The sequence below is a fragment of the Nostoc commune NIES-4072 genome (assembly GCF_003113895.1).
Lineage (GTDB): Bacteria > Cyanobacteriota > Cyanobacteriia > Cyanobacteriales > Nostocaceae > Nostoc > Nostoc commune.
Genome location: NZ_BDUD01000001.1, coordinates 732,731 through 848,073, shown reverse-complemented (window position 1 = coordinate 848,073; position 115,343 = coordinate 732,731). Strand labels below are relative to the sequence as shown.

General features: G+C 41.9%; 100 protein-coding genes, 2 tRNA genes and 3 pseudogenes (1 of these 105 cut by a window edge). 67 read left to right on the top strand and 38 right to left on the bottom strand.

Going from position 1 to position 115,343, the window contains the following annotated elements; all coding sequences use genetic code 11:
• Positions 1-220: 220 nt before the first annotated feature.
• The 4 genes from CDC33_RS03725 to CDC33_RS03710 all read left to right on the top strand — a co-directional run bounded on the left by CDC33_RS03725 (position 221) and on the right by CDC33_RS03710 (position 4,523).
• On the top strand, positions 221-1,063 hold the full coding sequence (locus tag CDC33_RS03725) for a DUF2382 domain-containing protein (protein ID WP_109007349.1): 843 nt from the start codon (positions 221-223) through the stop codon (positions 1,061-1,063).
• A 330-nt stretch (positions 1,064-1,393) separates the two neighbouring features.
• A complete protein-coding gene (locus CDC33_RS03720; protein ID WP_109012425.1) occupies positions 1,394-2,287 on the top strand; it encodes a DUF2382 domain-containing protein in 894 nt (297 codons plus the stop codon).
• A 242-nt stretch (positions 2,288-2,529) separates the two neighbouring features.
• A complete protein-coding gene (locus CDC33_RS03715) occupies positions 2,530-3,435 on the top strand; it encodes a YsnF/AvaK domain-containing protein (protein WP_109007348.1) in 906 nt (301 codons plus the stop codon).
• Positions 3,436-3,599: 164 nt separating this feature from the next.
• Positions 3,600-4,523, top strand: coding sequence for an ion channel (locus tag CDC33_RS03710; protein ID WP_109007347.1), 924 nt, complete (start codon positions 3,600-3,602; stop codon positions 4,521-4,523).
• A 13-nt stretch (positions 4,524-4,536) separates the two neighbouring features.
• On the opposite strand, the gene CDC33_RS03705 is transcribed toward CDC33_RS03710, so the two are convergent.
• Entirely contained in the window at positions 4,537-4,731 is a 195-nt protein-coding gene (locus tag CDC33_RS03705) for a hypothetical protein (RefSeq protein WP_109012424.1), read from the bottom strand.
• Between the two features lie 640 nt (positions 4,732-5,371).
• On the opposite strand from CDC33_RS03705, the gene CDC33_RS03700 reads away from it, so the two are divergent.
• Positions 5,372-7,072: an alpha/beta hydrolase gene (locus CDC33_RS03700; protein WP_109007346.1), complete on the top strand. Its 1,701-nt coding sequence runs from the start codon at positions 5,372-5,374 to the stop codon at positions 7,070-7,072.
• 186 nt (positions 7,073-7,258) lie between these two features.
• The gene (locus CDC33_RS03695) at positions 7,259-7,822 is read left to right on the top strand and encodes a hypothetical protein (protein WP_109007345.1); all 564 of its coding nucleotides are present in this window, start codon (positions 7,259-7,261) and stop codon (positions 7,820-7,822) included.
• 99 nt (positions 7,823-7,921) lie between these two features.
• Here CDC33_RS03695 and CDC33_RS03690 read toward each other — a convergent pair whose 3' ends face one another.
• Entirely contained in the window at positions 7,922-9,256 is a 1,335-nt protein-coding gene (locus tag CDC33_RS03690) for an HlyD family secretion protein (protein ID WP_109007344.1), read from the bottom strand.
• Positions 9,257-10,211: 955 nt separating this feature from the next.
• Here CDC33_RS03690 and CDC33_RS03685 point away from each other — a divergent pair.
• From CDC33_RS03685 to CDC33_RS03645, 9 genes and pseudogenes are all read left to right on the top strand, one after another.
• The gene (locus tag CDC33_RS03685) at positions 10,212-10,466 is read left to right on the top strand and encodes a hypothetical protein (RefSeq protein WP_146195771.1); all 255 of its coding nucleotides are present in this window, start codon (positions 10,212-10,214) and stop codon (positions 10,464-10,466) included.
• A gap of 108 nt (positions 10,467-10,574) precedes the next feature.
• A complete protein-coding gene (locus tag CDC33_RS03680) occupies positions 10,575-10,823 on the top strand; it encodes a hypothetical protein (protein ID WP_109007342.1) in 249 nt (82 codons plus the stop codon).
• 108 nt (positions 10,824-10,931) lie between these two features.
• The gene (locus CDC33_RS38285; protein WP_109007341.1) at positions 10,932-11,186 is read left to right on the top strand and encodes a hypothetical protein; all 255 of its coding nucleotides are present in this window, start codon (positions 10,932-10,934) and stop codon (positions 11,184-11,186) included.
• 108 nt (positions 11,187-11,294) lie between these two features.
• Positions 11,295-11,537, top strand: coding sequence for a hypothetical protein (locus CDC33_RS03670; RefSeq protein ID WP_109007340.1), 243 nt, complete (start codon positions 11,295-11,297; stop codon positions 11,535-11,537).
• A gap of 636 nt (positions 11,538-12,173) precedes the next feature.
• Positions 12,174-12,413, top strand: coding sequence for a hypothetical protein (locus tag CDC33_RS03665; protein ID WP_109007339.1), 240 nt, complete (start codon positions 12,174-12,176; stop codon positions 12,411-12,413).
• A gap of 222 nt (positions 12,414-12,635) precedes the next feature.
• Complete coding sequence (locus CDC33_RS03660; RefSeq protein ID WP_109007338.1) at positions 12,636-14,780, top strand: peptidase domain-containing ABC transporter; 2,145 nt, start codon at positions 12,636-12,638, stop codon at positions 14,778-14,780.
• Positions 14,781-15,179: 399 nt separating this feature from the next.
• Positions 15,180-15,395: pseudogene (locus tag CDC33_RS03655) on the top strand (CheR family methyltransferase); the annotation flags it as partial.
• 145 nt (positions 15,396-15,540) lie between these two features.
• Entirely contained in the window at positions 15,541-17,073 is a 1,533-nt protein-coding gene (locus CDC33_RS03650) for an IS5 family transposase (protein WP_109007337.1), read from the top strand.
• Positions 17,074-17,107: 34 nt separating this feature from the next.
• Positions 17,108-18,808 (top strand): annotated as a pseudogene (locus CDC33_RS03645) (CheR family methyltransferase); the annotation flags it as partial.
• A gap of 518 nt (positions 18,809-19,326) precedes the next feature.
• Here the strand turns inward: CDC33_RS03645 and CDC33_RS40160 are convergent.
• Positions 19,327-19,543: pseudogene (locus CDC33_RS40160) on the bottom strand (hypothetical protein).
• A gap of 510 nt (positions 19,544-20,053) precedes the next feature.
• A complete protein-coding gene (locus tag CDC33_RS03630) occupies positions 20,054-20,284 on the bottom strand; it encodes a hypothetical protein (protein ID WP_109007335.1) in 231 nt (76 codons plus the stop codon).
• A gap of 71 nt (positions 20,285-20,355) precedes the next feature.
• Here CDC33_RS03630 and CDC33_RS03625 point away from each other — a divergent pair, with 71 nt between their 5' ends.
• Together CDC33_RS03625 and CDC33_RS03620 are read left to right on the top strand one after the other, a co-directional pair.
• Complete coding sequence (locus tag CDC33_RS03625) at positions 20,356-21,318, top strand: orange carotenoid protein N-terminal domain-containing protein (RefSeq protein WP_109007334.1); 963 nt, start codon at positions 20,356-20,358, stop codon at positions 21,316-21,318.
• 341 nt (positions 21,319-21,659) lie between these two features.
• Positions 21,660-22,280 (top strand): pentapeptide repeat-containing protein, encoded by a 621-nt coding sequence (locus CDC33_RS03620; RefSeq protein ID WP_109007333.1) that lies wholly within the window; start codon positions 21,660-21,662, stop codon positions 22,278-22,280.
• A 155-nt stretch (positions 22,281-22,435) separates the two neighbouring features.
• Here the strand turns inward: CDC33_RS03620 and CDC33_RS03615 are convergent, their stop codons facing one another.
• On the bottom strand, positions 22,436-23,602 hold the full coding sequence (locus tag CDC33_RS03615; RefSeq protein WP_109007332.1) for a pyridoxal phosphate-dependent aminotransferase: 1,167 nt from the start codon (positions 23,600-23,602) through the stop codon (positions 22,436-22,438).
• 317 nt (positions 23,603-23,919) lie between these two features.
• Here CDC33_RS03615 and CDC33_RS03610 point away from each other — a divergent pair, with 317 nt between their 5' ends.
• On the top strand, positions 23,920-24,588 hold the full coding sequence (locus tag CDC33_RS03610) for a ribonuclease T2 family protein (RefSeq protein ID WP_109007331.1): 669 nt from the start codon (positions 23,920-23,922) through the stop codon (positions 24,586-24,588).
• A 582-nt stretch (positions 24,589-25,170) separates the two neighbouring features.
• On the opposite strand, the gene CDC33_RS03605 is transcribed toward CDC33_RS03610, so the two are convergent.
• On the bottom strand, positions 25,171-26,253 hold the full coding sequence (locus tag CDC33_RS03605; RefSeq protein ID WP_109007330.1) for a class I fructose-bisphosphate aldolase: 1,083 nt from the start codon (positions 26,251-26,253) through the stop codon (positions 25,171-25,173).
• 396 nt (positions 26,254-26,649) lie between these two features.
• Between CDC33_RS03605 and CDC33_RS03600 the strand changes: the two genes are divergently transcribed.
• Both CDC33_RS03600 and CDC33_RS03595 read left to right on the top strand, forming a co-directional pair.
• On the top strand, positions 26,650-26,964 hold the full coding sequence (locus CDC33_RS03600) for a hypothetical protein (RefSeq protein ID WP_109007329.1): 315 nt from the start codon (positions 26,650-26,652) through the stop codon (positions 26,962-26,964).
• Positions 26,965-27,312: 348 nt separating this feature from the next.
• Positions 27,313-27,717 (top strand): response regulator, encoded by a 405-nt coding sequence (locus tag CDC33_RS03595; protein WP_109012423.1) that lies wholly within the window; start codon positions 27,313-27,315, stop codon positions 27,715-27,717.
• A 109-nt stretch (positions 27,718-27,826) separates the two neighbouring features.
• On the opposite strand, the gene cdf31 is transcribed toward CDC33_RS03595, so the two are convergent.
• On the bottom strand, positions 27,827-28,732 hold the full coding sequence (cdf31, locus tag CDC33_RS03590) for a CDF family zinc efflux transporter Cdf31 (RefSeq protein WP_109007328.1): 906 nt from the start codon (positions 28,730-28,732) through the stop codon (positions 27,827-27,829).
• Positions 28,733-29,340: 608 nt separating this feature from the next.
• Here cdf31 and CDC33_RS03585 point away from each other — a divergent pair.
• Both CDC33_RS03585 and CDC33_RS03580 read left to right on the top strand, forming a co-directional pair.
• On the top strand, positions 29,341-30,087 hold the full coding sequence (locus CDC33_RS03585; RefSeq protein WP_109007327.1) for a 3-oxoacyl-ACP reductase family protein: 747 nt from the start codon (positions 29,341-29,343) through the stop codon (positions 30,085-30,087).
• Positions 30,088-30,261: 174 nt separating this feature from the next.
• Positions 30,262-30,615 (top strand): hypothetical protein, encoded by a 354-nt coding sequence (locus tag CDC33_RS03580; RefSeq protein ID WP_109007326.1) that lies wholly within the window; start codon positions 30,262-30,264, stop codon positions 30,613-30,615.
• Positions 30,616-31,135: 520 nt separating this feature from the next.
• On the opposite strand, the gene CDC33_RS03575 is transcribed toward CDC33_RS03580, so the two are convergent.
• From CDC33_RS03575 to CDC33_RS03565, 3 genes are all read right to left on the bottom strand, one after another.
• Positions 31,136-31,372, bottom strand: a complete 237-nt coding sequence (locus tag CDC33_RS03575) for a DUF4327 family protein (protein WP_100901540.1) — start codon at positions 31,370-31,372, stop codon at positions 31,136-31,138.
• A gap of 930 nt (positions 31,373-32,302) precedes the next feature.
• On the bottom strand, positions 32,303-32,719 hold the full coding sequence (gene rbfA, locus CDC33_RS03570; protein WP_109007325.1) for a 30S ribosome-binding factor RbfA: 417 nt from the start codon (positions 32,717-32,719) through the stop codon (positions 32,303-32,305).
• Positions 32,720-32,842: 123 nt separating this feature from the next.
• The gene (locus tag CDC33_RS03565; RefSeq protein WP_109007324.1) at positions 32,843-33,049 is read right to left on the bottom strand and encodes a DUF751 family protein; all 207 of its coding nucleotides are present in this window, start codon (positions 33,047-33,049) and stop codon (positions 32,843-32,845) included.
• 164 nt (positions 33,050-33,213) lie between these two features.
• Here CDC33_RS03565 and CDC33_RS03560 point away from each other — a divergent pair, with 164 nt between their 5' ends.
• Positions 33,214-34,059 carry a DNA adenine methylase gene (locus CDC33_RS03560; RefSeq protein WP_109007323.1) on the top strand — a complete coding sequence of 282 codons (846 nt, stop codon included), beginning with the start codon at positions 33,214-33,216 and terminating at the stop codon, positions 34,057-34,059.
• On the opposite strand, the gene CDC33_RS03555 is transcribed toward CDC33_RS03560, so the two are convergent.
• From CDC33_RS03555 to CDC33_RS03540, 4 genes are all read right to left on the bottom strand, one after another.
• Entirely contained in the window at positions 34,043-34,519 is a 477-nt protein-coding gene (locus CDC33_RS03555) for a PD-(D/E)XK nuclease superfamily protein (RefSeq protein WP_109007322.1), read from the bottom strand. The genes CDC33_RS03560 and CDC33_RS03555 overlap by 17 nt on opposite strands.
• A 304-nt stretch (positions 34,520-34,823) precedes the next feature.
• On the bottom strand, positions 34,824-35,072 hold the full coding sequence (locus CDC33_RS03550; protein WP_109007321.1) for an addiction module protein: 249 nt from the start codon (positions 35,070-35,072) through the stop codon (positions 34,824-34,826).
• Between the two features lie 116 nt (positions 35,073-35,188).
• Positions 35,189-36,409 (bottom strand): HetZ-related protein, encoded by a 1,221-nt coding sequence (locus CDC33_RS03545; protein WP_109007320.1) that lies wholly within the window; start codon positions 36,407-36,409, stop codon positions 35,189-35,191.
• A 392-nt stretch (positions 36,410-36,801) separates the two neighbouring features.
• On the bottom strand, positions 36,802-37,461 hold the full coding sequence (locus CDC33_RS03540) for an L-threonylcarbamoyladenylate synthase (RefSeq protein ID WP_109007319.1): 660 nt from the start codon (positions 37,459-37,461) through the stop codon (positions 36,802-36,804).
• A 279-nt stretch (positions 37,462-37,740) separates the two neighbouring features.
• Here CDC33_RS03540 and larC point away from each other — a divergent pair, with 279 nt between their 5' ends.
• Positions 37,741-39,027, top strand: a complete 1,287-nt coding sequence (larC, locus tag CDC33_RS03530) for a nickel pincer cofactor biosynthesis protein LarC (protein ID WP_109007317.1) — start codon at positions 37,741-37,743, stop codon at positions 39,025-39,027.
• Positions 39,028-39,066: 39 nt separating this feature from the next.
• On the opposite strand, the gene CDC33_RS38275 is transcribed toward larC, so the two are convergent.
• Together CDC33_RS38275 and CDC33_RS03525 are read right to left on the bottom strand one after the other, a co-directional pair.
• Positions 39,067-39,231 carry a DUF8639 family protein gene (locus CDC33_RS38275; RefSeq protein ID WP_181373877.1) on the bottom strand — a complete coding sequence of 55 codons (165 nt, stop codon included), beginning with the start codon at positions 39,229-39,231 and terminating at the stop codon, positions 39,067-39,069.
• A 13-nt stretch (positions 39,232-39,244) separates the two neighbouring features.
• Positions 39,245-40,837, bottom strand: coding sequence for an NAD(P)H-hydrate dehydratase (locus CDC33_RS03525; RefSeq protein WP_109007316.1), 1,593 nt, complete (start codon positions 40,835-40,837; stop codon positions 39,245-39,247).
• A 239-nt stretch (positions 40,838-41,076) separates the two neighbouring features.
• Here CDC33_RS03525 and CDC33_RS03520 point away from each other — a divergent pair, with 239 nt between their 5' ends.
• From CDC33_RS03520 to CDC33_RS03500, 4 genes are all read left to right on the top strand, one after another.
• A complete protein-coding gene (locus CDC33_RS03520; protein WP_109012422.1) occupies positions 41,077-42,282 on the top strand; it encodes a murein hydrolase activator EnvC family protein in 1,206 nt (401 codons plus the stop codon).
• A gap of 66 nt (positions 42,283-42,348) precedes the next feature.
• Positions 42,349-42,421, top strand: a tRNA-Arg gene (locus tag CDC33_RS03515).
• A gap of 978 nt (positions 42,422-43,399) precedes the next feature.
• Entirely contained in the window at positions 43,400-43,528 is a 129-nt protein-coding gene (locus CDC33_RS03505) for a DUF29 family protein (RefSeq protein WP_280524445.1), read from the top strand.
• 238 nt (positions 43,529-43,766) lie between these two features.
• Complete coding sequence (locus CDC33_RS03500) at positions 43,767-45,302, top strand: flavin-containing monooxygenase (RefSeq protein ID WP_109007315.1); 1,536 nt, start codon at positions 43,767-43,769, stop codon at positions 45,300-45,302.
• Between the two features lie 21 nt (positions 45,303-45,323).
• Here CDC33_RS03500 and rppA read toward each other — a convergent pair whose 3' ends face one another.
• Positions 45,324-46,016 carry a two-component system response regulator RppA gene (gene rppA, locus CDC33_RS03495; RefSeq protein WP_109007314.1) on the bottom strand — a complete coding sequence of 231 codons (693 nt, stop codon included), beginning with the start codon at positions 46,014-46,016 and terminating at the stop codon, positions 45,324-45,326.
• Between the two features lie 75 nt (positions 46,017-46,091).
• On the opposite strand from rppA, the gene hisG reads away from it, so the two are divergent.
• From hisG to CDC33_RS03470, 5 genes are all read left to right on the top strand, one after another.
• Positions 46,092-46,736 (top strand): ATP phosphoribosyltransferase, encoded by a 645-nt coding sequence (hisG, locus tag CDC33_RS03490; protein WP_109007313.1) that lies wholly within the window; start codon positions 46,092-46,094, stop codon positions 46,734-46,736.
• A gap of 400 nt (positions 46,737-47,136) precedes the next feature.
• A complete protein-coding gene (locus tag CDC33_RS03485) occupies positions 47,137-49,707 on the top strand; it encodes a GAF domain-containing protein (RefSeq protein ID WP_109007312.1) in 2,571 nt (856 codons plus the stop codon).
• Between the two features lie 8 nt (positions 49,708-49,715).
• Positions 49,716-50,141: a response regulator gene (locus CDC33_RS03480; protein WP_109007311.1), complete on the top strand. Its 426-nt coding sequence runs from the start codon at positions 49,716-49,718 to the stop codon at positions 50,139-50,141.
• Positions 50,142-50,146: 5 nt separating this feature from the next.
• On the top strand, positions 50,147-52,447 hold the full coding sequence (locus tag CDC33_RS03475) for a hybrid sensor histidine kinase/response regulator (protein WP_109012421.1): 2,301 nt from the start codon (positions 50,147-50,149) through the stop codon (positions 52,445-52,447).
• Positions 52,448-52,683: 236 nt separating this feature from the next.
• Positions 52,684-53,592 carry a hypothetical protein gene (locus tag CDC33_RS03470; RefSeq protein WP_109007310.1) on the top strand — a complete coding sequence of 303 codons (909 nt, stop codon included), beginning with the start codon at positions 52,684-52,686 and terminating at the stop codon, positions 53,590-53,592.
• On the opposite strand, the gene CDC33_RS03465 is transcribed toward CDC33_RS03470, so the two are convergent.
• The 4 genes from CDC33_RS03465 to yidD all read right to left on the bottom strand — a co-directional run bounded on the left by CDC33_RS03465 (position 53,589) and on the right by yidD (position 56,056).
• Positions 53,589-54,095, bottom strand: a complete 507-nt coding sequence (locus CDC33_RS03465; protein WP_109007309.1) for an O-acetyl-ADP-ribose deacetylase — start codon at positions 54,093-54,095, stop codon at positions 53,589-53,591. The genes CDC33_RS03470 and CDC33_RS03465 overlap by 4 nt on opposite strands.
• Before the next feature lie 157 nt (positions 54,096-54,252).
• Complete coding sequence (gene ychF, locus CDC33_RS03460) at positions 54,253-55,344, bottom strand: redox-regulated ATPase YchF (RefSeq protein ID WP_109007308.1); 1,092 nt, start codon at positions 55,342-55,344, stop codon at positions 54,253-54,255.
• A gap of 45 nt (positions 55,345-55,389) precedes the next feature.
• Positions 55,390-55,617 carry a hypothetical protein gene (locus CDC33_RS03455; protein ID WP_109007307.1) on the bottom strand — a complete coding sequence of 76 codons (228 nt, stop codon included), beginning with the start codon at positions 55,615-55,617 and terminating at the stop codon, positions 55,390-55,392.
• A 202-nt stretch (positions 55,618-55,819) separates the two neighbouring features.
• Complete coding sequence (gene yidD, locus CDC33_RS03450) at positions 55,820-56,056, bottom strand: membrane protein insertion efficiency factor YidD (RefSeq protein WP_012412579.1); 237 nt, start codon at positions 56,054-56,056, stop codon at positions 55,820-55,822.
• Between the two features lie 61 nt (positions 56,057-56,117).
• On the opposite strand from yidD, the gene CDC33_RS03445 reads away from it, so the two are divergent.
• Positions 56,118-56,819 carry a diacylglycerol/polyprenol kinase family protein gene (locus tag CDC33_RS03445; protein ID WP_109007306.1) on the top strand — a complete coding sequence of 234 codons (702 nt, stop codon included), beginning with the start codon at positions 56,118-56,120 and terminating at the stop codon, positions 56,817-56,819.
• 186 nt (positions 56,820-57,005) lie between these two features.
• On the opposite strand, the gene CDC33_RS03440 is transcribed toward CDC33_RS03445, so the two are convergent.
• Positions 57,006-57,380 (bottom strand): hypothetical protein, encoded by a 375-nt coding sequence (locus tag CDC33_RS03440; RefSeq protein ID WP_109007305.1) that lies wholly within the window; start codon positions 57,378-57,380, stop codon positions 57,006-57,008.
• Between the two features lie 127 nt (positions 57,381-57,507).
• Between CDC33_RS03440 and CDC33_RS03435 the strand changes: the two genes are divergently transcribed.
• Both CDC33_RS03435 and CDC33_RS03430 read left to right on the top strand, forming a co-directional pair.
• On the top strand, positions 57,508-57,687 hold the full coding sequence (locus tag CDC33_RS03435) for a hypothetical protein (RefSeq protein WP_109007304.1): 180 nt from the start codon (positions 57,508-57,510) through the stop codon (positions 57,685-57,687).
• Positions 57,688-57,873: 186 nt separating this feature from the next.
• A complete protein-coding gene (locus tag CDC33_RS03430) occupies positions 57,874-58,224 on the top strand; it encodes a hypothetical protein (protein WP_109007303.1) in 351 nt (116 codons plus the stop codon).
• 43 nt (positions 58,225-58,267) lie between these two features.
• Here the strand turns inward: CDC33_RS03430 and CDC33_RS03425 are convergent, their stop codons facing one another.
• A complete protein-coding gene (locus tag CDC33_RS03425) occupies positions 58,268-59,167 on the bottom strand; it encodes an alpha/beta fold hydrolase (protein WP_109007302.1) in 900 nt (299 codons plus the stop codon).
• Between the two features lie 444 nt (positions 59,168-59,611).
• Between CDC33_RS03425 and CDC33_RS03420 the strand changes: the two genes are divergently transcribed.
• The 4 genes from CDC33_RS03420 (at position 59,612) to CDC33_RS03405 (ending at position 62,741) form a co-directional block, all read left to right on the top strand.
• Positions 59,612-60,166 carry a thioredoxin family protein gene (locus tag CDC33_RS03420; RefSeq protein WP_109007301.1) on the top strand — a complete coding sequence of 185 codons (555 nt, stop codon included), beginning with the start codon at positions 59,612-59,614 and terminating at the stop codon, positions 60,164-60,166.
• A 71-nt stretch (positions 60,167-60,237) separates the two neighbouring features.
• Complete coding sequence (pyrH, locus tag CDC33_RS03415; RefSeq protein WP_100898733.1) at positions 60,238-60,966, top strand: UMP kinase; 729 nt, start codon at positions 60,238-60,240, stop codon at positions 60,964-60,966.
• Positions 60,953-61,501 (top strand): ribosome recycling factor, encoded by a 549-nt coding sequence (gene frr, locus CDC33_RS03410; RefSeq protein ID WP_109007300.1) that lies wholly within the window; start codon positions 60,953-60,955, stop codon positions 61,499-61,501. Before pyrH ends, frr begins: the two co-directional genes overlap by 14 nt.
• A gap of 118 nt (positions 61,502-61,619) precedes the next feature.
• Positions 61,620-62,741, top strand: a complete 1,122-nt coding sequence (locus CDC33_RS03405) for a geranylgeranyl reductase family protein (protein ID WP_109007299.1) — start codon at positions 61,620-61,622, stop codon at positions 62,739-62,741.
• Between the two features lie 102 nt (positions 62,742-62,843).
• Here the strand turns inward: CDC33_RS03405 and CDC33_RS03400 are convergent, their stop codons facing one another.
• Both CDC33_RS03400 and CDC33_RS03395 read right to left on the bottom strand, forming a co-directional pair.
• Positions 62,844-63,713, bottom strand: a complete 870-nt coding sequence (locus CDC33_RS03400; RefSeq protein WP_109007298.1) for a CPBP family intramembrane glutamic endopeptidase — start codon at positions 63,711-63,713, stop codon at positions 62,844-62,846.
• 331 nt (positions 63,714-64,044) lie between these two features.
• Positions 64,045-64,482, bottom strand: a complete 438-nt coding sequence (locus CDC33_RS03395) for an AbrB family transcriptional regulator (protein WP_109007297.1) — start codon at positions 64,480-64,482, stop codon at positions 64,045-64,047.
• A gap of 1,452 nt (positions 64,483-65,934) precedes the next feature.
• Here CDC33_RS03395 and CDC33_RS03385 point away from each other — a divergent pair.
• The gene (locus CDC33_RS03385) at positions 65,935-66,942 is read left to right on the top strand and encodes a succinate dehydrogenase/fumarate reductase iron-sulfur subunit (RefSeq protein ID WP_181374205.1); all 1,008 of its coding nucleotides are present in this window, start codon (positions 65,935-65,937) and stop codon (positions 66,940-66,942) included.
• Positions 66,943-66,998: 56 nt separating this feature from the next.
• On the opposite strand, the gene CDC33_RS03380 is transcribed toward CDC33_RS03385, so the two are convergent.
• The 4 genes from CDC33_RS03380 to psbX form a co-directional block, all read right to left on the bottom strand.
• Positions 66,999-67,523, bottom strand: coding sequence for a TolB family protein (locus tag CDC33_RS03380; protein ID WP_109012420.1), 525 nt, complete (start codon positions 67,521-67,523; stop codon positions 66,999-67,001).
• Positions 67,524-67,617: 94 nt separating this feature from the next.
• On the bottom strand, positions 67,618-68,178 hold the full coding sequence (locus CDC33_RS03375; RefSeq protein ID WP_109007294.1) for a TolB family protein: 561 nt from the start codon (positions 68,176-68,178) through the stop codon (positions 67,618-67,620).
• A 47-nt stretch (positions 68,179-68,225) separates the two neighbouring features.
• A complete protein-coding gene (locus CDC33_RS03370) occupies positions 68,226-69,143 on the bottom strand; it encodes a Ycf66 family protein (protein WP_109007293.1) in 918 nt (305 codons plus the stop codon).
• Positions 69,144-69,388: 245 nt separating this feature from the next.
• Positions 69,389-69,508 (bottom strand): photosystem II reaction center X protein, encoded by a 120-nt coding sequence (gene psbX, locus CDC33_RS03365; RefSeq protein WP_109007292.1) that lies wholly within the window; start codon positions 69,506-69,508, stop codon positions 69,389-69,391.
• 259 nt (positions 69,509-69,767) lie between these two features.
• Here psbX and CDC33_RS03360 point away from each other — a divergent pair, with 259 nt between their 5' ends.
• Positions 69,768-70,061 (top strand): YggT family protein, encoded by a 294-nt coding sequence (locus tag CDC33_RS03360; RefSeq protein ID WP_109007291.1) that lies wholly within the window; start codon positions 69,768-69,770, stop codon positions 70,059-70,061.
• A gap of 75 nt (positions 70,062-70,136) precedes the next feature.
• Here the strand turns inward: CDC33_RS03360 and accC are convergent, their stop codons facing one another.
• Positions 70,137-71,480: an acetyl-CoA carboxylase biotin carboxylase subunit gene (accC, locus tag CDC33_RS03355; RefSeq protein ID WP_109007290.1), complete on the bottom strand. Its 1,344-nt coding sequence runs from the start codon at positions 71,478-71,480 to the stop codon at positions 70,137-70,139.
• Between the two features lie 236 nt (positions 71,481-71,716).
• Here accC and CDC33_RS37680 point away from each other — a divergent pair, with 236 nt between their 5' ends.
• The 9 genes from CDC33_RS37680 (at position 71,717) to CDC33_RS03320 (ending at position 78,334) form a co-directional block, all read left to right on the top strand.
• Positions 71,717-71,899 carry a hypothetical protein gene (locus CDC33_RS37680; RefSeq protein ID WP_146195770.1) on the top strand — a complete coding sequence of 61 codons (183 nt, stop codon included), beginning with the start codon at positions 71,717-71,719 and terminating at the stop codon, positions 71,897-71,899.
• 39 nt (positions 71,900-71,938) lie between these two features.
• Positions 71,939-72,021 (top strand) — tRNA-Leu (locus tag CDC33_RS03350).
• 126 nt (positions 72,022-72,147) lie between these two features.
• Positions 72,148-72,771 carry a chorismate lyase gene (locus tag CDC33_RS03345; RefSeq protein WP_109007289.1) on the top strand — a complete coding sequence of 208 codons (624 nt, stop codon included), beginning with the start codon at positions 72,148-72,150 and terminating at the stop codon, positions 72,769-72,771.
• Between the two features lie 120 nt (positions 72,772-72,891).
• On the top strand, positions 72,892-73,455 hold the full coding sequence (locus tag CDC33_RS03340) for a Uma2 family endonuclease (protein WP_109007288.1): 564 nt from the start codon (positions 72,892-72,894) through the stop codon (positions 73,453-73,455).
• A gap of 27 nt (positions 73,456-73,482) precedes the next feature.
• Positions 73,483-73,677, top strand: coding sequence for a hypothetical protein (locus CDC33_RS37675; RefSeq protein WP_146195769.1), 195 nt, complete (start codon positions 73,483-73,485; stop codon positions 73,675-73,677).
• Between the two features lie 184 nt (positions 73,678-73,861).
• A complete protein-coding gene (locus CDC33_RS03335) occupies positions 73,862-75,610 on the top strand; it encodes a DUF3352 domain-containing protein (RefSeq protein ID WP_109007287.1) in 1,749 nt (582 codons plus the stop codon).
• Positions 75,611-75,727: 117 nt separating this feature from the next.
• Positions 75,728-76,831 (top strand): c-type cytochrome biogenesis protein CcsB, encoded by a 1,104-nt coding sequence (ccsB, locus tag CDC33_RS03330; RefSeq protein ID WP_109007286.1) that lies wholly within the window; start codon positions 75,728-75,730, stop codon positions 76,829-76,831.
• 306 nt (positions 76,832-77,137) lie between these two features.
• Positions 77,138-77,446 carry a KGK domain-containing protein gene (locus CDC33_RS03325; protein WP_109007285.1) on the top strand — a complete coding sequence of 103 codons (309 nt, stop codon included), beginning with the start codon at positions 77,138-77,140 and terminating at the stop codon, positions 77,444-77,446.
• A gap of 147 nt (positions 77,447-77,593) precedes the next feature.
• A complete protein-coding gene (locus CDC33_RS03320) occupies positions 77,594-78,334 on the top strand; it encodes a Uma2 family endonuclease (RefSeq protein WP_109007284.1) in 741 nt (246 codons plus the stop codon).
• A gap of 808 nt (positions 78,335-79,142) precedes the next feature.
• On the opposite strand, the gene CDC33_RS41875 is transcribed toward CDC33_RS03320, so the two are convergent.
• Genes CDC33_RS41875 through CDC33_RS03310 form a run of 3 tightly spaced genes read right to left on the bottom strand, consistent with a single transcriptional unit; the run spans position 79,143 to position 83,192 of the window.
• The gene (locus tag CDC33_RS41875; protein WP_501193668.1) at positions 79,143-79,703 is read right to left on the bottom strand and encodes a tetratricopeptide repeat protein; all 561 of its coding nucleotides are present in this window, start codon (positions 79,701-79,703) and stop codon (positions 79,143-79,145) included.
• Positions 79,704-79,727: 24 nt separating this feature from the next.
• The gene (locus CDC33_RS03315) at positions 79,728-82,865 is read right to left on the bottom strand and encodes a tetratricopeptide repeat protein (protein WP_439956586.1); all 3,138 of its coding nucleotides are present in this window, start codon (positions 82,863-82,865) and stop codon (positions 79,728-79,730) included.
• Positions 82,866-83,192 carry a hypothetical protein gene (locus tag CDC33_RS03310; RefSeq protein WP_109007283.1) on the bottom strand — a complete coding sequence of 109 codons (327 nt, stop codon included), beginning with the start codon at positions 83,190-83,192 and terminating at the stop codon, positions 82,866-82,868.
• A 210-nt stretch (positions 83,193-83,402) separates the two neighbouring features.
• On the opposite strand from CDC33_RS03310, the gene tilS reads away from it, so the two are divergent.
• The 4 genes from tilS (at position 83,403) to CDC33_RS03290 (ending at position 86,156) form a co-directional block, all read left to right on the top strand.
• Positions 83,403-84,419, top strand: a complete 1,017-nt coding sequence (gene tilS, locus CDC33_RS03305) for a tRNA lysidine(34) synthetase TilS (RefSeq protein ID WP_109007282.1) — start codon at positions 83,403-83,405, stop codon at positions 84,417-84,419.
• Positions 84,420-84,449: 30 nt separating this feature from the next.
• Entirely contained in the window at positions 84,450-84,749 is a 300-nt protein-coding gene (locus CDC33_RS03300) for a type II toxin-antitoxin system HigB family toxin (RefSeq protein WP_109007281.1), read from the top strand.
• Entirely contained in the window at positions 84,733-85,134 is a 402-nt protein-coding gene (locus CDC33_RS03295) for a helix-turn-helix domain-containing protein (RefSeq protein ID WP_109007280.1), read from the top strand. The genes CDC33_RS03300 and CDC33_RS03295 overlap by 17 nt, the downstream gene beginning before the upstream one ends.
• Positions 85,135-85,415: 281 nt before the next feature.
• Positions 85,416-86,156, top strand: coding sequence for a choice-of-anchor K domain-containing protein (locus CDC33_RS03290; RefSeq protein ID WP_146195768.1), 741 nt, complete (start codon positions 85,416-85,418; stop codon positions 86,154-86,156).
• A gap of 224 nt (positions 86,157-86,380) precedes the next feature.
• On the opposite strand, the gene hmpF is transcribed toward CDC33_RS03290, so the two are convergent.
• On the bottom strand, positions 86,381-88,138 hold the full coding sequence (hmpF, locus tag CDC33_RS03285) for a pilus motility taxis protein HmpF (RefSeq protein ID WP_109007278.1): 1,758 nt from the start codon (positions 88,136-88,138) through the stop codon (positions 86,381-86,383).
• A 361-nt stretch (positions 88,139-88,499) separates the two neighbouring features.
• Between hmpF and CDC33_RS03280 the strand changes: the two genes are divergently transcribed.
• From CDC33_RS03280 to CDC33_RS03260, 5 genes are all read left to right on the top strand, one after another.
• Positions 88,500-89,678 carry a response regulator gene (locus tag CDC33_RS03280; RefSeq protein WP_109007277.1) on the top strand — a complete coding sequence of 393 codons (1,179 nt, stop codon included), beginning with the start codon at positions 88,500-88,502 and terminating at the stop codon, positions 89,676-89,678.
• A gap of 369 nt (positions 89,679-90,047) precedes the next feature.
• Positions 90,048-90,413: a response regulator transcription factor gene (locus CDC33_RS03275; RefSeq protein WP_069073698.1), complete on the top strand. Its 366-nt coding sequence runs from the start codon at positions 90,048-90,050 to the stop codon at positions 90,411-90,413.
• A 13-nt stretch (positions 90,414-90,426) separates the two neighbouring features.
• Positions 90,427-90,957, top strand: coding sequence for a chemotaxis protein CheW (locus tag CDC33_RS03270; RefSeq protein ID WP_109007276.1), 531 nt, complete (start codon positions 90,427-90,429; stop codon positions 90,955-90,957).
• Between the two features lie 14 nt (positions 90,958-90,971).
• A complete protein-coding gene (locus tag CDC33_RS03265; protein ID WP_109012419.1) occupies positions 90,972-93,905 on the top strand; it encodes a methyl-accepting chemotaxis protein in 2,934 nt (977 codons plus the stop codon).
• A gap of 91 nt (positions 93,906-93,996) precedes the next feature.
• Complete coding sequence (locus CDC33_RS03260; RefSeq protein WP_109007275.1) at positions 93,997-99,774, top strand: response regulator; 5,778 nt, start codon at positions 93,997-93,999, stop codon at positions 99,772-99,774.
• Positions 99,775-100,408: 634 nt separating this feature from the next.
• On the opposite strand, the gene CDC33_RS03255 is transcribed toward CDC33_RS03260, so the two are convergent.
• Entirely contained in the window at positions 100,409-100,864 is a 456-nt protein-coding gene (locus CDC33_RS03255) for a helix-turn-helix domain-containing protein (protein WP_109007274.1), read from the bottom strand.
• A gap of 1,173 nt (positions 100,865-102,037) precedes the next feature.
• Here CDC33_RS03255 and CDC33_RS03245 point away from each other — a divergent pair.
• Together CDC33_RS03245 and CDC33_RS38270 are read left to right on the top strand one after the other, a co-directional pair.
• Positions 102,038-103,777, top strand: a complete 1,740-nt coding sequence (locus CDC33_RS03245; protein WP_109007272.1) for a diflavin flavoprotein — start codon at positions 102,038-102,040, stop codon at positions 103,775-103,777.
• A 16-nt stretch (positions 103,778-103,793) separates the two neighbouring features.
• Complete coding sequence (locus CDC33_RS38270; protein WP_181374251.1) at positions 103,794-103,949, top strand: hypothetical protein; 156 nt, start codon at positions 103,794-103,796, stop codon at positions 103,947-103,949.
• Here the strand turns inward: CDC33_RS38270 and CDC33_RS41120 are convergent.
• Positions 103,946-104,074 (bottom strand): hypothetical protein, encoded by a 129-nt coding sequence (locus tag CDC33_RS41120; RefSeq protein ID WP_280524391.1) that lies wholly within the window; start codon positions 104,072-104,074, stop codon positions 103,946-103,948. The genes CDC33_RS38270 and CDC33_RS41120 overlap by 4 nt on opposite strands.
• 20 nt (positions 104,075-104,094) lie before the next feature.
• Here CDC33_RS41120 and CDC33_RS03240 point away from each other — a divergent pair, with 20 nt between their 5' ends.
• Positions 104,095-105,807, top strand: coding sequence for a diflavin flavoprotein (locus CDC33_RS03240; RefSeq protein ID WP_109007271.1), 1,713 nt, complete (start codon positions 104,095-104,097; stop codon positions 105,805-105,807).
• Positions 105,808-106,136: 329 nt separating this feature from the next.
• On the opposite strand, the gene CDC33_RS03235 is transcribed toward CDC33_RS03240, so the two are convergent.
• Complete coding sequence (locus CDC33_RS03235) at positions 106,137-106,358, bottom strand: hypothetical protein (protein WP_244919124.1); 222 nt, start codon at positions 106,356-106,358, stop codon at positions 106,137-106,139.
• Between the two features lie 360 nt (positions 106,359-106,718).
• On the opposite strand from CDC33_RS03235, the gene CDC33_RS03230 reads away from it, so the two are divergent.
• From CDC33_RS03230 to CDC33_RS03220, 3 genes are all read left to right on the top strand, one after another.
• A complete protein-coding gene (locus tag CDC33_RS03230) occupies positions 106,719-107,804 on the top strand; it encodes a TIGR03032 family protein (protein ID WP_244919123.1) in 1,086 nt (361 codons plus the stop codon).
• A 19-nt stretch (positions 107,805-107,823) separates the two neighbouring features.
• Positions 107,824-112,116, top strand: a complete 4,293-nt coding sequence (locus tag CDC33_RS03225; protein WP_109007270.1) for a beta strand repeat-containing protein — start codon at positions 107,824-107,826, stop codon at positions 112,114-112,116.
• Between the two features lie 503 nt (positions 112,117-112,619).
• Positions 112,620-112,805 carry a hypothetical protein gene (locus tag CDC33_RS03220; RefSeq protein WP_109007269.1) on the top strand — a complete coding sequence of 62 codons (186 nt, stop codon included), beginning with the start codon at positions 112,620-112,622 and terminating at the stop codon, positions 112,803-112,805.
• A gap of 20 nt (positions 112,806-112,825) precedes the next feature.
• Here the strand turns inward: CDC33_RS03220 and CDC33_RS03215 are convergent, their stop codons facing one another.
• Positions 112,826-114,118, bottom strand: a complete 1,293-nt coding sequence (locus tag CDC33_RS03215) for a dicarboxylate/amino acid:cation symporter (RefSeq protein WP_109007268.1) — start codon at positions 114,116-114,118, stop codon at positions 112,826-112,828.
• 193 nt (positions 114,119-114,311) lie between these two features.
• On the opposite strand from CDC33_RS03215, the gene CDC33_RS03210 reads away from it, so the two are divergent.
• Positions 114,312-115,343, top strand: partial view of a DNA polymerase III subunit alpha gene (locus CDC33_RS03210; protein WP_109007267.1) — the beginning only. Its footprint extends 1,599 nt past the window's final position; 1,032 of the gene's 2,631 nt are visible here — the first part of the coding sequence; its start codon is at positions 114,312-114,314; its stop codon lies beyond the right edge, outside the window.

The window sequence follows — 115,343 nt, the reverse complement described above, 5'->3', positions numbered from 1 at the left end:
CTTAAATGCCGATTAGCTTGATGCAATATCCTGAAGTTAAGGCTTGTCATTGTCCACATTTTTATCACAATCAAGCTGTTGCACTAGCCAACATCTCACCAAAAATTAAGTTATAAACTAAAAAATATCTAACTTGCAATTCAGTCGCCAGCAGGAGGAAACTGAGCAAAATATTTTCTATAGTATAAAACAAACCTTATAAATCAACTGGAAACAGCGTATGCCTCTTCACAAACTTGAACATTTTGACCCCAACTATAGAGAAACTTTTGGCGGAGACGACGTTAAATCCCTGGTTCTTTACACTGAAGGAGGAGACAGAGTTGGCTCAGTGGCGGATGTTTTAGTTGATGACCATGGCCATTTTCGGTATTTAGTTATTGATACAAGCTCAGATTTTTTGGGTAAGAAAATATTACTACCAATTGGTCTTTCCCGGATAGACTATCCTGCAAAACGCGTTTATGTTGATGGATTAAGCAGACATCAAGTAGAAGGTTTAGTCGAGTATAGAGAAGACATGGTTGTTGATCATGATTACGAAGAAAATGTCCGTAGTGTATTTCGTTCTCCAAATAGCGGTGTAACTTACGATCGCAATACATATAATTACGAAACAGAACCAGCTTTATACGGGTTGAATAATCAAGAGAATCAAACTTTTAGACTCTATGAAGAACGACTAATTGCCAGCAAACAACGCATCAAAACTGGAGAAGTAACGGTTGGTAAGCACATTGAAACAGACACTGCAAGCGTTACAGTACCTATCCAAAAAGAACGAGTTATAATTGAGCGAGTTGTGCCAACAGAAGCAGGAAAGACCGTAGATTCCAGTGAACTTAAGTTCCAAGAAGGGGAAGTAGCACGCATAGAAGTGTACGAAGAAACGCCTGAGATACGTAAAGAAGCCTTTGTGCGTGAAGAAGTCAGAGTTAAGAAAGTAGTAGAACGTGACACTGTGGAAGCACAAGAAACCATTCGTCGAGAAGAATTAGATGTTGATACTGAGGGTAATTTACAGGTTCAGGAACATGGTACAACTACACATGAGGCTATTTAAGTAGCTGACCAATAAGTTTGTTTGGTAGATTTATCTGAAATAATCATGCAGGCAAAGTTAATTTTTATCTCTGCATGTGTTGTTTTATTAAACAACTAAGATTCCCGACTTTCTAAAGAAATCGGGAATTTAACGCTTTAAAAAATTTGCATTTTAAGTAAGCAAGGATATAGAAACGTAAAATTTATTTGCTCTATTATCATAAAATATCTATAACTTTTGATAATTTAACTTTTAAAGTAATTCATTCGCCAGAAAGAGGTAAACAAATCATTAAATGGCTAACTTAGTTAATAGGAGATGGGAAAGAAAATTTTTGAGGAAAATATAATGGTACTTTACAAATTACAAGACTTTGAGCCTAACTATCGTGATACATTTGAAGGTCGCGATCTTAATGGACTCGGCGTTTATACACAAGGAACTGATGAAAAAGTTGGTACTGTCAGCGATGTTTTAGTGGATGAAGAAGGTCATTTCCGCTATCTAGTCGTTGATTTAGGCTTCTGGATTTTTGGTAAAAAAGTGTTACTACCAATTGGTCGTGCCCGTATCGACTATAACGTTGATCGTGTCTACACAATTGGCTTGACTAGAGAGCAAGCAGAAGATTTACCTGAGTTCAGTGAGCGTCAAGCCCTTGATTATGATTATGAAGAAAGGGTGCGTGGGGTATATCGCCAACCCGCAGACTACGTTCAACCTGTAGATGCATCATTACCATTGGAAGCGACAGCGCCAGTGGATACAACTTATCAGCAGCCGGTTGCGCCAACTTACAATCGTGATAACTATAATTACGAACATGAGCCTTCTTTATATGGGTTAAATGAGCAAGATCATCAAACTCTGAGATTGTATGAAGAACGGCTGATTGCCAGCAAACGCCGCCAAAAAACTGGAGAAGTAACGATTGGTAAGCACGTTGAGACTGATACTGCACGGGTTACAGTGCCAATAGAAACAGAGCGAGTTGTGATTGAACGTGTAACTCCAGCAGATGCAGGTACTGCCGTTTCTGGGCGCGAAGCAGACTTCCGTGAAGGCGAAGTTGTTCGCGTAGAAATCTATGAAGAAACTCCTGAAGTTCGCACAGAAGCATTTTTGCGTGAAGAAGTCAGAGTTAAAAAAGTAGTTGATCAAGACACAGTTGAAACTCAAAAAACCGTGCGTCGTGAAGAATTAGATGTCAATTCTGGTAATCTTCCCATTGAAGAACGCTAAATAACAAAGTCATTAGTTGCAAACTAATGACTAATAATAAATTCAACACAGTACAGGTGAGGCTGTAGAATTAGCTTTACCTGTGCTTCCAATAACTAATACAACTTTAGATTTTGGATTGCGAATATTTCTCTGAATATAGGTTAGATAAATACATCTATCGCAATCATTTTCTAAATGGTATTTAGATGATTGATACATTTAATTTAGCTAACTAGAAAATAGCTCATAAAGATTGCACTATGAATAGCCAACCGATGACAAAAAACATTGGAGAGGCAAACTCTGATTCTCAAACTAGCACCTCATTAGCAGATTTAAGAAAGAAGGTGGAAAATTTTGCTGTGTTCGATCAGCAAGGTCGGCTAGTAGGAGTAGTTCATGATTTAATTGTGGATGCTAATCGTAGATTAAACCTAGTTGTGAATCAAAAAACTCTAGAATATGGTCAGCAGTTAGCTGAAAAACATCCTTCTTTATTTCGGTTGCAGAGCCAAAGAATAAAAAAAATAGACAAGCTGACTAAATCTGTTTTCATAGACTTAAATAAATCAGAAATCGAATATATGCCTGAATATTTAGAAACAGAAACACCAGGCGATGCCTATCGGCAAGTTGCTCCGCATCTACGCACACTATCAGAAAACTCAACTGAGCAACTAGGGAATTATCAAACTACAAATAGCCCAGTTGAGTCAGTAGATTTAGATGAGGCTACGGAAGAACAGATTATTCATTTACTAGAAGAACGACTAGTTGTTGAAAGCAGTAAGCGTAAAATTGGTGAGGTGATTGTTCGCAAAGAAATTGAAACCCGGATGATACAAGTTCCTGTCCGGCGTGAAAAGTTGATTGTAGAACAAATTAGCCCAGAACACAAACAACTTGCAGAAATTGATTTAGGACAAGAGGAAATTTCTGGCATTGACTTAACGGAAGTAAAAAGACTTGAGGTTCAGCATTTTGGTAGTGGTTTAATGGTAAGTGGTGAATTTAGCTCACCTAAGACTGCTAGTTTATTGTTGAATGCGATCGCACTAGAGCAAAATCACGGTTGCAACCAAGTGCGAGTGACCATCGCTGTTGAAGATGAGTCACACCAGAAAAAATATCAGGAGTGGTTTGATCGCTGTTCTAAAAGTCAGTAACCAAATCCTGAAAAATGAGTTAGTTTCTCGCTGATTGTTAGGGTGGGCATTGCACACCCTATTTTTTTTGCTGATTTAAGAAAAGAAAGTTGAAATTTTCGTTCCCTTGTGGGTAAGTGGAATGTCAAAATACTAAGCAGTTGCCGTTTTTTTGGCTACTTGCAATGAAATTTCGACTAAAGAGACTTTCACCGAAGAAAAAACAGCGTCTGATCCCACCTATTCAGATTCAAGTTCGAGATGGAAAATTTGAGATTATGGGTATGGGTGCATGGCATTCTTACTGGCGCGATCCCTACCATCTGCTGCTAACGATTCCCTGGACTGGCTTTCTCATCCTGATCTGTACTTTCTATATAACTATTAATGTTCTATTTGCCCTAGCTTACTGGATAGGAGGAGATTGTATTGCCAACGCCCGACCTGGCTCTTTTTCAGATCTCTTTTTCTTTAGCGTGCAAACCCTAGCATCCATCGGCTATGGGGCATTGTATCCTAAAACAACTTACGCCAACATCATTGTCACCATTGAAGCAATGATCGGTTTGGTGGGAATTGCTGTGATGACGGGACTAGCTTTTGCTCGATTCTCCCGACCTACAGCCCGTGTGCTTTTTAGTCGTGTTGCTGTAATTACACCTCATAATGCAATGCCGACTCTAATCTTTCGCAGCGCTAATCAGCGTCGCAATATAATTCTGGAGGCGCAGATGCGAGTCTACTTAATGCGCGACGAGATAACCTCAGAAGGGCAGTTCATGCGTCGGTTCCACGACCTCAAACTGCTGAGGAACCAAACACCTAGCTTCACGTTAAGCTGGTCAGTGATGCATGTCATTGATGAGTTTAGTCCTTTATATGGCATGACACCAGAATCGTTAATCCAGACAAATACTATACTGATCGTCTCTTTGAATGGCATTGATGAAACGGTTGCACAAGTTGTCCATGCCCGTCATACTTATGGTGCTAATGAGATTTTGTGGAATAGTCAATTTGTCGATATTTTCCATCACACACCCGATGGACATCGCTATATTGATTACAACCGCTTCCACGATGTTTTACCTTTGGATGAAGACAGTTAAAATGCCTGCAACGTTACTCCAAAGTCTGATTGACAGGAGCTTCTAAAGGTTTAACGACAACCCGACCATTTTCAACTACAGTGCAACTTTTAACCATCCTCTTGCTGGGGTTAACTGGCACATCCTGGCACTGGTTTTGGTGAGAGATATTTTGCTCTTGTTGTTGATTGAGGACGACAACACAACAGGGACACGAGGAGAAGGACATATAAAATATTTTGATCTCTATATCTATTATCGCTCTACTGATGCTGTTTGGCTGAAAAATTATGCTACTCATGTATTGATCATTGATGATTGTTTTTTGATATATACCTCGCTTTGAAAGTCGGCGATTTAAACCAATTCGCAATTCGCAATGACGCTCGTTCCTCGCTAACGCAATTCGCAATTACGTTTTGTGACGGGGATTTAGACCCCGACACAAAACGTGCTGCCTATCTTGCTGGGGACTTAAACCCCCAAAGTTCGTTAAAGCGTATATAGGAAACTAGTGGTTCATCGCATTAATTTTGCGGGGCTACTAGATCCCCGACTTCTTCAAGAAGTCGGGGATCTTAACACCACTAACCTCTCAAAAATTTTGAGACAGACTACTAGTAGATCACGGCGGAAATAGAGCAACCATTTAAAATCCCTAAAAACCCCATTCCATAATACTTTTGACCTTTGATTTTTGAATACGTGATTTCCCCATTGCAGTACTAGGACTGTAAATACTTGCTTTCTTGTGCTTGTAAGCTGTTTGATATATGTAAACCAAGTAAACAGGAAAGCGGTTATAGATCCCGCCCCGCTTTCCTCCCTGCTTAAACTTCTCTAGCAGGGTTAGACAGTGGGTTTTTCTAATGAAAAAATTTCTGAGATACCTGGGTTTAGGTTTGCTATCTACGTTTTTGACTGCAACTCCTGGATTGGGAGCTGAACGTATTAGCTTTTATTACCCTCCCTTCGGCGAATTCTCCTTGTCTGTAGACTCGCTGGAAACTTTTGCGAAAGTTGGCAAAATCGATCAAGATTTTTCATTTTATGCTAGCCGTGCTACGCCTCAACAACTCTCTCAACTGCGGGATCTGCTTCAGCAAAGGTTCAATATCACTCCTACACTTGTATCTCAAGTTACCTACTCACCTATAGGCGAACAAGTGATGCAACAGCTAGGAGAATTACTCCTCACTGAGTCTCGACAGAACGGGTTCTATGCCATACGTGCCTCTTTGATTTTGGCTGCTGCCGATCGCGAAGGTTTAACGGTTGTGAATTTGTTGCGGAAATTTCCTAGCAATACTGTGCGAGTGAATTTCACTGGAGGGTTAAAGATAGTTGATGACTTGTCACAATTGCTCAAAAAAAGGGATGAAGTTGTTGCCTCTCTTCAAAAAGAAGCGATCGCTCAATCAGCCAATTCAAAAATTGATTTCTCACAACAGCCAGATTTGCGATCGCCAGGAAAATTCCGTTGGCAGAAAAAGACCTTTGACCTAAATGACTTTTCTCGCTCACGCCGTCTACCGGTAGATATCTATCTGCCGGAAGCCGATTCACAAAGCACTAAAGAACTGGCTTCGCCTCCCTTTCCCCTGATTGTAATTTCTCATGGCATCGCCTCAGATCGCTCTACCTTTGTCTACCTGGCTGAACATTTAGCATCCTATGGTTTTGCTGTTGCTGTACTGGAACACCCTGGTAGTAATGCCGAACGCTTTCAACTATATTTTGCGGGTTTGGCCGGGCCGCCAGATCCATCAGAATTTATCAATCGACCTTTGGATATCAAATATCTCCTCAATGAACTCGAACGTCTGGACAAATCTGATCCCACCCTCCAAGGAAAACTCAATTTTCAGCAAGTTGGCGCGATCGGTCAGTCCTTTGGCGGTTATACTGTTTTGGCTTTAGCAGGAGCAAATATTAACTTTGAGCAACTGAGGCGAAACTGTAATCGCAATAATTCATCCTTTAATTTATCGCTCTTGTTGCAGTGTGAAGCAAATAAATTACCCTTAAGAAATTACCAACTCAAAGATGATCGTATCAAGGTCATCATGGCCATTAATCCAATTGACAGCTTAGTTTTGGGTGAGGCCGGAGTGAGTCAAATAAAAATTCCAGTAATGCTGGTAGGAGGTAGTCAAGATATTTTTGCCCCACCCGTATCTGAGCAGATTCGCCCCTTTACCTGGCTTTCTAACTCTAATAAGTACCTAGCTTTGATCGAAAACGCCACCCACTTTTCAGCGATCGCAGAACCTACTTCTGAAAATGGTGTCTTACCTGTGCCACCTGCCTTGCTAGGCCCTGATCGTGCCCCTGTTTATTCCTATCTCAACGCTCTCAGCGTAGCTTTTTTGCAAACCCATCTCCTCAACCGCCCTGAATACCGTTCCTATTTGCAGCCTTCCTACGCCACATTTATCAGTAAAGCGCCACTTAATCTTAGTATTTTACAGTCGTTGTCGGCAGATCAATTCAATCAAATTTGGAATGGATCAGCCCCTTCCCTACAGGACGCTACGCAAAGGGGGAAGTCAAAAGTCAAAAGTCAATAATTTTGAACCCCATAAAAAAATTTGGGGGCGAGAGACGATCGCCTCCTCGCATAAGCACAAAAGGCTAACTGTAACGTAGTTTGTAAAGTTTTGTAAAGAATTGGCTGACTCTGCATAAAACCATAAGCGGCAACTGATATCTCAATAGAGACTTATTGGCCACTTACCAGGCAGGATTTTTTCATCATGAAAAAAGTGTTTGCATTAATTGAAAAAGAATCAGCCAAATTTGCTCAATTAGCCTTTTTTGAGTTTTTAGTAAATAAAAGCAATGCTTTTACACAAAGATTATCTTTTGCTCTTTGTTTTGCACTTTTTGTCATGGGATATGGAGATTTAAACAAATTTTTTTGCTTAGAAGCAACAGTCAACCCAATTCAATATGTTCTTAACAACCAAAACAGTGGAAAAGAGAATAATTGGATATGGTCTTTAAAATATTTAGAATACTTAGCTTTTAACTTATTTTTAAATTTCAGCGACTCTTTAAAATTTATTTATAGAAAACTAATTGATGAACTATATCAGCAAACTTTTCAAGTAAATCCCATTTTTCGAGGAAAGCAGGAGGAAAACTACCCTCCGTCTACTACCTTAGTTGATAAAATTTTTGAAATTTTTACAGCCTTGGTAGATATGCTAGTCAATTTCGCTGAAAAATATAATATTAAAAAATTATTAACTCGAAGTTTAGATGGCTCCGACTTTGCTCAGTTACCGTCCGAGAAGAAAGCTACAGTCGGGGTTTAAATTCCCTTATGTAACTTTCTTCTCTAGGAGACGCTCGGCGAATGTGTGAATTTTGAATTATTATAGTGCTTCTCAATGGCGTGGAATACAGGAAGGAATCTACACATCCGTTAGCAGTCTTGCTTTTCTCAGAATAAATGTCAGTAGGGTTTCTTTTTTGGAAATGATTTCAGCTGTAACTTCCATCCCTGCTTTAATAGGATAGGATTTATCGCTCTTTTTTAAATAAAGTTTCTCTGGCTCAATTGTCACCTCATAGTAAGGCGCAGTTGGAATGGTACTGTTACCCTGAGATGTAATGGCATCGGCACTAATGCCTCTGACAGCACCTTTGAGGATGCCATAATCTGGATACGGATAAGCAGAAACCCGCATTTGTACTTGCCCCTCTAAACATTTTGCGACTTGTGCGACTTTACACAATTGGACTTTACTAATATCTGAGGAAGCAACACGAGCTTTGATTACAACAGGGGCATTGTTGGGAGCAATTTGAGCGATCGCATCTCCAACACGGACAACTTGTCCAGTATTTCTTAATACTAGTTGGAGAATAGTACCGCTCTCAGAGGTACGAATTACAGTTTTTTGCAGTTCCATAAAAACTTGTTTAAGTTCTTGTTGAGCGCTGCTAATTTGATTTTGGATTTCAACTTGACGCCTGATGAGTTCCTGTTTCTCTTTGTTCAATTGAGCAATAGTAGACTCACCTTTGGTCAACTCTTGGGAAATACGTTCTTGTGCGATCGCTACATTAGCATTGCTAGGATTGAGTGCAGCTTTAGCGTTGTCAAGTCTAGCAGTAGCAGCTTTAAAAGCTTGTTCTTTTTCTTTAATTTGGAGAGCAGCGATCGCGCCTGTATTTCCTAGCTGCTGATATCGCTTCAATTCCTCTTTAGCTAATTCAACACCAGCTTCTATTTCTTCTACTTGTGCCAGACTAGTGATTTGTCTATCTTGATAATCTCTTTTGTTGCGACTCAAGTCTGCTTTGGCAGATGTGATTGCCTGCCTCATTGCATTAGACTCAGCAGCCATTTGATTTTCTAACGCTTTTAGTTGTGCATCAATTTGCGCTCGTTGTAACTGATTCTGTTCGATAGTTCCGAGTAGTTGGCTTTTTTTAGTTTGCAATTGCGAGTTGTCGATGAGGGCGATCGTATCTCCCTTTTTCACAACTTGATTTTCTTTCACTTTGATGCTTGTCACCGTTCCCTCAGATGCTGCTTGCACTAACCGGATTTCTCCAGTTGGGCGGACAGTAGCATCAGCTTTTACTATGATGTTGTATTGAAATACACTGGCAAGGCTGAAGGCAGCGCCAACACTTCCAATTAAAAATATTCCTCCCAACCTCGTCCATATACTGACTGAGGGAAGATATTCGTCGTTTTGGACTAGGCGGAGAAAGTCTGGTTGGGGGTCTATGAGCATGAATACTAAAAAACATTTTGGTTCCGTAAATAATCTAGCAAAAAAAATCTACTTAGCGTTAGCGTGACGATCAAGATTTAAGGAGATACTAAAAATAAAAGTTCTCTTCTATTTCAAGAACATTTTTGGCAAAAATCTCATAATTTTGGCGTTTTTGCCTTTCAGGGCGAAAGCGACAGCTTTTACTTTTATTACTGATAAGTCCTTTACCTGTATATAGTTAGTATGTAAATACAAGGTTTTTATACAGCTAACTCTAAATAATAATTAGGCATCTTAGTAGGAACATCAAATCTTTATAATATTTATCGTAAAATTTTATCTTTTCTTTATTAATTTCCGAAAAAATGATATAACAACTACAACTTTTTTAAACCTATTTTTTATTTATAAAAGATTAAGTGAATTTACGCTATTCTATATTAAAATAATTTATATAAATTTACTTCAGCTTTGTATATAAAAATTTAGTGCAAAGTACATTTATGTAAATATGCTTATTCGAAAATGCAGAAACCCAGTTGTGATTTTTCTTACTTACGTAGATGTTTGTTGTATAAAGAATATACTAGTTTTACTAAGCTTATCTTTAACTGCTTATATTTACGTTATTTTCTCAGTATTAATACTAGATATGTTTAAATTATGTATTTTTGAAAAAAAGACATCTTTTAGTTCGTCATATTTATATGAATATGAATATCGACGCTATCTGCTATTTTTTGATAATTGAAATTTTTTAATTAAATTTGTATAAAGAAGAACTATGTAGTATGTTTTTTGAAAAGGTGTAATATATATTTCTTAAAAAAATAATTGCTTGACCTTTAGACCAAGAGTCGTATAATACTTTTAGCGGAACAAAAAAGTAATCAAATATACTCTTTTAATGTTTGTATTTATTACTTTGAAGCGACGCAATTTTAATCTCAACAATCAAGCGAGAACTAAGATTATGGAAAGCACATTGTTCACCACATTAACCGTTACCGAAGAAGTTAGTTTGTCTGGTGGTTGGTACAGGATTCACAGACCCGCTCCTCGGCCCACCACACCCACCACACCCACCACTCCCGCCCCCACTACCCCCACTACCCCCGCTCCTACCCCCGCTCCCAGACCTACAGTGAGCCTGAGCAATATTACTCAAGTCAATGTTATTACTGACAGCAAAGACGCAGTAGCTGTTAACAACATTAGTATTGGTTAAGTAGAACCAAAAGAATAAACGTAAAGACAAAATCTATTCTTTACGTTTATATCTATTAGTTGAAAGTGACGCAGTTTTAAATTCAACAATCAAGCGAGAACTAAGATTATGGAAAGCACATTGTTCACCACATTAACCGTTACCGAAGAAGCTAGTTTGTCTGGTGGTTGGTACAGCAGGAAGCACAGACCCGCTCCCAGACCTACCCCCGCTCCTACCCCCGCTCCTACCCCCGCTCCTACCCCCGCTCCTACCCCCGCTCCCAGACCTACAGTGAGCCTGACTGGTATTACCCAAGTCAATGTTATTACTGACAGCAAGTACGTAGAAGCTGTTAACAACATTAAGATTGGTTAAATAGAACCAAAAGAATAAACGTAAAGACAAAATCTACTCTTTACGTTTATATCTATTACTTGAAAGTGACGTAGTTTTAACCTCAACAATCAAGCGAGAACTAAGATTATGGAAAGCACATTGTTCACCACATTAACTGTTACCGAAGAAGCTAGTTTGTCTGGTGGTTGGTACAGCAGGAAGCACAGACCCGCTCCTACACCCGCTCCTACCCCCGCTCCTACACCCGCTCCTACCCCCGCTCCTACCCCCGCTCCTACCCCCGCTCCCAGACCTACAGTGAGCCTGACTGGTATTACCCAAGTCAATGTTATTACTGACAGCAAGTACGTAGAAGCTGTTAACAACATTAAGATTGGTTAAATAGAACCAAAAGAATAAACGTAAAGACAAAATCTACTCTTTACGTTTATATCCATTACTTGAAAGTGACGCAGTTTTAAATTCAACAATCAAGCGAGAACTAAGATTATGGAAAGCATATTGTTCGCTACATTAACCGCCACCGAAGAAGCCAATTTGTCTGGTGGTAGATATGGGTATAAGGACAAGAAAAAAGAAGAGAACACAAAACCTGCTCCTACTCCCACTCCCACTCCCACTCCTCCCCTTCTTCCTAGTCCCTTAGTGAACATAAACACTATTTTACAATTAAATCTTGTTGTTTTGAGTAAAGGCGTAATAGCTTCTAACACCGCTACTATTCCTAAGTAGAAGGGAAAGAATAAACGTAAAGACACGATTAACCGCGTCTTTACTCAGGTAAAATGTCTTAATCTTAAACAAACTAACCTGCTCCAACAGTCTAGTTTGCCTTTTTGTAAGACATGAGTTTTTTTGCTTATCGCAGTTATTTTAGCATTACGTTTATTCCTACCGCATACTTTTGTTGAACAAAGTTAACAAAGTCTATCAACGTTTCCTATTAGGCAACTGTTGATGGACTTACCTAATGCTTTTGTGAAAGATACTGCTCACCTTGAAGAGTAAAGTAAGGAACTAAGCGCTTCTATTTGAGAAATCGTTTATACCCATTAATTACTCTAGCCAGAGGAAAATCTCAAAGCCTTTTATATTTAGGGTCTTGCTTATTTTCCTTAGTTTCGGGATTTTTACCAACCAATATACGATCATTAAACCCTGGTTATATCTAAACTTTTAGCATTTAGCCTTAATTGTTCTCATTCGAGAGTGATTCAAGAGGAATATTGATCAGAATTGACTAGTTTGTAAAAAACAGCGAAAAAGATATAGCCGTTTTGGTACGTGCTAGCTCTCGTTATATTTCAGTTAATGCAGATTTCCATTAACTTGAAAACTCGTAATTAACATCTGAGGTTAATTATAATCATGAAAAGCACTCAAATCTTCCCAATGTTTGCCCCCCTAACTGAAGCTCAAGAAGTAAGCCTATGTGGTGGTGAAAGCAACGTGGTTTCTTATTCCAATATTATAATTGGCAAAAAAGGAGTAAAGAAACAAACTACAAAAGTTGTGAAAACGAAAACTACCCAAGGAAGAATTTCAGTATCAGGACTATTAAAGAGCCTGGGAATAAACCTATCCTCCCTACTAAAATTTGATTGGTAGTGATAAGTAAGCGGGCGTGAATAATTAAAGTTTAGTAGTAAGCGGTTAGAGCCGCTTACTACTAGCGAATCTAATTAATTTTACATTACATAACATAGTTTGATTTTTTTGCTCAGTTACTTAGTAAAATTAAACTGTTGGTCAAATTATTAACCACGCAGGGACGAAACCCTGCTATTTTTTTAAGTTTTTTTACGATGCTATTGGGTACTGGAGTGTGAAATGAAATACCAAGTTGTTGCACAACATAGTGAAGAGGATTGTGGAGCTGCTTGTCTTGCTTCCGTTGCCAAACATTATCGACGTAACTTTACACTAAATCGCATCCGGGAAGCGGTAGGCACGGGGCAACTTGGAACGACATTGTTGGGATTGAGGCGAGGAGCAGAGGCACTTGGTTTCAATGCGCGTTCGGTCAGGGCATCAAAAGAAATATTAGACCGAATGAACCAAGCACCACTCCCAGCAATCATTCACTGGAAAGGCTACCACTGGGTTGTTTTGTATGGTCAGAAAGGCAAAAAATATGTAATTGCTGACCCAGCCTTTAACATCCGTTATGTCTCTAGAAATGAATTAATGGAGGCTTGGTCAGATCAAGTCATGCTTTTGCTAGAGCCAGATTCGGTTCGTTTTTATGCTCAACCTGATGATAAAGTCAATGGTCTTTGGCGCTTTGCGCGGCGGGCATTGCCTTATGGGGGCATAATATTCGAGGCTTTTCTCTGTGCTATATTTATCGGTCTGCTTTCGTTAACATCTCCTTTTCTGCTTCAAATTCTAACGGATGATGTATTAGTTCGAGGTGATACCCAGCTTCTTATTGGTGTAATTATTGCGGTTGTGGTGATGAATTTGGTGGGAAGTAGTCTGCAATTAGTTCAATCTAACCTGATTGCAAATTTTGCCCAAAAGCTTGAGTTAGGGCTAGTTCTAGAATTTGCTAGGGCAATCTTGCGGCTGCCTCTGGCTTACTATGAATCACGTCGCAGTGGCGAGATTGTTAGCAGATTGCAAGATATTCAACAAATTAATCAGCTAGTTGCTCAAGCAGTTATCAGTCTGCCTAGCCAATTATTTATCGGACTGATTTCTTTGGGTTTCATGGTGTTCTATAGCTGGAAACTCACCTTTGTTGCCGTCGTTGTTGCTATTGTCATGAGTTCATCTACGGTGGTTTTCTTGCCTACACTTCAACAAAAAATCAGAAGTATGTTGGTCTTAGACGCGGAAAATCAGGGTGTTCTTGTTGAAAGCTTTAAAGGAGCGCTGACACTCAAAACTACTACTGCTGCTCCTCAATTTTGGGAAGAATTTCAGAACAGATTTGGTCGGCTCTCAAACCTGACATTTCGCACAGTTCAAATTGGAATTATTAACAGTACCTTTTCTGGTTTAGTTTATGCTATTGGCAGCGTTAGTTTGATTGGTTTCGGCAGCACCCTAGTTATTAATAAGGAACTCAGCATCGGTCAACTGCTGGCATTTAACGGGATGAATGGGAATTTTTTGGCATTAATCGGTGCTGTAATTGGATTTATAGATGAATTCACGCGTGCCAAAACTGCCACGGAACGCTTAACAGAAGTTATCGATTCCACACCTGAAACTCCAAGCGATAGTAGCAAACCCTTTGCTAAAATTCCTAGTGATGCTGATATTATTTGCAAAAACCTAAACTTTCACTACGCAGGCAGGCTAGAGCTACTAGAAGATTTTTCCATCACAATTCCTGGTGGTAAAGTTGTTGCCCTAATTGGTACATCAGGCTGTGGAAAAAGTTCTCTTGCTAAACTGATTGCCGGATTATACACACCTAATTCTGGCAATATTCGCTTTGGCATTTATAATATGCAAGACCTAGCTCTTGATTGTTTGCGGCAACAAGTTGCTCTGGTTCCTCAAGATGCTCATTTTTGGAGTCGCACAATTATTGAAAACTTCCGCTTAGGTTCACCTCACCTCACCTTTGATCAAATTGTCAAGGCTTGCCAAATTGCTGAGGCAGATGATTTTATTAGTAGACTACCTGAAAAATATCAAACTGTTTTAGGTGAATTTGGGTCAAATATTTCTGGTGGACAACGCCAAAGACTGGCTTTAGCAAGAGCTATTGTTAACGATCCACCAATCCTAATTTTAGACGAATCAACTGCTGGACTCGATCCAGTTAGTGAATCTCAAGTTTTAGATCAACTGTTGTTGCACCGCCAAGGTAAAACCACAATCCTGATTAGCCACCGTCCTAGAGTAATTACCCGTGCTGATTGGATTATTTTGCTTAATCAAGGCAAGTTACAAATTCAGGGAACAGTAGAGGATTTGCTTGCCCAACCAGGAAACCATTTAGACTTTTTAACCCCTTAATTACTCACAGTTTTAATTAGTGGTCTGTCTGATTGAATTTGATGAGTTTGTAGTAAGCACTGAAGTGCTTAAAAATCTAGTCGTAGTTACTGATATCCTGCCCTGAACTGAAGTTCAGGGCTGATAGCTGAAGTCCACTCAAGTGGACTAAATAATTAATTCAGTCCACTTGAGTAGACTTTTGCAATGAGACTCGGAATTCATTCTAGTGAAATGGTATAATCCAACATTTCGGGTGCTTTGTTGGATTGGGTGCAAATTCTGAGTTAACGTCATTAATGAGCCTCTGATACTCATTAATGAGGTTTAGAACTCCTTTAATGAGTCTTTTTTACTCGTGGACGAGTCTTTGATACTCATAGAGGCAGTTCATAACTCCACTCATTTGCCCTCAGCCCTATGACTTCCCCAGAAAAAGACCCCGAATTTGAAAATCTACTAGTTTATCTCAGACAAAGCCGGGGATTCGATTTTACAGGCTATAAGCGCTCAACTTTGATGCGTCGTGTATGCAAGCGAATGCAGTCATTGAGCGTAGAGAACTTTGGAGATTATCTAGACTACCTAGAAGTTGATCCAGAAGAATTCAATTATCTTTTCAACACTATCCTAATTAGGGGTTGCTGAAAAAAAAGAAAAGGTTACAGTCTCTAGATTATCAGACCAAAGAAAGATATTCAGGTGCAAGAGTTGAGGGTAAAATAACCCAAAATCCTTGCATCACCGTGACTAGCAGGACTAAAGTGTGTCATTAGTAACCATGTACCGAAAGCAGGAGCAAACTACAATCCCACCAGAAAACTTTGAACTTCCGTTTGAAGGAAAATTATCAGAAGATAATCGTTGGGTAATTATGGCTGATTTAATACCGTGGGCGGAATTTGAAGAGGAATATTCTTCATTTTTTTCGGCAGAGATGGGAGCGCCAGCAAAATCATTTCGGGTGGCATTAGGCGCATTAATAATCAAAGAAAAACTAGGAATAAGCGACAGAGAAACAGTAGAACAAATTAAAGAAAACCCTTATCTACAGTACTTCATAGGAATATCATCTTATATTAATGAAGCTCCATTTGATCCATCTATGCTAGTCCATTTTCGTGAAAGAATTAGTGCAGACTTAGTAAACAAAGTAAATCAAGAAACTGTTAAAAGGATGCTAGAGACAACATCTTCGACTTTAGCAACTGAATCAACTGAATCAACTGAATCAACTCAAAAAAAAATAGAAGAATTAGAAAAAGAAGATAACACGCCGAAAAATCGGGGAAAATTAATATTAGATGCGACTTGTGCGCCAGCAGACATCAGCTATCCAACAGATTTCGAGCTATTAAATCAAGCAAGAAAACAGACAGAACGAATAATAGACCTTCTTTATGAACAGATAAAAGGTACATTAGAGAAAAAACCAAGGACTTATCGGGAAATAGCGAGAAAAAACTACTTAGAAGTCGCTAAAAAACGTCGTGTATCCCAAAAAGATAGGAAAAAAGCGATTAAAAAGCAGCTTCAATATATCAAAAGAAACTTATCTCATATTGACCAGCTAATCAGATCGGGAGCAACTCTAGAAAAACTAAGTACTAAACAATATAAAATGTTGCTTGTAGTTGTAGAAGTTTATCGTCAACAACTATGGTTGTATGAAAATAAAAAACAGAGTATTGATGACCGAATCGTTAGTTTAAGCCAACCACATATCCGCCCAATTGTCCGTGGAAAAGCTGGGAAAGCCGTGGAATTTGGGGCAAAATTATCAGCTAGTTATTTTGATGGGTATGTATTTTTAGACCATATTAGTTGGGATAATTTTAATGAATCAGGAGACTTAAAATCACAAGTAGAAGCATATAAAAACTATACTGGCTATTATCCAGAATCGGTTCATGTAGATAAAATTTATCGCACAAGAGAGAATAGAGCTTGGTGCAAAGGAAGAGGTATTATCATGAGTGGTCCTCCTTTGGGAAGACCACCAGCCAATGTTAGTAAAGAAAAAAAGAAACAAGATTTAGAATCTGAGAGAATTCGTAATTGTATTGAAGGAAAATTTGGGCAAGCTAAAAGAAGGTTTAGCCTCAATCGAGTGATGGCGAAACTTTCCCACACTTCTGAAACTGCAATTGCTATTACTTTTCTAGTGATGAATCTTTCTACTCACCTGTCGCGGGTGTTTTATGCTTTTTTATGTCTATTTTTGAAAACTGCACCTTTTTTGCAGTTCCGTATAACTGAAAATTATGATTTTATTAGTTATAAACAAGAAAAGCTTATCTTTGATTTTGCTTGAATAACTAGTCAACCCTTAAGATTGCTTTTTCATACTTTTTCAGCAACCCCTAATTAACGTCACCGCTTTTTTTCGAGATTCATCAGCTTGGGAATATCTAGCAGAGCAAGTGTTGCCTAATCTGATTAAAAATAAAAAAAGTTCTGACCAAATCCGCATCTGGAGCGCTGGTTGTGCTTCTGGGGAAGAAGCTTATACCCTGGCAATCTTGATGGCTGAAATATTGGGAGCAGACGAATTTCGCCAACGAGTGAAAATCTATGCCACAGATGTAGATGAAGAGGCTCTCAACCAGGCACGTATTGCTGCGTATTCAGCAAAAGAAATCCAGACAGTGCCAGATCAACTGCGGCAGAAATACTTTGAGATTGTCGGGAACCGCTATGTCTTCCGCCAAGACTTGCGCCGCTCAGTGATTTTTGGTCGCCACGATCTGCTTCAGGATGCGCCCATTTCGCGCTTAGATTTGCTGGTTAGCCGCAATACCATGATGTATTTTAATTCTGAGACTCAAGGGCGAATTCTAGCTCGGTTTCATTTTGCACTAAATGATGCAGGCTATCTGTTTTTGGGAAAAGCGGAAATGCTATTGATGCATTCGAGTTTGTTTACGCCATTAGACTTAAAAAACCGGATATTTACTAAGGTATTGTCGGTGAATATCCGCAATCGCCTTTTAATTATGACAAATTCAGTAGATGACGAATCTAGCAACCGTTTGTCTCGACATCTCCGGTTACAAGATATGGGTTTTGACACAGCACCAATCGCCCAAGTAGTTATTGATAACAATGGAACTCTGGTGCTGGTGAACGAGCAGGCGCGGAATTTGTTTGCCCTTTCCCCCAGAGATTTAGCTCGTCCCTTCCAGGATTTGGAACTTTCTTATCGCCCAATTGAGTTGCGATCGCTAATTGAACGGGCTTATAATGAACGCCGCCCCATCACCCTGACAAATATAGAGCGCTATTTGTCCAACACAGAAATCCAATATCTGGATGTGCGAATTACGCCTTTGCAAGACACCGACACCAATTTCTTAGGTGTAAGCATCGCTTTTCATGATGTCACCCGTTACATTCAACTCCAAGAGGCGCTGCAACGCTCCCGACAGGAATTAGAAACCACCAACGAAGAACTCCAATCTACCAATGAAGAATTAGAAACCACCAACGAAGAACTCCAATCTACCAATGAAGAATTAGAAACCACCAACGAAGAACTCCAATCCACTAACGAAGAATTGGAGACGATGAATGAAGAATTACAATCTACCAATGAAGAATTACAAACAATTAATAGCGAGTTGAGCGATCGCACTACAGAACTAAATCGTACTAATATTTTTCTTATCTCTATTCTCAGAAGTCTCCAAGCTGGAATAGTAGTAATTGATAGCAGCTTTAATATATCAATTTGGAATTACATGGTAGAAGATTTATGGGGCTTGCGAACTGATGAAGTTTTAGGACAGTCTATCTTCAGCCTAGACATTGGGCTACCTGTTGAGCAGTTGCGATCGCCCATCCGCGACTCCCTATCGGGAAAAAAACAATTTCAGGAAATGATCCTTGATGCTACCAATCGTCGGGGTAGGCAAATAAAATGTTACCTGGCAATCACTCCATTGCTTGGCATTGAAATGCAGGGAGCAGTTTTGATGATGGCAGATGTAGAGAGTGTCAGCAGTATGATTTCTTCTCAAGGAATGGAAGAACGACGGCAGCAGGAATAAAAAAGGCAGGGGGCAGGGAGCAGGGAGCAGGGGGAAAGAGGGTTTTAACCTTGTATTACGATTTTATTGTGCCGACTTACTACTAGAGTGTGGCGAAATTTGCCTACCTTTAACAATGGGATTTTGACTCTTGTTTGTCTGTATAGTTAATTTCGCAAGTTAATTGCACACTGATTTTTGTTGGTTAATTGTAAAATTGGGCTTGATATAAGTATAGTAACAGTTCGATTCGCTGTATGAGAATCTAGACCAGACTTTAAAAGTTGATTTATCAATATCCTTCTATTTTGGATTACATAGGTTTTACTTTGAACTGCAACATATTTGGAAACAATTTGTGCTACTTCTATACCTACATACCCACAATACCGTGACAAATTGGGAAGCTTCATAAATCCAATCAACATCAAACTTTTCCAAAGCTAAAGAAAGTTTTTTATACGCATTGAAAATAAGTCTTGGTATTCAAATCCAAGACCTCAGTTTAAGTTACTACACACTAAAATGAATAAACTTGATCATCTCAATTGGCTGAAGTAAATCGCCCAAAGAATTGCAGTTACCTCAATAACGATTAAGAGGTTAGTGAAAAACCAGCCCTTTGTCATCTTGACCGACAGTGAAAAACAATGACCAAGCTTGATTTACATTAATGGTCTTAAAGTTCTTGAAATCAGGTCTAGAAACGACTGAACTAATCAAATTTTTTCTAGGGTAATTAAAATCAGTTTTAATAAGTTTGACTCTAAATTGTTTTATTTGTCAACTGAAGAAAATTTGTAAATCTAAAATATCTCTTTATAAGCTGGTTAGCCATTCAATCAAACTGTGTGCATGGGGTTTCATCAACATAAATTTTGTATCATTTTTTTATTGTTTGTAAATTAATATAGATTATTGCAAATATGTTTTTGCAAATAATTGACATAAAAGAAAAGTAGTGAAAGCCGTACTAAGTAAGTAGGGTATTTGGGATTTGTGGGAGAAGTAAGTAATGTCTACAAAGGTCTATGACGCTCGAACGCGAACAGGGGCGATCGCACAATAAGACTCGCTTTAGCTTCTCCAAAAGATGCGATCGCTTCAGTTAAGGATTATTTATCAAAATTTGATACGTGTAGAGACGTGCGATGTCTACAACGGGCTATCTGGCGTCGTTCTTGGAAATTAATACGCACAAAGCCACCAATTATGCATAACCTATTTTAGGTAAAGCTTATATTTGCTATAAACAGAACTTATAAATTAATAACTGAGGAAGTATTGCTTATTTGTAACGAAATTGTTATGTTTCTTTACATAAAGAGATAAAAACAACCTGAATGCGTTAAACCACTGTTGATCAAGGTTTTCTAGATATTGAGCCTGCAATGTGCTTTGCCGAGTATCCATCAACGGCAAGAGAATCGCTATGCCTTTGGTAAAGCGATGTCTACACCAAGACTCCTGAGTGCCTTTGTTAACAGCTAAACGCATTTACTTTGCGTCTTTGCACATTTGATTTTCACATTCGATACAACTGTAATTTTCTTTTGGGAACATCTGCTATGTCTTTTACCATTCAGTCGGCTCAAAGTATTTTTCCCGGCACCCTAGTTGCTGACATTGTTCCAACTGTTGTCGAATCATTCTCTCAGCTCAATGCTGAAGATCAACTAGCATTACTCTGGTTTGCCTATACCGAGATGGGTAGAAGTATTACGGTTGCCGCTCCAGGAGCAGCTAACATGATCCTCGCACAAGGCTTACTCGAACAAATTAAGCAGATGCCTTTTGAGGCTCAAACGCAAGTCATGTACGATCTAGCTAACCGTGCTGACACTCCCCTGTGCCGTTCCTATGCATCCTTCACTGTGAACATCAAATTGGGCTTCTGGTATCAGTTAGGAGAATGGATGGCTCAGGGAATCGTTGCTCCTATCCCAGAAGGCTACAAGCTTTCTTCCAAGGCTGCTGATGTGTTACAAGCCATCCGCAATGCTGATTCAGGTCAACAAATCACAATTTTACGCAATACCGTAGTGAACATGGGATTTGACCCGAACGCTCCCGGTAGTTACAAAAAAGTCTCAGAGCCAGTGTCTCCACCCATTGCACCAGCATTTAGGACTAAAGTCACCATTGAGGGTATCAACGACGCTACAGTGTTGGGCTATATCAACAACATGAATGCCAATGACTTTGATGCTGCGGTTGCTCTGTTTCGCTCTGAAGGTGCGTTGCAACCCCCCTTTGAAAGACCGATTGTTGGTCAAGAGGCAATCCGCGCTTATATGCGAGAAGAATGCCAGGGATTAAAGATGATCCCAGAGCGTGGTATATCTGAGCCAGTAGAAGATGGCTATACACAAGTTAAAGTCACAGGCAAAGTCCAAACCCCTTGGTTCGGCGCCAGTGTTGGGATGAATATTGCATGGCGGTTTTTGATAGATCCCCAAGGCAAAATCTTTTTTGTAGCGATTGACTTGCTCGCTTCTCCGAAAGAACTGCTCAACCTAGTACGTAAATAAATCACTCTTTTGGGGGTACGGCAGTGCCGTGCCCCTACGAAAAACTGTGATTTAATTAACTAAAAATAACTGTAGACATGGATAAGTGAAACAGCGTAGGCGTAGCCCATCGTAGAAATCGCCACCTCGGTATGCTTTTAATAAGGGCTTATTTAGTATTTTCGTTGTGCGATCGCTCTTGAAAGCAACTGATTCGATTGGCAATATTGTAAAAGATTGTTAAACAGTTTTAAGGATAGTGCAAAGTTGTTAAAAGTCTCCGAATGAGAGCTATTTTCAGCAATTATCGATTAGATACTGTAATTTTCAGGTGATAAATGGAGATTTGGGAGGCGGGGTGTATGGATGCTAATGAACTTCTCAAACGCTATTGTGCAGGAGAGAGAAATTTCCCTGAAGTAAGCCTGCACTTAGTTAACCTCAGCGAGATGTGTTTAGCTGGAATCAATTTGAATCGAGCTAACTTGACTAATGCGGCTTTATCACAGTCCAACCTGCGCCAAGCAAACCTGATTGAAGCCAATTTGACTGCGGCGGTTCTTTGGAGAACTGACTTCAGTGGAGCAAACATGATTTTGGCAAACCTCAAGGCTGCTAATCTGATACGGGCAACTCTTAGGAAGGTAGACTTGCATAAAGCTTCCCTAGTCAAAGCAGACCTACGTTTAGCAGACTTGCATGATGCTGACCTCAGTAATGCAAACTTGGCTGGGGCAGATTTGCGTTATGCTAACTTAAGCGGTGCTTCTTTGGCTAGGGCAAATCTCAATGGTGCAAACCTGACTGGCGCAAAGTTGAGCAATACAGACCTGAGTCATGCTAGTCTTGCCAAAGCTATTTTGTACAAAACTGATCTAAGTTACGTTGATTTTACAGAAGTAGACCTGAATGGGGTCGATTTGTACCACTGCTTACTTAACGGAGTCACCCTACCTGAACGAAGCTTAATTGAAGCGGGTTAAGCGTTGCTGCGGTCTAATTAAAAATTCAAAAATCAGTCTTTCATTTTATTGAACTTCAAGTTTGAAAATAAAATCCACCCGTTCTGAGTCGAAAAGGTGGAGTTAAAAATTGGTGAGTTAGTAAATTCTTCTCACAAATGACAAATGACAACCAACTAAATACGCGACTTGACAAATTTCTCCAATCTATCCATTCCCTTTTCAATCGTCGCCATATCTGTGGCGTAGGAAAGGCGAATGTTGTCATCAGCGCCAAAAGCAATTCCGGGAATGACTGCAACTTGATGTTTTTCCAGCAAGGCGTCACAAAATTCTAGGGATTTTAGACCGGTTTTGCTGATATCAGGAAACAGATAAAAAGCACCATCTGGTTTTACGGTACTCAATCCGGGAATAGCGTTGAGTCTGTCTAGCATCACCTGGCGGCGTTTGGCGAAGGCTTGGCGCATTTCTTCGACACAATCTTGAGGACTTTGTAGCGCTGCGATCGCACCATATTGGGCAAAGGTACACACGTTAGATGTACTATGTCCTTGGATGGAACTCGCTGCTTTAATGATTTCCGCAGGCCCCGCTAAATAGCCGAGACGCCACCCAGTCATGGAATAAGCCTTCGCAAACCCATTACTAATCAAAGTGCGGTCAAAAATTTCCTGACCCAAAGAACCGATGCTGATATGTTCTGCACCGTCGTAGAGAATCTTTTCGTAAATCTCATCAGAGACGACAAAGATATCTGCATCAACTACTACTTTTGCCAGTGCTTTGATTTCATCTGGCGTGTAAACCATCCCTGTAGGATTAGATGGAGAGTTGAGGATAAATAACTTCGTCTTCGGTGTGATCGCTTTACGGAGTTGCTCAGGAGTAATTTTATAACCCGTTGTGGCATCTGTAGGCACAATCACTGAGACTCCACCGACCAAAGTCACCATTTCAGGATAACTTAGCCAGTAGGGTGCAGGGATAATTACCTCATCACCTGGATCGATTAGCGCCACGATTAAGTTGTACAGAGAATGCTTACCACCATTGGTGACGATGACATTCTCAGACTTGTAATCAAGACCGTTATCAATTTTAAGCTTGTGGGCGATCGCTTCCCTTAACTTTGGTTCTCCGGCTGCTGCACCATACTTGGTTTTGCCTTCTTCCAAAGCTTTTACTGCTGCGGCTTTAATATGCCCTGGAGTATCAAAATCTGGTTCTCCAGCGCTAAAACTACAAACATCTATTCCTTCTGCCTTCAGTGCCTTAGCCTTGGCTGCGATCGCTAAGGTTAATGAAGGTGTTACCTGACTTACTCTTGCTGCCAGCTTCATTCTTACTATTTTTTGGCAAATCTTTCACTTATCTAAGGATATCCCAGAATTCCTACCAAGATTTGCTTTTCTAAATTCATTGGGGAGTGGGGAGTGGGGAGGTAGGGGAAGCGGAGGGGACAAGGCGACAAGGGGACTTAAATCAGAACTTGCAACAAGTGTTTCCCTTTGTCCCCAATTCTCAAGAGTCTCCAAGTCCTCTTTCCCATGCCCAATGCCCAATGTCAATGACTAATAACTTTGTAAAGCGGTTTGATTATTGACTGTTAACAATGCATTGTATATAACTTGAATTTTACAGGAAACTAACTGTTTATATGGAGATTAAGAAACTTTTAATTGCATCTTCTCTGTTAATTACTGGTATTTTTATACCTAATGTTGCCATTGCTCAAAATCGCGGTACTCCGGGTAAATTTGATTTTTATGTACTGACACTCTCTTGGTCGCCAGATTATTGTGCGACAAATGGTAACCGTGACCAGCAGCAGTGTGGCTCTGGAAGAAAACTTGGTTTTGTACTACATGGTTTGTGGCCGCAGTACCAAACTGGTTATCCTGCTAATTGTTCCACAGAAAAATTACCATCGGAAGTAAAGCGGCAATTTCCCAATTTGTATCCTAGTAATAAACTTTACAATCATGAATGGGAAAAACATGGTACTTGTTCAGGGAAAACGCCTGCGGAATACTTGGCATTGAGTAAAAAGTTAAAAGATGCGATCGCTATTCCCGCAGCTTACAATCGCCCTAATAAACCCGTGCGTACCACAATTACAAGTTTTAAAAATTCATTTGTGAGTGCGAATAATCAAATTAAGGCTGATGGTATAGCACCCTTTTGTTCTGGTTCAGGAAGATTTTTGCAAGAAGTCTTCTTTTGTTATTCCAAAAACGGTGAACCTGGTATTTGTAGCGCCGAGATTTTGAAGCGATCGCAAAAAAGTTGTGGTCAACCAGATTTCTTATTGAGAAACGTTAGATAAAAATGGGGAGTAGGGAGTAGGGAGTAAGGAATGGGGCCGGCTGTATCGTAGGCGATCGCATTAGCTGGCTACGGAGATTTTACTTAAGTATTTAGACTAGTGCTATCTAACCTTTCCTAAGTTACTTAGGTACGTTTATCCCTACTTTTCTGACTTTTCAACAAAAAAGCGCACGTAACCAAATCGTTGAAATTGTTACCTCTTTTGATGAGTTTGAACATACGAGAACTGACATTCAAGTTTTTTGTGCAAAACCAACATGTTTCATTGGGTGATTACTCTGCCTACGATGAGAATATCAGAACGCTGAACAACTACATTAGTTCTTTCAACCAATAATTAAGCTGTTACGCAAAAAGAAAAGCACATCAACTGGTGAGGTTGTCCTAAGTCATTTGTCCTTTGTCCTTGGTAAACACAAATGACTAATGACTAAAAACCCTTTAATTTATGATAAATGTTTGGGTAATTGGGCATGGAAAAGAGGCAAAGGGACAGGGTGCGGGGTGCAGAGGAGAAAGAGGTAATTTTTATTCTCCCCCCTGCTCCCTGCTCCCTTGCTTCTTCCCCACTCCCCACTCTCTAAGCTATCGTCACATCTGGCGACAAATAAACATCCTGAATGGCATGAAACAGTTTTACACCTTCTTCAAAGGGGCGTTGGAAGGTCTTTCGCCCAGAAATTAACCCTGAACCACCAGCCCGTTTATTAATTACAGCCGTGCGTACTGCTTCTGCGAAGTCATTTTTACCAGTCGCACCACCAGAATTAATCAGCCCCACGCGCCCAGAGTAGCAATTTAGCACCTGGTAACGAGTTAAATCAATTGGGTGGTCAGTTGTCAACTCTGTGTAAACCCGCTCATCTGTTTTGCCGTAACTCTTACCTGTGGCTTTGGCAATTGCACCGTAACCATTGTTATTTTCAGCTAACTTTTGTTTGATAATGTCGGCTTCAATGGTTACACCCAAATGATTTGCCTGTCCGGTGAGGTCAGCAGCAAGATGGTAATCTTTATCTTGTTTAAAAGCGTTATTCCGCAGATAACACCAGAGAATTGTCACCATCCCCAGTTCATGGGCGCGTTTAAAAGCTTTGCTGATTTCCTGAATCTGTCTGGTAGAATGCTCAGAGCCAAAGTAAATTGTCGCACCTACTGCTGCGGCCCCTAAATTCCAAGCTTGTTCCACATCAGCAAACAATACCTGATCAAATTGATTGGGGAAAGTCAGCAATTCGTTGTGATTGATTTTGGCAATAAAGGGTATTTTGTGGGCATACTTGCGCGAAAGGATACCTAATGTCCCCAAAGTGGTAGCAACCGCATTGCAACCTGCGGCGATCGCTAGCCTGACAATATTTTCTGGGTCAAAGTAAATCGGATTGGGCGCAAAAGACGCACCTGCTGAGTGTTCAATCCCTTGGTCTACCGGGAGAATAGACAGATACCCAGTATATGCAAGACGACCAGTAGAATAAAGTAACTGAAGATTACGTATTACTTGCGGGTTGCGATCGCTGTTGAGCCAGATGCGATCTACAAAGTCTGGCCCAGGCAAATGTAGTAAATCAGTAGGAACTTTTGCTTTGTAGGTAAGCAAGTCTTCAGCCTCTTTACCTAGCAATGACTCGATAGAATTAGCCTCTATGAGCGTTGTAGTCATAGCGTTTTCCTCAAAAATTAAGCAAATGACCTTTGCCTTTAAGATAGCATCTTTAATATTGCTAACCTGGTTATGGAGGTATTAACTATATGTAAAATCCTTCTAATTAGCAGTCTGAAATTATCTGTAAAACAAGTTTTTACTGATTAAATGTAAGATTTGATTGTCAGATTTTGCATTTTCTTTCAAATAAACAACTTCTTTAGATATAGGATTACTATTTGATTTTTGAACGAAATTAAGTATTGTAGAGTGTGTTAGAACGGAGTTCGTAACGCACTATGAACACGAGTTTGATGCCGTACTCTCCGTGCTAACACATCCTACGTATATTTTCTCCAAATCAAACTGGATTCCTATAGTGGTAATAATCGTTAAAAGAACAAATACAATTCTATGAGTAAGTTTAAAATCGATATCGACTTCAGCAATATAGATTTAGCTTCCCTTGAGACAGAGGAAGATTTTCAAAGAGAGGCAAGAACATTACTACCAAAGGTACTGGCCAAACTAGGCGAAAGTGTGGGTGAAAAGACTTGGGAAGAATTACAGCAAAAGCTGCAAGGCACTGGAGGTATCAAATCTTCTCCAAGCGAGAAACGCAAGTTTATGCAAGAAACAGCAAGAACTTATCAACGAAATGCCAGTAAGAGAGAAAGGCAAGAACTGGAAGACTATATAGTAGAGCAATTACGCCAGCACAAGCGGTAAAGATCCACCTAAGCTGATTCTATTGCAACATTTTAGCCTTGACACGCCAGTACATAATTTTGTTCAAAAATAAAATAATAATTTTATCACAATAAAACAGTCAGTAATTAACAAGATTATTATTGAACTCCAATTATTGGTAAATAAACAGCAACATAACTCTATCCCGTGAATAATTCTAAATGTCAGCCAAGAATTAACCATCTACTTGATGGTGGCTGGACGAATTGAGTTATTTTCTAGGAAAATAGACGCGATCGCAGTAAAATTACCAATGGTGTGGCCACTGAGAAAAACAAGCAGCTCATTAGAAATAACTTTCATGTGATCAACATTAATGGAGATGTTATGGAACCTGCTCTGCCCCTTGCTGGCTTAAACATCCTCGTAGTTGATGATGATGACGATAGCCGATTTTACATTACTACCGTGTTGGAAGCTGATGGAGCCAGCGTTATAGCAGTCGCATCGGCAGAGGTAGCATTGAAAGTATTACCTGAGTTGCAACCAGAAGTTTTAATTTGTGATATTGCTATGCCTGGTGAAGATGGCTACACTCTCATCCGCAAGATCCGAGCGCTGAAGTCCGATATGTGGGAAAAACTCCCAGCTATAGCTTTAACTGCTTATGGCGATAGCGAGTACCGTAGCCGTGCCCTGGAAGCGGGCTTTCAGACTCATGTGGCAAAACCGGTTGATCCAGGAGAACTAGTTGCGATCGTTGCTGATTTGGTTGCTTCTTATAAGAGTTAACGCAAAGATGCAGTGATTTGTCGGTGGTCATTTGTTATTTCTCTAATCTCCCTCATCTAGCTAAAGCTTTCTTATATCTGAAACAAGGTGTAATTTTGAATTGCTTAGATTACTTCGCTCCAGTTTCAAAGCTAATTTGCTCAGACTTATAGGCTGGTGGCTCGACATGAATTAAAATCCTGACTGGACGGAACCGTTCTTCTAATCGGCTTTCTACTTCTTCGGTGATGTGGTGAGCAGTTTCTACGTCTGGTGCATTTACTATTAAATGCATTTCGATAAAGACTTGACGACCAAGAACACCGCGAGAAGCAATATCATGACAGTTAATTACACCTGGAACAGAAGTAGCGATCGCATGAATTGCTTCTGGTGCGATCGCCATTTGATCCACAAGCCAAGGCAAATTCTCTTTTAAAACTGACCAGCCACTCCAAAATACCAACAAAGCGACAGGAAAAGCTAACACCAAATCCATCCATTGGTAACCTAGCCAAACTCCGATCAAGCCGCCAATTACAGAGATTGTTACCCAAATATCGCTCATGGTATGTGTTGCGTCAGCTATGAGAATTGAGCTACCTACACGCCTACCCACACTACGTTCGTAAAAGGCCACAAAAATATTCACGCCCAGCACAATTAGTAATAACCACAACTCAGGTGGCGATATTTTTATCGGTTCACCACCACCTTTGAGAATTCGCTCGATTGCTCCTTGCAGAATTTCAAAACAGGCTATTCCTAAAAATGAGGCAATTCCTAAAGCGCCTACAGCTTCAAACTTGCTGTGTCCATAGGGATGCTCGCGATCGGGTTGTGGAGAAGAAAATTTACTTGCAATTAATCCCAAAACATTATTGGCGCTATCTGTCACACTATGCAAGGCATCAGCTAGCAAACTCAAAGAACCTGTCCAGTAACCCACAAGTGCTTTTAATCCCATTACAAACAGGTTTAGCAGTAGGGTAATAATTAAAACCTTTCGCACTTCGGCGCGGTTATCGTAAATCATAGATAATTTATTACATCAAGTTCTATGACTTCTAATGTAAAACTTAAAACATAAATAGACACTAATCAAATGTATGAAAGTCTTACACAGTAAAAATTAAGTCTCTCTATAGGTTCTATCTTTTATCCCATTTTGTTGAGATTATTTATAGTTAACAACGGCTACAAGCTTTATATGTATTAATAATACCTCTACAGATAACAGCATATTTTTAGCATTAATTCTAAAAATATTTTAATTAAATTTGTTATTCATGCATCTAGTTAGGTCAGACCGAATTGCATCAAAAGAGATGATAAAAACCATCAGTAAGCTGTACTTACTCAGGAAAGTTGATGAGCCTAATGAGTTTAATTTACTACCTTTAAGCAACAGCGAAAAAGTGTCGAATCCTAATTCTTTTCTATATCCCCTACTCCTTTGCCTCTTGTTCAATCCCCCAATTTCTCTCAAGAGTCACTTAGTACTCCTGCCCTTCCCTAAACTGCAATCAACAAACCAAGGGGATGGGTGAATATTTGATAATCTTACGAGTTTGAGTCAGAACTTGAGCAATATAATTCCAATGGTCAATTTTCTTTAGACGACAAGTTTCAATCACGAATACTATGAGTACCAAAAAACTTACAGATAAGGTGGCATTGGTAACAGGCGGCTCACGCGGTCTAGGGGCAGCGATCGCCAAACGTCTGGCAGATGATGGTGCAACTGTCGCCCTTACCTACACTAGCTCCCCACAAAAAGCCGACGAGGTAGTGCTTGCTATCAAAGCCGCAGGTGGACAAGCCTTGGCTCTTCGCGCCGACAGTGCCAATGTCGAAGCTGTGAAAAACGCTGTAGCTGAGACTGTAAAAGCCTTTGGTCGTATTGACATCCTCGTAAACAACGCGGGGGTCGGTGCTTTCGCTTTAATCGACGAGTTCTCACTGGATGATTTTGATCGACTCATAGCGGTTAACGTTAAGGGTGTGTTTGTGGCAACTCAAGAGGCTGTTCGCCACATGGGCGAGGGTGGACGGATCATCATGATCGGCAGTGTCAACAGTGACATCATGCCTATTGCTGGCGGCTCCGTCTATGCTTTGACCAAGGGTGCAATTGCTAGCTTCACGCGCGGTCTTGCCCGCGATCTCGGCCCTCGTGGCATCACCGTGAACAACATCCAACCCGGCCCGATTGACACCGACATGAACCCGGCGGACGGTACTTTTGCCGACAGGATGAAAAGCATCACCGCCCTCCAGCGTTATGGACGAAGCGAAGAAGTCGCCGACATGGTTTCTTATCTCGCCAGTGCGGAAGCGAGTTTTGTCACCGGTGCGAACCTGAAAATTGATGGCGGCTTCGCAGCCTGATTCGGCAACCAAACCAAAACCAAGAAAAGTCCGATTATGCAAATCTCTCGACGACGATGCCAGCGCTAAGGCTGGGGCGCATCCTCGAAAAATTGGAGTTCGCCACCGTCGCTCTCGGCGGCTTTGTCTCTTTTTCCGGTAATATTAGTACTTATCAAGAAGTTTTAATAAAAAATGTCTTCAATTCCTCTAACCTTGAACCTAATTGAAGGTTCTGTCTCCTTCAGTTTTTCACCCCAAGCAGGACGAGAATTAAAAGCAGCAACAGATCAATTGATGGAGCGTTTGAAAGCTGTCGCCGCTAAACCCACTCCTGGCGGTGGTAAAGTAACTCCCCAGCCTCCCTTGGAATATCGTTATACAGGTGAAGTATTTTTAGAAATTTTTTGTAATCCTAATATCTGGCCAACACCCTTCGCAGCCAAAGTTTTGCTGACTGTCCGCAACGTCAACATCCGCTTAACTACTGAAGCTGAACTTACTCGCATCATTGAAGACATTAATAATTACTTAGAGCAAGTAGGATAATAGTTCGTATGATTTTTCTATGCTTTTCGTGATTAAAAAAAATACTATACAAATTTTGGATTTTGCGAAAATCGAGCCAGTAGCTTGTGGGGTTGCTCTCTAGTGTCGCAACTGGTGACGGTTAGCCCAACTTAGCAAACTTTTCAAGATGGATTTCGGGTTTGAACAGTAAGCAGACTATCGTTTACTTTAGGAAAGCGATGCAATAATTACGAGTCCAAGGTGAAGTTCCTACATTTACCTATTAGATAAATATAGGAACCTCACAGAATCTACCTACTAGAATCAAGCTGTAGCACCAGATATACACAACAAATGATTCTGATGCCTTCTTTAACTTGAAAAGTTGTATAAATTCAGACTCCACTGCTTCTAGGTTAATGAAAAACGCAAGATTCTATATGGGGCAATGCTCACCAAAAACCAGAGATTATCCCCCAGATTGGACGTCAGATTGTTGATAGTGACATCCACACATCGAAAATGAACCCCCAATCCCAAATTTGAAATCAAACATTAATTAGTCGTTGTCCCACTCTTCACGACCAATTAGGTCGCCAATGCGATCGCGTAACAAAAAGTCACATTTCTCTAATTCGCATTCAACACAAACCCACTCTCTCGCTGGAATGTATTGGCAGAGGGTATATATTGGCTGTTGTCGGCTAATCATTCCCTTTTGCACCAGTCGGCGTGCTTCGTCTTGAATCAGGTCAAGAGAGTAGTAATTGATAGAAGGCACCGTATTTACACTCATGTTTTTTACTCACAAATTAACACTTACGATAGTGTTCCCCTTAATAATTAGGAACAAACATTACAGAAATTAGACTTGTGGCTAGGATTTTGTAGTTTGCTATACGGAACTATTTCTATTTTGACGCTACATATCCTGAAATTATCTCAAGAAATGTTAAGAAAGTCAACAAATCCTGACATTTATCGAGAATACGCTTTACAAAAAAAATTCCGAGTAGTTAACTTAACCTGCTATAGCGGCTGTATAGTTTTTATGCAACAAGTCTGAAAATCTTGCCAGTACTGTATTTAGGCAAGATTTTGCGGTTTCCAGAGGTTTAGAGCGCGTAGGCGATGGCTGCCGCAGCATCGCTTACATATTAAACAATCACCTTATAACCAGATTTAGAACTGCTGGTATTTATCTAAGGGTAAACAACACAAGAATATTTGTCAGATACTAGGGTATAAAGTGTTGCAAAACATAACGGCTAAAGTAACTTACGAAGGCTTTTACCCCAGCATCTGTTAACAATTTCTTAAATATAACCGTAATTTATTGGTTAATTTCAACACTAGTGTTACATAGTTTTTATTGGATAAACATCTGTAGAAGGGGGGAGTAAAGCACTTCCAATTGCAGGGGACAGGGGAGGGATGGGAGGAAAGAGAGTTATTGTTCAGTAATTCTTCTCTTCTCCCCTTGCTTCAATAAACTACCTCAATCAAGAAGAAATTGCTTAACCAAAAGGTATTGGGGCTAAAGCGAAAGAGGAATAGTAGAGTAAGGACGAAAGCCAAGACTAGCAAAAAACGTATATATGCAACTACCGATTCCTGAAGTAGATTATGGTCATATTAAAACAGACGCGATTTGGTCACGTCTGTAAATTGTTTGGCGGATTTGCTGAGATTAATTGTTCTGAAGTTACATTGTTACTTCAGTTACTCATTCATCAAATGATTCATCATCTTGATCGGTGCTGTCTTCTACTGTTACCATTTCTGGGGGACGCTGATGGTTAAGTTGGTTTAGTAGTGCCAATACTTTATTACCGCGTTCTATAGAGCGATCTTCGAGAAACAGCACCTCTGGTGTACGACGTAGCCTTACCCGCGCCCCAAGTTCACTGCGGACGTAACCTGTGGCCGACTTTAAGCCTGCCATTGTTTCTGCTTTAGCTTCATCTGTACCATAGATACTGACGTAGATTTTGGCGTGTTGGAGATCGCCGGAAACATCAACATCAGTAACACTTACCATTCCTGTACCCACACGGTCATCCTTGATGCCGTTGAGCAGCATTTGGCTAACTTCCCGTTTGATCAATTCAGCAACGCGGGAAACCCGGCGATTTGTAGCCATAAAAATTTCGCCTCCTCACAGAGGTTGTACAACAAAAATACATGCAAGTTAAGTAGACAGTACTTAGCGCAAGCAACGCCAAAAGCTACCGTCTATAGGGCACAGCCCCGATATAGCGCTAGTCTAGATTGTACTCAAGCCCAGCATTGCGCGTAGCGTGAGAGTAAGGAAGACTAGGCCGCTCACAAAGAAACCCAAGATAGCAATCAAGGTGACTGGGCGTTTCAACAATGGCACTAACGGCGCAAAGGTGTTCAGAAACAGTCCTAAGACGATACTAATTAAGTACCGGGGGTAGCGAAAGACGTTATCCCAAAATCCGTCAAACATCTGAATGTAAACTGCCTTGTTATATACTTACGTTTGTTTTGATATGCTTTATCTACTCAATTGTAATCTATGCAGCTGAAAAATTAGCAGTTAATATAAAATATACTTCGTCGGTTATATTGGCTTTATTTAGTCACGATGATTTTCAGTTAAATCGGAAGTAAATGGTAATTCAAATCCCCAAGGAAACTAGCCCGCGTCCATTTTTGAAGTGGGCAGGGGGTAAAAGTAGATTGATACAGCAATATATTCCTTTTTTTCCCAAAAGTTATAAAAATTACTATGAGCCATTTTTAGGTGGTGGTGCTGTTTTTTTCTATCTCCAACCAACAGTAGCAGTTTTAACTGATATCAATGCCGAATTAATTAACACTTATTGTTGTGTTAGAGATCATGTTGAGGAATTAATTTCTATATTGAAAGAGCATAAAATCAGACATAATAAAGATTATTACTATAGTATCCGTAACCACTCTGGTGGTACTGACATAGAAAAAGCTGCTCGGATAATTTATCTTAATAAGACTTGTTTTAATGGTCTTTATCGAGTTAATTCACAGGGTAAATTCAATGTGCCATTAGGCAGATATGAAAATCCCAATATTTGTTCTGAGGTTTTATTAAAAGCAGCCTCAGAAGCCCTTTCTCATGCAGAAATTCAACAAGCAGATTTTACAGAAGTCTTAAATCATGCAAATAGCAGTGATGACTTTGTATTTTTTGATCCGCCCTACCATCCTATCAGCGACACTAGCTATTTTACTGCTTATAGCCAGAATTGTTTTAGTAAAAAAGACCAAGAACTTTTGAGAGATACTTGTGCAGAGTTAGCAAGTCGTGGTGTCAAAGTTATGGTATGTAATTCTGATAGCGAATTTATTCAAAAAATTTATACTGATATTAATTTTGAAACCTACAAAATTAAAGCAGCCCGATCAATTAACTCAAACATCAAAAATAGAGGGATAATTTACGAATTACTAATTACATCTTTTAAAGATTTTTATTAGCCCAAGCAATGAATCTGTCTAAACTATAAACTGCTAATAAATTATGGTTATCATTAACTCTTGCTTTTAGCCATTTGCTTGCGCCTTCTCGCATACCTTCACCGCCTAAAATCACAATAGTTGGTGCAGGGTAATAGTTCTGGATGTTCATATTCAAGTAAGGAAATTTTTCATCAACCGAACCGGGGCTTTCTTGCCATTTGCACTCGAAAATTAAACCAGATGGCATTGCAGGTGAGCCGACAACATAAAAATCAACTTTCAGATCGGTATGATAAATTCCAGTTCCAATATAAATTTCTTTTCCATAACGTTTTGGCAATAAAGCAGCATTTAAAATAAATTCTTTTGAGACATAGTTTCCGACTTGGAAATAATTATGCCCAGTCAAAATTGCTTCTACATTTCTTTCTAAAATATTCCCAGCCTTATTTGCCCGTCCGCCTTGAGTCAGAGCCATCCTAAATCCCTCTGCCAAAAGTCCTGCTTATTATAGGATTTCACAGAAGTAGTAAAAAAAGGTCAGTTGCTTAATATGAATTTTTGATTTTGACTAAATAAGGTTGGATTAATGGATAAAAAATCTGAAATATTTGGTACTCTTGTACTAAATAAATACAAATGTATTAATAATTTGGTTCGCCAATCAGTTACTAATTCAGATAATAGTTAAAAGAATATACTCACGAAAAATTTGATGCTGATGTAAACCCTGAAAGCCTTGCTGCATCTAAGTTTTTTAATTGCGTTAGCGAAGCGGGGCGTTAGCCCATTGCGACTTGCGTTAGCGTAGCGGGGCGTAGCCCATTGTGAATTGGTATTACATCTTCCCAACTGCTACCAATGGCTGGGTTTTGTTGATATTCGGCTTTACGATCGCCTAGCTCTTTTTTCTGCCAATCTAAAACTGGGAGTGTTGCTAGTATAGCGGCAATCTCATCCCATAAATCTTTTACCAGTTGAAGTTTTTCCGCTCTCGAAAGACTAGAGAGTTGGGGAAATACTGGGTTCATGGTCTTCTATGATTTTATTTACTTTAATTATTACACCCTGAAACCGCCATATCTATAACAACATTTCTAATAACTGGAATTTAGTTTGGATGAATTTTAGTTATTTCGTTTTGACTTCAACCTGTCTGTGCCTCAGTATGACCATTGCGAATAGACCATGCTAGTTCTAAAAGTTGAGTCCAGCGCTTTTGTAACTGTTTGGGGGTGCATTTGATGGTTTTAGCGATCGCAACGTCATTTTCCCGTGCAGTTTTTAACTCTAATATTTGCTGTTGCTGTTCTGTTAGTTGATTCACAAAGATTTCCCACTGCTGAGAAGATAAACCCAATTTTTGCTCTAAACCCGCACCTAACCATTGATGTACCAATTGCCAGTGGTGCTGTTTGGCAAACTTTTCTACGTGGTATTTAAACCGTTGTTGGAGATAATCGCGCTGACGGCTAGTTAAACCGAGAATTTGGTCAATTTCTGGGGCTGAGAGGTCTTGAAGTTTCAAACTGAGGTAGTTCATACAGTCAGATTGACCTTGAGAATCCAGGTATTTCATCAATTCAGTGATGACGCGATCGCGTTCTGACTCTTCTGATGGATCGAAATTAGTTTGGGCTATCATTTGCGATCGCAGCTGTTGCACCGCCGAGTTACGCTGGTAAGATTCTGCTTCTTCACCCTTAGCAGACTCTACCGCCATTTCAATATCCACGGTAGTTTCTTGCGGCTGACGACGAGCAAAACCTTGGGCCCGCAAGATAATCAATTGCTGATTTGCACCACCAGGTAAATTGATCCGGCGTTTGGCATACTGCTCTGTAAATGCCATATATTCAGCTAATTGCAGCTGAGTACGCGGCGTATGATCATTAGGTAGTTCGTTTTCTCTGCGGAAAGCTTTGATAGCTTCGATATAAAATGCTTGTAAAAAATCTTCAATCAGGCTGTAACGAGCCTCAAAACCCAACTCAGAGCCGGATACAGTTACATGCCGGTAAACCATAGCACCCAAATTGCTATGTAATTCCACCCGCCCTTGTTTTGAACCTAGTTGGTAGTAACGTAAGCACTTGTGCATCCGATGCCTTCCCAACGTAATCTGCCAGGATTTGATTTCCCCAGATGTTTGGATACGGGAGCTTTTATCGCAAATGCGTTCTACTTCTACGGCTATACGGTTTGCTAAAGCTTCTACACACTTGGGTGTTGCTTTTACTTGCGCTTGCATTTCCTGACATAGCAATTCAATCAAGGTTTCGCTGCTGCTGTCTGAAAATTCTTCAGTCGAAAGGTGATTATCAAAAATGGGTGTAGAGTTTGGTAGATTAACGACGTTAGATTTCATGACTTTTCCAGTAGTATTGCACCGTAATTACAACGCAGACACAGCAATCAAGGCCGGCCTTGGCTTACGAATCTTTAGGCATTCATCCATCAAGGCTTGCCGCATGTAATGCTCACATCTAAAGCTCATATATAAAACTGTAGGAAATACGAGAGAGTTACAGTTATGGAAATGTGTCGGTTTTTTCACAAGCCACCACATTGACGCTAGGACACAAGTACCCGCCGTTTTCTCAAAGTTGTCAAATCCCTTGCTGTAGCAACTGTTGCCACCATTCTGTTATTGCATCTGTGCCCATCGTAGACATCGCCTTAAAATATGACAATTTAAAAACTGGAGTCGCTTTTATCACAATTTCCGAAACGGAGAGGTGCGCCTGTGAAGTGTAATTTTTATACCCATGCTGCTGCTGCTTCCCAACCTAAACCCCTCCGTATAATTGCTGCTTCGTCTCCGGTCATATCCAAGATGGTAGATACTTCATAAGTAGGTTCTTCGCCAGTGTCTACAATTATGTCCACCAACTTATCCAAACGGTCAAATAGCTCTACCCGCGACTGAACAATTTCTGGATCTATCCGAATCATGCCATTATCTGCTTCATCTGGTGGCAGATGTGCTGAAGTTGAAATAATCGGATTGCCCAACGCTGCCAGCAGTTCCAAACACACAGTATGGTTTGGTACTCTAATTCCAGTACTTTTCCGCTTGGGGCTTTGCACCAATCGCGGTACTAATTTAGTCGCTGGGAGCAAAAACGTGTATGGCCCTGGAATCAGGCGTTTCATAATCCGATAGGCTGTGTCACTTACGAAGGCATAAGTTGCCACATTTGAAAGCGAGGGACATAAAAATGTCAGTGGTTTATCATTTGCTAGCTGTTTAATTTGCCGCACTCGTTCTACCGCCGACTTGGCATTCAAATCACAACCGATCGCATAAACTGTATCAGTAGGGTAAAGCATGACTGCGCCACTAGAAAGCGCCGACTTTATTTCCTCTATTCGGCGAACTTGAGGATTATCCGGATGAACTGGGAAAATTTTTGCCATAACTCGGTGAGTGGGGAGTGGGGAGTGGGGAGTGGGGGCTGGGGGCTGGGGGCTGGGGGCTGGGGGCAGGGGGCAGGGAGCAGGGGGAGCAGGGGGAGCAGGGGAGGCAGGGGGAGCAGAGGAGAATAGTTAATGCCCAATGCCCAATGCCCAATGCCCAATGCCCAATGCCCAATGCCCAATGCCCAATGCCCAATGCCCAATGCCCAATGCCCAATGCCCAATGCCCAATGCCCAATGCCCAATGACTAATGACTAATGACTAATGACTAATTTATTATGAATAAAATTGCTTATCTTCAATGTCCGACAGGAATTTCTGGTGATATGTGCCTGGGTGCTTTGGTAAGTTCGGGTGTTCCTGTGGAGTATTTAACTGAAAAACTCAATGGGTTGGGTATTGAACAGGAATATCAGTTAAGGGCGGAATTTGTCCAACGTAATGGTCAGCAGGCGACTAAAGTCCATGTGGATTTAGTACACGATCGCCACCACCACCATCACCACGACCACGAACACAGTCATGATCACACACGCCACCTGCCAGAAATAGAGCGGATGATTCTCAAAGCTCAGTTGCCATCACGGGCAGAAGCTTGGAGTTTGGCGGTATTCCGACAGCTAGCAGTGGCAGAAGGGGCAGTGCATGGCATTTCTCCTGAAAAAGTTCATTTTCATGAGGTGGGTGCTGTAGATGCGATCGTAGATATTGTAGGTACTTGCCTGGGCTTAGATTGGTTGGGGATTGAGAGTAATGAGTCAGGATTGCCCTTACTTTACTGCTCGGCGTTCCCGACTGGTGGCGGCACTGTTCGGGCTGCACATGGTCAGATGGCAGTACCAGTACCAGCAGTATTAAAGCTGTGGGAAATGCGGGGTTGTCCAGTTTATAGCAATGGAATTGACAGAGAACTGGTGACACCAACAGGAGCTGCGATCGCTACTACTTTGGCAAGAGATTTTGGTTCACCACCTGCGATCGCTATCAAGCAGATAGGATTGGGAGCAGGAACCATAAATTTACCCATTCCCAATATTTTACGCCTTTGGGTGGGTGAAAGCGCAAGTTTACAGTCAAATTTCAGTGATTCTGAAGCTACTAGCTCAAATTTGGAAACCATCTCTGTACTAGAAACTCAAATTGATGATTTAAATCCGCAAGCGATCGGCTATGTGTTTGAGGCGTTGTTTGCGGCTGGTGCAGTGGATGTTTTTACCCAAGCGATCGGTATGAAAAAGTCCCGTCCGGGGATTTTGCTGACTGTGATTTGTCATCCAGAAAATTTACTCAGTTGTGAAGCGGTTATATTCCGCGAAACTACAACTTTGGGTATTCGGCGAACAACTCAGCAACGCGCCATTTTACAACGGGAAATTCAACAAGTGGAAACGGAATATGGCAAAGTGCGTGTGAAAATAGCATGGAAAGGGCGATCGCCAGAAAAAGTTATTGCAAATGTGCAGCCAGAATATGAAGATTGTGCAGACTTAGCTCGAAAACATAATATTCCCTGGCGCGAAATTCAACGATTGGCGCTACAGCGTTGGTATTTAGCCAATGGCTGATACAAATTCCTTATTCCTCGTTGGAGACTGGATCATACTTTAATAGTCATTGTCAGCCACACAAATGCCTTTACATTTAATACCGTTCGTAGCGGTGCGCTGACAATGAGGACATAGAACTTTTTCGTTTTCTGTTTCTTGATTTGTCTTTAAACTAGTGCTTGCCTGTAATTTTTCTTTCTCGGCGTCAATTTCTAGAGTCATAGTTAAAAGCCGTTTAATTACTTAGAACTTTTATCAAATATTGTGTCAATGTAAACGCATCTACACCCAATTCAGTACGCTCCTGGGCGGCTATTATACCCGCTTGCGAATGCCACCATGCAGCAGTTACCACAATATTTTCTACCGGAATCTCCTTCGTTGCTGCTTGCGCCAACAATCCACCCAGTAGCCCAGTTAACACGTCACCGCTACCGCCACGCGCTAAGGCGGGTGTGCTTTCAGGAATGCTCCAAACAGCACCTTGAGGGTTTGCGATCGCAGTTCTCGCCCCTTTCAACAATACTATCGCCTTACTTTGTGCCGCCGCTTCCTGTACTGCTTGCACTCTGTCATGTTTGGCATTGGGGACATCAGGAAACAATCGTTGAAATTCACCAGTGTGGGGTGTGAGTACGGTTACTGCAAGACGTTTTTTTAATGTGGCGATCGCTCCCATTTGTGCCAAGATATTTAAACCATCGGCATCGAGAATTAGAGGGCGATCGCTGTTGATCACTTCTTGCACAATGGGAGTGGCATCTCGTGTTAAACCGGGGCCACAAGCGATCGCATTAAAGGAACTCAGATCGGTTTTTTCTGGTAATTGTAATTGGGCTATAGCTCCAGTTTCCGTCTCTGGACAACCGACAATTATGGCTTCTGGCAAATGTGACACCAAAAGAGATTTCAGCGATTCGGGTACGGCAATGGAAAGCATACCTACACCACTAGCCCTAGCACCCAAACCAGTTAAAATTGCTCCACCTGCATAGCGCCGCGAACCACAAATCAACAATAAATGTCCTTCCTTATATTTGTGGGTGACTTGTGGACGAGGTAGGGTTAAATTAGCAAGTGCCGTTGCTGGTATAATACGTTTAATGCTGGGTGCATTTTTTAGAACAGCTTCCACATCAGCTAAAGGAATATCGAAATCGATTAACTCAGCTTTGCCGAGATATTCTAGCGCCTGATCTTGGAAGAAAGCTAGCTTCCATAAACCCAAGCAAAAAGTGTGAGTGGCGCGAATGGCAGTTCCTAATACTTCGCCTGTGTCGGTGTGTAAACCTGAAGGTAAATCAATACTATAAATCGGCACAGATAATTCATTTAGCTGATTAATTGCAGAAGCGATGGGATCGGTGAGGTTTCTTTCTAAACCAAATCCAAACAAGCCATCAATCAACAAATCAGAATCTGGCAGTTGCTCAATTGTTTGATAAATTGGAATGCCCAAACTCTGAGCATATTGCAAGTGCTGTGAAGTTAGTTCCTTAAGTTTAGAGAAAGGCGAATAAATCCAAACCTCATACCCGCGAAAGTGTAATTCACGGGCTACTACTAAAGCATCCCCGCCATTATGACCCGGGCCGACAAGAATTCCAACACGAAATCCCTCCGCCTGTAGCGAGTTTGAAAGAATGTAGCCCCCCTTAAAAAGGGGGGTTGGGGGGATCTCTTGAATGCGACGGGCAATTAATCCCGCCACCTTTTCCATCAAAGCGACTACAGGCATTCCTGCTGCAAAGATCCGATCTTCAATATCTCGCATCTGCACAGCAGTCACTACCACTTGCGAAATTTTTTCTTCTTGCCTGTTCTGCATCAGTCCTAATTCCTGTTAGCCGTAGCGGGGCGTTTAGTTCGTGCTGAGTTATGAGTTTTAAGGTAACTGAAACTTTAGCAGATTTCATACAAATGAACTACCTGCTTAATGCTGACATCGCTGGAATCTTTGTGTTACAACTTGGCAGACAATTTAATCATGCGTTGGAGTGGGTGAATCAGATTTTGGGAATAATCCTCATAGTGTTTGAAAGCATCGTTTTGGTTGGGCTTTACGCTATGAGAGCGCGATTTATAAGAAAAAAGCAGATTTTTGGCTATTTATCTATTGCATTTTGCTGCATTTTGTGGATTTGTTTAGCATTAATTCCAGCCTACGCAACCTCCACAGCGCCTATTGATACTTTGCGACAACAGCAGCAAGAAATGAACCAGCAGCGCCAGAGTGTGGTTAACGATCGCGATCGCTTAACAAATCTTCAACAAGAGGCCCAAAAACACCTCACTGGCTTAAAACAAAATTTGCAAACTACAGATAGCTATATTCAAGAGAGCGAATCACGATTACAACTCGCTACCCAACGCCTCCAGCACTTGGAAACTGATTTAGCAGTAGCGCAACGTTCTTATGAAGAGCGGCAAATAGCAACAGTAGCACGATTGCGTTATCTCCAGCGATCGCCTGCATCTGTTGGATGGGCAGTTTTGCTCGAAAGTGAAAATATCAGCGACTTTTTCAGCCGTCGTCATCAGTTAAAGTTAGTGTATCAGGCAGACGAACAAATTTTGGTAAAACTCAATGCCCAAGCAAAGCTGATAAATAAACAAAAAACGGACGTAGAACAGCAAAAAAACGAAATTGCCTTGATTCGTGAGCAATTGTTAGCACAAAAATCCGATTATCAAAATCAGGCGGAGTCACAATCGGAATTGGTTCAACGTCTTAATAGCGATCGCCTAGCCTTAGAAGCAGCCCAAAACCAGCTAGAGAGGGAATCTCAAAATCTGGAAGTCTTAATTCAACAAAAGGTAGCAGAAGCTAGAGCAACAGAGGAGGCGCAAGCAAAAACTAACAGCCGGACAAGTGTGATCATTCGGGGAACTGGTATAATGGCATATCCTAGCGATGCTTCTACTAGCAGTCCCTTTGGCTGGCGGATGCACCCAATCCTTGGCTATCGTCGCTTTCATGCCGGGTTGGATTTTGCCGCTAGCTATGGTAGTAAAATTCGGGCAGCCGATTCGGGCAGAGTAATTTTTGCTGGGTGGTATGGTGGTTATGGCAGAGCAGTAATTATCGACCACGGCAATGGCCTTACTACACTGTACGGACATACCAGCGAGTTGTATGTTTCTGAAGGACAAGCAGTCGAACGCGGACAAGCGATCGCTGCTGTCGGTTCCACAGGTTTCTCAACTGGCCCCCACCTCCACTTTGAAGTCCGCCACAATGGTACACCGGTAGACCCAGCTAATTATCTTTGAACCCAGAAACCAAGTTTCTCTAGGCTGCAAATTTTATCATAGACGTGCTATAATGTATAAGACTAAGGGCGCGTAGCTCAGTGGATAGAGCAACAGATTCCGGTTCTGTGGGTCGGGGGTTCAAATCCCTCCGCGCTCGTGTTGTACATTAACTAATTATTTGTCCGCGTTGACAGATTAATGTCCGTCTTGCCAAATTATTGTCCGCGTTGAGAAATTGTATATCATTACAACACCCTGCCATACCTAAAGTATGGCAGAACTCTTCTTTTATAGGGTAACTAATCGGTTTCAATATTAGAGCTAAAATCAAGCTCTTCAAACAAAGAATCTGTTGCTCTATCCTTTCAACCCACCTAAAAAGTGTTTGCTATGAACACTGGAAAAATTCCAAAACTCAATAAAGCTTTTAATGTACTAGGACATACCCATTGACAGCGAAAGTCTTAGCGACTTTCAACCCGCCTCTCGCTGGGAGGGGTGTTGAAACCCTGCGCTCCAAACCCTTGATTTGCCAACAGTTCTGAATGCATTTTTGGCAAGTCTCCCAAAATCGCCTGTCTGTTAACACTTAAAAAAGTAAATTAACTGACACCAGAAAAGCTACAAGCCTTAATCAATAAGCGATTTGAAGTTTTGGCAGATCCCCAGGGAAATTGACCCCGCTTCGATTCGCCAAAAAATAATTAAGGTGGGTTAACTTTTTTGTTACGAATGCTTATCCGTTAGTAACGACAATTTATGCGTTCGTTACCAACGCTAACTTTTTCGTTACGAATGCTTATCTATTTGTGGCAAACGCTTATGTTGTTGTTACCACAGCTTAAGCAAAACTTATCATTGTTGTTAAACCCAAGGGTTAAACTATTGCTAAAGCACTCTAAAGTTTTTTATGACTCAAGCACACAACAGGAATTAAGTCGTATTCTTCGAGATTCCCCTAGCCTGCGTAATTATTTTTTAACTATAGGAATCCGGTTTGATTTCTGAAAATATCTGTAGGATGTGTTAGCACAGAGAGTACGGCATCAAACCCTTGATAATAGTGCGTTACGAACTCCGTTCTAACACACTCTACAATACCTAATTCCGTTCAAAAATCAAATAGTAATCCTATATATGTGATGAATGTTATAAAAATGCACATAAAAACATGAGTAAGGAATATGAAACAAAATTTCCTGATGATTGTCCTTTTCCTAATAATATAGAAACATTATTAAATGATAGTTTTTGGTGTTGTTGAAAACCTGTAGTTATTAGTTATTAGTTTAATAGAAACCACGCATACTCTTTAACGTGGTTTGAATTAGTCCTAATCATTATTCTTTTTTTGCTTCTTTACCTTCTGGTAATTCTGCTAAATGATGAGCAATAATGTTTGGTAGTTATTTAGGCTTTACCAGAGATGGGGTTCAAATAAATAAAACCTGGTATAAATTCATCTTTGCAGAAATTATTTCATAATTTACTTAAAAAAGAATATGGAAATCAAACAAATTTGCGTGATTGGGGCTGGAATCAGCGGTCTGGTAACAGCTAAAACTTTTGTCCAGGAAGGCTACAACGTTACTGTATTTGAGAAACAAAAAAGACTTGGTGGTGTTTGGGAAAAATCTCGAAGTTACCCAGGATTAACAACCCAGAGTACGGGTGACACATATAATTTTTCTGACTATCCCATGCCTGCATCCTACCCAGAGTGGCCGACAGCAGAGGATATGCGGAATTATCTAAATTCATACGCCCAGAATTTTGGAGTTCTTGAGAGAATTCGCTTCCAAACGGAAGTTACTAATGTCTCCCGAAAAACCGGAGAACGGCCAGGATGGGTAGTTACCATCAGAGTGAAGGAAGGTAATGGGGGTGAGACAAAAGAGGAAAAGCACGAATTTGACTTTGTGCTAGTCTGCAATGGAATATTTAGTTTCCCTAATTTACCTTCTTTGCCTGGTAAAGAAGAGTTCGCCGCATCTGGAGGACGAGTACTCCATTCTACTGAGTTTAACGATGCTTCAATCATTGAGGGTAAACGCGTAGTTGTAGTAGGTTTTGGCAAATCTGCCTGCGACATTGCGACTTTGGCGGCGAACATAGCCAAAAAATCCACCCTTGTCTTCCGTCAACCCCTGTGGAAGGTTCCTAGATTTTTCTTGGGTTTAGTAAACCTGAAGTATGTTTTATTAACCCGCTTTGCAGAAGCTTGGTTCCCCTACCGTCAGATGGGACGCATTGAAAGATTACTGCACACTCTGGGTAAGCCACTAGTGTGGGCTTTCTGGCGGACTAACGAGATGGTGCTACGTCTGCAATTCGGTCTTGATAGCTGCGGCATTTTACCCGAACAACCGATGAATCAGGCTAACTGTCAAATTACTATAGCTCCTCCAGATTTCTTTAAGTACGTACACTCTGGTAAAATTCAGGCAATTAAAAGCAGCATCACCAAGTTTATCCCTGATGGTGTGGAATTAGCCAATGGTCAGCAGTTGCAGGCAGATGTAGTAATTTTTGGTACAGGATTTAACCAGGAACTTCCTTTTCTCGAAGAAGAATATCGCCAACAGATAATCGATGAAGACGGTAATTTTAACCTTTACCGTTATCTGATTCATCCTAATATTCCACAGATGGGTTTTGTTGGCTATAACAGCAGTTTCTATTGTCAGTTGACATCAGAAGTTAGTGCTTGGTGGCTGCTGGAATATGTCAAAGGCAATTTGTTATTGCCTTCGCCTTCAGAAATGTATCAAGAAATGGCAGCAGATATAGATTGGATCAAAACTCAATACAATAATGTTGTAGCGAGGGCGACATGCATTACCTCGTTTTCCTTGCGTTATGCTGACCAACTCATGGAAGATATGGGTGCAAATAATCAGTTTAGTGTCTGGAAGGAAATTTCACAGATTATGATGCCTGTGGATTCATCCCTCTACAACAAACTTCGACTGGAATTAAAGTCGCAAAGACTGAAAAATGTTAATGATTCTCCTAACCAGTTAACCGAATCTTTGTGAGTTGAAAACAGGCGGCTAAACTTACTCCACTGAGGAAGCACCGAAACGATAGCCTTTGCCGTAGACTGTGTGAATCAGTGTAGTTTCTTTACCTACCTCAATCTTACGACGCAGCAAACGAATTAATGCCGCAATCACATTACTACTGGGTTGTTCTTCCTCTTGCCACAAATTTTCCATAATCTGGGCATGAGTCATTAGTTGTCCAGTGTGTTCCATAAAATATTGCAGCAACTGGCTTTCTTTTTGCGATAGCTCAATTATTCTTCCTTGGCGATAGGCTACTTGATTTTCACAATCAAGTTCTAAATCAGCGACGGTTAAGCGTCCAGTGGTGGTTTCATAGGTTTGGGAACCGGAACGACGCAATAAAGCCCGGACTCTCGCTAGTAACTCTCGCAGTTCAAAAGGTTTAACTAAATAATCATCAGCACCCGCATCTAAACCTTGCACGCGGTCATCTAGAGTATCTTTGGCTGTGAGAAACAGCACGGGAGTAGTTTTGCCTTGGCGTCGCAATTGCTGACAAATTTCTAACCCCGTTTTTCCTGGGAGCATCCAATCTAAAATTAGTAGGTCATAACTGCCTGCTTGTGCATGTTCGTTGCCACTTGTGCCATCGTAAGCGGCATCCACAATGTAACCCTCACGAGTTAATAAGCGACTCAAGGGTTCAGTTAGTTCAATTTCATCATCAACTAATAAAATTCTCATACTGCTTGTGGTAAGCATATAGAGATATTCTCAATATTATTCAACTGCCAGAACGCCAAGGATATAAAAAAAAGAATGCTGACTGTTGCATTGCCAAAAGGGGAACTCCTTAAAAATAGCATCCGCCTGCTACAATCTGTGGGATTAGATTTTAGTGCTTTTTTAGATTCAGGAACTCGCCAACTTCAAATTCCTGATACTAAGGGAGTCGCAAAAGCTTTGTTGGTGCGGGCGCATGATGTGCCTGTTTATGTGGAATATGGTCAGGCGCAACTGGGTGTTGTTGGTTACGATGTGTTGCGGGAGAAGCAGCCGCAAGTTGCCCACCTGGTAGATTTGCAGTTTGGGCATTGTCGGATGTCGGTGGCGGTAAAGGCATCTAGTTCTTACAGATCGCCTTTAGATTTACCACCGCATGGTAGAGTTGCTTCAAAATATGTAAATTGCGCTCGTGAATATTTTCACAGTCTAGATTTACCTGTGGAAATAGTGCCGTTGTATGGTTCAGTTGAATTAGGCCCGATTACTGGAATGTCAGAAGCGATCGTAGATTTGGTTTCTACAGGGCGGACTTTGCGCGAAAATGGTTTAATTGAAATTGCTACTCTCTATGAAAGCACGGCGCGGTTAATTGCCCATCCTTTGAGTTACCGCATAAACACGGGTAATCTAAGTGATGTGATTGCCAAGCTGCGAGAAGCCGTTTTGGTAGAGGTCTAATAGAAGTGCTATCAAAGTGACGTAATTCACACAAAGACGACTTGGAAGCCCGTTCCTTCACGGTACGGGAGGAATTGTCGCCAAGTCGTCTTGGTCATTAGTCATTGGTCAATAGTCATTAGTATCTGGAGTTTAGACTGACTAAATTTGTTTACACTAGAATTAGCGCGATATGTACGGACGGGCTACGCCTACGCAATAATTTGGCGGCATATACAGGAAATGCTTGGTACTAAAAATCACTTTTAATGCGAATTTAGCATTTTGACAGAATTTAACAGGCTTTCCTGAACAGCCAGAGGCGGGGAAAAGACTAAGAATTATTACAAGAGGTTAAGCTATTCTTGAGATAGCTACCCTGATGACTAGATATTACATTTAAATTTATTAAGAAAAGTTAATGAAAGCTGAACAAATTGATACAGAAATGGCAAGGCTAGAAGCCCTCCGCCAGTATCAAATTCTTGACACCGAACCGGAAGAAGCTTACGACAATCTTGCTCAGTTAGCGGCATTTATTTGTGGTACGCCTATATCTTTGGTAAATTTCATTGATGAAAACCGTCAATGGTTTAAGGCAAAAGTAGGTTTAAATGTATCAGAAATGCCTCGGACTGTGGGCTTATCTTACCTTTGCCAAGAGCGGCGTAATGTTGTAGTAGTTCCTGATACCCTAGCTGATGAAAAATTGGCAAATAATGCGGTAGTAATTGGCTATCCCCATGTACGGTTTTATGCAGGTGTACCCTTAATTACTCCCAAGGGAGATATGCTGGGTACTCTGTGTGTAATTGACCAAGTTCCACGGGAATTGAACCAAGAACAAGTGGAGGCGCTTGTGGCTTTGAGTCGGTTGGTAATCGACCAACTAGAACTCAGACGTCATGTAACTGAGGTATCTCAAGTTACCGAGAAACTAATGGCGCACCAGCAAGCAGCACACGCCGAGTCTGAATCGGCTAGAATCCGCATTGCTAATTTGCTCGAAAGCATCACTGATGCGTTTTTTGCTTTAGATAAAAAGTGGCGATTCACCTACATTAATGGTCAAGCAGAATTACTGTTGCAAAAAACCCAGAATGAATTATTAGGTCAAAGCATCTGGGAGGTCTTTCCAGAACTCATAGACACAACATTCCATCGTGAGTATCAGAGGGCAATGTTAGAACAGGTGAGTGTGGAATTTGAGGAGTTTTATCAGCCACTAAACTGCTGGCTTCAAGTCCACGCTTATCCTGCAAAAGACGGTTTGTCTGTTTATTTCCAAGACATTACTGAACGACGGCGAACAGCAGAAGCACTACGGGAGAGTGAAGAACGCTGGCAATTAGCATTAAATGGTAATAATGATGGTATTTGGGATTGGAACCTCAAGACTAATGAAGTGTTCTTCTCAACTCGGTGGAAAGAAATGCTCGGTTATAAAGACCACGAAGTTTCCGACGGTTGGGATGAATGGACGAAACTAATCCACCCCGATGAGCGAGATTGGGTACTTCAAGTCTTCCAAGACCACTTTGCCAAGAAAATACCGTTTTACGTCTGTGAATATCGAGTCCAATGCCAAGACGGCAGCTATAAATGGATTCTAGATCGAGGACAGGCACTTTGGGACGCATCGGGTGATATAGTGCGGATGGTGGGTTCTTATACAGATATCACAGATCGCAAGCAGGCAGATGAAGAATTAAAGCGGCAGAATTTACGATCGCAATTATTTGCTGAAATCACCCTGAAAATTCGAGAATCTTTACAAATAAACAAAATCCTTCAAACCACTGTTACTGAAGTACAAAAACTACTACAAGCTGACCGAGTTTTAATTTTTCAAATAGAGCCTGATGGTTCGGGAACAGTAGTGCAAGAGGCGGTGCTACCTGGTTGGCCGGTAATTTTAGGAAAAAATATTTTTGACCCCTGTTTTAAGGAAGAATACATAGAAAGATATCGCCAGGGCAGAGTCAGTGCGATGGAAGACATTCAAGCTGCTCATATTCAACCATGCCATCGAGAATTTCTTCAGCAGTTTGCTGTCAGGGCTAACCTCGTAGTGCCAATTCTCGTCAGGGAAAGCATTTGGGGCTTGTTGCTGGCTCATCAGTGTTCTGCACCTCGACGATGGAATAACTTTGAGACGGAGTTGTTAAAGCAACTAGCTAACCAAATTGGGATTGCTTTATCTCAAGCGCAACTATTAGAAAAAGAAACTCAGCAAAGTCAAGAACTCGCTCGTTCCAATGCGGAATTGGAACAGTTTGCTTATGTAGCTTCCCATGACTTACAAGAGCCTTTGCGGATGGTAACGAGTTATTTACAACTATTAGAGCGAAGATACAAAAATCAACTTGATACTAATGCTGACCAGTTTATCAACTATGCAGTAGATGGGGCGCGGCGGATGCAGACGCTGATAAATGATTTGTTGAATTATTCTCGCGTTAGTACCCGTGGACAGCCCTTTATACCCGTAAATTGTAGTATTGTCTTAGAACAAGCGATCGCTAATCTGCAAATTGCCATCTCTGACAGTAAAGCAATTATCACTCACGATCCTCTACCTGAAGTAATGGCTGATGTTACCCAATTGATACAAGTATTTCAAAACCTGATTGGCAATGCAATCAAATTTTGCCGTCATCAGCAGCCACAAATTCACATCGGCGTAGCGAAGCCAAATGGAAATCTAGATGGGGAAAGTTTAAATGTTATACCGTCGGTAGATGAATGGTTATTCTGGGTACGCGATAATGGTATTGGTTTAGAATCCCAGTATGCTGAACGTATTTTTATAATTTTTCAGCGATTGCACGGTAGAGATAAGTATCCGGGTACTGGAATTGGTCTGGCAATTTGTAAAAAAATTATAGAACGCCACGGCGGCCGGATCTGGGTTGAGTCAAAACTGGGTGAAGGCTCGACTTTCTACTTCACAATTCCAGATAGAGCAGGTAAGCAATCGTGGGCATCATAACACCGATTATGCCTATTGAGGTTTTGTTGGTAGAGGACAATCCTGGCGATGCTCAACTTACACGCATCGCCCTGGAAGAAAGCAAAATCTCGATTCACTTGAATGTGGTCGAGGATGGTGTAGAGGCAATGGCATTCTTGCGAAAGCAGGAAAAATATGTCAAAGCAGCCCATCCAGATATTGTCCTGCTCGATTTAAATCTCCCCAGAAAAGATGGGCGAGAAGTACTAGCAGAAATTAAAGGAGATGAAAACCTCAAGCGAATTCCTGTGGTAATTTTGACGACTTCGCAAGCTGAAGAAGACATCCTCAAAGCCTATAATTTATGTGCAAACTGTTATATAACTAAGCCCGTAGATTTCGATCAATTCGTTAAAATTGTACAATCAATAGAAAATTTTTGGTTTGCGATCGTAAAACTGCCACCGGAGTAGTGGAAATGGCAGGTAAAAATATTAAAGTCTTATTAGTAGAAGATAACCCTGGCGATGTCTTTTTATTACAAGAGTTTTTAAAGGAAGTTACTACAGTTGTAGTTGATTTGTCGCCCGTTGAGCGACTTTCTGAAGCACTCAACTACTTAGCTAAAGAACCTTTTGATGTAATTTTGTTAGACCTCTCGCTGCCAGATAGCCAGGGACTAGAAACTTTTGTCATCGCTCACCATCAAGCAAAAGCCACTCCGATAATTGTGCTGACGGGTATAAACGACGAAACCCTAGCAATTAGAGCAATGCAAGAAGGAGCGCAAGATTATTTGGTGAAAGGGCAAGTAACTGGCGACTTGCTGGTGCGCTCAATGCGTTATGCTATTGAACGGCAACGAGCAGACAATGCACTGCGCCAGAGCGAGGAACGATTTCGGGTGGCCCTGAAAAACTCTCCCATCTTCGTCTACAACCAAGATTGCGAGTTACGGTACACCTGGGTTTACAACCCCTCTTATGGATTGACTGTTGAAGAAATATTGGGCAAACAAGATTTAGATATTATCCCAGTTGAAGATGCTCAACGTCTCACCACAATTAAACGTAGAGTGTTAACCACTGGCATAGGAACGCGAGAGGAAGTATCAATAACAATCAAAGATACAACTCGATATTACGATTTGACAGTTGAGCCATTGCGGAACGAATCGCAAGAAGTTGTTGGCGTGACATGCGCCAGTATTGATATTAGCGAAAGACAAGCCGCACTGCGCGAACAGCAAGCTGCGCTACGCGAACGCAAATTGGCAGAAGAAAAAATCCGCGAACAAGCAGCATTACTTGATGTTACCACAGATGCCATTTGCCTACGAGATTTAAACAATAAAATTATCTTCTGGAACAAAGGCGCAGAAACACTTTACGGTTGGAAAGCGACAGAAGCTCGTGGCCAAAATGCTAGTGAGCTTTTGTATGACGAATTTTCACCAGAAATGGAAGCGGCTTTATTACAAGTTGTTAGTAAAGGAAAGTGGCAGGGCGAGTTAACTAAACTTACTAAAATGGACAAAGAAATCCTTGTTGCTAGTCGCTGGAGTCTGGTGTGCGATGAACAAGGGAAACCCAAATCAATTCTCACCGTTGACACAGATATTACCGAGAAAAAACACCTAGAAGCCCAATTGTTTCGCGCCCAACGCCTGGAAAGTATTGGCACTTTAGCTAGTGGCATTGCTCATGACCTCAACAATATCCTGACACCGATTTTAGCAGGAGCGCAATTATTACCGCTCAAGTTTCCTAATGCAGATGAGCGAACTCGTCATCTACTAGAAATTTTGGAAATCAACGCTAGACGCGGTGCTGATTTAGTCAAACAGGTGCTATCCTTTGCGCGGGGTGTAGAAGGGAAGCGAATCACTTTGCAACTCAGACATATAATTGTGGAACTTGGCAAGATTCTCAAAGAGACATTTCCCAAATCCATAGAAATCAGCACTGATGTACCACAGGATTTGTGGATGGTTTCTGGAGATAGCACACAACTGCATCAAGTGCTGATGAACCTCTGCGTTAACGCCCGCGATGCTATGCCCAATGGCGGTAGTTTGAGTATTTATGCTGAGAATCTGTTGATTGACCAAAATTATGCTCGAATGAACCTAGAAGCCAAAGAGGGGCCTTACACAGTGGTTACTGTCTCCGATACTGGAAGTGGGATACCTAGAGAAATCTTAGATAGAATTTTCGAGCCATTCTTTACTACAAAAGATGTAGGACAAGGCACTGGTTTAGGACTTTCCACCGTACTGGGCATAGTTAAAAGTCACGGAGGTTTTGTGAATGTGTATAGCGAAGTGGGAAGTGGCACTAGCTTTAAGGTTTACTTGCCAGCAGTGGGGGGAATGGAAACACTCACTCCAGAAGAATTGCCACTACAGACAGGACATGGAGAATTAATTTTGATTGTGGATGATGAAGCTGCCATTCAAGAGATTACCAGAACATCACTAGAAGCTCACAATTATAAAATCTTAGTTGCCAGTGATGGCATTGAGGCGATCGCGCTGTACGCTAAAAATAGGGACAAAATTAGTGCTGTACTAATGGATATTATGCTGCCCTCGCTGGATGGTATAACTGCCATCCGTACCCTGCGAAAAATCAACCCCCAAGCCAGAATTATTGCCAGCAGTGGACTCATGTCTGACAAGAAGCTCAGTGCATTAACTAAGATTGGTATCAATATCTTTTTGCCGAAGCCCTATACTGTCAACGAATTATTGCTTTCTTTAGAGAAAGTACTATCTTGAGTCAAACAATTTTGGATTTTGGATTTGTTTCATCTCACATCTGTATAAATAGTTGTGCTAACCACATTTATTAATCCAGAATCTAAAATTAGGTGAATTAATTGCGTAATTTTACTAATGACTAAGAGTACAAAAGGCTGCTTTATTGATGTGGGTGCAAATTGCTTTGATTTAATATGATTGAGCATCCGTTAACACCCTCCTTTTACCGATACTCACAGCTTGGCTAAATCAATATGCCTCGGTTTCTTAGGTTAATCATCAATATAGTAATCTTATGTGCATTGTTAGTCATATCCCAGCAAGTTTGGGCGCAAGATTGGCGTCCGGTTCGCGGTGGTATCCCTTTCGGTATCAGTGGTATGGCTTTGATAGAGCAACAAAACAATACGCTCGATTTTCTGATTGTCCATGACAACAAACAAAAAAACCAAGGTCGTTTAGCAATTATCAGTATTAAGGGTAAAAACCAACCTGAATATTTTCCATTAAATTGGCCAGGTAACATAGAATTACCCATCGATTTAGAAGCTTTAACATCTGTTCCAGAGAAAACAAAGTTCTCATTTATCGCTTTAACTAGTTCTGGAAAAGCTTATTACATCCGTTTACAGCCTGCCAAGAAGAGCATATCTATTATCAAAGAATTTGATTTACCAGAAATTATTCAAGGAAATAATTTTGAATCATTTGGAATACAAAATATAGACGGCAAATTAGTTGCTATTTGGGGACATAGAGGTGAAGGAGAACAACCAGCAACTATTTTTTGGGGAATATTTGACTTAGCTAAATATCAAATTACTCTCGCAGGTTCTGCCAATTTGAAAGTACCGTTTCCATCTGGCAATGTTCGTCATATTTCAGATATTAAGGTAGACTCCGTAGGAATTGTATATATTACCTCAGCAAGTGATGCCGGAGATGATGGGCCATTTCAGTCAGCTGTGTATGTCGCTGGGTACTTGGGATTTCGTGGTAACAAAATTGCATGGCGGCAAAATCCTCAACTTGTTCCCCTTTACCGCTCTAATTACCACAAAATTGAAGGTATGGAACTTGTTCCCGGTGCAGAAGGCGGTGTAATTGTTGGTACAGATGATGAGAATTTAGGTTCATATATATACATTGTGGGTGGAAGTTAATCTATCCTTTCAGATAAAATTTTTGTATAAATTTCATAATTTTCTCGATCGTAGCAACAAAAAATTACTCTTTGGGGACGACCATTCTTTTGTAATTGTTCCTCGCATATTTTCACTGCAATCTCAGCAGCTAGAATCTTAGGATATTTATAAATACCAGTACTAATGCAAGGAAATGCCAAAGTATTAAATTCTTTATCGGCGGCGATTTCCATACACTTGTAGTAACACTGAGCTAGAAGTTCGGGTTCTTTATTATTACCTCCTCGCCATACTGGACCCACTGTATGAATGATAAAGCTTGCAGGCAAGCGATATCCTTTGGTGAGCTTGGCATCGCCAATTTTGCATCCTCTAAGCGATCTACATTCATCAACAAGTTCTGCTCCAGCTGCTCTGTGTATTGCTCCATCTACTCCACTACCTCCAAGCAGACTTGTATTTGCAGCATTTACAATTGCATCAACTTGTAGCTTTGTAATATCACCCAAAATAACTTCCATAAAACTTGAGAGCTTGGTTAAAAAATCGAACTGATTGCTGGTTCATTTTCGACACTATGATACATATATATAGGATTTTGTCAATATTATTGGTGCGATCGCAATTTAGTGTAGGTTGACCATTATCTTATCGATAACGGCCACTTATTAATTACCCCTACACATTAAATCGGAACAACATTACATCTCCTTCTTGCACAACATACTCTTTCCCTTCACTGCGAACCAACCCTTTTTCCTTCGCAGCATTCATCGAACCAGTTGTTACTAAATCTTTATAAGCAACAGTTTCGGCGCGAATAAATCCCCGCTCAAAATCACTGTGGATTACACCAGCAGCTTGAGGTGCAGACATTCCCGCATTAATTGTCCAAGCGCGGGTTTCTTTAGGGCCACAAGTGAAATATGTCCGTAAGCCTAAAAGCGTGTAAGTTGCCCGAATCAATGATTTCAAACCGCCTTCTTCCACACCTAAAGACGCCAGGAAATCAGCTTTATCTTCCTCTGGTAATTCCACTAATTCAGCTTCAACTTGAGCCGAAACTATCACAACTTGGGCATTTTCTGTTGCAGCAATTTGCCGCACTGTTTCCACAAAATGATTACCAGTCGCTAACTCATCCTCAGAGACATTCGCAGCGTAGATAATCGGTTTATAAGTAAGCAGTTCTAATCCTTTAATAATTACTGCTTCTTCTTCATTCAAGCTTACCTGACGCACCGATTTACCTTCATTTAAAGCCGCCGCTAATTTTTCTAAAACTGTGATTTCAAACTGTGCATCTTTGCTGGTACGAGCTAGTTTACGAGTGCGGTCAATTCGGCGCTCAATTTGTGCTAAATCTGATAAACCCAATTCTATATTAATGATTTCAATATCTCGCGCTGGATCAACAGAACCAGCAACGTGGATAATATCGTCATTCTCAAAACAACGTACCACATGGACGATCGCATCAACTTCCCGGATGTGGGACAGGAATTGATTCCCTAGTCCCTCACCCTGACTTGCGCCTTTAACTAAACCGGCAATATCCACAAATTCAACCCGCGCCGGGATAATTTGTGCTGAACTAGCAATCTTAGCAAGAACATTTAACCGTTCATCCGGTACTGCGACAACGCCGACATTCGGTTCAATCGTGCAAAAAGGGAAGTTAGCTGCTTCTGCTTTAGCATTAGCAACTACAGCATTAAATAAAGTAGATTTTCCGACGTTGGGAAGTCCGACAATTCCGGCTCTTAGCATTTTGGATTTTAGATTTGAGATTTTGGATTATATTACCAAGTTAATCTAAACAGGTTCCGGTATGGTTTGGGGAATTGGCCCTGGAACCGTCTGAGGAATGGGAGCAGGTACTGGTTCTGGTACAGGCCCAGGTAACGGTTGAGGAATCGCTGGCCCCGGTACAGGTTCAGGACTAGGTAGCGGATTCGGCTCAGGATTGGGGCTAGGTAGCGGACTCGGGCCAGGAGTAGGAATTTGTGGTTCTGGTATAGAAATCGCAGTAAGATTAAGCATGATAAATCTAAATTAAATTATTCAACCTTCCCACGCTAGATGACAACCTCATCTGTTGACATCTCCCCAAATACCTATACCCACCTACACCCCCCTTCTAGCGGTGGGATGAACCTTCATTCGCACACTTGCAGCATAGACATATAGGACAGGTATTCTCCCAATGCCCAATGCCCAATGCCCAATGCCCCAATTCTATAAACTACTCCTCCTTCACCTTTTCCACCACCTCTGGCACTGGATCGTAACCACCTGGATGAAACGGATGACAGCGCAAAATCCGCCGAGTTGCCATCCAGCTACCACGCAACACTCCAAACCGTTCAATAGCTTCAATAGCATACATCGAACAAGTTGGTTGAAAGCGACAAGTCGGGAGAAACAACGGCGAGATAAACATTCGGTAGCCCCGAATCAGCCAAATAAATAATAATTTCATTGCAGCTACCCAAATCTTATAAATTAGTAACAGGGGTAAAAATTTTCATTTTGTCGTATCTTTGTTAATTACATTTTCTGACTTCACCTCAATTCCGGTTTTATGGCTGCAAATTGCGATAGCTGCAATTTGGGTGTTACTCATCCTTCTGATTGCAGGGGTAGTAAACCGCTTTGCCGATAAGCCAGAAATCGTGCGGAAGATAGTTCATATTGGCACTGGTAACGTGATTTTAATCGCTTGGTGGCTAGATATTCCCGCCAGAGTAGGGATTACAGCTTCTATTTTAGCGAGTGCAATCACCTTATTATCCTACCGATTGCCCATTCTTCCTGGTATTAATAGCGTTGGACGGCAAAGTTTCGGGACATTTTTTTACTCTGTCAGTTTCGGTATTTTAGTTGCCTGGTTCTGGTATTTACAACAACCCCAATACGCAGCACTCGGAATTTTGGTGATGACTTGGGGAGATGGATTAGCAGCCTTAATTGGGCAACGTTTTGGTCAACATAAGTATAAAGTTTTTGGGGCAGAAAAAAGTTGGGAAGGCTCCCTAACTATGATGCTCGTTAGCTATCTTGTCAGTAGTTTGATTCTAGTTGGAACTCAAGGAAACAGTTGGCAAACTTGGACAGTATCACTATTAGTAGCAGTTATAGCTACTGCTTTAGAAGCTGTTTCATTTTTAGGTATTGATAATTTGACAGTTCCCTTGGGTAGTGCAGCCCTTGCCTTCTTTTTAAGTCAGTTAGTTTTGAGTTAGTAATTGCCTTGAGTGCTATTCCTAATTGAGTAAATAAGAGATAGTGCCAAAAATTTCTTGTTAGTTAATAAATATAGAGTTTGTGGGTTGAGTCCAATACGGGTAAAGAAGTTTGTAGTAAGGACTTTAGTCATTCTTATTTTCTAAGCACTAAAGTGCTTACTACAAACCCTCAAAACTGATTTACTAGTTTAGTAGTCCGATCGCCATTTCAAGATACATCTTAGCCTTGTGCAAGTTAAGCAAGCTCTCTTGGTCGTATCTGTCAGGGTAGCTCATAGCTTTGCCTTCCATTGTCAGCTTAATCAGTGCCGCTTGCTCATCAGTGGGTGAATTCATCTCATCTACCACCCCTTCAAGGAATTGAATAACGCTAAAGCCTGGTGATTTCAACCCTCTTCCCTGCCTTATTTGAGCCAGTGCTATCTGTGGGAATGCCATCAAGGTAACAATCCAACTGGTCTTGTACCCTCCGTTCCCAGTAGGCTTCAATCCATAACGCCTACACAAATCTCTCAACTCAGCAATAGTTTTGATTTCGAGTTCTGACCTTGTGAACATAAAATAGAGTTACCCATTTGTAAAAGTGGTATCGGTGAGTTACAAGTTTTCCAGGCAAGTACTCACCGATTTAAAACTCTAACCCGATGGTTTCATCGACTTCAAGCTATATTTACTTTTCTAAACAATGCCTGACCGCAAGGGTAAACCTGAAAATTTTGGAAACCAACCAAGCAAGGAATTAACTGATCAATTGAGCTTCCGAGTCACCAAGGAAATGAAGGAAGAAGTAAAGGCTAAGGACGATCCTCCTGAATTTTGTCGCCAAGCTATCCAAAAAGCACTAGATGAAGATAGGGAGAAGTAGTTAAAAGTTTTTGGACTAATACTTCACGCCTAATGTGAATTAATAGCTTTAATTTTGTAGGATGCGTTATGGACGCTAGTCCTAACGCACCGAAGATATCGGACGGTGCGTTAGCCTACGGCATAACACACCCTACTACTTAACAATACTTATCATTATGTCAAAATTTTCTTCTAGGAGCAAAAAATGATGCTTATAAATCGATTATTTAAAGGACTAGCTGTTGTATTGACAGTAATGGGAGGCATAGTAATTATTTGGTTCTTAGTTAACTTGGTCGATCTAACAATATCGGCCTCTAATCTTGAAGGCAGTTCTTTCAGCAGAGGTTTTAGTTTTGTTATCCTGGCTAAAAGAACTCAACGAAATCTCATACTTGTGCTCATTGCTAGCGCAGTTGAGATTGCCTTATTCTGGCTACTAGTACTTCTTGATGTTGTCTCTCGACATCGTGGTTTAATAGCTACTTTAATCCTCTTTATTTTCGTTGGAATTGTGGTCTTTATTGTTTACAGTCAGTATTTAAATGCATATTAGCTGATTGACAAAATTTACTCTATATTTAACCTCTCACAGATAATTACCGCGATCGCTCCAAAATCCAATCGAGTAAAATCGGATTGACTAACTCCGGTGCTTCATCCTGCGGACAATGCCCCACTCCTTCTAAAGGAATAAACTTTTCTACCTGCCCAAAGTTAGCTAATTCTCTCCCTAATTTAATTGGTTCCCACGGATCGGCTGTTCCCCATAAGATAATCGCCGGACAAGGTAACAGTGGTAAAAGGTCTTCTGGTAATGGCCCTGTAGAATAAGAAGTAAAAGCCAGAAATACAGCCCCAGCCCCCGGATCACTTGCTGGTGACATCAAAATATCTACCAACTCATCTGTCACCATCTCAGGATTTGAGTATGCTTGCAGCAGAATTTTCCGCACCGTTTTCGGTTTGGCGAGTTGATTGAAAAAGAAATCGCCAACTGGTTTGATAGATAACAGGCGTTGCAGTAGAGGCGCTCCGTAACGACGAGATAAAGGTAAAGTTACCCGTTTGCGATCGTGCAACAGCCGTAATGAACAGTTGAGCAAAGCAACTCCTAAAGCAATATCAGGGTTGCTTACTGCTGCTTGCATGGCTACAATACAGCCAATAGAATTTCCGACTAAAAAAGCTGGTTCACCCACCACTTCACGGCAAAAATCTGCTACTTGCTGTCCCCAAGTTTCTAGTGTATAGGCAATTTTTTCTCCAGGTTGAGGTTTTGCGGAAGCACCAAAACCAATCAAATCGATCGCATAAACACGGCAACTTTGTGCTAATACGGGAATATTCTTCCGCCAGTGCCACCAAGAAGCGCCAAATCCATGCACCAGAACAACAGCTGGCCCAGTGGTTCCTTCAGTTTGATAGCAGATAGAGAAATCTTGCCAAATCCAGGTTTTTGTAGAGGTAAGTGCTGTTTTTGAACTTGAGGTTGTCATAAAAATTTGATGAATACAAGGGTAAAAGCCTTTCAGCAGCAAGACGCAAGTAAAATTGTTGTGAATTTGAATAAAATTTATCAGATTTTCAAAGTAAATACTTTGTAGTGATAGCTTAGACAGACAGCACGAAGGCTTTTTGGCTGATAGTTTTATCCAGCATAGATTTCCGTCTTGTTGATAGAGTTAATTTACTCATAACTTAGATTATGTCAGTATTAGAAATCATAACTTCTACAATAATGTGAGTAATATTTTCGCTATTTTTTAGATGTGAGCGAATTAGCGTCACTGCTAGATTCAGTAGTTTCACAATTTACGATCGCAAATTTGGTATATAACATTGTCGAATATGAGGCATCGGCTAAGGGGTGGTTTGCAACTGGAAACTGACGCTGAATTTAACAATATTTTTCTTGTTCCTAGTTCTGCGAGCCAGAAATCATGAATCTACTAGAAACAATCGATACTCCCGTTGGGAGCTATGCACCCGATTTTGAACTGCCAGGAATTGATGGTCAAGTACACCATCTCAGGCGTTATCTTGAGAAGTTCCGAGCAGTAGCTGTTATTTCCTTATGTAACCACTGTCCTTATGTCGAGTGGTATATAGACAGGTTAAAAAACATTCAAGCCGAATTTGCCCCCAAAGGCTTCACATTAATTGGTATGAATGGTAGTGATGGTAATCACGGCACTAGGCCAAGCTTTGAAAATATGAAAGCTTTTGCCCAGCGTCACGATTTGAATTTTCCTTACCTGTGGGACTCGACGCAAGATGTAACCCGCAGTTTTGGTGCTACAAAAACACCAATGGCATTTTTAATAGATACTAATGGTATAGTACGCTACAAAGGCAAAATTGACGATCATCCCCAAGATCCATTATCGGCGGGAGAGGATTATTTGAGAACTGCGATCGCTTCTCTGTTTCTTGGTGAAGAAATAGGTATACCACAAACAGAAGCAACAGGTACTACATTGATTTGGCGTAACTAGACATAGATAGTCCCTGTAACTGCTATCTTAAATTGGAGGCAATTGCAACTTTTTTGATAAAGCGGAACTTCATGGGAACGAATTACCGACGGGTTTTACTCAAACTGAGCGGTGAAGCCTTAATGGGCAACATGGGCTATGGTATTGATCCCGAAGTGGTCAAAGGCATAGCACAAGAATTAGCAGAGGTGATAGCCACTGGCACTCAAATCGCCATAGTTGTTGGCGGCGGCAATATTTTTCGTGGCGTCAAAGCAGCATCGGCGGGGATGGACAGGGCAACCGCTGACTATATTGGGATGATTGCCACGGTAATGAATGCCATGACGTTGCAAGATTCACTAGAACGCATAGGAGTACAGACGCGGGTGCAAACTGCGATCGCTATGCAAGAATTAGCAGAACCATATATCCGTCGTCGTGCCATCCGCCATCTTGAAAAAGGGCGGGTGGTAATTTTTGGTGCTGGTTCTGGAAATCCCTTCTTTACTACGGATACTACTGCGGCATTAAGAGCCGCAGAAATTGATGCAGAAGTGATTTTTAAAGCCACCAAAGTAGACGGAGTGTATGATGCCGATCCTCATATTTATCCTGACGCCAAGCGTTACAATAGCCTTACCTACGCGCATGTTTTAGCCAAAGATTTGCGGGTGATGGATAGTACTGCGATCGCCTTGTGTAAAGAAAATAATATCCCAATTCTGGTATTTGATCTAACGGTGCGAGGTAACATCCACCGAGCCGTCTTGGGAGAATCCATCGGTACCCTTGTGGGAGGTTCTTGTGATATTAGCTGAAGCTGAAAGTAAAATGCACAGTTCTGTTGACTCAACTCAACGAGCTTTTAACACGATTCGCACTGGCCGCGCCAATGCGAGTTTATTAGATAAGGTATTAGTGGACTATTATGGTTCACCTACACCCTTAAAATCACTGGCAAATATTAGCACGCCAGATGCCTCGACAATTCTGATTCAGCCCTATGAGCGTAATACCTTAAATATCATTGAGAAGGCGATTTCCCTCTCAGATGTAGGTTTAACCCCCAGTAATGATGGTTCTGTAATTCGGCTGAATATTCCGCCTTTGACAAGCGATCGCCGTAAAGAATTCGTCAAAATGGCATCCAAATATGCTGAAGAAGGTCGTGTTGCTATTCGTAACATCCGCCGCGATGCCCTAGACTCGATTCGCAAACAGGAGAAAGCCTCTGAAATCTCCAAAGATCAATCAAAAGACCAACAAGATAGCTTGCAAAAACTCACAAACGAGTATACAGCCAAAATAGACGCACTCTTGGCAGAAAAAGAAAAAGACATTACGACTGTTTAAAGTTTAATGTCTGAAGCATAAAGGCTGAAGGATGATAGATAAATTCTTCAGCCTTTATCATTTGTTAGGTATTTAACAAAAATTAATTAAACTAATTCAGGAGCAAAAATTCAGCCTTATGTACGATTGCATCATCGTCGGCGCTGGCCCAGCTGGTGGAACAGCTGCATATCATTTAGCTAAACAGGGCCGCTCAGTATTATTGTTAGAAAAAGAATCCCTACCAAGATATAAACCTTGTGGCGGTGGTGTATCTCCAGCGATCGCTCAATGGTTTGACTTTGATTTTAGCCCTGCAATTTCTGTAAAAGCCGACTCCTTTCGCTTTACCTGGAAATTGGGCGATCCAGTGGAAGCAAAAATCGCAACAATTGAACCAGTTTGGATGGTGCGACGAGATATTTTTGACCATTTCCTAGTGCAGCAGGCGCAGAAGCAAGGATCTGAAATCCGAGATAATACTGAAGTAACAAGTATTGAATTTAAAAGTGACTATTGGCAAGTTAACACAACCAATGGGCCAGTTACAAGTCGCTACTTAATCGCGGCTGATGGTGCTAAAGGGCCAATGGCAAAATGGCTAGGCTTCAAAGACCGTAAACGCAGTTTAGCAGCAGCTTTAGAAGCAGAAGTTTCTACAACTGTCAAAGACAAATCCACAATTCACCTTGAGTTGGGTTTGGTAAAAAATGGCTACATTTGGAACTTCCCGAAGGCGGATGGTTATTCCATTGGTATCGGTACATTTGTTGGTGGTCAACCCCAGGATTTTAAGAAGATTTTAGATGAGTACGCGCGATCGTTTGATCTAGATATCAAAACTAGCAAGCAGTATGGTTATCCCCTTTGCTTGTGGAATGGGAAGCAAAAGTTACATACCCAAAATGCAGTTTTGGCTGGGGAAGCTGCTTGTGTAGTTTATCCCATGACAGCAGAAGGCATTCGTCCGTCAATTTTTAGCGGTTTGATTGCAGCAGGAGCTATTAATGACGCCCTTTCTGGTGATAGCAATGCTTTAGAAAAATATACTGAAGCTATTAATGAAGAATGGGGTAATGAGATGGCTTGGGCACAAAAATTAGCTGGAGCATTCTATCGCTTTCCTGCTATTGGCTACAAAGTTGGTGTTAAACATCCCTCCGGTGCCAAAATCATGGGTAAGATTCTCTGTGGAGAACTGCGGTATAGCGACGTTACCGATCGCGCCCTCAAGCGTTTAATTCCTGGCTTTGGAAGTTAAGCATCAGGGATTAGGTAACGAATCTTTAGTGAACAAGACGCCCACCCTACAAAAATTAATTATCTCTTGTGGGGTGGGCGTCTTGCTCCCCCTATTTTTACTTTAATTATGCCTAGAGAAAAGCCAGATAATCACTCCAGTTCCGAATACACAAAGAATTCCTGCCAAGCCAGCGAGGGGTTTTTTATTCTTACCAGTGAACCAGTCAGAGACTTTACCTGTATAACTAATTAGTTCTGCTGTATCTATGGTAGCGATCGCCCATATCCATCCCGTGTGCAATCCCCAAGCTAAACCCAAATTATTGCGATCGGCAAAGCGTGCTAACACCAGCACCATTCCCATCAGCCACAATCCTGGGAGTTGGGGTGCGGTTTCATGTTGCTCCCAAACCAAATGTAGCAAGGCAAATATCAAACTAGAAATTACTGCTGCTACCCAAACTGGATAATCCTGCGCTAATTCAGTAAACAGGAAACCCCGAAAAACTAACTCTTCTATCCCACCAACTAATAACGCTATCAAGAAAATCGGTAGCAAGATGGGTAGTGCTAACTTGAAATTCGTCTTTTCAAAAGAACACCACCCTAACCCAAATTGCCCACTAAATACAATAGCTAGGCTCACCACTCCCAAAGCAAAACCTAGTGCTAAAGAACCAATAGTTGAAAGATTCCCAACAAAGCCGTAATCCGAAAAAGATTTATTGGTAAGCCAACTAACTCCCCACAGAATTAGGGGAGCTAATAGATAGAGTGACACCAATAACGGCATTTTTTGCTCTGGCTGTAAAGGTTTAGGGGGTTGCCAATTGAGCAATATTGCTGATACTGTTGCCACTGGCAACCAGCAAACTATCCAGAAAATAAAAAATGCCATCACTATAACTAGTGCTGGTGCATTTTCTATAAACGCCAATAAAGCGTTGACAGGAGACTCAAAGTAAGTTACTAAACTAAACAAAAAAAACACGATAGACTTCTTGCACTATAGATTTCTTGCTGATTAATCAAGACTCTACTAAAATTGGTGACCTCTGCAAGGGGTCTAATCGTATTCTTTACTTATGACAAAATTTTCTAAATAGAGCTACTAGTACCGCAAGGCAGAAGTCAAAAGGAGCCAGTGCGTTGGGCGGCTCTGCCGACTTGAAGCAACTGGCGTTCAAAAGTCAAAAAGCTTTAATTTTGAGCTTTATGGCTGTAATGAAATAGTACGTTTATTTCCGCCTACCTGCACTAGTTTGCTGTCGGGGTAAGGATAAGTTATCATCACCTGAAACTTATCCCTACCATCAACAAATTTACTCTTCGTCTTCCAAATCTTCGTCTGATTCGTCGGAGTCTATATCTTCTGAGGTTAGTTTTTTGTCACTTTCACCCAATTGAATCAGGTGAATATGTTTGTATCCCAACCTAATTTCAAACTCATCTCCAGCCTTTAAGCCCATTGCTTTGGTATATGTGGCACCAATCACAATCTGACCATTTTGATGGACACTAACCCGATATGTCGGTTCACGACCACGACCATCTTTAGGTGCTTCTGGACTTAGAGGAATCCCTCTAGCCGATAGCAAAGCGTCATAAAAATCAGTGAGATTGACACGAACCTGGTTATTCTTAGTAACAGTGTAATAGCCGCACTGTTTAGCTCTTTCTCGGCGTGGTAAAGTGGAAAGTTCTTTTACTTTAGCAAGTAGTGCTTTTCCGGTTAATGGTGCGGTTGCAGTTTCAGTCATTATGCTCAAATTTTCCTTACTCTCTCCAAACTGAAAAACGATGTAGTCTCATGCCAGCATTTGGCTTTTTAGCATTTGCATAGACCTACTTAGGACTCTAGTGTAACGGGTCAGTTCCTGCCGATAGGAGCCAAAAGTACTTCTATATATGGTTGTCCACAACCAATTAGAGGTCATAGTTGCCGTAGAAATTAATTTTGCTGATTTCACGGCACTTTTAACCATTATTCGCCATCAGAAATGAAATTATTTTCTCTTTTGGCGCTACTGTAGCGGTGTAACTTTCAGCCACCTTTACAAATTGGGTTAATTCTACTCCCAATAAGTCGTAGATCCCAAAAAATGCAGGTTTTCCACTTCTAGTGCTTATCCCTCTGGTCAATGAGAAGGTAAAGTTTTTTCTACTCATCCTCTCAAGCTTAGGACAGCATAGTATTTCAATAGAGTCCTACGGGCTTATGCCCTTTTGTCCTGCCAGTAGAGACGCGAATTTTCTTGTCTCTACATTACGATTTAACAAAGCAGTAGTAGCCGCGCTGATACGGCTATTGATTCTGTTTTGTGTCCTCGTAATTTTATATTAAATACTAGCATGGACTAATAATAGCAAAATAGTTGTTTAATTTTGAATTAAAGTTGCTGGTAAATTTTTATTTAAATTCCTGGACTGAAAGCTTGGAAAAAGCACTGAGGAAAATCCTCACCCTTTATTGCAAGCGTGAGTATTGCTCTATGCCTTTTATAAAAATTTATCTAATTTAGACGAGCAGTTTTGACCAATGTGTTAAATTCAAGATTTTCTTGATTGAGAGCAAGCAAAAATCTAAAAGTCTCGCGTATCCAGGATTCCCGGTACAATAACTTTTCTTTTAAACTGGTAAAGATTTTTCCTCGGTTTATTATCTTTTGCTCAAAAGCAGTCAGAGAATTTTGTACGTCTGTCTATGGGAAGAATAAATCTCTTAACATCTGCCTATCGCTTGATTGGCACTACTATATATTGAACATACCCTTTTACACTTCTATATAATCAAAAAATTCCGTCAAGCGTGGCTTCTGCTGAATTTTCTAGTTAGTTGCTCTAACTCAAGTTGGCATCAAGAGGTGTCGCTAACCTGACATGCATTTAATTGGGATATGATCGCTAAGTCGGAGATGAAGGTAAAATGCTATTTCCTTTACATTCGTAAATAGGTAAATTAAATGCAAAGCTATAATTACATTTTTGGCGTTTTCTCTGAGAATTTGACACAAATCTTGCCTACAGCGCTGCTATAAGTAAAGTTTGAATGGTTATCGTTAAACTAGAATCATTCGCTGTTTCATGGTCAGCCTATTAACACCAGGCTTTGAATGAAGAGCAAAAAAGTATAGCTCCCCTTTCAGAACTACCTGCCTTGAATCATGGTTTTTGAGGCTGGTGAAGCAATTTTAAAATATTGGTTAGTGGTCATGGAAGTTATTTTTAAGGTCATTCGACAGCAACAAAATTCCTCCCCAGTGGTGCAAACCTACCTTTTAGAGGCAGAACCAGGTAATACAATTCTGGATTGTCTCAATCATATTAAGTGGGAGCAAGATGGAACTTTGGCGTTTCGCAAAAATTGCCGTAATACAATTTGTGGTAGCTGCGCTATGCGAATTAATGGGCGTTCGGCTTTAGCTTGTAAGGAAAATGTTGGCAGTGAACTTGCTAGATTACAACAAATAGCATCATCCCAAAGTAAAGTAAATCCCATTCCCGAAATCACGATCGCACCTCTGGGGAATATGCCCGTGATTAAAGATTTGGTTGTAGATATGAGCAGCTTCTGGAATAATCTAGAAGCAGTTGCTCCTTATGTGAGTACGGCAGCACGACAAATACCAGAAAGAGAGTTTTTACAAACACCACAAGAGCGATCGCGCCTCGATCAAACTGGTAACTGTATTATGTGTGGTGCTTGTTACTCTGAATGCAACGCCCGTGAAGTTGATCCAAACTTTGTTGGGCCCCATGCCCTTGCTAAAGCTTATCGGATGGTAGCAGACTCCCGCGATAGCGACACCGAAAATCGTTTAGCAAGCTACAACAAAGGTACTAAAGGCGTATGGGGTTGTACCCGTTGTTTGTACTGCGATTCAGTTTGTCCAATGGAAGTTGCACCATTAGAACAAATCACCAAAATTAAACAAGAAATTCTTACCCACAAACAAGCCAGTGATAGTCGCTCAATTCGTCACCGAAAAGTATTGGTGGATTTAGTTAAAGAAGGTGGTTGGATTGATGAACGTCAATTTGGGTTACAAGTTGTTGGTAACTACTTTAAAGATTTAAGAGGATTACTCAGTCTTGCACCCCTTGGTTTACGGATGATCATCCGGGGTAAGTTTCCCTTGTCCTTTGAACCTTCTGAAGGGACAGAACAAGTGCGATCGCTCATTGAATCTGTGCAACAGGTAGAAGGGAGTAGGGAGTAGGGAATAGGGAATAGGGAATTTTCTTTCGCCACTCCCCACTCCCCACTCCCCATTCTTCAACGTGGTTCTTGAGGTATATTCAACGGTTGCCCATAACGGTCATATACTAAAACATCCCACTGACCGTTATTACTGGATTCAAAAGCAATCCTACTACCATCAGCGCTAATTGTAGGGTTGCGGACTTCAGATTGTAGGTTATTAGTTAAATTTCGTGATTGGCGTGTTTCCCTATCGTAAAGAAAAATAGCCGATCGCCCCTGACGGCTAGCACCAAACACTACATAACGACCATCTTGTGAAACGCTAGGATGAGTTGCGATCGCATCAAGGGAGTTTAAACCTGGCAAATCAACCAAATCACGAGTCACCGTATCAAACATATAAACATCTTGGCTACCGCGTCGGTCAGTAATAAAAACAATGTATCTCCCAGAAATTTGGGGGTTTAATTCTGACGCTAAACTATTAAAACTCCGCCCCCCCGGATCAAAGGGATAACTCAAAAGGCGAGGGTAGCCAAAACACCCAGTCAATAAACTTAAGGATAAAAATATAGGTATAAAAAAAATACGTTTCATATATTGGGCATGGGGCATGGGGCATGGGGCATTGGGCATTGGGCATTGTGAGCATTGGGTATTGGGCATTCTTCCTCATCTCCCTCATCTCCCTCTACGGAGGTGAACCTACGGTTGCACCATTAGGAATATCTAACTCAATATTTGGTCCTCGGTCTAAAACTTCAATATCCCACTGACCACGGCTGGCGGTTTCAAAGACAACATAACGTCCATCTGGGCTAATATTTGGTTTTCTGACCCAGCCGCGATAGGTTGGTGTGACGATTTGCGATTGTTGTGTAGCGCGATCGTAAAGCGCCACTACTGGTCTACCTTGGTCACTAGTAAGATAAGCAATGTAACGCCCTGTATAGCTCAAGCTAGGACTTTCAGCAATTGTCTCTGCTCGGTTTATCCCTGGTGTACCAATAAACAATTGCCTCTCCAAATCGAAAACCAGTAGCTGCTGATTACCATTTCGATTAGATACAAATGCTAAAAAGCGCCCATTTCCACTCAAAGCAGGTTGCTCCTCAGTGTAGCGACTGTTGAGGGAAGTAGGCCCTATAGAAATATCGTTATAACCACAAGATGCAAGCAAACTGGTTAAACCAAAAACCAGGCTCCAATGAATTGGTCTTTGGAGCCAAAATGTAGGCGTAAATTTTTCCACCTCAACTGTTTTCCGTCGCCTTTAAACCTACTGTCACACCAGCTGTTTTAAACATCGTCATCAAAATTGGTCGAATTATCTCGCCCCTCATTTGGCATTTCAACCGGGTTGTATGGCACATAATCAGTTGGGATCGCCTCATCATCTTCGCGTGGTCTTCGAGGAGTTGAGTCCGTTGGTGGACGACGCCTTCTGGGTCTGGGAGCGACATCATCTTCCCGGCTTTCTGGACGCTCAGAGCCGTTACTATTACGCCGAGAAGGTTTTCTGACTTCTCCTCCTGAACTTTCCCAATCATCAACTTGCCTAGCTGAAGAACCCCAATTTTCATCTTCAGAGCTTTCAGAAGGGCGATTTACAGGACGCCCAGAAGTCCGCCGCCGTGTTCTATCTGCTGGAGCCTGTCTTTCACTACTACTGCTGTTACGGCGTTCTGAACGGCGGGGGGGTTGCTCCTCATAGTAGTTATCACGAGTGGAAATCTCATCCCTGCTACCGCGAATCCGGGCACGCACGGGGCGTTCCTCCTCGTCTTCATAAGGTAATGGATCTAAGTCTGCATCCATTTCAGCTTGATACTTTCTGCGATCATTGTATGAATAGCGATCGCTAACCGGTCGGTCTTCATCCACAATTGGAGTGTTACGCTTTGCTTGCTGGGTAGCTATACTCCGCAGGCGAATACTTTCAACTGCAAAAAATACAGTTGTGCCAACTAATAGCAGTTGACCAAATTGTAGAATCGGGTCTAACCGCCATCCTTGAAAGACAAGAATGAAGCCGCAAAGCAAACCGACTGCCGCAAAAAAGATATCTTGATCCCGTGACAATTCTGGACGCACAGTACGGAGAAAATACAGTGCTGCCCCAGCCACAGCCAGGAAAATTCCTAAAATACTGGCTGAGTTTGCCCCAAAATTTACCTGAGCCAGAAAACTGGCTGAGTTCAGCCCAAAATTTATCATTGCTGTTTTCCCAATATCAAATCTATGTTAGCGAGTCACAATTAAAATCACTACTGTAATTAGTCACGATATATTGAAGCTTCAAAGCCTCTGGCAAAGAAGCTCTGAAGCTGTTCACCGAAAAATTAAAAAACCTATGTCTGTCAGCTACAACTGCCACTAGCGGCAAATACTGCTGCTTTTAGTGCAATTATAAATACCTGACAGACAATCAATTGTGAGAGTTAAATTAACTCTCACAAGCATTATGAACGCTGGATTTTATCTTTTTGGCTAATGAAAATTAGACCAACTGTAGCTGGGATTACAACAATTACAGTACCCCATAGCAGACTCCAAAGAAAATTTGCTAAAGAAGGCGTCATACTTCTAAACCTTTTTTTACACACTTCATCCTAATTTTAATAGTGTATTACTTTCTTGAGAAGCCTCTAACTCGGAACTGCCAAACTTGGTAACTGTTGTGAGGGAGTTTGCTTGTCTATTCCAGAAGGAAGTGGCAGCATTTGGTTAAAATGATGATGAGAGTGCTTTACAAAGCTTCAAATTTTGTGGCGTGAGCGAAGCGCGGCTTGCCGTTCGCCTAAGTTTTTCTTTCTTTACGATAGATAGTACCTTAAACCGATGACTGGTGTTGACCTGACTACTTGGATTCTTGGCCCTGTATTAGGGCTGATGACGTTTTTATTTATATTTCGGATCATTCTCACTTGGTACCCGCAAGTGAATCTGAATCGTTTGCCCTTTAATTTAATAGTTTGGCCCACCGAACCATTTTTAGTGCCTTTGCGAAAACTGGTACAACCTATAGGCGGAGTGGATATTACACCTATTATTTGGGTTGGTATCTTCAGTCTGGTGCGAGAAATCCTGCTAGGTCAGCAAGGATTGCTGACTATGCTGGATCGTGTAAATTAGGCATGGGGCATGGGGCATGGGGCATGGGGCATTAGGTTATACTCCACCTACTCCCTACTCCCCACTTCCCACTCCCTAGCCGTTCATCTCCTGGACAAAACTTGTATAGACATTACCCTGTAAAAATTGTGGAGTTTCCATAATTCTTTGATGAAACCCAATTGTGGTAGGTAATCCAGTGATGGCACATTCCCGGAGTGCGCGTTTCATGCGGTTAATAGCAGTGGGTCGGTCTGGGGCCCAAACAATTAACTTGCCGATCAAAGAATCGTAGTAAGGTGGGATTTGGTAATCTGTGTAAACGTGAGAATCAATGCGAACACCAGGGCCTCCAGGGGGCAGATAGCCACTTATTCGTCCAGGAGAAGGGCGAAAGTCATGATCTGGGTCTTCAGCGTTGATCCGGCACTCAATCGAATGACCCCGCAAGACTACTTGCTCTTGGGTAAGCTTAAGTCTTTCCCCTTGAGCAATGCGAATTTGTTCGGCAACTAAGTCTATTCCAGTAATCATCTCTGTTACAGGATGTTCTACTTGAATCCGGGTGTTCATTTCCATAAAGTAGAATTTACCGGATCTATCCAAGAGAAACTCGATAGTACCCGCCCCACTGTAATTAATGAATTGGGCAGCTTTGACAGCAGCTTGCCCCATTTTTTCACGCAGGTCTTTGTCGAGAGCCGGACTTGGTGCTTCTTCTAGTAGCTTTTGATTCCGGCGCTGAATTGAGCAATCCCGTTCGCCCAAGTGGATGACATTACCGTAGTTATCCGCCAAAATTTGAAATTCGATGTGGCGGGGACGTTCAATAAATTTTTCTATATAAACGCCAGAATTACCGAAAGCTGCTCCTGCTTCCCCTTGGGCTGCTAAGAAAAGTTTGACAAATTCATCTTCAGAAAGCACCAGGCGCATACCCCGTCCGCCACCACCGGCTGTGGCTTTGATCATCACTGGATAACCGATTTCCTTGGCGAATTTTAATCCTTCTTCTTCGGATTCTACTAACCCTTCACTACCTGGTACTGTGGGAACTCCAGCTTTTTGCATGGTTTCTTTGGCAGTGGATTTATCCCCCATCAGCTTTATAGCTTCTGGAGTAGGGCCGATAAAAGCAATATGATGGTCGGCACAGATTTCCGCAAACCGGGCATTTTCTGCCAAAAAGCCATAGCCTGGGTGAATTGCAGTCGCATTACGGGTCAGTGCGGCAGCAATAATATTGGGAATATTCAAATAACTTTTACTGCTAGCAGGTTCGCCAATGCAAACCGCTTCATCAGCAAGCTGGACGTGGAGAGCATTCCGGTCAACGGTGGAATGAACCGCGACTGTCGCAATTCCCATTTCTTCACAGGCGCGGAGAATGCGAAGGGCGATTTCTCCCCGATTGGCAATTAATATTTTGTCAAACTTCATTTTTTAGTTTCGATATCATTACCAGTAGATTGACATTTTCTCTGATCCAACTTGAAACGACGCTTTCGCATTATTTCAAATTATCACAGGAGATTCGCCACCCTGAATCCTTACGCAAACTCGCATATTGAAGGCTTGCTGCCTCTACGAGTCTTACTAGACTAACAACATTGCTGCTGTAAGTCTTAGCTAGCTTACTAAACTGGGTTTTGGCGTAGGCTTAGGCGGTCGTAGATATGGCCTACAACGGGTGGGTACGCGATGCCTGCGGCGGGCTGCGCCTACGCACCGCACCTCCCACAGTCGCTCTACCCTTTTTAATATCACTTGTGCAGATGCTAGATTTCTGTCAGTCTGATACCGCCTTGAGGAAATTTATATTTTTGAGAAATATAACTTTAGATATCACCTTACTATAATTATTTTCTTATGCTATAGTCTATCTTTAGACAACTCGTGCGGATGTGGCGGAATTGGTATACGCGCACGCTTGAGGTGCGTGTGGGCAATGCCCTTGCGAGTTCGAGTCTCGCCATCCGCATATTTTGTTTATTAGTCAAGGGTCAATAGTCGAGGGTGAATATACCTTGGACTGTTGACCCTTAAATCTTGGTAGAGCTAGGGTTTTTATGCTTTTATAGAGATACGTGAAGTTTTGTAAAAAGCATTGAGTATTACTTTTACGGCGACAAACAACCTAACACTGCCAACAGCTTGGCATCGCCTCACTCCGATTTGGCAAGGAGGGGAGGAAGTAATTCAAAAAAGTTTACCTCATACTCAGCTAGCACCTGCTTGGCAGCTAATGCTTTTGGGTGACGGCTCTCCAACACGTCACCTAGAATTGCTTACAAGTGAGCCTGTAGAAGTAGATGTCATTGATATGTCATTGATTGGCATGGACTTAGATGGCGCTCCTGATTTAATCCAAGCTGTACCAGGGCCGCGATTACGGCGGCAAGTGTGGCTGCGGACTGCTTCGGGTCAGCGATTAGCCTATGCTACCTCGTGGTGGGAAGCTAGTCATGTAGATGAGTATTTGCAAAATCGTTCATTACCAATTTGGGCGAGTTTAGCTCGTCTTCGCACAGAACTGTATCGGGATGTTCGAGGAATTTACTATGGTGACTCATCGGCGCTAGAGTCTGGTTTTGATGTAACTGGGCCTTTTTGGGGTCGCCATTACTTGTTTTGGCATCATGGACAGCCACTAACCTTAATTTATGAAGTTTTTTCGCCTTATTTAACTAAATATTTGGGGGCTATGCAATTAAATTCCCTAAACTATTAATAAAGGCATGATGTGGTGCGATCGCTCGCTACCGCGCTAAATCAAGTAGCTGAAATCATACAATGAAATTATCAAAGGAACGTTGAATTATTGTGGCAGCGATCGCCTCTAGTAGGTTTAATGAATACTGTTGTGCTAAATCTAGAACCGATTGCTCATTTAACCGATGAGCAATTTTATCAATTGTGTGTTGCCAATCGTGACTTAAGCCTGGAAATGAATGCAGCTGGAGAATTAATAATTATGCCACCAGTAGGAGGAGAAAGCGGAAATCAAGAAGCAGATTTAATTACAGACTTAAATAATTGGAATCGTCAAGCAAAATTAGGGAAAGTTTTTAGTTCTTCAACTATCTTTATACTTCCCAACGGTGCAAAACGTTCTCCTGATGCTGCTTGGGTAAAATTGGAGCGGTGGGAAGCTTTAACAGCAGAACAACGAAAAAAATTTCCGCCACTTGTACCCGACTTTTTGATTGAACTGCGATCGGAGACAGATCGCCTTGCACCGATTCAAGAGAAAATGCAGGAATACATTAAAAATGGTCTGCGTTTGGGCTGGCTAATTAATCCTCAAGATCGCCAAGTTGAAATTTACCGACTTTTGAAAGCTGTAGAAGTTGTGCAAATGCCAGCGATTGTTTCTGGAGAAGATATTTTACCTGGATTTGAGTTGCAAGTATAAGTAAATGATAAGCCTGAAGGTATAGCTTTGCTATACCGCATTATCCCAAAAAATACTGCACTTTTGATGTGGCGCGATCGCCTACCCGCCCATGCTAGGCGATCGCATATCGCAACCGCGCAAAACCAAGTACCTTGGAATAACAGATTTACTTGCGAAAACTTTCCGACAAAGGAATTAATCTCAGGGAAACGTCCTACGAAATTCAACAAAGCGTGTTAAAAATGGTAACTGAGTCAAAAACACAGCTTTTGAAAGAGTAGGAAAGGTTGATTACCGAAGTATCATCAACATCTAGGGTAGAAAAATTTAATATAATTAGCTGTTCTAAAGAATGGTTAAACCTGTTGGTGTACTTGACTAATCAAGCAAGTAATAAGTTTGCAAGTATAAGGTATAGGTTTCAATGGCACCGCCTCTTGTGTCTGTTCCGATGAAGAAAAATAAGAAACCGTCTCTGGTGCTGACGCTCTCGGCTGCTGGGCTATTGATTGGTGCAGGGAGTGCAGCATACTGGTTGTTAAGCCAGAGACAACGATCTTCTAGCGATTTGCTAGTAGGTGCAAATATTATTCCTGGTGATGCCCTGTTTGCGGTTTCTCTGACAACAGATCCCCAGCAGTGGCAGAAATTGCGGGAGTTTGGCACGAAAGAAACCCAAGCAGAACTGGACAGAAATTTAGTTGAATTGCGCGATCGCTTTCTCACTAATAATGGTTACGATTTCCAGAAAGATATCGCTTCTTGGGTAGGCAATGACGTTACAATTGCAATTCTTGCCCCAGCAATAGCAAGTATTGCTGCACCCAAACCAGTTACCACCAATGAAGATGCTGCCAACGATCAGCAGTCGATGGTAATGGTATTACCAGTGAAAAACCCAGAAATCGCCAAAAATATTTTGGCACAACCCAAAACCCTTAAACAAGGCAAATGGATTGACCGTGTTTATCAAGGGATCGCCATTAAACAAAGTCAGGGACAAGCAGGAGAAAACTTCTCAGCAGCATTATTAGATGGGCGTTTTTTAGTTATAACTGATAGTCCCAAAGCCACAGAACGAGCAATTGATGCTTACAAAAATCAAACATCTCTAGCGACAACAGGGGGCTTTGCTGAGAACTTTCCAAAGATCGCCGACTACCAACGCTTTGGCCAGTTTTACGTCAATGTGCCAACAGCAGCCAAAATAGCCGCAGCTTCTCCAAACCGCCCAATACCAGCTCAAGTTTTGGCTCAACTGCAAAATAACCAAGCTTTAGCGGGGACAATGACTTTAGAGGCAGAAGGAATCCGTTTCAAGGGCGTTTCTTGGTTAAATCCTAATAGTCAACGGGTGCTGGCGGTAGAAAATAATGCTGGGCAAATGCAAAACCGCGTACCAGCAGAAACCTTAATGATGCTTTCGGGGGGAAACTTACAGAGATTGTGGGGAGATTACGTTTTAACATCTCAAGGAAATCCCCTCTCACCGATCGCACCAGAACAACTTAGAAGTGGTATAAAATCTCTTACCACTCTCGATTTAGATAAGGATTTGCTCAGTTGGATGAAAGGCGAGTTTTCCTTATCAGTGATTCCTACTACTCCAAAAGAAGGTTCACCAAATGATTTTCGTGCGGGTTTGGTGTTCATGGTACAGGGAAGCGATCGCCAATCAGCTGAAACATCCATAAAACAACTCGATGAGGTGATGAGAGATCAATACCAGTTCCAAGTTCAACCGGCGAAAGTCGCAGGACTACCCGTTGTTAACTGGGTTTCACCCTATGGTACTTTAACTGCCACCCACGGCTGGTTAGATGGAGATGTCGCCTTTCTAGTAGTGGGCGCTCCTGTTACTGATAAAATTCTTCCCAAACCCAACACGACACTAGCTAGCACGATCCCCTTCCAACAAACAGTTCCTACAGAACCAAATCCGACAAATGGTCAATTTTTCCTGGATGTGGAACGAACTGTGAAAAATTTCCTTTTACCAACTCTAATTCCCAATCAACAAGCTTTGCTTAATGCAACGCGCTCAATTGGAATGACATCTGCCGTCAGCGACAGTCGCAGTAATCTTTACGACATTTTTATAGCACTTAAAAAAGTTAGGAACACGACTCCCTTGCCTAGTCCAGAAAGTAATAAGAGCAGTTCTGTTAGATAGGGGAGTGGGGAGTAAGAATTTTAGATTTTGGATTGCCCCTGTCCCATGACCCTCTAAGCATATAGGATCATAACAGTCAGAATCGATATTTTAAATTATCCACGGAGAGAAGACTTTATGAATTTGGTTGTACTCCAGAACTGGCTGGACAATGCCTCCTTTGCCATATTATTCCTTACAATGCTGGTGTATTGGGGAGGAGCGGCTTTTCCGAATCTGCCTTATTTAGCCGCTTTGGGGACAGCTGGGATGGCGATCGCTAATTTGTGCATGGCGACTCTATTAGGGGCAAGATGGATAGAAGCTGGTTACTTTCCCTTAAGTAATCTCTATGAATCCCTGTTTTTCTTAACTTGGGGAATTACCACCGTCCATTTAATTGCTGAAAGTAGTAGTCGTAGCCGCTTAGTAGGAGTGGTTACAGCTCCTGTGGCAATGTTGATTGCTGCTTTTGCGACTATGACACTACCATCCCAGATGCAAGCGTCAGAACCTCTAGTACCTGCCTTAAAGTCAAATTGGCTGATGATGCATGTCAGCGTCATGATGTTGAGTTATTCTGCTTTGATGGTGGGTTCATTATTAGCGATCGCTTTTTTAGTTGTGACTCGCGGTCAAAACATTCAACTACAAGGTAGTTCAGTCGGTACTGGTGGCTATCGCAGCAACGGCTATCGCTTACACAAAGCAGCTGAACTAATTCCTCAACCATCAGCCCCTTCTGCCGAAAATAACGGCTTTGCTCGTTTTGAAACTACCAGTAACGGCAACGGTAACGGTAACACCGCAGTTTTGGGTTTAGTTACAACAACCCCAATCCAAAATCCGCAAGACACTCGAGGACTCGCTAACGCTTCGCTATCCGAAATCCAAAATTCGGAACCCCTTTCACCCCAGCGCCTTAGCCTTGCCGAAACCCTCGACAACATCAGCTATCGCATCATCGGGCTAGGATTTCCCCTGCTGACAATTGGTATTATTGCTGGTGGCGTTTGGGCTAACGAAGCTTGGGGTTCTTACTGGAGTTGGGACCCCAAAGAAACTTGGGCATTGATTACCTGGCTAGTGTTCGCTGCTTATCTCCACGCCCGAATCACTCGCGGTTGGCAAGGGCGTAGTCCGGCAATTTTAGCTGCCACTGGTTTTGTTGTTGTTTGGGTTTGCTATCTCGGTGTGAATCTTTTGGGTAAAGGGTTGCATTCTTACGGTTGGTTCTTTTAAGAACCTCGCTAAGACAGTACTGAGTTATGAGTATTTTACTTTTACTCATAACTTAGGACTTAATAAAATCTCACGTAAAACTATGGGAAGTTGAGTGTTTAGGTTGAAACGCAGAGGAGTGCAAAGTTTTTCTTTGCCCCTACTCTTACGAGATCGCTAAGAGCGATTGCGCGAGACAAAATTATTACTGATAATGACTAGGGACTAATGACTAATGACCAATGACTAAATCTATAAAATCATCATTTTATTTCGGATGAACTGTTATATCCCTGGAAAATATAGATTTATTGACAGGAGATTTTTATGGAAGATGGATTCGAGAGACTAAACCATGATGAAGTTGTGTCTATAGAACCAGACACTTTTAATAAGTTAAATATTGCTAAAACTTTTAAAGTTCGTGATTTGATTACAGCAATTAAGGAATATATTGGAGCAGCAGAAACAGACGAAGTAAATTTGTATACACAAGGATTAAATTGTGAGGTTTTACAATTCAGTACTCAAGGGTGGAAAAAAGGAAAAGTTAGACTTGCTTTAGAATTTTGTCCTGAAGATTCTGAATCACCACTTGATGAAATTTTTCAAAGACTCAAACAAGTAGAAAATTAATATCCAATGAGCAAAACCCCGACTTCATAAAGAAGCGGGGTTCTGAGCTTCTTAATGTTTGTAAATAAAATAGGATGTGCTGAATTGCTACCAAAATTCATTAATAAAATAAAGATGTACTAATACCTGAGAAAGAGTAAACCTATCATGCTAAAGTACGATCCGTTAGCTTGTTTGCCCTCATCAGAGGAACTGCCAGACTCTGACGATACCCCTGTGGATAATGAATTACAAGATTTAATTCCCGGTTTACTCAAAGCGCTTCTAGCGATCGCTTGGGCAGAACGCATGGATTGGTTTTTTGGTGTAGATATGGGTATTTATTATGACCCAGATTTACCAGCAATAGTCCCAGATGGGTTTTTGAGTTTGGGCGTAGAGCGATTTTATGATGAAAACCTCCGCCCCAGTTATGTGCTTTGGGAAGAGAAGAAATTACCGATATTGGTGTTAGAGGTAGTATCTAAAACATACCGTGGTGAGTACTCGACCAAAAAAGCAGAGTATGCAAGATTGGGAATTTTGTATTATGTAGTTTACAACCCATTTCGTCGCCGTAAGCCACGTTTAGAAGTTTACAAATTAGTTAACAATATTTATGAATTACATGATGGTAATCCAGTTTGGTTGCCAGAACTAGGTTTAGGAATTGGCATCGAACGAGGAACTTATCTAGGTATACCACGGGAATGGATGTATTGGTATAACCAACAAGGACAACGATTTTTAACATCACAAGAAAAAGCTCAACAAGCAGAACAAAAAGCTCAACAAGCAGAACAAAAAGCTCAACAAGCAGAACAAAAAGCTCAACAAGCACAGCAAGAAAACCAATTATTACGAGAACGGTTGCGATCGCTTGGCATAGATCCTGATTCTCTGTCCTGAATTGCTATCAAAATTCATTAATGAAATAAAGCATAACAATTGCGATCGCTTGGCATAGATCCTGATTCTCTCACCTGAATTGCTATCAAAATTTATTAATGAAATAAATCCCATAATCACGAAGACGCGATAAATCGCCGTCTCTACAAAGGAATGATTATTGTAGAGACGGCGATTTATCGCGTCTCTTGCCTTGCCTTAATGGAACAACATTGCGAGGTTCACGAATGAAGCTCCGAGGTTCACAAATGAAGCTCAAAGGTTCACAAACGAAGCTCCGAGGCTCATCAACGAAGCTCTGAGGTTCATTAACGAAGCTCAAAGGTTCACAAATGAAGCTCCGAGGCTCATCAACGAAGCTCTGAGGTTCATTAACGAAGCTCTAAAGTTCACAAATGAAGCTCCGAGGTTCATCAACGAAGCTTAAAGGTTCACGAACGAAGCTCTGAGGTTCATTAACGGAGTTCAAAGACTCATTCACGAGTATAATAGGACTTACGCACACTCTACGAATTCTCGGCGCTCTTGGCGTCTTGGCGGTTCGAGAAATTAAGCTTTTTAGCAATTTTTGCGTAAGTCCTATATAAAAGACTCGTCCACGAATATCAAAGACTCGTCCACGAGTATCAAAGACTCTCGCGCGAGTATAAAAGACTCATTCACAAGTATCAAAGACTCGTCCACGAGTATTAAAGACTCATTACAGCAATTTTCATTTATTTAGAAAACACTCTCGCGTTCTTCTTTGCGTCCTTGCGCCTTTGCGTGAGATAAAAAATCTTTTGGTGCTGTAATTACGAATTACGAATTACGAATTACGAATTATCCTATCAAGACTTGCACTCACACCTTCAGCATCCGGTGACTTCAATCGCTGCAAAATCTCTAAAGCTGGTTGCAAATAGGATATCGCTTTAGTGTATTCACCCTGCTGTTCTGCCAAATGTCCTAACCACCATAGAGTCATTGCTTTGCCTTGGACATTACCAATGCGTTCTTCTATTTCCAAAGACTGATTGAAAAGTGCGATCGCTTCATCCACTTCCCCTTTATTGGCGTATAGAATTCCCAGTTGGCTTAACGTCGCCGCTTTGCCTTGGACATTACCAATGCGTTCAGTTATTTCCAAAGACTGATTGTAGAGTGCGATCGCTTCATCCACATCCCCTTTGTTGGCGTAGAGTATTCCCAGTTGATGCAACGTCGCCGCTTTGGTTTTGACATCACCAATGCGTTGAGTTATTTCCAAAGACTGATTGTAGAGTGCGATTGCTTGTTCCACTTCCCCTTTGTCGGCGTAGATCATTCCCAGACAGTGCAACGTCGCCGCTTTGCCTTGGACATTTCCAATGCCTTCTTTTATTTCCAAAGACTGATTGAAAAGTGCGATCGCTTATTCCACTTCCCCTTTGTCAACGTAGATCATTCTTAGTCGGTGCAACGCCGATGCTTTGCCTCGGACATCTCTAATGCGTTCTGTTATTTCCAAGGACTGATTGTAGAGTGCAATTGCTTGTTCCACTTCCCCTTTGTTGGCGTAGATCATTCCTAGTCGGCGCAACGTCGCCGCTTTGATTCGGCTATCTCCAATACGTTCTGTTATTTCCAAGGACTGATTGTAGAGTGCAATTGCTTGTTCCACTTCCCCTTTGTTTGCGTAGATTATTCCCAGACAGTGCAACGTCGCCGCTTTGGTTTGGACATCTCTAATGCGTTCTGTTATTTCCAAAGACTGATTGTAGAGTGCAATTGCTTGATCCACTTCCCCTTTGTTGGCGTAGATATATCCCAAATCGTGCAACGTCGAGGCTTTGCCTTGGACATCTCCAATGCGTTCTGTTATTTCCAAAGACTGATTGTAGAGTGCGATCGCTTGATCCACTTCCCCTTTGTCGGCGTAGATACGTCCCAGTTCATGCAACGTCGCCGCTTTGCCTTGGACATAACCAATGCGTTCTGTTATTTCCAAAGACTGATTGTAGAGTGCGATCGCTTGATCCACTTCCCCTTTGTAATATTTCAGCATCCCAAAATAATGATAAATTGATGCTAATTCTTGTTCGTCCTCTGCGGGACAAAGATTTAAAGCTTGTTGGTAATAATTTAATGCTTGATCAACCTCACCTATTTGGTGTTCACAATAAGCAATTTGTCTGAGAACACTATGATTTTTAGTAATTTCTAAAGTTGATTTGCACAGATTTATTGCTTCCCGAAAACGGCCTTGATTCCACAAGCGGTTAGCCGATAAACTAGCTACTTTCGCTGCAATTTCTCCATCCTTCCCCAACAAAGCCAACCGATGAATTTCTAACTTTTGTCCTTCCGTCGCACTTTCCACTTCTTTCCACCACAAGCGATACAAAATTTGTGCAGCTTGTTTATACAACTCTTCACCCCTGGAGTTTTCTGGAAACTCTAGTAACGGTGACAAAATACGGGGAACACGATACAACCTCTCTTTGTTGTTGGTGAGGGTAACTTCCAACAAACCCAAAATTTCAGCGCGTTGAATATGACTTTCCCAACTTGAGATATCCTCACAAATCGGGGAAATCGCAGCTAGAGGAACAGGTAACTCATACACCAACAACTTCCCCAGCATAAGACGCAAAGCTGGAGTTTGCTGCTTCAGCAATTCCTGTGCCAAAATATCCTCACGAAATTCCTTTTCTTTTTCTGCCATCTTTTGCAGAATCATCTCAACTCCCCTCTCCGCATCCGGCGACTTGGGGGAATTTTGCAAAATCTTATCTAACCATTCCAACAGCCGAGGATTTCCATCTGCTGCTTGTTTGGCACGTTCGGGCAAATCTGGCTGAAATTGCCAACTGCCATTAAACGAATCCAGACGATTATACTTTTTAATTAAATCTGCCCCACCCAAAGCACCCAGAGGTTCGCGGTACAGACGATGATTCAGTTCTGACAAAGTGAAATTGTAGCGACAGGTAATAATTACCTTGTGAGGAAGTTGGGAATTTTGCATCGCCTTCAGCAACGCCAGCAGTACATCCACAACTTGTGGTTGCAAGACATAAACCCCATTTCGTAATTCCAAATTAGCCTCAAAGTCATCCAGCACAAAGGCAAAGCGCTGTTCTTTGGTATTCAGTCCTTCAGTGAAAAACTTGGTGAGGCGCTGCATCAAGGGTAACTTGCCATTGAGAATTTCATGCCCCCGTTCCGAGGTACATTGTTCAGCCAGGGATTTGAGCAGTTTGTCCTCATCCAGTTGCCGAAAGTTCACCAGCCTGTGATAGCCAACCATCCTTTCCAGAAGTCGCGCCGTCACAGTACTCTTACCCACACCCCCCAGTCCGTGAATTAGTACCCCTAATGAAGTGCGAATAGCTTTGAGACAACGTTGCAAAGTCCGCCGTCTCCCAACAAACTCAGAGGGTTTCGCCACCCGCACCAGTTGGGTATCGGGATCTAAAAACTGTTGATAAGCAGGTTCCGGCGCAGAGGGTGGCACATCTCCCAACACTTCCACCAACGCACCGGGACATTCTCCCTGGACATATAACCGCAACAAATGCCAGTCACGCACATTCTGTTTAAACAACTGCTGGTAAGTGCTAGCAAGTGCTTGGGCTAATTCATATCCGGCTGCCAATTTCCCGTAGAGGTGCGCGGCGGCGGCTGTAGCTGTCCGATCTTCCACAGGCCGCCCCCAACTTAAAACCGCCCTAGCGCCTTGTGCAATAAGTGCCTCAGCCATTGAAGGGACAGCCCCTTTATCTGGTGCTTGTCCAGTCCGACACCCAGATAAAAACACCAATTTGGGAAAGCGAAACCGGAAGACTTCCGCCAGTTCTGCGGCTGTGGTTTCGTGGCGTTCCCCGATTTCCGTCTCAGTGATAAAGTAAGGCGTGTAAGGTGCTTCATCTTTAATTGAGGCGTGTCCTGTGAGGTGAAACACATCAAAGTCATTAAAATATTGACTAAAATAGCGACTCCACACCTTACCCAACTCGCTAACGCAACCGCTTTCTTCCACCCGCAAATCTACAGCAAAATCTCGCGTATCAGCCAGAATTCTCGCTTCTTCCTGTTCAAACTCTAACTTGGGTTGCACATCTTCCGGGTCGGTTGCCATAAACAATACTCGCAATTGTCGTGCTTCCACAGAAAACCCTTCCGTTTCTTTCTCAATCCAGCGCAGAGGTAACACCACAGGATTAACCCGCTTCACCAAAAAATCCTCACCATTATGCAGCACTTCCCAAGGTAGATGTGCCAATTTTTTATCAGTATCAATGGCAATTACCAACCCCTCACCACGACAGTTAGCAATTCCCCGACTCAACCACCGTCCATCGCCATCCAACCAAAAAAATAATTGCTGCCCAATTCCTGATAAATTGGGCAGCAGTTTATAGTAATCTCGTTCTCCTTGCTTGAGGAAATCAGCGATTTGTGCTAATTCCAGGCGACGTGATTCATAGTGCTTTATTTGAGGTAGCCAATACCTGAGTTCAACTGTTTCCTGCGTACTTTCCCGAAGTTGAATGCGGATAGTTTGCACTTATTTGCTGATAGATTTGAGGATTTCCGTGATTTCCTCTATAGTAGCTTCTTCCAGTAAAATCCTGTTTCCAGTATCAGGGTCAAGAATTACCACATCAAATTGCTTCCCTGGATGAGATTTATGCCATTCTTGATACCATTTGCGAATTTGTTCAGCTAAAGCCGCAGCACCGCCGACAATCCCAATGATAGTTGCGATCGCTGCTAGAGTTCCCTCTCTTTGCGTTGGAACTTCATAGCTTCCCGATATTCCAGGAATTTCTAGCAATGCTTCGGCTGCTGCTGGTGCGCCTTCCCCCTCAATACCGACTTGAATTCCTGCCATTAAATCACCTATGAATTTATACAAGATTCTGTATATTATGCGTTGAATTGGGGATAAGGTTCACGCACAGAAACAGAGAGAATTGCAAAATTATTTACTTTGTGTTGCAAGAATTGCCTAAAATAAGGCAACAAAGTCAAACCTGGAAGCCCAAATTGAATCTGACTTTCAAAAATTACGAATAACGAATTAGTATGAGAAGTTCCAAATATGGTGTGGACTCCCCTACACGCGAAAATCCATCGCACCATCCGATCGCGCCACTTATTTGAGAGCAACCAGCGTCTATTAATCGCTGTCTCCGGCGGACAAGATTCTCTGTGTTTAATAAAATTACTTTTAGATTTACAATCCAAATGGGGATGGGATTTAGGTATTGCCCACTGCGATCATCGTTGGCGTTCTGACTCCGAAGCTAATGCTCATCACGTTGAAAATTTAGCTAAAACTTGGGATACATCCTTTTATTTAGAAACAGCGAACGAATCTATAAATAGTGAAGCTGCTGCACGCGATTGGCGTTATAAAGCTTTAAGTGCGATCGCCAAAGCAAATAATTATCAATATATAGTTACAGGACACACCGCAAGCGATCGCGCCGAAACTCTCCTCTACAACTTAATTCGCGGTACTGGTGCTGATGGCTTACAAGCCCTAACTTGGCAACGCCCCCTAACTACAGGCATTATGCTAGTGCGTCCACTATTAGAAATTACCCGCACACAAACAGAGCAATTTTGTCAAGAGTTCAAATTGCCAATTTGGGAAGATTCCACCAATCAAGATTTGCAATATGCCCGCAACCGGATTCGCCAAGAATTAATACCCTATTTGCGGGAAAATTTTAATCCCCAAGTAGAATCAGCCTTAGCCCAAACAGCAGAACTTCTCCAAGCAGAAGTAGAATATTTGGAAAAAGCCGCCCAGCAGTTACGGGAAGAGGCATTGGGCATAGGGCATGGGGCATGGGGCATGGGGCATGAAGAATATTCTCTTACTCCTCTTCTTCCCTTGAGGTTAAATCGTCGGGTATTGCAGAAAGCACCATTAGCATTGCAACGTCGCGTGATGCGTCAGGTATTGCAGCAAATACTGACTGATGCCCCCAGTTTTGAACACATCGAAAAATTAACGGCTTTAATTATAGCGCCCAACCGATCGCAAACCGATCCATTTCCTGGTGGTGCGATCGCTCAAGTAGAAGGCGATTGGATCTGTTTGAAATAGTTATTTAAAGTCTTTTTGTTATCAGGGAGAATGCACATTATTAGTTTTAGAATTTTAAGAGAATATGCAGGAAGCCATGCAGATTGTCAGGAAGCATTAAGCAATTGGTATAAGATTGCTACTAAAGCGAAATGGTCAAATTTACTTGAAGTACAGCAAATTTTTATTAAAGCTGAAGCTGTTGGTAACTTTACAGTATTCAATATTAAAGGAAATAAATATCGCTTGATTATTAGTATAGATTATGAAGGACAGTTAATTTATATTAAGTCTATCCTCAGATATGCGGAATATGATAAGGAGAACTGGAAAGATGACCCTTACTTTTAATCCAGATAAATACAAGGAATTATTAACAGCTTATCTTCCCAAACTGATAAAAAGTGAAGTTGAAAATGAGCAAGCTTTAAAGATAGTAGAAGATTTAATGCACCGGGAATGTACCCCAGAAGAAGACGAACTTTATCAGTTATTAATTACTTTAGTTGAAAAGTTTGAGCAGGAATATTATCAGCCAATCCAGCCGAATAATTCTGTATCTATGTTGTTATTTCTTTTAGAGGAATCTGAGGGAAGTAGAGATGATTTAGTATCAGTTTTAGGAACAGAAGATTTGGTTAATAATATTTTAAATGGACAAGAGAAGATAAATACAGAACAAGCGCGTAAGCTGGGAGATTTTTTTAATGTAGAATCTAGTTTATTTATGGAATAAGAACTAAGTTCGTAGTTCGTACTTGGGCTTTAGCCCGAAAAAAATAAGTTAGGGCTGATGCCTAATAGCAAACCGATCTATTTCCTGGTGGTGCGATCGCTTAAGTAGAAAGCGATTGGAGCTTTCTCAAATAATTTTGAGTACTGTTATTAATTGTATCTTTTGGTTGTAAGTATATTTCATGAGTAGTAACATTATATCTAATGAGTTGACAATTTTTATTATTAACTATAATATACACCCAGTATCATGTAATTCCAAAAAAATACTGAGGTTATCAGGTGTTTCAACTAAATTTATACCTTAGGAATGTACTATCTACTATTGTGGTTACTGTAACAGCAGTTAGTTGGTCTGCTCAAGCACAAGCTATAACTATTGCTGGTTCCTCTAGTGGGACGTGGATAAATCCCGAAGCAGGGGCAGAGAACCCTAACCCTATATTCTCAGGTGTTGGAACTAATATATTCCAATGGGGTGATCCTAACGGTTTTGGAACTGGTTCAAATAAGCTTTCATTCAGTGGGAATTCATTTTCTACGAGTAATGACTCTTTATTTAAACTAGGAGATTTAACCTACTTCAATGGAATCACATTAGCAGGTACTCTTATTAATTCTGTATCCCTTAATACTTTAATAAATGTAGCTATTCCCACTCTACTCGATCAGAATTTTACGTCTAAAGTTAAACTTAGTACTACACTTAACACAGGTGCTCCTGATCTAGATGCTGATTCTATCTTTTTTCCAAATAGATTTCCCAGCCCAACATTTAATTTAGATGGAACTCTTACAAGACTTGAAATAGTTGGATTCAGTAAAGATGGTGGTGCAACAACTTTTAGCCAATTGCGCGTTTTTGAAGGTAAAAGCGATCAAGCAAGTCTGTATGCTAAATTTGTTACTGTTCCTGAACCATCTTATACAGGGTTACATATGTTAGCTTTCAGTAGTTTAGGTGGAGCCTACGTACTGAAACGGAAATTGAGACGACAAAAACTAGTTACTAGTAAAGGCTAAAATAAATTTTTCTTATTTTCTTAGTAAAGAATTTCAAAAGTTTGTAGCGTTATCGAGCCTCGCCAAACCTTAGCAGTAAGTCGCTCACTTCGTCACATATTTATGAAATACTGTACTTACCCTTTTGGGTTAACGCCTGTATTGGAGCAGGCGTTAAGTATTTTAGTTTAAAATCAACAGCTTGTACTTATGGATAAGCCGCCACCTTTAGTACTCAGCACTTGTTAAGACGCTAGTAATTGTGGCTGAGGCATTAAACTCTGGAGAGTATGGCGCAACTGAGCGATCGCTTGGACTTGATAATCACCAGTTTCCTGGAATTGCTCTAAAGATTCTCCAATTTCTTGCAGCTTCTGCCGTAATCCATCTAGACAATCCTGAATTGGTTGTAGTGCTTCTTGATAAAGATTCACTCGACCCCAGCATTGGGCAGTTGTTCTTCTTAGGGATAGCAAGTTTTCCTCCATCGCTTTCAGTTCTTGGCGCTTTTCATCCAAATCGTGAGTTTGATTTTCAATCATTCCCTGATTTAGCTCAATACCAGAACGAATCTGATCAATTTCACGTTCCAGCCTTTGGACTTCCTGTGAATATTGTTGTCGCTGGGTTTCAAGTTGTAACAGAATCGGTTCTAAATTAACTTTATTACCCTCTTCTTCATCAACAACAGTATGTCCTTGTCGCCGTAGTAATACAGCTTGGTGTTGCTTGAGAAACTTTTGATGCTGTAACATATTACGGCGTTGCCCCACCAAACTGGAGTTTAGCATCTGATAGAGGTCTTTTTCATCTGTTAGTTCCAGTTCCAAATTGATATGGTCATGGTCAGATGCGTGATTTAATTTATTTTGCAGTTCTTCTATAGCTTCTTGTTTATATTTCAATTCTTGTTCTTGATCGTGAACAAAGCTAGCGTCTATTTCTAACTTGTACTGCAAATCTTGCACAATCTTTTGCAGTTCTTCTAAAGGCATTTTCTCTAAAGCTTCCACATCAGCTTGCTGGCCGATAACTACACCACCAGACGCAGACAAAGAGTGAATCTGTTGATATAACTCTTCGGCGTTTCGTAGCTGCTCTTTGATTATCCGAGCATACTCTTGCTTGCTGCTAAGGTCTGCTCTATTTATCTGCAATTGGGCTGTTTGCTGGACTAGAGAATTTTGTGCTTGTTGCAATGCATTTTGGCGATCGCTAAAGGTTTGTGACAAACGCTCCACTTCTTCTTGCTGTTGTGCGATCGCACTTTTTTGCTGCTCCAGTTTTTGCCAGTGCGGGGTAAGAGTAGCTTGCTGCTTTTCGACCAATTCAAAGGCCAGATGGAGATGTTCTCTGACTGTTTCCGTGGGAGCAACACGACTAGATAAGCGATCGAGTAATTCACTCATTACCCGACTTTGCTCCTCATCTAAAACCGTTCCCTGTGGGAAATCCGCAAGACGTTCCTCCAGGCGGCGTTGCTCACCCCGCAAATGCTCCCAAGCGCCTTCCAATTCTAGGCGGTTGCGCTCAACTTCTGTTTGTAATCGTTCAATTTCCTGGCGGGATGTGTCAACTTCCTGTTTTTGCTGCTCCAGTTGTTGCAACTCATCCTCCATATTGTGCAACTGTTCAGAGCGTACTTCCATGTCCATTTCACGGCGATTCAACTCTTGCGCCTGAAACGTCAGCGATTGCTTCCACTGATCAATTTCATCTTCCTTGAGCTTAAATTTCTCCAATTGGCGGGAAAAATTCTGCAAAATATTGACTAATGGCCGCCCTGCTTCTTGAATACGTTGCACTTGACGATTTGGATTCAGTTCAACCAGTACTAAAGCACCATCATTTAATTTGCTTGCCTCCTCAGCCGCAATCACTTCTTCTGACACAGGACTCCAATTCTGGTCAGTTCGCTGACAAGCTAGTAGTTTCAGTTCAGTTTTGCCACCGCCACTGAGTAAACCACCCTTCTGTTTTTGTACTTCTGCTAAATACAGCACACCGTTAGTCCTTTATTGATGCACTTAAAGTTTATGTTTTGGGATATACCTTAAATAATTCTGTTAACTTATCTCACTGAACCGAAGTTTAGGAAAACAAGACAGACAAAACTATAGACGCGAGATATTACGTCTTGATATTTATAAAAGTGAGTCAGTCGCGCCTTTATATTTTGTACTGATGACAGTCATGATGACTTCCGTGTTAACACTAGCTTTGCCAAAGTGTATTACGAAAGATTAAACTTTATAGCTGAATCTATAGCAGTTCTCCTTTGGATGCAACAGATCGTAGTCAATTTAAGCCCAAACCCATTTAAAAATAATATTAACGGCATTACAAGGAGTATTTTTTAGATAAATGCAGGGAAATTTAAATGAAATTGATATTTGCAGTATCCTGCAATTGATTGAGTTGGGACAACGAACTGGGCAACTATGGGTCAGAGCTACTAGCTCTCACCATAACAACAAACTGGGTGGAGAGGGAGCAAGCATTTATCGCCTCAAACAACAGTCTTGGTTCGTCTTTTTTCTCAATGGTCAAATTATCTATTGCCAAGAAGGTGAGAGTAGTTTATCCAGAATTAGCGATTATTTACGTCATTATCGAGTCGAGATGCGACTTACCGACAAACAAATTGCCTCCTTACCATCAACCGACGCGCCAGAGTATGCCTATCTGTGGGCACTCTTGGAGCGGAATATTATCAATCCCAAGATCGCTGGTAGTATCATTCACGGCTTGGTACATGAAACTCTCTTTGACCTGCTGAGTTTACACCAAGGGAACTTCATTTTCCATCAAGGTGCGGCACTTGCGCCGCAATTAAACACTTTCGAGATTGCACCATTTGTTACAAAAATCACCAAGCAGGTGCAAGAGTGGAAGCAGCTGTATCCACATATTCAGTCTCCAGAACAATTGCCAGTGCTATCTGACAAAGTTCACCTACAATCCTCGCTACCAGAAGCAACCGTAAATAAGCTACAACATTGGGCTGATGGTAAAACATCCTTGCGTCAATTGGCTCGCTATCTTAACCGAGACATTTTGACAGTCGCTAAGGCAATATATCCTTATGTGCAACAGAGTTGGCTACAACTGGTATATTTAGACACTGCTAAACCAGATACCCACAGTGATAACGGGGAATTGAAGGGAAACCACAGGGGGCGGATAGTATGTATTGACGATGCGATCGCCATCGGTGAGACTATAAATTCCATCTTACAAGCACAAGGTTATGAAGCGATCGCTCTCACCAATCCTTTAGAGGCACTGAGTCTGGTTTTTAAACTCAAACCGGACTTAATTTTATGCGACATTGCCATGTCGGAATTAGAGGGGTACGAGGTTTGCGCCATGCTGCGGCATTCAAGGGCATTTCGGCTCACACCGATTATCATGCTCACTGGTAAAGATGGATTTATTGATCGAGTCAAAGCTAGTATGGTCGGGGCAACAGATTATTTAACAAAACCATTTACAGACACTGAGTTACTTATGCTTGTAGAGAAATATATCAACAACCAATGAAAATTGGGGATTGGGGATTGGGGATTGGGGACTGGGGACTGAGGATTGGGCATTGGGCATTGGGCATTAGTTATTAATTCTTCTCCCCCACACTTCCCATACTCCCTCATCTCCTCATCCTCCTCATCTCCCTCATCTCACTCATCTCACTCATCTCACTCATCTATCGGGCATATAAAGAGATCGAAGATTTGTTGATCTACTAAAAGATCAGTTAAAAGATGTTATCACAGAGTCAGCTACTTAGTGAAACGTCAATATCCCGGAAAATAGTGAGAACATACAATTAATTTATACAGTTAATACTTGTGGGGGAATCAAAGAATGTTCCAAATAGGAACGTCTATATCAGGGGGTAAATAGACACTTATGAGTACAGTTCTGATTGTGGAAGACAGTATCGCCCAAAGGGAGATGATTACAGACCTCCTGAAAGCAACTGGACTAACAGTAACCCATGCCAGTGACGGATTAGAAGCATTGGAGGCAATTCAAATAGCACCTCCCGATTTAGTGGTATTGGATATTGTCATGCCCCGAATGAACGGTTACGAAGTCTGTAGGCGCTTAAAATCCGATCCAAAAACCCAAAATGTCCCTGTGGTTATGTGTTCTTCCAAAGGCGAAGAATTTGATCGCTATTGGGGCATGAAGCAGGGTGCAGACGCTTACATAGCCAAACCATTTCAACCAACCGAGTTGGTGGGAACAGTCAAACAACTGCTGCGAGGATAAGGACAAAAGCAATATGGTCAGCAAACCGGACTTTTTAAGTGGCAGTGGTCAAGATCATTTCCGACCAGAATTACAAGTAGAAAGTCCTGAAGGTGAGTTACATTTAAGGTTTTACATTCCCTCGCATCAGGAGTTTGCACTACAAGCAACTGGCATTCGGGAGGTAATTGAACTAAGTCCCGATAGAATCACCCCGATTCCTAATGCTTCTCCTTTACTTTTGGGTACTCTAAATTTACGAGGTCGAGTTATTTGGGTAGCTGATTTGGGTCAATTTCTTGGGGAAACAAGTGCATTAAATACGGATAGAGCTGAAATTTCGGTGATTGCCATTGAAGAGCAAGACACAATAGTGGGTTTAGCAGTAGAAGAAATTGGTGGCATGGACTGGTTGGATGTCCAGAATCTCATGCCACCAACTAGTGTTCCAGATACTATGGCTCCCTTTTTACGTGGAGAGTGGTTGTTAGATACTAAAAACAAACAGTGTCTGCGACTACTCGATCAAATGGCAATTTTACGGAGTGCTAGGTGGGCAGGATGAAATTGGAGGAGGAAATGGCAGCAAGTATTGATAATTACGAGCCAACGTATCAACAGGCGATGACCGCCTATGTTCAAAGGAATTATGAGGTTGCCGCCACTTTAGTTGACCAAGTGGTGCAAAATTTACCAAATGACCCCAATTCCCATTTGTTAAGGGGTCACATCTACTATGTTTTACAGCAGTATGATGTAGCAAAAGAAGAATATCAAAAGGTATTACACTTGACTGACGATCAAGAAATTATTGGTTTTGCCAATAATGGAATTGAGAATATCAATCAGTATTTACAGTCATTCAGTGGGGAGATTAATACATCAGATAGTCAAGAGCAAATCAATTCCCCAGACATGTCTGATGCACTGGCAGATAGCGAACAAGAATTAGAAGATTTGGGCGCTAATGATGATTTTGACAGCGATAACCTTGATTTGAACTTTTTTGGAGAGCATCAAGAAGCTGTAAATGACGTTGAAGAGCTATCTTCAAAAAGTCCATTTGATATACCAACAGAAGATAGTATCGGAACAGGAAAAATATCAGATTCTTCTACAACTTTTGGTGACGATCCTTTTGCCTTCAATGAAGAACTACAGGAACAAGAATTAAATAGCAGCAATTTTGAGGATAAAACAGAATTAGAGTTGCCTGCTTTCTGGCAGGAAGATGTATCAGAAGAGAACTACGAAGAATCATTAGTAAATAATCAGTTTTCAGATAATGAGATAAATTCTGATTACAATAATTCAGCTATTGACAATAATAACTCTTCATCTTCTAATTCCAAAACTGGGAATAACAAGAATAATTTACCTGATTTATTGAGTGAGCCAAAGTCTCCAGAGGTTAGTAATGGGGACTTTGAATTTACAAAATCTAGTTTGGGAGATGAAACTTTACTTCTTGTTCAAGAAGAACTGAAAAATAGTTCGTCAAAAAATAACAAGAGTCAATATGATTTGCCTCAAACCGAAGCACACGATGATTGGTTGAAGCCAAAAAAATTTGCAGAAGCAGCTTTGGTGCCAGATGTATCTGATGATTCTTCATCTTTTAGTAGCAATCTACCTGTAAAAGACAAGCAGTTTAAATCAGGGGAAATCATCGGTAAGAATAGCTTTGATGACGATGATAATTTTGATATGGAAGCATTTGAGTCTGCCTTTGGCTCAGAGGGGTTAAGCTCTTATGAAGATTCAAATAATATACTGAATGGAGAAAATTCTAAGAGCAATATAGAATTTTTAGATGACTTTGAGGAATTTGATGATTTAGGTAATATTCCAGGGTTTGACCTGCTCGAAGCAGATTCTAACTTCGGCGATCTAGCAATGAATTCTGCTCAATTAGAAACCAGTGGCAGTAGACGTTCTCCATCTGTAGAGGCTTCTGCCAGTAGTGCAGCCAGCGATCGCGAAGAGGAACTATTCACAATGACTGGTTCCCATGAAGGAGTTCCAGTCTTTAGCCAAACAGATGTCTCAAAACTAGAACCCAATGTCAGCGTTGAGCAAGGATGGTTAGCACCATTAGAAAATGCCTCCATAGAAAGGAAACAATGGTTAATTGCTGGAAGTGTGGGCATTGTCTCGGCGCTGGTTGTTGCCACAGTTAGCTTTGTCGCCACCACATTCTCGCCAGCCCAACAACGAGAATCAGTACGAAACACTGGTTGGGCAATGTCGCTTGCAGCGGGAATTGCAGGTTTTGCTACCGCAGGCGTCATGGGGAATCTTGCACTCAAACAAATTCGGCGCACAACTGATGATCTCCAAGCTCAGTTTGAGGCTGTACGTCAAGGAAATCTGAATGCTCAAGCCACAGTGTTTTCCGAAGATGAATTGGGCCATTTATCTACTGGCTTTAATGAAATGGCACGGGTAATTTTCACAACTACAAGTGAAGCCCAACGGAAAGCCGATGAACAAGAGGAAGCCAAAGAAAACCTGCAACGCCAGGTGATTCGTCTCTTGGATGATGTGGAAGGAGCTGCTAGAGGCGATTTAACAGTCCAAGCTGAAGTCACAGCCGACGTATTGGGAGCGGTAGCTGACGCTTTTAACCTGACAATTCAAAATTTGCGGGATATTGTGCAACAGGTAAAAGTGGCAGCGAAGGATGTAACAAAAGGTGCAACCAATTCCGAAACCTTTGCAAGAGCCTTATCTAGTGATGCTTTGCGCCAAGCAGAAGAGTTGGCGGTGACGCTGAATTCTGTACAGGTAATGACTGACTCGATTCAACGGGTAGCAGAGGCGGCGCGGGAAGCTGAAACGGTTGCTCGTGATGCTAGTACGATCGCTCTCAAAGGTGGAGAAGCAGTAGAAAATACTGTGGCGGGGATTTTGGAAATTCGAGAAACCGTTGCCGAAACCACCCGAAAAGTGAAACGGTTAGCGGAATCTTCTCAAGAAATTTCTAAAATTGTGGCGTTGATTTCCCAAATTGCTTCTAGAACAAACTTACTAGCACTCAATGCTAGTATTGAGGCGGCAAGGGCAGGAGAAGCTGGACGCGGGTTTGCGATCGTAGCAGACGAAGTGCGCCAGTTAGCAGACAAATCTGCTAAATCCCTGAAGGAAATCGAACAAATTGTGATGCAAATCCAAAGCGAAACAGGCTCTGTAATGACCGCGATGGAAGAAGGCACACAACAAGTAATTAAAGGTACAAAATTGGCAGAAGAAGCCAAGCGATCGCTCGAAAATATTATTCAAGTAGCGAATCGCATCGATATTCTTGTACGTTCGATTACTAGCGACACTGTGGAACAAACTGAAACTTCCCGCGCTGTCGCTCATGTAATGCAATCAGTAGAACTCACCGCCCAAGAAACTTCCCAGGAAGCACAGCGAGTTTCAGGTGCCCTACAACACTTAGTAGGTGTATCCCGTGACTTAATCGCCTCCGTTGAACGTTTCCGAGTGGAAACTACAGAAACCAGATAAATTGTCATTTGTCCTTTGTCCTTTCTTATTTGCTAATGACCAATGACTAATGACCAGTGACCAATGACCAATGACTAATGACTAAAAAACTATGGTGCCGGAACAACAACAGCGGATTTTGGGTTACTTTATCGAAGAAGCCAGGGATCACCTGAATACCATTGAACAGGGCTTGCTGAATTTAGAGGGTACCCTAAACGACCCGGAAATGATCAGTGAAGTCTTCCGGGCGGCTCACTCCATCAAAGGAGGAGCGGCGATGCTTGGATTGACTAGCATCCAGCATACCTCTCACCGTCTGGAAGATTGTTTTAAAGTTCTCAAAGATAATCCGGTTCAGATTGACCAAAAGTTAGAGTCTTTATTTCTCGGTGTATCTGATACCCTGAAATCACTGTTAGAGCATTTGAGCGGGCCTTATGGTCTTTCTGAAGATGCGGCTAATACTTTGATGTCAGAAACTGAGCCAGTTTTTCAATGGTTATATCAGCATCTGGAACTACTTGTAGAACAAGCAAAAAATGGAGTAGATAGTACAACAGAACGACAAACAACCTCTGTAGAGAATGTCTCCACACTTACAGAAATGTTCCTGCGGCCAGATATTCCCAGTTTGGTAGAAGACACCCATCAGGAATCTCCAGAAATATCTTTGTCGGTAGCGCCTCAAGAGTTGCAAGACAACGCTGTGCGAGACGCTCGCGGACTCGCTAACGCTGCGCTATCGCCAGTCACCGCCAAAGAAAATAATAATTGGAGCGAATTTCAAGCCCAGGTGCTGCAAAGACTGCGGGAAATGTTGCAATTGTTTAAGCAAACAACAACACCTTCAACTCGACAAAACCTTCAGGAATGCTGTTATCAGTTAGTCAAACTTGGTGAGACTTGGAACTTGTCTAAGTGGTGTGGTTTGTGTCAAGCAGCAGCCAGTGCGATCGGCAATCCTGAAAATACTTATCTGACGTTAGCTAAAATTGTCATTACCGAAATCAAGCAAGCTCAAGAATTAGTCCTACAAGGTAGGGAAGCTGAAATTGCAATTAGTCAGCAACTAGAAGCGCTTTTGAACTTTGCAGAAATTGAGTTGCTAGAAGTTACCACAGATTTGGTAAGCGTTCAGTCTGCGCCTGTAACAGAATCATCAACTGCGTCAGAGGCAATTTTATCTGGTAACACAGAGCCGTTAGTCATAACTAACCTAGCTCAGACAAGTGAAGAACTTAATCTAGAAGAGGATACTAGCGATAGCTACGTCAACGTCAAGGGCGATCGCGCTTATGTTCAACAAGGAACACAATTAAACGCTACTATTCACACTAGTCTTGGTTTCACCACACATGACGAAGTACATCCAATCAGTAGCAATCTTGACCACAATGGGCCAGAGGTAGGAATAGCTGAGTTAAATACCCTTGCCGATTTATTTGATGGTAATACTCCCGAACTAGATGAAAGCTGGCATCAAGAAGAAACCTTAGATATTGCTGCCACCGATGATTTTGGGATTGATTTTAACAGCACAGACATTGAGGATGCTAATAGCGATTTATCCGATTTCCTCTCCTTTGATGAAGACACAAGTAATGAGCAGCAACCAACAACCACAGCCACGACAGAAGATTTATCCCTATTATTTGGTGAAAATTTCTTAGAAAAAGAGAATTCAGAATCGCAAAATCAACAAACATCTGCTACGACTTTAGAGTTAAGCGACATTAACATACTTAATATAAATTTAGACTCTTCTTCCCAGGATTTACAAGAATTTATTAATACTTCGAGTGATACAAATCTGCCTCCTGATGTCAACAAAAACGATGTGGTTGAAGATTTATTGACATTGGAGCTATATGATGATATAGAACTATTACCTATAGGCGAAGTAACTCAACCAGAAACTGAGGCGAACGCCTCTGTAGAACTATCTACCAACGAAAACAACAGTTTTGATAACTTATTCTTAGAAACTAAAAATGCAAATTGGGTAGAAGAAATTACCCCTAGTGACTACATAGAATTACCCCAGGAAACAGGCTTGTCTGTAGACAGCCTATTTGCTGAAACTGAAGAACAGTCACTACTGCCTACAAGCGAACCAGAACTCGGTGATTTATTTGATACATCTCCTGTAACAGCACCAGAGTTTTCTCAATCAGAAAGTGATTTGAGCAACTTCTGGAACCAGGAAAGCACAGAGGAACAGGACGAATTCGATTCCTTAATTGAGCAAAATGTGGAAATGGCTTTAGAGGAGAGTTTGTTTGCTGCAACTAATGACATTTTTGCCGACAGTCAGCAGCCAATACCTTCTCCTATAGCCATTTTTGACATAGAAGAAGATTTTGATATCAATTTCCAGCAGCAACAGCTAGATTTGATATTATCATCAGATTCTGGAGATGATTTCTTTGATGAGTTAGAACCGAGTAACTCAACTATTTCCCCTGCAATCAGCGATCGCATACAGCCTTCCGCGCCTGAAACGCCTTTGTTGGCGCAGCATCTAGGGGAAGAAATTATCAAGCGATCGCAACAACCAGAAGCTTTAGATTTTGTTCCAGAATTTACTAATCAGCCACCAGAGATATCTGCTGTTGATCTGGAACTTGATTCATTCAACTCTTTCGATGAAAATCCGCAACCATTGTTTGAGGATGTTGCGACATCCACTTATATTCAGATGGAAGCCACAGATAATACTGTGGATGAACTCTCGGCTATAGAAAATATCAGTTTTGAAGAAAGTTCAGATTTAGAATCACTTCCAGCACAGCCAGATGATTTGTTCGGCTCTTTCGATGAAAATCCACAACTGCTGTTTGAGGATGTTGCGATATCCACTTATATTCAGATGGAAACCACAGATAATACTGTGGATGAACTATCGGCTATAGAAAGTATCAATTTTGAAGAAAGTTCAGATTTAGAATTACTTCCAGCACAGCCAGATGATTTATTTGGCTCTTTCGATGAAAATCCAGAACTGTTGTTTGAAGATGCGGCCACAGACTCCACCTATATTCAGATGGAAACCACAGATAATACTGTGGATGAACTCTCGGCTATAGAAAGTATCAATTTTGAAGAAAGTTCAGATTTAGAATTACTTCCAGCACAGCCAGATGATTTGTTCGGCTCTTTCGATGAAAATTTACAACTGCTGTCTGAAGATGCCGCCACATCCACCTATATTCAGATGGAAACCACAGATAATCCTGTGGATGAACTCTCGGTTATAGAAAATATCAGTTTTGGAGAAACTTCAGATTTAACCCAGACAAGCCCAGAAGTTTTAGGTACTGAGTCGAACAATAACTTAGAAACTGGCTTTGAGTTCCCAGAAAACACAGATGAAGATACAGAGCTGGGTTTAGCAAATGATTTATTGTTTACAGAAACTGCTCTATTAGAAGCAGAAAACCAGGAAGAATTAGGAGAAAGTGCGACAACAATTGATACGCAAACGGTTATTCAGAATGGTGTAGAAACCGATTTGTGGGATCTAGCAGAGACATCTGAACCTGTACCAGTGTCAGAGGACGAAAACGCTATTGTTACCTCAATTGAAGAATTGGTAACGACAGAAAACGTTGAAGCAGTTGCTCCAGAAGATGATTTTGCAGACTTGGAAGCATTACTAGGAGAGGAAGTACCACTTAACCCCAAAGCTAGGGAGATACCAGAAGTAGATTTTGCAGCGCTGGAAGAATTGCTCGGTACAGATAATACCAGCGATACCAACGACGGGCTACGCCAGCGCCAGCCCTTCAACACTCAACCAGTCTTAGCGAAAAATGTCATTCCATCACCATCCATAGATGAATTTGGTGACTTGGAGAAGTTGTTGGCAGAAGCGGATCAAACAATATCCCATTCACCATCAGTAAAATCTAACACCAACAAAACTACCCGTCCCTCTACTCGTCGGGCTGCGAGATTTGAAGAAACGATGAAGGTTCCAGTTAAGCAACTGGACGATATGAGTAATTTAGTTGGGGAATTGGTAGTAAATCGCAATACCTTAGAGCAGGATCATGAACGGCTGCGGCAGTCATTAGATAACTTGCTGATTCAGGTACAACAACTCTCGGATGTGGGCGCAAGAATGCAGGAGTTGTACGAGCGATCGCTACTAGAAGCTTCTCTATTAGCTGGACGCAAACAGAAAGACTCCGGCTTACAAACGTCTGATTCCAATGCCGATAGGGGTTTTAGCGAGTTGGAAATGGATCGTTTTACTCCCTTCCATACCCTGTCCCAGCAGATGATTGAACGCATTGTACGAGTGCGTGAGTCGGCAAGTGACATTGATTTCGTTACCGAAGAAACCGAGCGCGTAGCAAGGCAGTTCCGCCAAGTAACCACCCAGCTACAAGAGGGATTAACAAGAGCGCGAATGGTTCCTTTTGCCCAAACTATTGATCGCTGGCGGCGAGGAGTGCGTGACAATGCCATCAAGTGTGGCAAACAAGTGGAGTTGCTAATTGAAGGTGGCGATACTTTAATTGACAAGATGATTTTGGATCATCTCACCGATCCGTTAACTCACATGCTGAATAATGCGATCGCTCACGGTATTGAAACGCCAGAAGAAAGGCAAGCTGCTGGAAAACCACCCATAGGAATCATTACTATCCGCGCCTTCCATCAAGGTAACCAAACGATCATTTCTGTAGGCGATGATGGTGCAGGCATCGATTCAGCAAAGGTTAAGGCTAAGGCGGTGAAGATTGGCATGATTACAGAAGCGCAGGCTAAAGCCATGTCTCGCCTGGAAGTCTACGATCTGCTGTTCCAGTCTGGTTTTACAATCAAAGACCAAGCAGATGAAATTTCTGGTCGTGGTGTGGGTATGGACGTAGTACGCTCCGAGATTAGCGAAATTCGGGGGACAGTGAACACTGATTCTGCGATCGGTAAGGGAACCACTTTCACCATTCGTCTACCACTGACTCTGAGTATTTGTAAAGCTCTCTGCTGCGTCTCTGATCGAGCCAGAATCGCTTTCCCGATGGACGGTGTAGAAGATACGCTGGATATACCAGTCAAAAATATTCAACACGATGCCAATGGGGAATCATTTATTTCCTGGCGCGATACGGTGCTGCCATTCCGACCCTTGAAGGAACTTTTAACCTTCAATCGCCAAATTAGTCGCGGTAATGTCTACGGCGGCACTAGAGATGACGATATGGTTTCTGTAGTTGTGGTGCGATCGGCAAATACCCTAATTGCTCTACAGATTGACCTAGTGTTGAGCGAACAAGAAATTGTAATTAAGCAGTTTGAAGGGCCGGCGCCTAAACCCATTGGTGTAGCTGGTGCAACAGTCTTGGGTGATGGTCGGATTATGCCCATTGCTGACGTACTAGAAATAATTGACATCTTCCAAGGACGGATTTCTACACAAATTGGTGGCAATTCTTGGCAACAGAAAGGAATTCCTGTAGACACCTCTCCAGCAAAGATTGACCCGACAGTGCTAATCGTCGATGACTCGATTACAGTCCGAGAGTTGCTCTCCCTAACCTTTAATAAGGCAGGTTATCGTGTAGAACAGGCGCGTGATGGACAGGAAGCTTGGGATAAACTCCGCTCTGGTCTGCCTTGCGATATCGTATTTTGCGACATCGAAATGCCTCGTTGCGATGGTCTGGAGTTACTCTCTCGCATTCAGAAAGACTCTAACCTCAACCACTTACCGATCGCCATGCTCACCTCACGAGGTGCAGACAAGCACAGACAAATTGCAGCTCAACTCGGTGCTAGTGGCTACTTTACCAAGCCTTATCTCGAAGAAGCTCTACTTGAAGCTGCAACGCGGATGTTGAAAGGGGAAAAACTTGTTAGCACTACAGGTAATGTTTAGTAAGTAATCAGTAGTAATGCAAAATTATTTACACATCTTATTTGGCTGTGTGCCTTATCCATAGAGCTTACGCACAGGTAACAGAAAATCGTAGAAGACCTTGGCAGTTTTACTGTCAAGGTTTTTTACTTTCGCGCTTCCTTGGTTATAGTTTTCTTTAGGGACTTCCAAATAAAAAAATATACAACTATTTATTGTGGGGTGGGCGTCTCGCCCGCCCATAGTCAAAGGCGGGCAAGATGCCCACCCCACAAGATTGGATAATTTATTTCTTGGAAGTCCCTAAGTTGCGCTCAAACATAATACTCCCTACTCCCAGTCCAAATTACTATCTTTGACTGCAACTCGGTATCAGGGTAAGCGCATCTAATTTTGTAGCTCTTGATACAGACAAAAAGCTTAAAACTCTATCTGAATATCAGTTTTTCATTCAAAATAGGACAAATTGTCGTAAATGATTGAAAAAACATGGGTCAAATAGCTTTTTATGTTTTTTGACCACATAAATACGAAAATGTCAATCCCACCCCTTGGCTCAGTGTAGTAATTTTGAACTTATTTGTGCTTTGGTTGAACCCCAAAACCACCGTGTCAATAGGGTTTGAGATGCGCTAACCCTGAACTCGGTATCAGGTTAATTATTCTGTTCTTGAGGTTGTTTGCGTGCGTTTCCAAACCTCCTTCCTCTTTTTTTAAGTACCCGTCGTAATCTATCTGCGCTCAAGTTGACTTGGCGCTCAGATGCTAGTTTATTTGCTAATTGTTTAGAGTTATAAGTTTGTGACTCTTGAGCTAAACAATTTTCTAGATAAGTCAAGTCTGATTCGGAATATCGGGGTTTTCCTCCTCGACCGGGAGCATCCCAAAGACCTGCTAAACCCATCTTTTCCCAGCGATGAAGGGTTTGACGTACTGTTGAAATCGCCCAGTTCAAGCCTTTAGCAATCTGCTCATTTTTTAAGCCGCGAGTATTCAGTAGTAAAACTTGAGCACGATCCTTAGTACGTTGAGGAACATCTTTAGCTTTTCTTAACTCTTCTAAAGTCAGCTTTTGTTCGTCAGTTAGAAAGACTTTTAATCGGCATCCCATAAACAATAACCTTTTACACAGTCAATTTTTGCGATTTTTTCATGTCTATTCACGCCTGTACACTTAATTACTTACGTATTTAATAGCACGCTGAAAAAGCTAAACTATAAGCATTAAGGATGTCGGCGTTTAAAAGGCTGCTACGTGAGAAGTATTGGCTTGAGAACACTATCAAAGGTTGCAATTTTTCATTGAGAATGGATTTTTATAAAAAGTTAGGTACATCATAAATGACACCATTAACCTGCATAGGTAAATTTATTAGATAGCTAAAAGCTGTAGCTTTCAGTTATGACAATAAGAACTTATTGGTGTTGTCCTAATTAATGTTTAAAGTCCATGATAAAGGACTGTATCATTAAATTTATTAGATCATTCGTATGGTTAGAGAGATTTATCGAAACTTTAAAATTGATTTTTACCCTAGCTTGCATTTGAATGCTCAAGAAAAGGTATACAAGCCTAGTTTCTCTCATATTCGTCTCTGGATATTTGTCTTGCTTATCTCCATAAAAATATTTGTTTTGTCCTCTTTACATAAAGTTTATATTTTCCATGAAGATATTTTAGTTGAGAAAAAAATCTTTGCAATATCCATTATAAAAAACAATGCTGACAGATTATTCGATGCGGAGTGAAAACAGAACTTATCTTGCCTTTCCTACTTTTCCTACCTTTCCTACCTTTCCTACCTTTCCTACTTTTCCTACTTTTCCTAATTAATAATAGAGGGTTTTAAAAAAAAGAATTTTTGACTATCAACATCTAAATCTATTCTTTTAATACCTCGATTTTGCAACATATAAATATTTTATAGCATAATTAAAAAATATACTTGTGAACCCTGTTATTTCCTTAGTATTCATCCGTCATCTCAAAAAAAGGTTACAATAAAAGTTCTGAGTAGGTTTTTCTGATTTATTAATATAATAAAGACGAATATTCTTGAATGAGGATAAAATCAAATAAATAGCAAAATAAAATACTCAGTAAAATCTGAAGAATAAATTAATAATTAGTATATTTTTCAAGTCATAATTTTTTCTAAAAAACAGCAATAATTGATACAAGTTAAATTTTTCAAAAACTGATATTAATTACAACTTAAACAAAAAATAATAGAGACAATGGAGGCAGAAGAAAAACCTGTTAATTTGCGCTCGGAGACGAATAATGGTAGCGATGTCTACGACCGGCAATGCCCACGCAGAGAACGTTCAGCATCGGTTAACTATACAAACTGTAGAAATTGCCCCTAACACAACAGCGATTCGCTCTCTTGATTGGGATCGCGATCGCTTCGATATCGAATTCGGACTGCAAAACGGCACAACCTACAATTCATATCTAATTAGGGGTGAACAAACAGTTTTGATCGATACTTCTCACCAGAAGTTTCGCGATCTGTATTTAGAGACTCTAAAAGGTCTTGTTAACCCCAAAACAATTGATTACATAATTGTCAGCCACACAGAGCCAGACCATAGCGGCTTGGTGGAAGATGTTCTTCAGTTAGCTCCTAGAGCTACCGTTTTAGCATCAAAAGTTGCGCTTCAGTTTTTGGAAGGCTTAGTACACGATCCATTTTCTAAGCGAGTTGTCAAAACCGGCGATCGCATAGATATCGGCAAAGGACACGAAATGGAATTCGTGAGTGCGCCTAACCTGCACTGGCCAGATACAATTTTTAGCTTTGACCGCAAAACCCAAATTCTCTACACCTGCGATGCTTTTGGGATGCATTTTTGTGACGATCGCACCTTCGATGAAGATTTAGAAGCGATCGAAGCTGACTTTAGATTTTACTACGACTGCTTGATGGGCCCTAACGCTCGTTCATTGCTGAATGCGATGAAGCGGATGGGCGATCTTGGGAAGATTAATATTATCGCCAACGGTCACGGGCCGTTATTATACCACCATTTAGATGTTCTAACTGGGTGCTACGAAAATTGGAGTCAAAGACAAGCTAAAGCAGAAACCACCGTCGGCTTGTTTTTTGTCTCAGATTACGGGCATGGCGAACGCCTTGGTCACGCAATTGCCGAAGGTATACTGAAAACTGGCATTGGGGTAGAAGTACTGGATCTGAGTACTGCTGAGAGCCAAGAAATTCAAGAACTAGCCGGGAGAGCAGCTGGCATCATTATTGGTATGCCCCCGACTACTTCTGCTGCCGCCCAAGCTGGTATCAGTTCGGTGCTAGCTGTCGCCAAGAACAAGCAATTGATTGGGCTGTTTGAATGTTACGGTGGGGATGATGAACCCATTGATACACTCCGCAGACAATTTCTTGACTCTGGCATCAAAGAAGCTTTCCCACCGATTCGGATTAAAGAAGTTCCCAGCGCATCTACATTCCAGTTGTGTGAAGAAGCGGGTAAAGACATCGGACAATTGCTGGTGCGCGATCGCAACATCAAGCAAATCAAGTCCCTCGATGTCAACATGGAAAAGGCATTGGGTCGGATTAGCAGTGGACTGTATATAGTCACTACTAAAAAAGATAATGTCTCAAGTGCAATGCTGGCATCCTGGGTAACACAAGCGAGTTTGCAACCCTTAGGATTGACAATTGCCGTTGCCAAAGACCGCGCCATTGATTCCTTAATGCAAATAGGCGATCGCTTCGTCCTCAACGTTTTGGAAGAAGGCAATTATCAAGAACTCAAAAAACACTTCCTCAAGCGCTTGCATCCTGGTGCTGATCGCTTTGCTGGGGTAAAAACTCAAACCGCGAAAAACGGTTCCCCAATTCTAACTGATGCTCTGGCATACATGGAATGTGAAATACAGAGCAGCATGGAATGCAGCGACCACTGGATTTTATACTGCACCGTCCAAGAAGGTCGTGTCTCCAAAAACGATGGATTGACAGCTGTTCGCCATCGCAAAGTAGGTAATTACTACTAAAGATTGGGCATGGGGTATGGGGCATGGGGCATGGGGCATGGGGCATGGGGCATGGGTTATTTTCCCTGTCTCGCTCATCCCCCAATACGCTTGGGTTAAGGAAATTTATCTGTTAAGGCAGGCAGGGGGGGCAGGGGAAGCTGGCGTTGCAGGGGGAGAAAAAAAAGCTTAACTGAACAGTATTGGCTCATCCCCCTCATCTCCCTTATCTCCCTTATCTCCCTCAATGCCCAATGCCCAATGCCCAATTCCCAATGCCCAATGCCCAATTCCCAATTCCCAATGCCCAATTCCCAATTCCCCAAATTTAAACAGCTATGACCAATTCCAAGCCACGCGACGTCCAAGTTTTACCAATTGCTACAAATACTAAGGCGATTAGAGCACGTAGTTGGTCACGTCTGCGGTTTGAAATTGAATACGCACTTGAAAGAGGTACTACCTCCAATTGCTATTTAATTGAAGCTGATAAAACCGCACTTCTTGATCCACCGCCAGAAAGCTTTACCGAAATTTATTTAGAGGCATTGCGGCAGACTTTAGATTTGCAAAGTTTAGATTATGTAATCCTGGGTCATTTTAGTCCCAATCGGGTTGCAACTCTCAAAGCAATTTTAGAACTCGCACCACAAGTAACTTTTGTCTGTTCTCTTCCTGGTGCGAACAATTTGCGTGCTGCTTTCCTAGATCAGGATTTGAAAGTCTTGGTGATGCGGGGGAAAGAAACTCTAGATTTAGGCAAGGGTCATGTTTTAAAATTCTTACCCACTCCGAGTCCACGTTGGCCAGAGGGACTTTGTACTTACGATCAGCAAACCCAAATTCTCTACACCGATAAGTTATTTGCAACTCATCTCTGTGGTGATGAAGCGTTTGATGATAACTGGGAAGCACTTAAAGAAGACCAACGTTACTACTTTAACTGCCTGATGGCTCCCCAAATTCCTCATGTGCAAGCAGCTTTGGAGAAAATCTCAGATTTGCAGGTGAGAATGTATGCTGTGGGTCACGGGCCTTTGGTACGCACCGGCTTAATTGAACTTACCAAAGCTTATGGAGAGTGGAGCCGTTCTCACAACGATCGCGAGATTTCTGTTGCCTTACTTTACGCTTCAGCTTACGGGAATACGGCGACTTTAGCACAAGCGATCGCTCTGGGATTAACTAAAGGTGGAGTCGCAGTCAAATCGATTAACTGCGAATTTGCTACCCCTGATGAAATTCGCATCAACCTAGCACAGTCAGAGGGTTTTATCATTGGTTCTCCTACCATCGGTGGTCATGCGCCAACCCCCATTCATACTGCTTTAGGGATTGTGCTATCAAGCGGTGACAACAGCAAACTCGCTGGGGTTTTTGGTTCCTACGGCTGGAGTGGCGAAGCCTTTGACTTAATTGAAGGTAAACTCCGGGATGCTGGATATCGCTTTGGTTTTGACACACTGAAGGTGAAGTTTAAACCTGATGATGTCACTCTCAAGTTTTGTGAAGAACTAGGTACAGACTTTGCCCAAGCATTGAAAAAGGCTAAAAAGGTACGCGTACCACAACAAGCCGCTACTCCAGTGGAACAGGCTGTTGGTCGGATTGTTGGTTCTGTCTGCGTGGTGACAGCGAAACTTGGAGAAGTGTCTACCGCAATGTTAGGCGCTTGGGTTTCTCAAGCCACCTTCAACCCACCTGGACTAACTGTTGCGATCGCCAAAGACCGAGCGATTGAATCTTTGATGTATCCAGGCGGTAAGTTTGCCTTAAATATTCTACCTGAAGGCAATCATCAAGATTACATGAAGCATTTCCGTAAATCTTTTGCGCCTGGGGAAAACCGATTTGCCAACTTTAGTACAGCAGTTGCAGATAACGGTTGTACCGTCCTCACCGATGCAATAGCATATTTGGAATGCTCAGTCAACCAACGTATGGAATGTGGCGACCATTGGGTTGTGTATGCAACTGTGGATGAAGGTAAATTACTCAAGCCAGATGCTGTGACTGCCATTAACCATCGCAAAACCGGCACTCATTATTAAACCAATTCGCAATTCGCAATGACGCTCGTTCCTCGCTAACGCTGCGCTAACGCAATTCGCAATTACGTTTTGTGACGGGGATTTAGACCCCGACACAAAACGTGCTGCCTATCTTGCTGGGGACTTAAACCCCCAAAGTTCGTTAAATAATGAGAAATTTAACTTAGGGGGAGCGCTTTAGCTTAAATATAGGCAAAGCAAAGCGTTTTATAACAAAAATTCTCTTTCTTATTGTGGGATGGACAAGATGTCCATCTCATTTTTTTGTCAAAATGCAGAGTTCAACTAAAATTCTTTTAGTTATTGATTAAGTACAGCATTTCATTAATTCATAGCAAATTAAATTTGGCAAGACCCTGCAATGCCAATGCATCGACTGACAATGCCAATGCATCGACTAACAATGCCAATGCATCGACTAACAATGCCAATACATCGACTGACAATGCCAATGTATCGCCTGACAATGCCAATGTATCGCCTGACAATGCCAATGTATCGACTGACAATGCCAATGTATCGACTGACAATGCCAATGTATCGACTGACAATGCCAATGCGCTCCCTTGCAATAAAAACGCTACGATTTTACGCAAAGCTGTACTAAGCTATCTACCTTTAGACAGATATTGGAAGTTTTAAGTTTTAGATTACACACGATATACTTTTATATTACAAAACCATCTATTGTTTTAAAAGGATGTTTTAAAAGGACTCCGAGAATATTCTGGTAGATTTCTGAAATGAGCAACCACTGGCTACGAAATGTATAGAGTGCGATCGCTCTAAGCAGATGACAGAACTGCTGTTGCTGGTGTATTGCCTAGCTTACGTCCAAGAGTAGGAGCATCATACCCTGTGGTGAAATTATCAACGACCGAACGCCAGAGTTATCAAGGAGTCAAAATCAAGTGAATCCTAATGACAGCAACATTAACAAACCATCTCTAGAAATCAACGCTTCTCGCCAGTTTACTGCTTGGCTGTATGAGCAAAACCTGAGTTTGTCCTTCACCACCTATCAAGCGGGAAAGTTATTCTTTATCGGCTTGCAACCAAACGGCAAATTATCTGTATTTGAACGTAGCTTTGAGCGATGCATGGGGTTGTATGCCAATGGCAACAGCCTCTACATGAGTTCCTTGTATCAACTGTGGCGATTTGAAAACATCATCCAACCTGGACAAAACCACCAAGGCTATGATGCTCTTTATTTGCCCCAGATGAGTTATGTGACAGGAGATTTAGATATTCACGACATCGCTTTGAGTACAGAAAAAAAAGATTTAGAATCACAAAAATTAGTATTTGTCAATACCTTATTTAGTTGTTTGGCAACAGTCAGCGAAACCCACAGTTTCGTTCCTCTGTGGCAACCAACCTTTATCAGCAAGCTAGCGGCAGAAGATAGATGTCACCTGAATGGGTTGGCAATGCAGCAAGGAAAACCTAAATATGTTACTGCCGTCAGCCAGTCAGATGTAGCAGAAGGCTGGCGGGAGCATCGCGCAAACGGTGGCTGTGTCATTGACGTAGAAAGCAATGAAATTGTATTGCAGGGGTTGTCTATGCCCCACTCCCCACGCTGGCATCAAGAAAAACTCTGGCTGCTCAACTCAGGCGCGGGAGAGTTTGGCTTTGTCGATTTAAAGCGGGGAGTGTTTGAGCCAGTGGCTTTCTGTCCGGGATATCTGCGCGGTTGTACATTTCATGGCGACTTTGCAGTAGTGGGAATTTCGCAACCCAGGCATAACAAGACTTTTAGCGGCTTGCCCCTAGACGATAAATTGCAACAAAAAAACGTTGAGCCTCGCTGTGGGTTACTAGTGATTGACCTGAGAAGCGGCGATATTGTCCATTCCTTGCGAATGGAGGGAGTAGTTTTGGAATTGTACGACGTAGTAGCACTTTTGGGGGTACGTCGTCCAATGGCGATCGGGTTTCGCAGCGACGAAATTCGCCGGGTAGTGACGGTAGGATCGGATCAAAATTTCTAATTTAGAAGGATCAGCAATAATGGCACCTAATCCAGCAGTTTTCAACCTTTCTGACCTTAATGGTAACAATGGTTTTGCGATCGTTGGGTCTTTCGTGGGCATCTCCAATAGCAGTGCCGGAGACTTCAACGGCGACGGCATGGAAGACCTGATTATCGGGGCAAGTAAAGACAACGGCGGTGCTGCCAAATACAACGTAGTATTTGGCAGTAGCAGTGGCTTTGGAGCTAGCTTCAACCTATCTGACATTAACGGTAACAACGGCTTTGTAATTAACGGCATTGATAAAATTGACTTCTCAGGCTCCACCGTCAGCAGTGCCGGAGACATCAACGGTGACGGCATCGACGACCTAATTATCGGAGCACCAAATGCCGACCCCAACGGCAAATTCGCTGTTGGAGAGAGCTACGTCGTGTTTGGCAACAGCAGCGGCTTTGGAGCTAGCCTCAACCTCTCCGACCTCAACGGCAGCAACGGCTTTGTGATTAACGGCATTGATACAAATGACCGATTAGGCTCCAGCGTCAGCAGTGCCGGAGACTTCAACGGCGACGGCATCGACGACTTAATTATCGGAGCATTAGGTGCCAGCCCCAACAGCAAGTACTCTGCTGGGGAGAGCTACGTGGTGTTTGGCAAGAGCAGCGCCTTTGGAGCTAGCCTCAATCTCTCCGACCTCAACGGCAGCAACGGCTTTGTGATTAACGGCATTAATACAAATGACTTCTCAGGCAGGTCTATCAGCAGTGCCGGAGACTTCAACGGTGACGGCATCGACGACCTAATTATTGGAGCAGCAGATGCCGGCCGTTACGACAAATTCAAGGCTGGAGAGAGCTACGTGGTGTTTGGCAAGAGCAGCGCCTTTGGAGCTAGCCTTAATCTCTCCGACCTCAACGGTAGCAACGGCTTTGTGATTAACGGCATTGATCTGTTTGACAACTCAGGCACGTCTGTCAGCAGTGCCGGCGACTTCAACGGCGACGGCTTCGACGACCTAATTATCGGAGCACCAGATGCCGACCCCTACCGCAATTTTGCTGCTGGAGAGAGCTACGTGGTGTTTGGCAGCAGCAATGGCTTTGGAGGTAGCCTCAACCTCTCCGACCTCAACGGCAGTAACGGCTTTGTGATTAACGGCATTTATGAGGATGACAACTCAGGCAAGTCTATCAGCAGTGCCGGAGACTTCAACGGCGACGGCTTCGACGACCTGATTATCGGGGCACCTTTTGCCGATGCCAACGGCAAATACAACGCTGGAAACAGCTACGTGGTGTTTGGCAGCAGCAATGGCTTTGGAGGTAGTCTCAACCTCTCCGACCTCAACAGCAGCAACGGCTTGGTGATTAACGGCATTGATGTAAATGACCGTTCAGGCTACTCCGTCAGCAGTGCAGGGGACATCAACCACGATGGCTTTGACGACCTGAGTGTCGGGGCAAGTTTTGACTCACGCGTCCAACCTTCTAAGGAGAGATACTTCATTTTTGGCTTTGCGACGACTACAGCTACTAATCAATTTCCAGTAGCAGTCACCGACACGGCTACCACTAACGAAGCCACTGCCGTTAACATTTCGGTCTTAGCCAATGACACCGGCCCGGATAGCAACCCCTTAAGGGTAACAAAGGTCAACGGTAGTAGTGTAACTGTTGGCATTCCTATTACCTTGAGTTCCGGTGCTTTACTGACTCTCAATGCTGATGGCACTTTTACTTACAACCCTAACGCTCAATTTGAAAGTTTGGGTGTAGGTGAAACCGATAGCGATCGCTTTACTTACACAATCAGCGATCGCAGCTTTACCAGTACAGCTAGCGTCAACCTGACCATCAACGGCGTGAATGATGCACCCGCCTTAATTTCTGCTTTCAACCTCTCTGACCTCAATGGCAGCAATGGCTTCCTGCTCAAAAACATTATTAATCAATTTCCTGCATATGACCGCTTAGGCTCCTCCGTTAGCAATGCCGGAGACATCAACGGTGACGGCTTCGACGACCTGATTATCGGAGCACAAGATGCCTCCGATAACGATGACAAGTTTCGTGCTGGGCAGAGCTACGTAGTGTTTGGCAGCAGCAGTGGCTTTAGCGCTAGCTTTGATTTCTCATCTCTGGACGGCAGCAACGGCTTTGTGATCAACGGCACTGATAGAGGTGACTACTCAGGCTACTCTGTGAGCAATGCGGGGGACATCAACGGTGACGGCTTCGATGACTTGATTATCGGGGCACCTGGTGCCGACCCCAATGGCAAATTCTCTGCTGGGAAGAGCTACGTTGTGTTTGGCAAGAGCAGTGGCTTTGGAGCTAGCCTCAACCTCTTATCCCTAGACGGCAGCAATGGCTTTGTAATCAACGGCATTGATGAAAGTGACTTCTCAGGCTGGTCTGTCAGCAATGCGGGAGACATCAACGGTGACGGCTTCGACGACCTGATTATCGGGGCATTTGGTGCCGAACCCAACGGTAAAGAACGTGCTGGGGAGAGCTACGTTGTGTTTGGCAAGAGCAATGGCTTTGGAGCTAGCCTCAATCTCTCATCCCTAGACGGCAGCAATGGCTTTGTAATCAACGGCACTGATGCAGGTGACGTCTCAGGCAACTCCGTTAGCAATGCGGGGGACATCAACGGTGACGGCTTCAATGACCTGATTATCGGGGCACCTGGTGCCGACCCCAACGGTAAAGAACGTGCTGGGGAGAGCTACGTTGTGTTTGGCAAGAGCAGTGGCTTTGGAGCTAGCCTCAATCTCTCATCCCTAGACGGCAGCAATGGCTTCGTGATCAACGGCATTAATCGATATGACTCTTTAGGCTCCTCTGTCAGCAGTGCCGGAGACTTTAACGGTGATGGCATTGATGACCTAATTATCGGGGCATCCGGTTCTGCCTACATAGATGAGATCGACACTGGCCCTTCTGCGAATATCTACGTAGTATTTGGCAAGAGCAGTGGCTTTGGTTCGGTTCTTAACCTTTCGTCCTTAGACGGTAGTAACGGCTTCGCTATCAATGGGAATGGCGTAGGCATCTCAGTTAGCAGTGCTGGAGACATCAACGGTGACGGCTTCGACGACGTGATTATTGGAGCACTAGAAGCCTCCGGCACTGGGGAAAGCTACGTAGTGTTTGGCAGCAGCAGTGGCTTTGGAGCTAGTTTTGACCTCTCGTCTCTGGATGGCAGCAACGGCTTTGTGATCAACGGCATTAATGTAGGTGACTTTTCAGGGCGCTCCGTTAGCAATGCCGGAGACTTCAACGGTGATGGCTCCGATGACCTGATTATTGGGGCAGCACAAAAGGGAGGAGGCATCTACGGCCCATTTAAAAACGGAGAAAGCTACCTCATCTACGGCTTTGCGAAGACAGCTAGCACCCAAGAAGATACCGCCGTTAAAATTCTTGCCAGCACCATTCTCAGGGGATATTCAGACATCGATGGCGATACCCTAAATATCAGTGGCTTCACTAACCCTGCCAACGGCATACTCATCTTCAACAACAATGCTACTGTTGGCAATGCCAGCGATGACTACTTCATCTACACTCCCAACGCCAACTACAACGGCGCTGACAGTTTTAGCTACACTGTCAGTGACGGCAATGGCGGCACAATTGCTGGTGTTTTTAACTTAAATGTCAAACCAGTTAATGACGCACCTGTTGCAGTCAATGATACTGTTACGGCTGCCAAAAATACTGCTGTAAGCATTCAAGCTAATACTTTGCTGGCTAATGATATTGACATCGATAGCAGCAGTTTCAGTATTACTGGTGTCAGTGGTGCAAGCAATGGTACTGCCGTGCTAAAAAATAACGGCACTCCTAACAACTCAGCAGATGACTTTATTGTGTTTACCCCAAATTGCGGGTTTAGTGGTGCGGCTAGCTTTAACTACACCATCACTGATGGCCAACTCACCAGCACTGCTAAAGTTACTATCCAAGTAGGCGATCGCCTTTTTGGTGGCAACGGTAATGATATCCTCCACGGCACTCCTGGTAATGACTACCTTAATGGCGGCAATGGTAATGACCTCTTGTGCGGTGGTCTTGGTAGCGATATCCTCACGGGTGGTAATGGCAAGGATAAATTTGTTTTCGCTGTTGGAAAAGGTACTGATATTATTACCGACTTCTGCAAAGGCAACGATTTGATTGGCTTGTCTGATGGTCTGACCTTCAATCAACTAAGTTTCGTTGGTAACAATATTATAGTGACTGCTACTGATGAAATCTTGGCAACGCTAACTGGCATTAGTAGCACAACACTCACTACCGATAATTTCACTATTCTCTAATATTAATGAGAGCAAAGTCTTGCTCTCATTAAAAACCAATAATTACTATAGAACCAATCTTATGATCAAATTGACTATAAATTCACAGTTATTAACAGAAATTACAAGTCTTTTATAAGCTATAATTCGACACCTCAACGCCACACTACCCAATTTTTTAACAAGCTACCGAGTTAAGATTCTGGATGGCAATGCGATCGTTCTAAAAATCTTTGTAACAGATGAATTGACTGTAAGAACGTAGATTTGTACGCTTGTAATCAACGCTATATCACGAATGTTGTGAAATGGCATGACTTGTCATGGCATGAAAAATCAGAAAAATAGTGTGTGCAATTTCAGTATTAAAGCGGAAACAACATAAACTCACTTACTGAAATTCCGCAATTGCCACCAGGACAACTGCAAAAACGCAGTGTAGCCTTTAACTAGAAAAACAGCATCAGGCAATTGTTAAACAAAATGCCAACCACCACTAAACTTTAATAATATTTGTTGTTCTTATGACTCCAAATCCAAAACACACCAAAATTCAATTTCCCCTTTGGCACTATCTGAATCAGCCTTTATTTAATCAGGATACTAAATTAGTATTGAATCCCCAACGGTTTGCATTAATCTGGCGTCTTCGACTTTTAGAACGCTGCTGGGCTAAAGAATGTGATGCCAAAGGGCCTCAACAGCATTAGATACCTCAAAAGCCGTAAAACTAAGCCTCGTCTAGAGAACGAGGCTTTTTGCCATCAAGTAAAGCACTGACAGTCATATCTCCCATAACATTAATTGCAGTGCGGCAGCGATCCAGAAACCAGTCTACAGTAACTAGCAAAGCAATGTATTGGGTGGGTAAGCCTACAGAAGTGAACACTAGTGTCATCGTTACCAGTCCAGCATTAGGAATATTCGCCGCACCTACAGATGCAAAAATTGAGGTAAGGATGACAATTAATTGCTGTCCCAGACTTAAATGTTGCCCAATTAGTTGGGAAATATACAACGCAGACATTGCTTCATAAAGGGCAGTGCCATCATTATTGAAATTTGCCCCGACTAATGACCCCAAAGCAGCAGAAGATTCCCTTAAACCGACTTTTGTTTGCAAAACCTCAAAGGTTACGGGCATTGCCGCAGCAGATGAAGAAGTCGAGAAAGCTGTCAAAAAGGCATCAGAACCGCCAGCTAGGAATTTTAGCGGGTGTACCCAAGAACCAAATTTTACTCTGGTGAGGTAGTAGCACGCCTGCAACACTAGTGCTAACAGCACCGACACGATAAATGCACCCAAAGATTTAAACGGTGCAAATCCTTGCATCGCAACGGTTTTAGCAACAATCCCAAAAACTGCGAAAGGCACTAAGGCAATTACCCAGTTGAGGATACGGGCCACCGCTTCAAATAAAATCCCGATGACATCCTCTATCGGCTGATATCCTTTTTTCCCTTGAGCAATTTGTTCAGATTTTAATGCCCGCAAAACGATGCCAAAACTCAGGGCAATCACAATTAGTTGAATGACATTATTATCAACTAATGGCTTCAAAACAGCTTCCGGTACAGCATCTTTGAGTATTCCCCAAGGATCAACACTCTGAGTAGTTATTTCTGTAGTTGTTGAAGTGGCTACATTGCCCCAAGTCCCCGGACGCAGCACATTTGCTACGAGAAGCCCCACTAAAATAGCTACGGTAGTGTTAGTTAAAAGTAGTACTGCTAACCGCCGTCCGGCTGTACCAGGGATATTCGTAGTCATTAAGGTATGCAGCACCGCTACCAAAATCAGGGGCGTAGCTAGGGCGCGGAGAGCCTTTAGCACTAACTCAGCCGGAATTGCTAAATTGTTGATTAAGGTGGCATTGCTGGGATTGGGATTCCCCGCACCAAGGGCAATTCCAACGCTGACTGCGGCTACTAGGGCGATGAGAATTTGCAATGTGAGAGGGATACGCCCCCACCAAGGGCTAGCTTTGGTTTTAGCCGAAGTAGTACTCTCTGTTTGACTCATTAGTTAGATGCTGATTAACTACTGTAACTATTAAAACAACACTTATGACAGTGATAATTTCGGAAAAAGAACAGCTTTAATTTTAGGTAAAAACTGTTAATCTAAGATTCCGTTGCTTTGCAAAATCTAGCTCGAAAGGGTATACCACAAGGTAGGCCCCTAGAGATATCTTGGCTTGTGGTTGGAGATGCTTATGTCCTTTGTGCCTTTACATATTCATAGTGACTACAGTCTACTTGATGGGGCAAGTCAGCTACCAGAGTTGGTGGATCAAGCGATCGCACTAGGAATGAAAGCGATCGCTCTTACTGATCATGGCGTCATGTATGGAGCTGTTGAACTGATCAAAATCTGCCGTAGTCAAAATATTAAGCCGATTATCGGCAATGAAATGTATGTAATTAACGGCGATATTGAAAAACAAGAACGCCGTCCCAAATATCACCAAGTCGTTTTAGCTAAAAATACTAAAGGGTACAAAAATTTAGTCAAATTAACCACAATTTCTCACCTCAAAGGTGTCCAAGGTAAAGGAATTTTTTCTCGTCCTTGTATTAATAAAGATTTACTAAAACAATATCATGAAGGCTTGATTGTCACCAGTGCTTGCTTGGGTGGAGAAATTCCCCAAGCGATTCTCAGTAATAGACCAGATGCAGCCCGAAAAGTTGCTCAGTGGTATAAAGATGTATTTGGTGATGATTATTATCTAGAAATTCAAGACCACGGTTCTCAAGAAGACCGGATTGTGAATGTTGAAATCGTCAAAATTGCGCGGGAACTAGGGATTAAAATTGTTGCTACCAATGATTCGCATTTTATTTCTTGTTTTGATGTTGAAGCCCACGACGCTTTGCTATGTATTCAAACTGGCAAGCTAATTATTGAAGATAAGCGGATGCGTTATAGCGGCACAGAGTATCTCAAATCTGGTGAAGAGATGCAGCAGCTATTTCGTGACCATTTACCTGATGATGTAATTGCCGAAGCGATCGCTACCACTGAAGAAGTCGCTGATAAAGTCGAGCCTTACCATATCATGGGTGAGCCTCAGATTCCTACGCCCCCAATTCCCTCTGGTCATACTGCTGACACTTACGCCGAAGATGTTGCATGGAGTGGACTTTTAGAACGCTTAAATCGCAAATCTCGCCAAGAAGTTGATTCCGTCTATAAAGAAAGATTGGAATACGAACTAAAAATGATTCAGCAGATGGGTTTTTCT

Excerpts from the sequence above, each read along its gene's own strand:
- CDC33_RS03725 (WP_109007349.1), top strand. The coding sequence starts at position 221 with ATGCCTCTTCACAAACTTGAACATTTTGACCCCAACTATAGAGAAACT.
- CDC33_RS03720 (WP_109012425.1), top strand. The coding sequence starts at position 1,394 with ATGGTACTTTACAAATTACAAGACTTTGAGCCTAACTATCGTGATACA.
- CDC33_RS03715 (WP_109007348.1), top strand. The coding sequence starts at position 2,530 with ATGAATAGCCAACCGATGACAAAAAACATTGGAGAGGCAAACTCTGAT.
- CDC33_RS03710 (WP_109007347.1), top strand. The coding sequence starts at position 3,600 with ATGAAATTTCGACTAAAGAGACTTTCACCGAAGAAAAAACAGCGTCTG.
- CDC33_RS03705 (WP_109012424.1), bottom strand. The coding sequence starts at position 4,731 with ATGTCCTTCTCCTCGTGTCCCTGTTGTGTTGTCGTCCTCAATCAACAA.
- CDC33_RS03700 (WP_109007346.1), top strand. The coding sequence starts at position 5,372 with ATGAAAAAATTTCTGAGATACCTGGGTTTAGGTTTGCTATCTACGTTT.
- CDC33_RS03695 (WP_109007345.1), top strand. The coding sequence starts at position 7,259 with ATGAAAAAAGTGTTTGCATTAATTGAAAAAGAATCAGCCAAATTTGCT.
- CDC33_RS03690 (WP_109007344.1), bottom strand. The coding sequence starts at position 9,256 with ATGCTCATAGACCCCCAACCAGACTTTCTCCGCCTAGTCCAAAACGAC.
- CDC33_RS03685 (WP_146195771.1), top strand. The coding sequence starts at position 10,212 with ATGGAAAGCACATTGTTCACCACATTAACCGTTACCGAAGAAGTTAGT.
- CDC33_RS03680 (WP_109007342.1), top strand. The coding sequence starts at position 10,575 with ATGGAAAGCACATTGTTCACCACATTAACCGTTACCGAAGAAGCTAGT.
- CDC33_RS38285 (WP_109007341.1), top strand. The coding sequence starts at position 10,932 with ATGGAAAGCACATTGTTCACCACATTAACTGTTACCGAAGAAGCTAGT.
- CDC33_RS03670 (WP_109007340.1), top strand. The coding sequence starts at position 11,295 with ATGGAAAGCATATTGTTCGCTACATTAACCGCCACCGAAGAAGCCAAT.
- CDC33_RS03665 (WP_109007339.1), top strand. The coding sequence starts at position 12,174 with ATGAAAAGCACTCAAATCTTCCCAATGTTTGCCCCCCTAACTGAAGCT.
- CDC33_RS03660 (WP_109007338.1), top strand. The coding sequence starts at position 12,636 with ATGAAATACCAAGTTGTTGCACAACATAGTGAAGAGGATTGTGGAGCT.
- CDC33_RS03650 (WP_109007337.1), top strand. The coding sequence starts at position 15,541 with ATGTACCGAAAGCAGGAGCAAACTACAATCCCACCAGAAAACTTTGAA.
- CDC33_RS03630 (WP_109007335.1), bottom strand. The coding sequence starts at position 20,284 with ATGCGTTTAGCTGTTAACAAAGGCACTCAGGAGTCTTGGTGTAGACAT.
- CDC33_RS03625 (WP_109007334.1), top strand. The coding sequence starts at position 20,356 with ATGTCTTTTACCATTCAGTCGGCTCAAAGTATTTTTCCCGGCACCCTA.
- CDC33_RS03620 (WP_109007333.1), top strand. The coding sequence starts at position 21,660 with ATGGATGCTAATGAACTTCTCAAACGCTATTGTGCAGGAGAGAGAAAT.
- CDC33_RS03615 (WP_109007332.1), bottom strand. The coding sequence starts at position 23,602 with ATGAAGCTGGCAGCAAGAGTAAGTCAGGTAACACCTTCATTAACCTTA.
- CDC33_RS03610 (WP_109007331.1), top strand. The coding sequence starts at position 23,920 with ATGGAGATTAAGAAACTTTTAATTGCATCTTCTCTGTTAATTACTGGT.
- CDC33_RS03605 (WP_109007330.1), bottom strand. The coding sequence starts at position 26,253 with ATGACTACAACGCTCATAGAGGCTAATTCTATCGAGTCATTGCTAGGT.
- CDC33_RS03600 (WP_109007329.1), top strand. The coding sequence starts at position 26,650 with ATGAGTAAGTTTAAAATCGATATCGACTTCAGCAATATAGATTTAGCT.
- CDC33_RS03595 (WP_109012423.1), top strand. The coding sequence starts at position 27,313 with ATGGAACCTGCTCTGCCCCTTGCTGGCTTAAACATCCTCGTAGTTGAT.
- cdf31 (WP_109007328.1), bottom strand. The coding sequence starts at position 28,732 with ATGATTTACGATAACCGCGCCGAAGTGCGAAAGGTTTTAATTATTACC.
- CDC33_RS03585 (WP_109007327.1), top strand. The coding sequence starts at position 29,341 with ATGAGTACCAAAAAACTTACAGATAAGGTGGCATTGGTAACAGGCGGC.
- CDC33_RS03580 (WP_109007326.1), top strand. The coding sequence starts at position 30,262 with ATGTCTTCAATTCCTCTAACCTTGAACCTAATTGAAGGTTCTGTCTCC.
- CDC33_RS03575 (WP_100901540.1), bottom strand. The coding sequence starts at position 31,372 with ATGAGTGTAAATACGGTGCCTTCTATCAATTACTACTCTCTTGACCTG.
- rbfA (WP_109007325.1), bottom strand. The coding sequence starts at position 32,719 with ATGGCTACAAATCGCCGGGTTTCCCGCGTTGCTGAATTGATCAAACGG.
- CDC33_RS03565 (WP_109007324.1), bottom strand. The coding sequence starts at position 33,049 with ATGTTTGACGGATTTTGGGATAACGTCTTTCGCTACCCCCGGTACTTA.
- CDC33_RS03560 (WP_109007323.1), top strand. The coding sequence starts at position 33,214 with ATGGTAATTCAAATCCCCAAGGAAACTAGCCCGCGTCCATTTTTGAAG.
- CDC33_RS03555 (WP_109007322.1), bottom strand. The coding sequence starts at position 34,519 with ATGGCTCTGACTCAAGGCGGACGGGCAAATAAGGCTGGGAATATTTTA.
- CDC33_RS03550 (WP_109007321.1), bottom strand. The coding sequence starts at position 35,072 with ATGAACCCAGTATTTCCCCAACTCTCTAGTCTTTCGAGAGCGGAAAAA.
- CDC33_RS03545 (WP_109007320.1), bottom strand. The coding sequence starts at position 36,409 with ATGAAATCTAACGTCGTTAATCTACCAAACTCTACACCCATTTTTGAT.
- CDC33_RS03540 (WP_109007319.1), bottom strand. The coding sequence starts at position 37,461 with ATGGCAAAAATTTTCCCAGTTCATCCGGATAATCCTCAAGTTCGCCGA.
- larC (WP_109007317.1), top strand. The coding sequence starts at position 37,741 with ATGAATAAAATTGCTTATCTTCAATGTCCGACAGGAATTTCTGGTGAT.
- CDC33_RS38275 (WP_181373877.1), bottom strand. The coding sequence starts at position 39,231 with ATGACTCTAGAAATTGACGCCGAGAAAGAAAAATTACAGGCAAGCACT.
- CDC33_RS03525 (WP_109007316.1), bottom strand. The coding sequence starts at position 40,837 with ATGCAGAACAGGCAAGAAGAAAAAATTTCGCAAGTGGTAGTGACTGCT.
- CDC33_RS03520 (WP_109012422.1), top strand. The coding sequence starts at position 41,077 with ATGAGAGCGCGATTTATAAGAAAAAAGCAGATTTTTGGCTATTTATCT.
- CDC33_RS03500 (WP_109007315.1), top strand. The coding sequence starts at position 43,767 with ATGGAAATCAAACAAATTTGCGTGATTGGGGCTGGAATCAGCGGTCTG.
- rppA (WP_109007314.1), bottom strand. The coding sequence starts at position 46,016 with ATGAGAATTTTATTAGTTGATGATGAAATTGAACTAACTGAACCCTTG.
- hisG (WP_109007313.1), top strand. The coding sequence starts at position 46,092 with ATGCTGACTGTTGCATTGCCAAAAGGGGAACTCCTTAAAAATAGCATC.
- CDC33_RS03485 (WP_109007312.1), top strand. The coding sequence starts at position 47,137 with ATGAAAGCTGAACAAATTGATACAGAAATGGCAAGGCTAGAAGCCCTC.
- CDC33_RS03480 (WP_109007311.1), top strand. The coding sequence starts at position 49,716 with ATGCCTATTGAGGTTTTGTTGGTAGAGGACAATCCTGGCGATGCTCAA.
- CDC33_RS03475 (WP_109012421.1), top strand. The coding sequence starts at position 50,147 with ATGGCAGGTAAAAATATTAAAGTCTTATTAGTAGAAGATAACCCTGGC.
- CDC33_RS03470 (WP_109007310.1), top strand. The coding sequence starts at position 52,684 with ATGCCTCGGTTTCTTAGGTTAATCATCAATATAGTAATCTTATGTGCA.
- CDC33_RS03465 (WP_109007309.1), bottom strand. The coding sequence starts at position 54,095 with ATGGAAGTTATTTTGGGTGATATTACAAAGCTACAAGTTGATGCAATT.
- ychF (WP_109007308.1), bottom strand. The coding sequence starts at position 55,344 with ATGCTAAGAGCCGGAATTGTCGGACTTCCCAACGTCGGAAAATCTACT.
- CDC33_RS03455 (WP_109007307.1), bottom strand. The coding sequence starts at position 55,617 with ATGCTTAATCTTACTGCGATTTCTATACCAGAACCACAAATTCCTACT.
- yidD (WP_012412579.1), bottom strand. The coding sequence starts at position 56,056 with ATGAAATTATTATTTATTTGGCTGATTCGGGGCTACCGAATGTTTATC.
- CDC33_RS03440 (WP_109007305.1), bottom strand. The coding sequence starts at position 57,380 with ATGTTCACAAGGTCAGAACTCGAAATCAAAACTATTGCTGAGTTGAGA.
- CDC33_RS03435 (WP_109007304.1), top strand. The coding sequence starts at position 57,508 with ATGCCTGACCGCAAGGGTAAACCTGAAAATTTTGGAAACCAACCAAGC.
- CDC33_RS03430 (WP_109007303.1), top strand. The coding sequence starts at position 57,874 with ATGATGCTTATAAATCGATTATTTAAAGGACTAGCTGTTGTATTGACA.
- CDC33_RS03425 (WP_109007302.1), bottom strand. The coding sequence starts at position 59,167 with ATGACAACCTCAAGTTCAAAAACAGCACTTACCTCTACAAAAACCTGG.
- CDC33_RS03420 (WP_109007301.1), top strand. The coding sequence starts at position 59,612 with ATGAATCTACTAGAAACAATCGATACTCCCGTTGGGAGCTATGCACCC.
- pyrH (WP_100898733.1), top strand. The coding sequence starts at position 60,238 with ATGGGAACGAATTACCGACGGGTTTTACTCAAACTGAGCGGTGAAGCC.
- CDC33_RS03405 (WP_109007299.1), top strand. The coding sequence starts at position 61,620 with ATGTACGATTGCATCATCGTCGGCGCTGGCCCAGCTGGTGGAACAGCT.
- CDC33_RS03395 (WP_109007297.1), bottom strand. The coding sequence starts at position 64,482 with ATGACTGAAACTGCAACCGCACCATTAACCGGAAAAGCACTACTTGCT.
- CDC33_RS03385 (WP_181374205.1), top strand. The coding sequence starts at position 65,935 with ATGGAAGTTATTTTTAAGGTCATTCGACAGCAACAAAATTCCTCCCCA.
- CDC33_RS03380 (WP_109012420.1), bottom strand. The coding sequence starts at position 67,523 with ATGAAACGTATTTTTTTTATACCTATATTTTTATCCTTAAGTTTATTG.
- CDC33_RS03370 (WP_109007293.1), bottom strand. The coding sequence starts at position 69,143 with ATGATAAATTTTGGGCTGAACTCAGCCAGTTTTCTGGCTCAGGTAAAT.
- psbX (WP_109007292.1), bottom strand. The coding sequence starts at position 69,508 with ATGACGCCTTCTTTAGCAAATTTTCTTTGGAGTCTGCTATGGGGTACT.
- CDC33_RS03360 (WP_109007291.1), top strand. The coding sequence starts at position 69,768 with ATGACTGGTGTTGACCTGACTACTTGGATTCTTGGCCCTGTATTAGGG.
- accC (WP_109007290.1), bottom strand. The coding sequence starts at position 71,480 with ATGAAGTTTGACAAAATATTAATTGCCAATCGGGGAGAAATCGCCCTT.
- CDC33_RS37680 (WP_146195770.1), top strand. The coding sequence starts at position 71,717 with ATGGCCTACAACGGGTGGGTACGCGATGCCTGCGGCGGGCTGCGCCTA.
- CDC33_RS03340 (WP_109007288.1), top strand. The coding sequence starts at position 72,892 with ATGAATACTGTTGTGCTAAATCTAGAACCGATTGCTCATTTAACCGAT.
- CDC33_RS03335 (WP_109007287.1), top strand. The coding sequence starts at position 73,862 with ATGGCACCGCCTCTTGTGTCTGTTCCGATGAAGAAAAATAAGAAACCG.
- ccsB (WP_109007286.1), top strand. The coding sequence starts at position 75,728 with ATGAATTTGGTTGTACTCCAGAACTGGCTGGACAATGCCTCCTTTGCC.
- CDC33_RS03325 (WP_109007285.1), top strand. The coding sequence starts at position 77,138 with ATGGAAGATGGATTCGAGAGACTAAACCATGATGAAGTTGTGTCTATA.
- CDC33_RS03320 (WP_109007284.1), top strand. The coding sequence starts at position 77,594 with ATGCTAAAGTACGATCCGTTAGCTTGTTTGCCCTCATCAGAGGAACTG.
- CDC33_RS03310 (WP_109007283.1), bottom strand. The coding sequence starts at position 83,192 with ATGGCAGGAATTCAAGTCGGTATTGAGGGGGAAGGCGCACCAGCAGCA.
- tilS (WP_109007282.1), top strand. The coding sequence starts at position 83,403 with ATGGTGTGGACTCCCCTACACGCGAAAATCCATCGCACCATCCGATCG.
- CDC33_RS03300 (WP_109007281.1), top strand. The coding sequence starts at position 84,450 with ATGCACATTATTAGTTTTAGAATTTTAAGAGAATATGCAGGAAGCCAT.
- CDC33_RS03295 (WP_109007280.1), top strand. The coding sequence starts at position 84,733 with ATGACCCTTACTTTTAATCCAGATAAATACAAGGAATTATTAACAGCT.
- CDC33_RS03280 (WP_109007277.1), top strand. The coding sequence starts at position 88,500 with ATGCAGGGAAATTTAAATGAAATTGATATTTGCAGTATCCTGCAATTG.
- CDC33_RS03275 (WP_069073698.1), top strand. The coding sequence starts at position 90,048 with ATGAGTACAGTTCTGATTGTGGAAGACAGTATCGCCCAAAGGGAGATG.
- CDC33_RS03270 (WP_109007276.1), top strand. The coding sequence starts at position 90,427 with ATGGTCAGCAAACCGGACTTTTTAAGTGGCAGTGGTCAAGATCATTTC.
- CDC33_RS03265 (WP_109012419.1), top strand. The coding sequence starts at position 90,972 with ATGGCAGCAAGTATTGATAATTACGAGCCAACGTATCAACAGGCGATG.
- CDC33_RS03260 (WP_109007275.1), top strand. The coding sequence starts at position 93,997 with ATGGTGCCGGAACAACAACAGCGGATTTTGGGTTACTTTATCGAAGAA.
- CDC33_RS03255 (WP_109007274.1), bottom strand. The coding sequence starts at position 100,864 with ATGGGATGCCGATTAAAAGTCTTTCTAACTGACGAACAAAAGCTGACT.
- CDC33_RS03245 (WP_109007272.1), top strand. The coding sequence starts at position 102,038 with ATGGTAGCGATGTCTACGACCGGCAATGCCCACGCAGAGAACGTTCAG.
- CDC33_RS38270 (WP_181374251.1), top strand. The coding sequence starts at position 103,794 with ATGGGGCATGGGGCATGGGGCATGGGGCATGGGGCATGGGTTATTTTC.
- CDC33_RS03240 (WP_109007271.1), top strand. The coding sequence starts at position 104,095 with ATGACCAATTCCAAGCCACGCGACGTCCAAGTTTTACCAATTGCTACA.
- CDC33_RS03225 (WP_109007270.1), top strand. The coding sequence starts at position 107,824 with ATGGCACCTAATCCAGCAGTTTTCAACCTTTCTGACCTTAATGGTAAC.
- CDC33_RS03220 (WP_109007269.1), top strand. The coding sequence starts at position 112,620 with ATGACTCCAAATCCAAAACACACCAAAATTCAATTTCCCCTTTGGCAC.
- CDC33_RS03215 (WP_109007268.1), bottom strand. The coding sequence starts at position 114,118 with ATGAGTCAAACAGAGAGTACTACTTCGGCTAAAACCAAAGCTAGCCCT.